We start from the raw sequence: 113483 nt of genomic DNA on the forward strand, positions 1-113483 counted from the left end.
GGGGAGGAGGGGGTCAGGGGGAGAGGGTTCGGCGGGCTGCGCGGGAGCCTCGCATGCGCTGGCGGGGCTGGGCAGCCGCTGCCTTCGGGCGCTTGAGGTGGTAGCGGTGCAGCTCGTTGTTGCCCGGCAGCGACGGATCCTCGCTCATCGCGACCAGTTCCCAGCCCTGGTCGCCGGCCCGGTTCAGGTGGGCCAGCGCGGTGTCGCCGTACGGCGTCACGTCGATCATGGAGCCGTCCGGGCCGTACCAGATGAAGACGACCTCCCACCCGGCGTCGGTGGCGGCGGCCTGGCGGCGGCGGACCAGCAGCGCGTACTCCCACTTGAGCATGCGCTCATTGTGGACCCGCGCGGGCGACTCGGCACGGATCAGTGTTCGGCGATCCGTCCGTCCGCGACGCGCAGCCGCCGGTTCACGCTCACCGCGTCGAGCATCCGCCGGTCGTGGGTCACCAGCAGCAGCGTTCCCGGGTAGCTGGCCAGCGCCGATTCGAGCTGCTCGATCGCCGCCAGGTCGAGGTGGTTGGTCGGCTCGTCGAGCACCAGGAGGTTCACGCCGCGCCCCTGGAGCAGGGCCAGCGCGGCCCGGGTCCGCTCACCGGGCGACAGCGTCGCCGCCGGCCGCAGCACATGGTCGGCGCGCAGCCCGAACTTCGCCAGCAGCGTGCGCACGTCCGCCGGGGCCAGATCGGGTACGGCGGCACCGAACGCGTCGAGCAGCGGCTGGTCGCCGAGGAACAGTCCCCGGGCCTGGTCGACCTCGCCGACCACCACACCCGGGCCGAGCGCGGCGTGCCCCTCGTCCAGCGGCAGCCGGCCGAGCAGCGCGGCGAGCAGGGTGCTCTTGCCGGAGCCGTTCGCCCCGGTGATCGCCACCCGGTCGGCCCAGTCGATCTGCAGGTCCACCGGGCCGAGCGTGAAGCCGCCTCGGCGTACCACCGCTCCTCGGAGCGAGGCCACGACGGCGCCGGCGCGGGGCGCGGCGGCGATCTCCATCCGCAGCTCCCACTCCTTGCGCGGCTCCTCGACCACCTCCAGCCGCTCGATCAGCCGGGCGGTCTGCTTGGCCTTCGCGGCCTGCTTCTCGGTCGACTCGGCGCGGTACTTGCGGCCGATCTTGTCGTTGTCGGTGGCCTTGCGCCGGGCGTTCTTGACACCCTTCTCCATCCACGCCCGCTGGGTGCGGGCGCGCGCCTCCAGGTCGGTCTTCGTGTCGGCGTACTCCTCGTACTCCTCGCGGGCGTGCCGGCGCGCCACCTCCCGCTCCTCCAGGTAGGCCGCGTAGCCACCGCCGTAGTGGTTGACCTGCCGCTGGTGCAGGTCCAGCTCGACGATCCGGGTGACGGTGCGGGTGAGGAACTCGCGGTCGTGGCTGACCACCACGGTCCCGGCGCGCAGACCGGTGACGAAGCGTTCCAGCCGGTCCAGCCCGGCCAGGTCGAGGTCGTTGGTGGGCTCGTCGAGCAGGAAGACGTCGTACCGGCTGAGCAGCAGCGACGCGAGCCCGGCGCGGGCGGCCTGCCCGCCGGACAGACCGGTCATCGGGTGGTCCAGGCCGACGTCGAGACCCAGCTCCGCGGCGACCTGCGCGGCCCGTTCGTCCAGATCCGCGCCGCCGAGGTCGAGCCAGCGTTCCAGAGCGTTCGCGTACGCGTCGTCGGCGCCCGCCGCCCCGGCGGTGAGCGCCTCGGTGGCGGCGTCCAGCGCGGCCTGCGCGGCGGTCACCCCGGTCCGTCGGGCCAGGAACTCGCGGACCGTCTCGCCGGGCCGGCGCTCCGGCTCCTGCGGCAGGTAGCCGACGGTCGCCGTGGGCGGGCTCAGCGAGACCGAGCCCTGCTCGCGGGGGAGCAGACCGGCGAGGGTACGCAGCAGCGTGGACTTCCCCGCGCCGTTGACCCCGACCAGCCCCACCACGTCGCCGGGCGCGACGACCAGGTCGAGGTCTTCGAAGAGGAGGCGGTCACCGTGGCCGGCGGTGAGGTCCTTGGCGATCAACGTGGCGCTCATCAGGTGGTCGAGCCTACCGGCGGGCGCATCCGGATTACCGTGACCCGCGCTCGCGGCGGCACCGGTGTGAGGGAGACTCACAGCCGTGGTGACCACACTGGCGATCGACTGCGGTGGCGGCGGGATCAAGGCCTCCGTGCTGGACGCCGCCGGGACCATGCGCGCCCGGCCGCTGCGCGTGCCCACGCCGTACCCGTTGCCGCCCGGCCTGTTCGTCAAGACGCTGCTGGATCTCGGCGCCCGCCTGCCCACGGCGGACCGGCTCACCGTCGGCATGCCCGGCATGATCCGGCACGGCGTGGTGGTGGCGACGCCGCACTACGTGACCCGTTCCGGGCCGCGCAGCCGCGTCGACCCGGAGCTGGTGGCCGAGTGGTCCGGGTACGACGCGCGCACCGCGCTGGCCGAGGCGTTCGGCGTGCCGGCGCTGGTGCTCAACGACGCCGAGGTGCACGGCGCGGGCGTGGTCGCCGGGACCGGTTGCGAGCTGGTGCTGACGCTCGGCACCGGGCTGGGCAGCGCGTTGTTCGACGGCGGGATGCTGGCACCCCACCTGGAGCTGTCGCACGCGCCGGTGCGGTGGAACACCACCTACGACACGTACGTGGGGGAGCCGGAACGACGGCGCCTCGGCGACGCGTTCTGGTCGCGGCGGATCCGGCAGGTGGTGGACGGCCTGCGGCCGGTGTTCCGCTGGGACCGGCTGTACCTCGGCGGCGGCAACTCGCGGCTGATCCGGCCCGAGCAGGTGGCCCGGATGGGCGACGACGTGGTGATCGTCCCGAACACGGCCGGAATCGTCGGTGGTGTCCGGGCCTGGGACCTGATCGGCGGCCGGTACGACCCGACCACCTGATCTTCGACCGCAGGAACACTCGCGGTTCCGCCGGTGTTGTGCCAGCGTCGGACCTAGGGCCTGGCGCGACACGAGGAGGTGGGTCGAGTGGATCTTCTGGCGGAGTACCGGCGGGCGACCATGTTCTTCGAAGCGGGTGACCCGACCGGAGCGGCCCGGCTGCTCGAACCGATCATCGAGGCGGAGCCGGACAACTCCTCGGTCCGGCAGCTGCTGGCCCGCGCGTACTTCCAGTCGGCCCAGCTCAACCGGGCCGAGGAGCAGTTGCGCGCGCTGGTCGACCGCGACCCGAGCGACCATTACGCGCACCACGTGCTCGGCCGCACGCTGGAGCGGATGAACCGGCCTGTGGACGCGCTGCGGCACCTGCGCATCGCGGCAGCGATGTACTCGACGAACACCGACTACGCCACCGCCCTGCGCCGGGTGGAGGGCAAGGTCGGTCGTTGACCGATGACGCGGAAGGGCAGCCCGGGCGGGCTGCCCTTCCGCGTACCTAGGATGGGACCGTGAAGCTCAAGCTCGACCTCCACGACATCTACAACAAGGGCCACGACATCGATCGCGCGCTGCGCGGGATCATGGACGAGGCGGTGGCGAAGAAGGCCACGCTCGTGGAGATCATCCCGGGCAAGGGCTCCGGCGCGCTGAAGAAGAAGGTGCTGCGCTTCCTCGACCAGAAGGACGTGAAGCAGCTCTACCACCGGGTCGAGAAGGATTCGAAGAACTTCGGCCGCCTGTTCGTGCACTTCCGCTGGAAGTAGCGCGCCCACGTCTGACCGCCTCGGTCAGGCCGCGGTGAGCACCGTTATGGGGAGGCCGAAGGTGGTTGTCCCGGGACCGTGCCCGATGCCGACCACAACCCGGTTGCCGAGCGGAGCGGCCAGGCGCACCACCACCTCGCGCTCCTCGGCGTAGGCCAGTCGGATGCCGTTCCCGTTGCGGGCGACCTCCACCGGCTCGACGAGCACCGCTGTGTCCGTCTCGAACACCTCGGCGTCGGGGTAGTCGGCGTACTGCGCGGGCGTTCCGATGAACCGGAACGTCAGGGTGCGCCCATCGTGCGCGAGCACGGCCTCCTCGTGATGAGCGGCTCCTACGCCGGGTGGCCGCCACGTCATCCGACGTTCGAAGTCCGGGTCCAGAGCGATGAACGGCCATCGCCGGTCGTCGGGGTGCATCATCCACGCCGGGAGTTCGCGAGTGCCCCGGTCGGTGGCGAACGGTCCGTCCGCCCGGATGATGTTCGCCAGCGGTCTCTGCGCGCCGCTCTGCACGTCACGGCAGTAGTCGACGGCAGCCGGCGCGATCTCCGGCGGCAACTCGGACTCCGGGACGCCGGGGGCGTCGAAGAACGACCGCCACTGCGTGTCCACCATGAGTCGGTCGAGCTCCCTGACGCCCATCGCTGTCAGCACGATCGGACGCTGCTCGCGGTGAACGGGGAAACCGTCCCACATCGCCAACGCCTGCCGGACACGCTCCACATCGGTCGGCACCCCGTCAGCCTAGCCCGCCTCGCTCTAGCTTGATCCACTCCAGTACGCCGAAGTGGCGGTATCCCGGCGCGCGGATACCGCCACTTCGGCGAGGTGGTGTCGATCAGGAAGACTGCTCAGAGCGGGTACGTGCGGGCCACCGCCAGCATCTCCGAACTGTGCGACCCGACCACGCCCACGCCCTCCGGTCGCGCCCGGAACCCGGGCACCCCGGACAGCCCGTCACTGGCGTCCATGGCCCGCACCGAAACGGCCCCGCCCCGGGGCACGAGCGTCAGCGTGACCTCGACACCCTCCGGCGGCGGGGCGTGGAACACGACCCCGAACCCCCATTTGCCGTCGCCCGGCTCGACCGGCACGACCCGTCCGGCCGCCACGGCGGACCGCACGGTGGCGGTGGTGGTGTCGACGTGCAGCGTGAGCAGGCGTACCTGCCGCTGCGGCACCACCCGTACCCGCAGCACACGCTGGTCACCCGAGCGGCTGTCGGAGAGCAGGTCCAGCTTCGGGGCGGGCAGGGGCGCCGCGGTGGCCGGTCCGCCGCGCAGCTCGGTGGTGCCCAGCCCGGGGAAGTCGTCGGCGATCGAGACCGTGCCGTCGACGTAGCCGTCGGTCCAGGGCTGCGGCTTCTCCTCGCGACTGAGCCAGGCCGCCTTCCCGGTGCCCGCGTCCAGCGCGTACATCAAATGGGTCGGCACGGGATGCGTGGCGTCGAAGCGGTCCACGGCGAGGCCGACCCCGGCGAGCACCACCGCGGCCAGCGCGGCGGCCGCGGCGGGCAGCGCGCCGAGCCGGCGTGCGCGCAGCGCCAGCAGGCCGCGCTGGCCGCCGGCCCGGGGGTGCAGCAGGTCCACCACCGGGAGTACGGCGAGGCCGAGCAGCACCGCGACGAGCGCGGCTACCGCGCCCATGCCCATGCCGAGCGCCGGGAACAGCAGCACCACCGGAGGCAGCAGGATCACCACCGCCACCGCGGCGGCGAGTGTCACCGCGACAACCGGCCACGGGCCGTCGCGCCGGGTGGCGAGCGCCGCGAACCCGGCGAGCGCGCCGGCCAGGGCCGGCAGTGTCGTCAGGTACGCCCCGCCGGGCACCGCCACGGCGAGCAGCACACCGAAGACTCCCAGCCAGGCCAGCCCGCCGAACGCCAGCGCGGCCGGGCCGACGCGGCGGCGCAGCAGCGCGTACCAGCAGAACAGCACCGCGGCGGAGAGCGCCACGACGGCGAGCCGGTACCAGACCGGGCGGTACGGGTCGAGCAGCTCGGCGTACCCGGGCCGGACCGTGGTGATCGCGGCCCAGAGCAGCCACGCGCCGAGCGGTGCCACGACGATCGGCGCCAGGGTCAGGCCGAAGCCGGCGGCGAGCGTGCCGGCGGTGGCCCGGCCCCGGACGCGCAGGAGCCAGCCGAGGGCGCCGACGGCGAGCAGCGCGACCACTGCGAGCGGCATTGTCAGCCAGCCGGAGTAGCGGACCAGGCCGCCGAGGACCGGGAAGTAGGTGTCGTCGTGGCTGGCGCGCAGGTCGCCCAGGTCGGTACGGCCGAACTCGCGGGCCAGGCCGAGCGCGTTGTCACCGTGCATCTGGAGGCTGCCCCGGTCCATCCGGGCCGGCACGTCCAGCGGGGTGTGGTAGATCGCGCCGCCGTCGATGTACGCGGAGTTCAGGCCGGCGAACTTGCCGTGCTGGAAGGCGGTGAAGTCGGTGTCGTTCGGCAGCGCCCGGTAGATCTCCACCGCGAACGAGGTGCCCACCGGATGTGGCGCGGCCCTGCCGAAGATCTCCACCAGCTTCGCGTTGTCCCGGGACGTCTCGAACATGATCACCGGGCCGGTGGAGCCGCGCGCCTCCAGGTTGAGCACCACCCCGCCGTCGCGGGCGAGCGGGTGGTAGGCGGCGAACCCGGCGGCCCCGCACAGGCACGCCTCCTCCGCGTCGGTCAGCACGAAGACGATGTCGTTGCGGGGGCGCGGGCCGGTGGTCAGCGCCCGCGCGACCTCCAGGATCGCGGCGGTGCCGGCGGCGTCGTCGTTGCCGCCCGGCCCGGTCTGCACCGAGTCGTAGTGCGAGACCAGGAAGACCTTCCCGGTCGGGTCGGTGCCGGGGAGCCGGGCCACCACGTTGCGGACCCGGGCCAGCGTCGCCCCGCCCGCCGCGCCGGACAGCTGCCCGGCCTCGGGCGCCACCGTGTCCTGCACCTCGGTCTCCAGGCCCAGCCCGCGCAGCGTCGCCACCAGGTGCTCGCGTACCCGGTCGTTGGCGGCGCTGCCGGCCACGTGCGGCTCGGCGGCGATCACCTCGACGTTCCGGAACGCCCGGCCGGCGCTGAACTCGCCCTCCGGCGCGTCCGCCGGACGCGGCGCCGGGGTGGAGAGGCCGACCAGGACGCCCGCCCCGACGGCGAGCAGCGCGACAGTCGCGGCGACGGCGGCGATCGGCCTCCGGCGGGGCCTGGCGAACACGCGGTCGGCGGGGCGGGTGGGGGGTACGCCCACGGGGGACTCCTCGGGGTGGATCTACGGGGTGGGGATCATCCTGCACCCCCGGGGCCTGCGGCGGCAGTCCCCGGTCGGTGCGCTGCGGGCGTGACAGCGCTCCCGGCGTAACATCGTGGGTCGACCGTGCCGCTGTCCGGGTGGACGTGTCACACGCTCCGCCGCACCGGCGACGGTCGCGTGGTGTGCGACTGTTGTCTGAGTCAGGATCAGCAGGGGCATTCGGAAGGAGCCCGACATCACCAGCGAACTCCCGCGACTCGCGGCGGTTACCCGACCGCAGCGGGGTTCCGGCGCGTCGGGTGCCGTCTACGTGCCGTCGGCCGGGGCGGGGCTGCACGGCGGCGTCCCGCCGGGCGAGCGGCTGCGGGTGCTGCTGGTCGAGGACGACGAGGGCGACGCCTTCCTGGTCGGCGAGCTGCTCGCCGAGACCAACTCGATGATCGACCTGCTGGTCGCCACGAGCCTCAGCGAGGCCCGGCAGCGGGTGATGGGCGTGGACTGCGTCCTGCTCGACCTGGGCCTGCCCGACGCGCAGGGCCTGGACGGGCTGCGCCGGGTGCTGGAGATGGCCAGCGGCGCCGCGGTCTGCGTGCTGACCGGCCGCTCGGACGAGCACCTGGGCATCGTCGCGGTCGCCGAGGGGGCGCAGGACTACCTGGTCAAGGGCCAGGTCGACGGCGTCCTGCTGACCCGGGCGCTGCGGTACGCGGTCGAGCGCAAGCGGGCCGACGAGAACGCCCGCCGGCTGCGCGAGGTGGAGCTGCGCCAGGCCGAGTCCGCCCGCCTGGAGCGCGGCCTGCTGCCGCAGCCGCTGATGACCACCGACGAGGTGTCGGTGCACACGTTCTACCGGCCCGGCCGGCACGCCGCGCTGATCGGCGGCGACTTCTACGACGTGGTGCAGACCCAGCCGGACCGGATCGACCTGATCGTCGGCGACGTCTGCGGGCACGGCGTCGACGAGGCCGCGCTCGGCGTCGAACTGCGCGTGGCCTGGCGGGCGCTGGTGCTGGCCGGGGTGCCGGACGACGAGGTGCTGCCCGCGCTGGAGCAGGTGCTGATGAGCGAGCGCCGCCTCCAGGAGATCTTCGCGACGGTGGCCACCACCCGGCTCGACCTGGCGTCGGCGCGGGCCACCGTACGCCTCGCCGGTCACCCGCCGCCGCTGCTGCTCAGCGGCGGCAAGGTCACGCCGGTGCCGGCCAAGGGCGGGTTGCTGCTGGGCGTACGCCCGCGCCGCCCGGTCGCCTTCGACCTGGAGTTCGACACCGACGACTGGTCCCTGCTGATGTACACCGACGGCCTCATCGAGGGCCGGGTGGACGGCGGGGACGAACGCCTCGACGTGCCGGGCCTGACCGGGCTGCTCGCCGAACCGGCGAACCGGGCGGTGCCGCTGTCCGAACTGCCCGCGTGGCTGGTCGGGCGGGCCGAGCAGCTCAACGGTGGTCCGCTGGCCGACGACGTGGCGATGTTGCTGGTCACGCGGGGAAGCGGCCGGTGAGCGCTGAGGGCCCCGCAGTCGCGAACGACGATGATGCGGTGAAGGGCAACGGGGAGGAACCGGTGAAGGCGTACCAGCAGGGGTGGACCCTGCGGCGGCGGGTGGCCGCGCTGCTCGGCGTGGTGGTGGTGCTGCTGCTCGGCCTGGCCGCCGCAGAGGCGGCGGTCGCCGCGAAGAACCGGCAGAACATCGACGCGGTGCTGCTCAAGACCGGTCCGCTGCGTGTCCAGGCGCAGGAGCTGATGAGCGTCCTGCTCGACCAGGAGACCTCGGTTCGCGGGTACGCGGTGAACGGTGCCCGCAGCGACCTGGAGCCCTACCAGGAGGGCGTGCGGCGCGAGCAGAGCCTGGTCGCCTCGATCCGCGATCTCTCCGCCGACTACCCGGACGTGCGCCGGTCGCTGGCCGTGGTGGAGCAGGAGACCGCGCAGTGGCGGACCCAGGTGGCCGAGCCGGTCATCACCACCGTCGAGCGGGACGGCGCGGAGGCCGGCCAGGCGCTGATCACCGACGCGACCCGCCAGCAGTTCGACGGCATCCGCACGGCGGTGAACACGCTCCAGGAGGAGATCCTCACGGTCCGGCAGGAGACCGCCGACCGGGTCAACGCGACGAGCAACACGCTCGTCGTACTGCTGATCATCGCCGCGCTGGTGGTGACGACGGCCGGCGTGGTCATGCTGCTCTCGCTGGACCGGATCCTGATCCGCCCGCTGGCCGACCTGGTCGGTCAGGTGCGTGAGGTGGCCGACGGCGACTACCGGCACCGCATCGAGGGGTCCGGGCCGCCGGAGTTCCGCCGGCTCGCCGACGACATCGACCAGATGCGGATGAAGATCGCCCGGGAGCTGGACGAGGTACGCGAGGCCCGGGAGCGCATCGAGTGGGTCAACAGCCAGTTGCAGAAGCAGGCCGAGGAGCTGACCCGGTCCAACCGTGACCTGGAGCAGTTCGCGTACGTCGCCTCGCACGACCTCCAGGAGCCGCTGCGCAAGGTGGCGAGCTTCTGCCAGCTCCTCCAGCGGCGGTACGCCGGGCAGCTCGACGAGCGGGCCGACCAGTACATCGCGTTCGCGGTGGACGGCGCGCAGCGCATGCAGCGGCTGATCAACGACCTGCTGGCGTTCTCCCGGATCGGCCGGTTGACCACCGGTTTCACCGAGGTCGACCTGAACAAGGTGATGGGCGACGTGGCGGGGCAGACCGAGGCGGCGTTGCAGTACTCCGACGCGGAGCTGACCTGGGGCGAGATGCCCACCATCCGCGGCGAGGAGCCGCTGCTGACCAACCTGCTGGTCAACCTGGTCAGCAACTCGGTGAAGTTCCGCCGGCCCGACGTGCCGCCGAAGGTGCACGTGTCGGCGCGGCTGGTGGACGGCGAGTGGGAGATCAGCTGCCGGGACAACGGCATCGGGATCGAACCGGAGTTCGCCGACAAGATCTTCGTGATCTTCCAGCGGCTGCACTCGAAGGACGCGTACCCGGGCACCGGCATCGGACTGGCCATCGTCAAGAAGATCGTGGAGTATCACGGCGGCCGGGTCTGGGTGGACACCGACGCCGACGAGGGCACCACGATCCGGTTCACGCTGCCCGCGCTGGAGGCCGACATCGAGGCCGCCAAGGCGGCGGAGGCCGCGGCGGACGACGACACGACGGACGCGCAGGACGCCGCGGAGCCGGCCGAGGCGCCGGCCGCCGAGGGCGCCGACGGTGACCCGGCGGACGTCGGGCGGCAGCCGGACGGCGAGGCACGCGAAGAGCCGCCCGCGGAGGCGGACCGACACGGTACAAACGGTGGCATGAAGGAGACGGTGGGATGACCGCGCCCGCGGACGGCAAGAGCCCGATCGAGGTCCTGCTCGTCGAGGACGACCCCGGCGACGTGCTGATGACCCAGGAGGCGTTCGAGGAGCACAAGCTCCGCAACCGCCTCACCGTCGTCTCCGACGGCGCCGAGGCGCTCGCCTACCTGCGCCGCGAGGGCCAGTACGCGGACGCGGTGACGCCCGACCTGGTCCTGCTCGACCTGAACCTGCCCCGCCGGGACGGCCGGGAGGTCCTGGAGGAGATCAAGAAGGACGAGGAACTGCGCCGGATCCCGGTCGTGGTGCTCACCACCTCGCAGGCCGACGAGGACATCCTGCGCAGCTACCAGCTGCACGCCAACGCCTACGTGACCAAGCCGGTGGACTTCGAGCGCTTCATCTCGGTGGTCCGCCAGATCGACGAGTTCTTCGTCAGCGTGGTCAAGCTGCCGCCGCGTGGCTGACCCGCTGCTGGACGACGTCGGCGCGCTGCTGAAGGAAGCGGCGGCCAAGGTCGTCGTGCCGTTGTTCCGCCGGCTCGACGCGTCCGACATCTCCGAGAAGGCACCCGGCGAGGTGGTCACCGTCGCCGACCGCGAGGCCGAGGCGCTGATCTCCGAAGGGCTGCGGCGGCTGCGTCCCGGCTCGGTGGTGGTCGGCGAGGAGGCCGTCGCCGACGACCCGGACCTGCTGCGGCACCTGCGCGGCAGCGGCGACGTGTGGCTCGTCGACCCGGTCGACGGCACCTCCAACTTCGCCGCCGGCCGCCGGCCGTTCGCGCTGATGGCGGCGCTGCTCACCGACGGCGTACCGGTGGCCTCCTGGGTGTACGACCCGCTCGACGGCACGATGGCGGCGGGCCGGCTCGGCGCCGGCACCGAGCTGGACGGCGCGTCGCTGAGTACGCCGCAGGCCGAGCCGCGGGTGGGCGCGCTGCGCGGCACCGCGGCGACGAAGTTCCTGCCGCCGGACTTCCGCCGCCGGGTGGAGGAGGGCGGGCGCCGCATCGGTGAGCTGCTGCCCGGCCAGCACTGCGCCGGCCGGGAGTACCTGGACGTGCTCACCGGCGCGCAGCAGTTCGTGCTGTTCTGGCGCACCCTGCCGTGGGACCACACACCCGGCGCGTTGCTGGTGCGCGAGGCCGGTGGCGTTGCCCGCCGGTTCGACGGCACCGACTACCACCCGGCCGACGAGGGCCGGGGGCTGCTCGTCGCGGCCAGCCCGGAGATCTGGGACGAGGTGAGCGCCGCCCTGCTGGGCGGTTGAGCGGCGCTGCGCGACGAGCACGGCACGCTGCGTCGACGTCGGACGCCCTACGCCGTCGCCGGCCTGGCGTGTCGCGCGTGGTCCGGTATCGTGACCGGCGGTCTCCGCCAGCAGGCCGCCGTCCGGCGCCGGCGGAGACGCCGCTCGGTGTGCGGGGGCCGGCGGTCGACGGAAGGACCATCACGTGCCCAGGACCAGCCCTACCGGCCGGCGCGTCCGGCGGTCGCTGCTCGCCGCGCTCGCCGCGATGGCCGTGCTGCTCGGCTCCGGCGTGGCCGCCGGGCCGGCCGCCGCCGTACCCAGCCCGAACGCCCCGAACGAGGGCGGCAGCAAGCAGCTGCGGGCCGCGTTGGAGGCGGCGGCGAAGGGCCACATCGAGGCCCAGAACAAGCTGGAGAACTCCAAGCGCCGGCAGAAGGCGCTCGCCGCCCAGCTCAGCGACATCGAGGTACGCCTCGTCGGGCTCAGCGCGCAGGCCGGTGAGGTCGCCGCGCAGTCGTACCGGATGGGCCGGCTGACCGCGACGTCGATGCTGCTGGCCAGCGCCGACCCGAACGACTTCCTCAAGCGCGCGGCCGAGCTGGACGTGATGGCCCAGCGGGACAGCAAGCGGCTGCGGGAACTGGCCGACGCGAAGGCGCAGGCGGCCGAGGCGAAGCTCGCCATCGACGCCGAGGTGCGTGAGCAGGCCAAGCAGGTCGCGGTACAGGCCCGCAAGAAGAAGGACGCCGAGGTGGCGCTGGCGAAGGTCAGCTCCGGCGCCGGGTCCGGGTTCAACGGCACGTCCTCGTCGGCGAAGCCCGCGCCGCGCAACTCGGACGGCTCGTGGCCGTCGGAGTCCTGCTCGGTGGACGACCCGACGCCCGCGTCCGGCTGCATCACGCCGCGCACGCTGCACATGCTCCAGCAGGCCAAGGGGGCCGGTTACAAGCGCTACGCCTCGTGTCACCGCAGCGGTGGCGGCGGCGAGCACCCCAAGGGCCGGGCCTGCGACTTCTCCGCCGCCAGCGGCGGGTTCGAGGACAAGACCGCCACCGGCGGCGACAAGGCGTACGGCGACAGCCTCGCCGCCTGGGCGAAGAACAACGCGAACCGCCTCGGCATCATGTACGTCATCTGGTATCGGCAGATCTGGATGCCGAACACCGGCTGGCGCGCGTACAGCGGCGGCGGCAGCCCGGCGGCGGACCACACAAACCATGTTCACATCTCGATGTATTGACCCGGCCCGCCGCGAGCGCTGCGTAGCATCGCCACGGTGAGCAGCACATCGTCCGACGTCATCGCGGAACCGGCGGCCGGCGCCCCGGTTCCGCCCCGGGCCCTGCCCAACGGGCTCGCCGCGTTCCTCGTCTTCCTCTCCAGCGGGGCCGTGCTGGTCCTGGAGACCGTGTCGTTGCGCCTGGTCGGCCCGTACGTCGGGGTGACCCTCCAGGTGACCAGCTCGGTCATCGGCATGGCGCTGGCCGCCATCGCGTACGGGGCGTGGTTCGGCGGGTGGCTCGCCGACCGGCGTGACCCGCGCACCCTGCTCGCCCCGGCGCTGGTGCTGGCCGGCATCGCCACCGCCGTCACGCTGCCGATCGTCCGGTACGCCGGCGAGGTGCTGCGCGGCGGCGCGGCCAGCGCGGTGCTCCTGCTGACCGCGCTCACCGTCCTGCTGCCCGCCGCGCTGCTGGCCGGGATCACCCCGCTCGTGGTGAAGCTCCAGCTCGCCGACCTGCGCCGGACCGGGCAGGTGGTGGGCAAGCTGTCCGGCATCGGCACGCTCGGCGGCATCACCGCCACGCTCGGCACCGGCTTCGTGCTGGTGGCCGCGCTGTCCAGCACCGTCATCGTGCTGGGGCTGGCCGCCGTGCTCGGCGTGACCGGGCTGGCGCTCGGCTTCTGGCTGCGCCGGCAGGCCGGACCCAGCGGGCTGTCCGCGCCGGGCCGGGTCAAGGCCGCGCTGGCGCTGCTCGGCCTCGCCGCCGCCGGGCTCACCGCCGCGGCGCCGAACCCGTGCGACGTGGAGACCGCGTACCACTGCGCCCGCGTCGAGGTGGACCCGTCGTGGCCGCAGGGGCGCACGCTCTACCTCAACTCGGCCGAGCACTCGTACGTCGACCTGAACGAGCCGAACCACCTCAAGTACGCGTACACGCAGTGGATCGGCCTGGTCGCGGACGTGGCGCGGCCGGCGAAGCAGCCGATGGACGCGCTGCACCTGGGCGGCGGCGGCTTCACCGTGCCGCACTACCTGGCCGCGACCCGGCCCGGCACCGACAACCTGGTGTTCGAACTGGACGGTGGGCTGGTCGAGCTGGACCGGCGGGAGCTGGGCCTGCGTACCGGCCCGCAGATGCGTGCCGAGGTGGGCGACGCGCGGGTGCTGCTGCGCGGCGAGCCGACCGACAGCCGCGACTTCATCGTCGGCGACGCGTTCGGTCACCTGGTGGTGCCGTGGCACCTGGCCACCCGGGAGATGGCCGCCGACATCCGCCGGGTGCTGCGCCCGGACGGGATCTACGTGCAGAACGTCATCGACTACCCGCCGGGCCGGTTCATCCGGGCCGAGCTGGCCACCGTGAAGGCCGAGTTCGCGCACGTCGCGCTCATCGCACCGCCCGGCGCGATCGACGGGCAGCAGGGCGCCAACTTCGTGATCGTCGCCTCGGACGCGCCACTGCCGCTCGCCGCGATCCCGCCCGGGCTGAAGCTGCTACCCGAACGGGCCGAGCTGATGGACGAGGCGGCGGTGACCGGGTGGGTGGGCGACGCGATGGTGCTCACCGACGACTACGCGCCGGTGGACCAACTGCTGGCGACCGCCTGAACGGGTGACTTTCCTGACCGATTCCGACCGCTGAGGTGTACCGGGGTCGACTTCGGGCAACAGGACCGACCATGGGTGGACCGGTCAGGAACGGCGTGCAACTGCTCGGCGAGCGATACCGGTTGGTCGAGCAGCTGGGTGCGGGCGGCATGTCGGTCGTCTGGCGCGGCTACGACGAGGTGCTGGGCCGGCAGGTGGCGGTCAAGGTGCTGGCGTCGCGGCTGGCCAGCGACAAGGCGTTCCGGCACCGGATCCGGGTGGAGGCGCAGGCCGCCGCGCGGCTGTGCCACCCCAACATCACCAACGTGTACGACTACGGCGAGTCCGTGCAGGTCGGCCTGACCGTGCCGTACGTGGTCATGGAGCTGGTCGACGGCGGTCCGCTCAGCGGGCGGCTCGGCCGCGACGGGCAGCTTCCCTGGCGGGAGGCCATGACCATCGGCGCGGAGGTCGCCTCGGCGCTGGCCGCCGCGCACGCCCGCGGCGTGGTGCACCGGGACGTGACCCCGGGCAACGTCATGCTGACCCCGACCGGGGTGAAGGTCGTCGACTTCGGCATCTCGGCGCTGGTGGGGGAGAGCGACAAGGGGCCCGACGGCGCGCTGCTCGGCACGCCCGCGTACCTGGCGCCGGAGCGGCTGGACAACGGCCACGTCTCGCCGGCCACCGACGTGTACGCGGTCGGGCTGCTGCTCTACCGGATGCTGACCGGCCGCCTGCCGTGGCAGGCCAGCACCACCACCCAGATGCTGCGCGCGCACATGTACCGCGACCCGGACCCGATGCCCTCGGTGCCGGGCCTGCCCGAGCCGGTCGCCGCGCTGGTGCAGCGGTGCCTGGCCAAGCGCCCCGAGGACCGCCCGGCCACCACCGAGGTGGCCCGTACGCTCGCCGAGGCCGCCGGTATCGCGGCGATCGTGCCGGTGTCGCCGGCGTTCGGCCGGATGGACCCGGGGCTCGCCGAGAACGCCGGAACCACGATCCTGCCGTGGTCGGCGGAGACCGACGCGCTGCCGTTCTCGGCGGTGCGCACCCGCACGAGGCGGGCGGTGGCGCGACGGCGCAAGGTGGAGGCCGGCGTGGCCGCCGTCGGACTGGTCGCGGTGACCGCCACGCTGTGGGGTCTCACGTCGCGCAGCTCGGCCAGCGGCGGGGTGGAGCCGACCGAGGCGCGGATGAGCCTGCCCGAGGCGGTCCCCTGCGCTGTCGACTACTCGCTGCGCCGCGACACCGGCAAGGAGTTCTCCGCCGAGCTGACGCTCACCAACACCAGCGACCGGGAACTGCGCGGCTGGACCATGAACTTCACGTTCCCCGGCAAGCAGACCGTCACCACGTCCCAGCCCACTGCACGTCAGGCGGGGCGTACCGTCTCGATCGCCGCACCGGCGACGGACCCGGCGCTGGCGCCCGGCGCGTCGACGAAGCTGACGCTCGCCGGTCGCTACACCGGGAGCAACACGCTGCCGGTCGAGTTCACGCTCGGTGACAGCACCTGCGGCGTGCAGGTCTCCGGTATCGCCGGCTCGGCGCCGACCACCGCGCCGCCGGTGAAGACGCCGGTCAAGCCGGCCACCAAGAGCACCGCGAAGACCACCACCAAGAGCGGGCCGGCGAAGGCCAAGCCGGCGAAGCCCAAGGCCGCGCCGAAGCCCCCCAAGGGCAAGGAGGGCCCGAAGGGAAAAGCAAAGTAGACCGGCCGAAGGGGGGTGAGCACGGCAAGGGCAAGGGTCCGAAGAAGGGCTGACGGTCAGGTCAACGGCTCCGGTCAGGTCAGCGCGGAGAAGCGCTGCACCTGGGAGATGCCGCCCTCCACGATGAGCACGCTGTCCGCCGCCAGCACCGTGTCCGGTCCGGCGTAGCGGAACGGCTGCCCGGACTGCTTCTCGCCCACCACCATCACGCCGTACCGGTCCTGCGGTGCGATGTCGCGCAGCGACCGCCCGACCAGCGGCGCGGGCACCTTGATCTTGGCGATGGCGAACTCGTCGTCGAACTCGATGAAGTCGAGCATCCGGCTGACGATCAGATGCGCCACCCGCTCGCCGGTCTCCGCCTCCGGGAAGACCACGTGGTGCGCGCCCACCGAGTGCAGGATCTTCGCGTGCTTCTCCGAGGTGGCCCGCGCCCAGATCTGCTCGATCCCCAGCTCGGCCAGCGCCAGGACGGTGAGCACGCTCGCCTCCAGCGACGCGCCGATCGCGACCACGACCCGGCGGAAGTCCGCCAGCCCGAGCTGGCGCAGCACCACCTCCTCGGTGGTGTCCGCCTGCACCACCCGGTCGAGGTCGGCCGACCAGTGCTGGACCCGGTTCGGGTCGTGGTCGATCGCCAGCACCTCGTGACCGAGGCGGGACAGGGACTCCGCCAGGCGCGCGCCGAACCGGCCCAGGCCGATCACCGCGATGCCGGTCTCGTCCGGATGTCTAGCCGACAATGGGTTGCTCCTCCGGGTAGCGGTACAGCCGTCGACGGGTGTTCAACGCGATGGCCGAGCCGAGGGTGAGCGGTCCGACCCGGCCGATGTACATGAGCGCGGTCAGCACGTACTGGCCCGGCGGGGAGAGCTGCCCGGACACCCCGACGGTCAGGCCGGTGGTGCTGAACGCGGAGGTGACCTCGAACAACGCGGCGGCGAACGACACCTGCGAGGTCAACGCGATCAGGGCGACCGTCCCGCCCGCCACGAGCGCCACGCTCAGCAGCGCCACGGTCAGCGCCTGCCGCTGGCTCGCCGCCGCCACCCGGCGGCGCCCGACAGTGGTGTCCGGCTCGCCCCGCAGCTCGGCCCAGATGGCGAAGCCGAGCAGGAAGAACGTGGAGACCTTGATGCCGCCCGCGGTGCTGGCGCTGCCCCCGCCGATGAACATCAGGCCGACCAGCATGGGGTAGCTCTCGTCGGTGAGCTGCCCGACGTTCACCACGTCGAAGCCGCCGGTACGGCTCAACGCGATCTGGGTGAACGACGCCAGCAGCTTGCCCTGCACGTCGTAGGTGCCGATCGTGAACGGGTTGCCCCACTCGACCAGCAGCAGGTACGCGACGCCGAAGACGATCAGCACCACGCTGCCCCAGACGGTCAGCTTCGTGGCGACCGCCCAGCGCGCCGGCTGCCGCCACTCGCGTACCGCCTCGAACAGCGCCGGGAAACCCAGCCCGCCGATGATCGCGCCGATGCTGAGCGGCAGCGCCACCCAGCCGTCCCGGGAGAACGCGACCAGGCCGTCGGAGTAGAGCGCGAACCCGCCGTTGTTGAACGCCTGGACCGAGTGGAACACCGCCGACCACAGCGCCCGGCCCGGCCGGTAGTCGTACGCCAGGAACAGGCGCGCGGCGATCACCGCCGTCATCAGGGCCTCGGTGACGAAGACGGTGGCCGCGATGCGCAGCAGCAACCGGCGTACGTCGCCGAGGCCGAACTCGGCGGTCTCCGCCTGCACGAGCAGCCGGTTACGCAGGCCGAGCTGACGGGAGACCGCCAGGATCACCAGCGACGCCCCGGTCAGGATGCCCAGACCGCCGAGTTGCGTCAGCACGGTGATCATCACGAGGCCGAAGCCGTTCCAGTAGTTCGGCGTGTCGGTGATCGCCATCCCGGTCACCGACACCGCCGACGTGGACGTGAACAGCGCGGTGACGAACGGGGTGTACCGCTGCTCGCTGGTGGCCCAGGGCAGCATGAGCAGGCCGGTGCCGACCAGGATCACCGCCAGGAACCCCAACGGCACCAGCCGTACGGGCTTCCGGAGCAGGCGGCGCATCCCGTCATCTTCCGTCCGGAGATTCACCGGCAGGTCAGGAACCGACCAACTGCCGGTCAACCACGCCCGGTCTGCTGTGCGTACCCCATCGACGACAGGAGACGGCGTTGCGACGTACCCTTTCCGCCCTCGGCGTGGCCGGCGCGCTGCTCGCGGCGGCCGCAGTGGTGGTGCCGGCAGTGGCCGCCCAGGCCGGCCCGGACACCCGCGCCGAGCAGGCCCGCGCGCCCCAGCGGCCGATCGTGATCGGACACCGCGGCGCGAGCGGCTACCGCCCGGAGCACACCCTGGAGGCCTACCGGCTCGCCGTCCGCCAGGGCGCCGACTTCATCGAGCCGGACCTCGTCTCGACCAGGGACGGCGTCCTGGTCGCGCGGCACGAGAACGAGATCTCCGGTACGACCGACGTGGCCGCCCACCCCGAGTTCGCGGCCCGCAAGGCGACGAAGACCATCGACGGGGTCACCGTCACCGGCTGGTTCACCGAGGACTTCACGCTGGCCGAGCTGAAGACGCTGCGGGCCAAGGAGCGGCTGCCCCAGGTGCGGGTCGCCAACACCGCGTTCGACGGCAGGTTCGAGATCCCCACGTTCCAGGAGGTCATCGACCTGGCGCGGGCCGAGTCGAAGGCCCGGGGCCGGACCATCGGCGTCTACCCGGAGACCAAGCACCCCACCTACTTCGCCTCGATCGGGCGCGCGCTGGAGGAGCCGCTGGTCGCGGTGCTGCGCCGCAACGGGCTCACCCACCGGAACGACCCGGTGTTCGTCCAGAGCTTCGAGACCGCCAACCTGCGCAAGCTCGACAAGATGATCGACGTACGGCTCGTGCAGCTCATGGACGCGTCCGGCGCGCCCTACGACTTCGTCGCGGGCGGCGACAAGCGGACCTACGCCGACCTGGCCACGCCCGCTGGCCTGGCCTGGATCTCCCGGTACGCCGACGGCGTGGGCCTGAACAAGAACCTGATCGTGCCCCGGGACGCCGCCGGACGGCTGCTCGCGCCGACCTCGGTGATCCGGGACGCGCACCGGCAGAAGCTGGTGGTGCACGCGTGGACGTTCCGGGCCGAGAACCAGTTCCTGCCTGCGGACTTCCGCATCGGCACCGACCCGAACGCGCGTGGTGACATCACGTCCGAGTACGAGCTGTTCCTCGACCTGGGCCTGGACGGCGTGTTCAGCGACCACCCCGACACGGCGGTGGCCGCCCGAGCCGGCCGCTGACGCTGGTCGTTCCGGGGTGCTCGCCGTTCCGGCGGGCACCCCGTTCGCTTGCCCGGGTCCGTCGCGCTCACCCGTCCCCGAGATCTTGGTACGAAACGGCCCCTCCGAGGGCCATTCCGTACCAAGATCGGCGGTGGTCGGCGGTGGGGCGCCACTTCGGGGAAGTGGCTGCTTCCGGGCGTGATGATGCCGCCACTTCGGCGTGGTGGAGTTGATCAGCTCGGGCGTTCGGCTACGTAGGTGCCTCGGCCGGGCTGGCCGGTGATCAGCTCGCGGTCGTGCAGCAACGACATCGCACGGTAGGCCGTGTTCATGTGGACGCCGTAGGTCTCGGCCATCTCGCGGGTTGAGGGCAGCCTGTCGCCCGGCTTCAGCTCGCCACTTTTGATCTTCGAGGCGATGTCGTTGGCGATGCGGCGGAACGGTGCTTCTGCTGTGGGCATGGTGGGACTCCGGCTGGTCCGGCGAATCCGATCCCGTTCTGCCTACACGGGCACTGCGACACGGTGCGCGATGGCGTGGGGCGACATTCCCGGCGGGTTGTGCGTGGCGGGTGTGGCCATCCCGGGTCGGCGCGGTTACGTGGCGATGTCCGCGTTTGTAACGTGCGGCCACCCCGTCACGGGTACTTGTGTGCGCCGACCACATAGCCCGTGGGTGACGTCACTTCTAGCGTGAGCCGACAACTGACATTCCCCCTGTCCTCACCTGGAGTCGCAATGACGATCCGGCACACGCGACGGGTGTTCCTTACCGCCGCCACCTCGGTGGCGGTCGCTCTGGCCGCCACGGCCTGTGGCAGCCCGCAGGACACCGCATCCGGCGGCGGCGACGCCGCCCCGGTCAAGGTCGGTCTGGTCTACTCCCAGTCCGGGCCGCTCGCCAGCTACGGCAAGCAGTACATCGAGGGTTTCAAGGCGGGCCTCGACTTCGCCACCAAGGGCACCGGCAAGGTCGGTGACCGCACGATCGAGGTGACCGAGGCCGACGACGCGGGCGACCCGGCCAAGGCCGTGTCCGCCGCGAAGGACCTGATCGGCAAGGGTACGAAGATCATCGCCGGGTCCACCTCCTCCGGGGTGGCGCTCCAGGTCGCGCCGATCGCCGCGCAGAACAAGGTGCTGTTCATCTCCGGCCCGGCCGCCACGGACGCGGTGACCGGCGCGAACAAGTACACGTTCCGGTCCGGCCGGCAGTCGTGGCAGGACGTGGTGACCGCCCGGTCGTTCATCGGCGACGCGGCCGGCAAGAAGGTCGTGGTGTTCGCGCAGGACGGCGCGTTCGGCGACGCCAACGAGGCCGCCGTGAAGGCCGTGATCGGCGGCGCCGGCGCGAACGTGAGCAGCGTCCGGGCCCCGGCCAGCGCCACCGAGTTCACGCCGTTCGCCAGCCAGATCAAGGCCGCCAAGCCGGACCTGCTCTTCGTCGCCTGGGCCGGCACCACCGCCGGCGCCATGTGGCAGACGCTCGACCAGCAGGGCGTCCTCGCCTCCACCACCGTCGTCACCGGCCTGGACATCCGCGCCTCGTGGCCGACGTTCGGCGCGGCCGGCAGCAAGATCTCGTTCCTGTCGCACTACTTCGACGGCGCCAGCGACACCGAGGCCGCCAAGGCCGCGAAGGCGAAGGTGCCGGGCGGCACGCTCGACCTGTTCCACCCGGACGGGTTCGCCGCCGCGCAGATGGTCGTCCGCGCCGTGCAGGAGGGCGGCGACGACGTGGACAAGATGGTCAAGGCGCTGGAGGGCTGGGAGTTCGAGGGCGTCAAGGGCACCATGAAGATCCGCGCCGAGGACCACGCCCTGCTCCAGCCGATGTACCAGGCCAAGCTCACCGGCAGCGGCACCGCCTTCACCGCGACCGCGCAGAAGTCGCTCACCGGTGACGAGAGCGCGCCGCCGGTCGCGCAGATGAAGGGCTGACCCGTGCTCGCCACCCGCGGTCTGACCTGGCGGATCGGTGAGGTCGCCATCGTCGACTCCGTCTACCTCGATCTGGCGCCGGGGGAGTTCCTCGGCGTGATCGGGCCCAACGGCGCCGGCAAGACCTCCCTGTTCAACCTGATCACCGGCCTGCGCCGGCCCACCGAGGGCACGGTCCTGCTGGACGGCGCGGACATCACCGCGCTTCCGCCGCACCGGCGTGCCCGGCTCGGCCTGGGACGTACCTTCCAGGCGTCCTCGGTCTTCGGCTCGCTGAGCGTGCGGGAGAACGTCCGGCTCGCCGTACAGGCACACCGGGGTGGCTCGATGAAGCTGTGGCGGCGGGCGGCGGCCGACCGGGAGGTGGCCGCCGCCGCCGACGCGGCGCTCGACCGGGTCGGCCTGCACCACAGGGGTACGGCGCTGGCCGGCACCCTGGCCCACGGCGAGAAGCGCAAGCTGGAGATCGCGCTGCTGCTCGCCGGTGAACCCCGGGTGATGCTGCTGGACGAGCCGATGGCCGGGGTGAGCGCCGAGGACGTGCCCGAGCTGGTCAGCGTGATCAAGTCGTTGACCGGGGACAGCGGCCGGGCGGTGCTCATGGTGGAACACCACATGGACGTGATCCTGGAGCTGGCCGACCGGATCGCCGTGATGCACCACGGCGCGCTGCTGGCGTGCGACACCCCGGACACGGTGATGGCGAACGCCACCGTGCAGGAGGCGTACCTGGGGGAGGCCTTGTGAGCGCGAGGAGTGAGCCGGGTTTGCGAGCCCCACAGTCGCGAACGAAAGGCGGCGCTGTGACCGAACCTGTCCTGTCCGTGGCGGACCTGTCCGTGCGGATCGCCGGACTGCACATCCTCCAGGGGGTGTCGTTCGAGGTCGCGCCGACCGGCGTCACGGTGCTGCTCGGACGCAACGGCGTCGGCAAGACCACCACGCTGCGCGCGATCGTCGGGCTGACGCCGCGCGGCGGCGAGGTGCGCGGCAGCGTACGCATGGGGGCGCGCAGCCTGCTCGCCCGACCCACCCACCGGCTGGTCCGGGACGGCCTCGGCTACGTGCCGGAGGACCGCTGCGTCTTCGCCGCGCTCACCGTGGCGGAGAACCTGCGGCTGGCCGAACGGCGGGGCGTCACGCCCGCGTACGACAAGGTCTTCGCTCTCTTCCCCGAGCTGGAGCGGCGCGGACGGCAACGGGCCGGCTCGCTGTCCGGCGGGCAGCAGCAGATGCTCGCGATCGGCCGGGTGCTGCTGAACGACAACCGGCTGCTGCTGGTCGACGAGCCGACGAAGGGGTTGGCGCCGAAGGTGGTGACCGAGGTGGCCGAGGTGCTGGAACGGGTGGCGGAATCCGTGCCGGTGCTGCTGGTCGAGCAGAACCTGGCGGTGGTACGGCGGCTGGCGACCGACGCGGTGGTGCTCTCCGCCGGGAAGGTCGCCTGGACCGGCGACGCCCAGGAACTGCTGCTGGAGACGGCGCTGACCAAGTCGCTGCTGGGCGTGGGTTCGGCGGAGGTGCCGGTGAGCGCGAGGAGTGAGCCGGGTTTGCGAGCCCCGCAGTCGCGAACGAAAGGCGGCACGGCATGAACACAGTGGTCCTGCTGACGCTGACCGGGCTCGGCCTGGCGGCGCTGTACTTCCTCGTCGCCTCCGGCCTCTCCCTGGTCTTCGGCCTCGCCGACGTGCTCAACTTCGCGCACGGGCTGTTCCTCGGCGTCGGCGCGTACGCGACGTGGTGGGCGGCGGGCAACCTGCCCGGCGCCGGGCCGGACGGCTTCGGCTTCGTGCTGGCCGTCGTCTTCGGCGTGCTGGCCGGGTCGCTCGTCGCGGTGCTCGTGGAGCTGGTGCTGATCCGGCCGCTGTACTCCCGCACCATCGAACAGGTGCTGGTCACCGTCGGCCTGTCGCTGGCCGGGGTGGCGCTGCTCCAGGCCACCTGGGGCGCGGACCCGCGTCCGTTCCCGCGGCCGGACTGGAGCCGGGGCGTGACAGGGGTGTTCGGCGCCCAGGTACCGAACGCCGGGCTGCTGCTGATCGTCGCCGCCACTGTGGTGCTCGGCGCGCTGCTGGCGTTCCTGCGCTGGACCCGGTACGGCCTGATCATCCGGGCCGGCGTGGAGAACCGGGAGATGGTGACAGCGCTCGGCATCGACGTGCGCAAGGCGTTCACGCTGGTCTTCGCCATCGGCGGGGCCGCCGCCGCGCTGGCCGGCGCGCTCGGCGGCGTCTACTTCGGCACCGTCTCGCCGGGACAGGGCGGCTCGCTGCTGATCTTCGCGTTCATCGTGGTGGTGATCGGCGGGATGGGCTCGGTGGTCGGGTCCGCGTACGCGGCGGTCGCGGTGGGGCTGCTGCAACAGTTCGTCAACTACTACGGCACGTCCGGGCTGGGCGACCTGTGCGTGGTCGGCCTGCTCGCCGTGGTGCTGCTGCTGCGTCCGCAGGGCCTGGCCGGAAAGGTGGCTCACGCATGACCGAGGTCAAGAGCGCCGAGGCGCCCGCACCCCCGGCGGCGGTGCCGGACGAGCTGACCCCCGGCCGCGCCCGCTGGCACGGACTGCGCCCGTACCTGCCGCTGGTCGCGCTCGTGGTGGCGGCGATCCTGCCGTACTCCACACTGCACCTGCCCGGCATCTTCGAGGGGCCGCTGAACTCGCCGGGCACGCTGCAACTGCTCGCCATCTGCCTGGTGTTCGGCGGGCTCGCGGCCGGCTACGACCTGCTGTTCGGGCGTACCGGGATGCTCTCGTTCGGCCACGCCCTCTACTTCGCCGCCGGGGTCTACGGCACCGACATCCTGATCACCAAGGCCGGGCTGCCGCTGTGGCAGGCCGCCGTGTTCACGGTGATCGGCGGCACGACGCTCGCGGCGCTGCTCGGGGCGGTCGCCCTGCGGACCGTGGGCATCGCGTTCGCCATGGTGACGCTGGCGTTCGCGCAGGTCGGGGCGATCCTCGTGGCCCGCGACTTCGGCGGCCTCACCGGCGGCGAGGAGGGGTTGCCGCTCGACGTCTCCGGGCTGCCGGCGGCGCTCGTGGGCGTCACCAACACGGTGAACCTCTACTGGCTGGCGTTGGCGTACCTGGCGATCGTCGTCCTGGTCGTGCACCGGGTCAGCGCCTCGCCGACCGGGCGGGTGCTGGCCGGCCTGCGCGACGACGAGCGGCGCATCGGGGTGCTCGGGCTCGACCCGTACCGGTTCAAGCTCGTCGCGTTCACGCTCGCCGGTGGCCTCGCGTCGGCGGGTGGGGTCGTCTACGTGCTGATCGTGGGCGGCGCCAGCCCGCACATCACCTCGTCGGAGCTGACGCTGTCGCTGCTGGTCATGGTGGTGCTCGGCGGCCCCGGTACGCGGTGGGGGCCGGTGCTGGGCGGCGTCCTCTACATGTACCTGGACCACCGGCTCACCGCGTTCGGCAGCAGCGACGCGGTGAACAGCCTGCCCGCGTTCCTCAGCCACCCGCTGAGCCAGCCCCTGTTCGTCCTGGGCACGGTCTTCATCCTGGCCGTCTACTTCTTCCCCGGCGGCCTGGCCAGCCTGCGAACCCGCCTGGCCCCCGTCCTGACCGCCTTCCGCCGCCCCCGCTGACCCGCCCCCGCCGACCCCCCGCCCACCCCGGCCCCGGCGATCATGAAGTTAACGCCGCGACACGCCGTGTCCGATGGCGCTAACTTCATGATCGCCCGGGACAGGGCCGGGGTGGGGACGCGGGAACGGGATGCTGGGAGGGAGACGTCATGGGGGAGCTGCGGCGGCTGGCGGTCGTCAGTGGGGGTGGGACCGGGATCGGGGCTGCGGTGGCGCGTGGGCTCGTCACCGACGGGCTCGACGTTCTCGTCGTCGGGCGGCGCGTCGACGTGCTCGAATCGGCGGCGCGGCGGATCCGTGCCGAGAGCGGGCGGGACGGGGCGGTCACTGCCGTCGCCGCTGACCTGACCGATCCGGGGCAGGTCGGGGCGGTGGTGGACGCCGTCGGGGAACGGGCCGTGGACGCCGTGGTCAACAACGCCGGCGGCTACCTCGGCGGGTCGACCGACTCGCTCGGCGGGGTGGCGGACTGGTGGCGGGCCAACCTGGACGCGAACGTGCTGACCGCCGTCCTGCTCACCGAGGCGCTCCTGCCCGCCCTGCGCCGTCCCGGCGGCCGGGTGGTCCTGCTCAGCTCGATCGCCGCGCAGCGCGGTGGCGCCGGGCCGTACTCGGCCGCGAAGGCCGCGCTGCACGGCTGGGCGTACGACCTGGCCGCCCAGCTCGGTCCGGAACAGATCACCGTGAACGTGGTCAGCCCCGGCTACGTCGCCGAGACCGAGTTCTTCGGCGACCGGATGACGCCGGAGGGACACGCCAAGCGGGTCGCCGCCACGCTCGTCGGCCGGGCCGGTGTGCCGGACGACATCGCGGCCGCCGTGCGCTACCTGGTCGGCCCGTCCGCCGGGTACGTCACCGGGCAGGTGCTCGGCGTCAACGGCGGCTCCGTGCTCGGCCGCTGACACGCGGAAGGGCGGTGGCCCCCCGTGCGGCCACCGCCCCTCGCGCGTACGTCGTGGTCAGCCGTTGAGCATCTCGTACGCCGACGCCGGCGCCTTCTGCACCTGCGCGCCCGTCGGCGCGGTGAGCTTCGGCGCCTTGCCGAAGTCGTAGTACTTGGCGACCAGCTTCATCGCCTTCTGCTTGCCTGAGGCCGGCAGCTCCAGGGTCAGCGAGGTGAGGTTCCCGTCCGGCCCGACCACAGCGGTGAACGGCACCTTCTTCGCCGCGTCACCGAGCGCGGCCACGTCCACTGTGGTGAAGCTCTCGCGGATGTCGGCGTTCGCGGTCAGGTCGGCGAAGCCGGCGTACGTGCCGTCGCCCCGGTCCTCGACCGTCTCCGCGGTCCGGATGACGGCGGCCATGTTGGCCGGGTCGGCGTTCTGGTAGACCGGCACGTCGGAGGCGTCGTCGAGCTTGGTGCGGTCCAGGAGCATCCAGCGCTTGGGCAGCTTCATCATGTCCTGCAGGCCGGCCATGCCGGTGATCTTGACCCGCATCCAGATGTCCTCCTCGATCACGCGGAAGGTCATCCCCATGGTGAACTCCGGGTCCTTGCTCTTCTCCGACATGGACAGCTCGAGGCCGCGCGCCGCCGGGTCGACCACCCCGTCGAACTTGTCCGCGCCCTCGATCGTGGTGAACCGGAAGGCCGGGTCCTTCTCGTCCGGCACGGCGGCCAGCAGCGCGGCCTTGGGGTCGGCCGACGGGCTGGGCGCGGGCCCGGTGCCCTCGGTGGCGTCCCCGGTCCCGCACCCCGCGGACAGGACGGCGGTGGCCAGCACGGCCGTCGCGAGGGCCGCGGTCCGCCGGAGGCTCACGACGGATCCGAATCGCTGCGTCATGGTGTTCGACTCACTTTCCCAGGTGATTGTTGCCGGGTAAGTATCGGCAGCCGTCACGGCGGCCTCGCTGCCGATATGCTGCCGTCCGACTGCCGTCGGCCACGGTGGGCGAAGGCAGTCGGTACGGGGGCGGAAACTCGCATGTCAGAGGCGCTGCGCTTCGAACTCCTCGGCCCGCAGCGGGCCTGGTACGCCGGCCGACCACTCGATCTGGGCCCGGCCAAGCAGCGGGCCGTGCTGGCCGTGCTGCTGCTCGCCGTGGGCCGTCCCGTGCCGACCGGGCAGATCGTCGAGGCGGTCTGGCCGGACGAGGCGCCGGTGAACGGCCTCAACGTGGTGCAGAAGCACGTGGCCGGTCTGCGCCGGATGCTGGAACCCGACCGGTCACCGCGTACGCCGGCCCGGGTGCTCACCCTCACCGACGCCGGATACCTGCTGCGCGTGCCGCCGGAGGCGGTGGACGTGGCGCGCTTCGAGCGCGGTGTGCGGCGGGCGCGGGCGGCGCAGGCGGCCGGGCGTACGGCGGAGGCGCTGGCCGAGGTGAGCGCCGCGCTGGAGCTGTGGCAGGGGGAGCCGTTCACCGGGTTCGCCGGCGCGTACTTCGACACGGCCCGGCACCGGCTGGTGGAGCTGCGCGCGGTCGCGCTGGAGACGCGTACCGAACTGGAGCTGGCCGACGGCCGGCACGGCGAGCTGGTCGGCCGGCTGGTCGAGCTGGTCGCCGAGTTCCCGGTCCGGGAACGGCTGCGTCACCAGCTCATGCTGGCGCTGCACCGCAGTGGACGGCAGGCCGAGGCGCTGGCCGCCTACCGTGACTACGCGGGGCTGCTCCGCGACGAGTACGGCATCGAGCCGGGCGGGGCGCTCCAGGATCTGCACCGGCGGATCCTGCGCGCCGATCCGGACCTCCTGCCGCAGGCGCGTCCGGAACGGGCCGGGGCGGGCGGGAGTTGGGCGGGCGACCCGGAGCCGATTCCGGCCGCCGTCGAATCCCCTGCCGAAGCGCCGGCCCAGCCGCCGCCCACGAACCCGGCCGAGGCATCGGCCCGGCCGCTGCCCGTGAATCCGGCGGCTGCCCCGCCTCCGCCCACCGCCCCGCCCCCGGTCTCGGCCCAGCTCACCGTTCCGGTCCAGTTCACCGTCTCGGCGCAGCCGGGCGGTCCGTTCCCGCCGCCGGCCGGCCCGGGTGATCCGCCGGCGGGCCTGCCGCCCTGGGTGTCGCCCCCGGTCGCGCCGCTGATCGGCGCCGTGCCGCCGTCCAGGCGTCCGTCCGGTGTGCCCGGCTGGTTGAGCGTCGTCGCGACGGTGGGCGGCGCGCTCGTCGCCCTGTTCTCGTTCGGCATGCTCACCTGGCTGGTGGTGCTGCTCTACGGGGTCTGGCGCCGGGGCTGGGGGAGCGTCCTCGCCGCGGTCTACTACCTGACCGTGGCCGTGACGTTCGTGGTGGTCATCGGCAGCAGCGAGACCGAGGAGGTCAGCGCGCCCGAGGCCACCCTGATGGTGATCTGGCTGACCACCTGGGCGGCGGGCGTCCCGCACGTGGTGCTGCTCAACGGCCGGCTGCTCGCCTGGCTGCGGGGCCTCTGGCGTGGGCGGCCGTACGCCGACCGCAACCGGCTGCGCCGGGAGTACGCCCGTTACCTGCTCTACCAGTACCCGTCGGCGCGGGACGACCTGCGCATCGGGCGACCCGATCTGCCCCGGGCGTACGACGACGGCGGACTGGTGGACGTCAACTCGGTGCCGGACCACGTGATCGCCGGGCTGCCCGGACTGACCCGGTCGCAGGCGCAGCACGTGGTGGTCGACCGGCGGATGCGCGGCCCGTACACGTCGATGGAGGAACTGGCCTCGCGGTGCCTGCTGCCGGCGGCGGCGACGGACTCGTTGCGCGAGCTGTTGATCTTCCTGCCGCCCGCCCCGGCGCCCGGTCCGCCGCCCAGCTCGTCGCCCGGTCCGCCGGCAGCGTCGGCCGTCCCTGGTAGAAATGCCGGATGAGCCAGGATCGGACGGCCGTGCGGGAACGCGCCGAGGCGGTGCTGCGGCGGCTGGCGGGTGACCACGCCCGGCTGCGCGAGGACCAGTGGCGGGCCATCGAGGCGCTCGTGGTCGACCGGCGGCGGGTGCTCTGCGTGCAGCGCACCGGCTGGGGCAAGTCGGCCGTCTACTTCGTGGCCACCGCGCTGCTGCGCGAGGGAAACCAGCACGGGCCGACGGTGATCGTCTCGCCGCTGCTGGCGCTGATGCGCAACCAGGTCGAGTCCGCCGCCCGCGCCGGCATCCGGGCACGCACGATCAACTCGGCGAACCTGGACGAGTGGGACGAGATCACCGCCGAGATCCACGCCGGTGCGGTCGACGTGCTGCTGATCAGCCCGGAGCGCCTGAACAACCCCGACTTCCGCGACGGGGTGCTGCCGAAGCTCGCCGCCACCACCGGGCTGCTCGTGGTGGACGAGGCGCACTGCGTCTCCGACTGGGGGCACGACTTCCGCCCCGACTACCGGCGGCTGCGCACGTTCCTGGCCAACCTGCCCGAGCGCACGCCGGTGCTGGCCACCACCGCCACCGCCAACGCCCGGGTCACCCAGGACGTGGCGGAGCAGCTCGGTGACGCGCTGGTGCTGCGCGGCACGCTGGACCGCGAGTCGCTGCGCCTCGGCGTACTCGATCTGCCGAGCCCGGCCCACCGCCTGGCCTGGCTGGCCGACCACCTGGACCGGCTCCCCGGCTCGGGGATCGTCTACACGCTCACCGTCGCGGCGGCCACCGAGACGGCCGACTTCCTGCGCGGCCGGGGCTGGTCGGTCGCCTCCTACACCGGGCAGGCCGAGGACGCCGACCGGCGGGCCGCCGAGCAGGACCTGCTGGACAACAAGATCAAGGCCCTGGTCGCCACCAGCGCCCTCGGCATGGGCTTCGACAAGCCCGACCTCGGCTTCGTCGTGCACCTGGGCGCGCCGCCCTCGCCGATCGCCTACTACCAGCAGGTCGGCCGCGCGGGCCGGGCCGTCGAGCACGCCGAGGTGCTGCTGCTGCCCGGCGTCGAGGACGCGGCCATCTGGCGGTACTTCGCCTCGCTCGCCTTCCCGCCCGAGGAACAGGTCCGCGCCGTGCTCGCCGCGCTGGACACCGAACGGCCGATCTCCACCCAGGCCCTGGAGCCGGTGGTCGACCTGCGCCGCGCCCGGCTGGAGCTGATGCTCAAGGTGCTGGACGTGGACGGCGCGGTCCGCCGGGTGCGCGGCGGCTGGCTCGCCACCGGCGAGCCCTGGGTCTACGACGAGGCCCGGTTGCGGCGCGTCGCCGACGCGCGCGCCGCCGAGCAGCGGGCCATGCGGGAGTACGCCTCGACGTCCGCCTGCCGGATGCGCTACCTGCGGGAAGGGCTGGACGACAGCGGGGCGGCCGACTGCGGCCGGTGCGACAACTGCGCCGGCCCGCTGTTCGACGCCGCCGTCTCCGAGCAGGCGCTGACCGCCGCGCAGACGTTCCTCGGGCGCCCCGGCGTGCCGATCCCGCCCAAGAAGCTCTGGCCCACCGGGTTGGAGGCGGTCGGCGTACCCCTGAAGGGCCGCATCCCCCCGGCGGAGCAGACGCTGCCCGGCCGGGCCGTGGGGCGCCTGTCCGACCTGGGGTGGGGCGGGCGGCTGCGCGGGCTGGTCGGGCCGGAGGCGCCGGACGGCCCGGTGCCCGACGACGTGGTGGCCGCCGTGGTCGAGGTGCTGAAGGCGTGGGCGCACGGCGACGACCCGTGGCCCCGGCGGCCGGTGGGCGTGGTGGCGGTCGGCTCCCGGACGCGACCGCTGCTCGTCGGCTCGCTGGCCGAGCGGATCGCCGCCGTGGGCCGGCTGCCGCTGCTCGGCCGGGTCGACCCCACCGGCCCGGCCGGGGCCGGCGGACCGCGGGGCAACAGCGCCCAGCGGGTACGCGCGCTGCACGACGCCTTCCACCTGCCGGACGAGCTGGCCGGCGCGCTGCCGGGGTTGGACGGGCCGGTGCTGCTGGTGGACGACCTGGTCGACTCGGGCTGGACGATGGCCATGGTGGCACGGCTGCTGCGCCGGGCCGGCGCGCCGGACGTGCTGCCGCTGGCACTCGCGGTGGCCGGTTGACCCGTCCCCCGGCCTGCGCGGAAAGTTCCCGGGCCGGGCGGAATGCGAGCGTCACCACCGTCGGCGGACCGTCGTCTGGCCCGTGCCCGGGCGGCGGTACCGTGGGGCCATGACCGAGCAGCGACCCGTCGTCCAGACGTACACCGTGACCGGGATGACCTGCGAACACTGCGTCAAGGCGGTGACCGAGGAGCTGTCCGCGCTGCCCGGTGTCGACGAGGTCCGCATCGATCTGACCAGCGGCACCGCCACTGTCACCAGCGCGGCGCCGCTGTCCGACGAGTCCGTGCGTGCCGCCGTGGACGAGGCGGGTTACGAGCTGGTCGGCGGCGGTGCCTGAGTCGTCGTCGGTCACGTCCGGCACCGGCGTCGTCCCCGACGACTCCGAGGCCGGCTCCGACGCCCCCGCGACGCGGTCCGGGGACGGCGCGGGTGGCTCGGCCGGGGCGGCTGCGGCCGGACCCGCCGTGGTGGACCGGGAGACGTTGCGGCTGGCCCTGGTGGTGGGCGGCCTGGTGCTCGCCGTCCTGCTCGGCTTCGGCCTCGGGCGGATGAACGCGCCGGCCGACCCGGCCCGGCCCGGCAGCGCGACGGCCGGCGGGGTCGCCACGGGCGGCGCCGACGGTGGCGCGCACGCCCACTCACCCGGGACCGGCGCGCACACGCACGACGGCGCCACGGTCACCCAGGGCGGCGGCGACGGCGCGACCGGACTGTCGATCACCTCGGCCGGCTACACGCTCGTGCCGTCGACCGAGCTGGTCGCGGGCCGCGCCGGTGAGCTGCGCTTCCAGATCCGCGACGACCAGCGCCGGGCGGTCACCCGGTTCGCCGTCGTGCACGACAAGCCGATGCACGTGATCATGGTCCGGCGTGACCTCAGCGGCTATCGGCACCTGCACCCGACGATGGCCGCCGACGGCACCTGGTCGGTGCCGATCACGGCGCCGGAGGCCGGCCCCTGGCGGATGTACGCGGACTTCACGGCGGTGGCCGACGACGGGCGCCAGGTCGCCGTGGTGCTCGGCGCCGACCTGACCGCGTCCGGCGCGTACCGGCCCCGGCCGCTGCCCGCCGCCGCCACGTCGGCCACTGTCGACGGGTTCACCGTCGGGTACGCCGGCACGCCGGAGGTGGGGAAGTCGGTGCCGCTGCGGTTCCGGGTCACCGGCGCGGACGGCGCGGCGGCGGCGCTGGAGCCGTACCTCGGGGCGTACGGGCATCTGGTGGCGTTGCGTGAGGGCGACCTCGGCTACCTGCACGTGCACCCGGAGCCGGTGCGCGACGGCGACGACGTGACGTTCTGGCTGACCGCGCCGGGGCCGGGCAGCTACCGGATGTTCCTGGACTTCCAGGTCGGCGGCGTGGTGCGGACCGCCGAGTTCACGCTGACCGTGGCCTGAGTCGCGGGCGTCGGCGGCCGGGAGGTCAGCCGGCCCGGCGGACCGGGCGGCGGGCCAGGTAGCGGAGCAGATCGCGGATGTGGTGCTTCTCCTCGGCGGGCACGTTCGGGTCGGCGAGCCGATCCAGGATGACCCGCACGTCGGCCTCCACCGGGCCGTCCTCGGCGCCCCGGCGGCGGGGCACCGGCCCGGCGTCGGGCAGGCCCAGCGCGCGGAACGCGGCCGCCACGGGCAGGTCGAGGGCGGCGCAGAAGCCGCGGACCTTCGCGAGCTCGGGATAGTCCTGCCAGTCTCCGGCCAGCCAGCGGAACACCGTGGAGCGGCCGACACCGGTGTGGGTGGCGAGGTCGGTCACCGTCCAGCCGCGCTCCTCGCGCGCGGCGTCGATGGCCCGGCGTACGAAGCGCGCGAAGGCCATCTGTGGCGAAACGTCTGCGGAACCCATCCCTGGTGGATCTGTCCCCTTCCTCCGGTGGCCCGGCTCGCGCACCGAGCCTAGTACGCCGGACCGGAGAAGTAACTGACTGATCGGTCCGGAGGTCCCGTCGGCGAGACCCGACAACTACGGAAGCGTGCTTCGGGCAATGCGCTTCGGGTAATAGGCTGAGGAAACCCTGGGAGTCGATGGAGGAACAGCATGGCCGAGCCGGACCGTCCCGTACCGCATCGCCCCGGGGCGGTGAGCCTCTTCTTCGTAGCCAAGGCCGCGGTGTTCGCGCTCGGCTTCTGGATCTGGCTGCTGGTGCTGGCGGTACGCGGTGGCGATGCGACCGGCGTACACCTGATCGCCGCGACCGGCGCGATCTGCACGACGCTGGCCTCGGTGGTGCTGGGAGCGCGGATGGCGTTGCAGCGCAACGCCGCGGTCCGGCACGCCGAGCTGAAGCGGATGCTCGTGGACATCTCGTGGAACGCCTTCGCCGCCGCCGGGAACGCCGAGCAGTCCGGGAAGGTGGTGCCGTTCCCGAGCGCGTCGCACGACGGCGAGTGGCCGCCGCACCGGAGCGCCGGTGAGCGGGTGTCGGTGCTGGACCGGGGCGACCGCAACCGGGGCGACCGGGGGCGGTAGGACCGCCGCGGCTCAGCGCGCCTCGGCCAGCAACGTCTCCAGCCGGGGCGTGACACCCCACTGGCCGACCAGCTCGCGATACTCCGCGCGCTGCGCGCCGGACGGCGCACCCGCCGTCCGGCGTGCCCGGATGAGCAGGTTGCGCGGCGTGTGCTGGGAGTCGACGAACTCCACCACCTCGGCGCGGTAGCCGTGCAGGCGCAGCAGCGCGGCCCGCAGCGAGTCGGTGAGCACGTCGGCGAACCGCTCCCGCAGGATGCCCTGCCGGGTCAGCAGCTCGTACGGCGCGGGCGCCTGACCGGCCCGGAGCTGGGCGGCCAGGTCGTGGTGGCAGCAGGGCGCGGCGAGCACCCAGCGGGCGTCCCAGCGCACCGCCCGGGCCAGCGCCTCGTCGGTCGCGGTGTCGCAGGCGTGCAGCGCCAGCACCAGGTCGGGCGCCGGTTCGACGGGCGCCTCGGCGATGGTGCCGGCCACGAACCCGACCCGGTCGGCCCAGCCCAGCCGCTCGGCCAGCTCGGTGTTGCGGCGGCGCTGGTCCTCGCGGACGTCGACCCCGACGAGCGTCACGTCCAGGCCGCGCTGGACCAGGTAGCGGTAGGCGGCGAAGGTCAGGTACGCGTTGCCGCAGCCCAGGTCCACCACCCGCAGCGGGCCGGTGAGGTCGTCGGGCAGCGTGGCCGCGAGCGCCCGCAGGAACGCGTCGACCTGCCGGCGCTTGGCCGCCGAGCCGCCGATCTCCCGGAACAGGGGATCGCCGGGATCGAGCAGCCACTCCTTGGACCGGTCGTGCCCGCCCGGCTCGGCGGCCGGACGGCTGGCGGCCGCGCGGTGCACCTGCGCCTCGCCGGACTTGGTGACCCGGAGCTGGAGCGTGGCGTCGGCGGTCTCGACGTGCCAGTTGCCGAACGGCTCGGCGAGCAGTTCGTCGACCGCCGCGCCGGCCTCCGTACCCGGTGCCACGTTGCGGGTGTGCGGCCGTGATCCGTCGGAGACGGCGATCTGCAACCGGGGACCGGCCTTCAGCGTGACCGGGCGCAGCTCCGCGCGTACCACCGAGGGACGCTGCCCACGGCGGCGCCCGGCGGCGACCGCGCGGGTCAGCCCCGGCGCGAGCAGCAACGCCCGCACCTCGGCCAGCGCCGAGTCCAACGCTTCCGGCATCAGTACCTACCTCTCCTGCTCTCCCCGCGCTCCCACTCGCCCGCTCCGACCCCGACCCCGTCGATCATGAAGTTGGCGGCACCCGGACACGGCGTGTCGCGCCGCCAACTTCATGATCGACGCGATGAGGGGAGGGGCGGGGAGGGGAGGGGGCGGGGATGGGGACGGCCTCCGGGACCGGGGTCCGGGAGGCCGTTTCCGTTGGTGTCGGTCAGTCGGCGTTGGTGGCCTCGGCGGGTGCGCCGGTGCTGCCGCTGCGGCGACGGCGACGGCGACGGGGCTTGGCGCTCGCGGCCTCGCCCTCCGTGGGCTGCGGTGCGGCGGCGGTCTCGGCCGCGCCCTCGGTGCCGATCACCGCGGTCGGCTCACCGGCCACCGTCTCACCGGCCCGGCGACGACGCCGGCGACGCGGCGTACGCGGGGTCTCGTCGTCCCCGGCGTCGGCCTGCGCGGCGGGCGAACCGGCGGACGAACCGCCGTCGCCGCCCCGGCCCCGACCGCGGTCGCCGCGGTCGCGGTCGCCACGCTCGCGGCCCCGGCTGTCACCGCGCCGCGCACCCCGGCGCGACCGGCCGCCGCCGCCGAGGTCCTCCTCGACCTCGGCGGACAGACCGGCGCGGGTGCGCTCGGCGGTCGGCAGCGTGCCGCTGACGTCCGTCGGGATGGCCAGGTCCGTGTAGAGGTGCGCGGAGGTGTGGTACGTCTCCGGCGGCTCGGGCATGTCCAGCCCGAGCGTCTTGTCGATGATCCGCCAGCGGGGCATGTCGTCCCAGTCGACGAACGTCACCGCGGAACCCGTGGCCCCGGCCCGGCCGGTACGGCCGATGCGGTGGGTGTAGGTGTCCTGGTCCTCGGGGCAGTCGTAGTTGATCACGTGCGTGACGCCCGTGACGTCGATGCCCCGCGCCGCCACGTCGGTGGCGACCAGCGTGTCGATCTTGCCGGCGCGGAACGCCCGCAGCGCCCGCTCGCGCGCGCCCTGACCGAGGTCACCGTGCACGGCGGCGACGGCGAAGCCGCGGAAGTCGAGATCCTCGGCGACCCGGTCGGCGGCCCGCTTGGTGCGGGTGAAGATCATGGTCAGCCCACGGCCCTCGGCCTGGAGGATGCGCGCCACGATCTCGACCTTGTTCAGCGAGTGCGTGCGGTACGCGAGCTGCTTGGTCTGCGGCGACGGACCGGTCTCGGCGGTGTGCCCGGCGTGGATCGTCACCGGGCGGCGCAGGAAGCGCCGGGACAGCGCGACGATCGGGTCCGGCATGGTGGCCGAGAACAGCATGGTCTGCCGGTCCTCCGGCAGCATCGCCAGGATCTTCTCGACGTCGTCCAGGAAGCCCAGGTCGAGCATGCGGTCGGCCTCGTCGAGGACGAGCGCGCGGACCCGGTCGAGCCGCAGGTGCTTCTGCTTCTGCAGGTCCAGCAGGCGGCCCGGGGTGCCGACCAGGATCTCGACGCCCTTGCGCAGCGCCTCGATCTGCGGCTCGTAGGCCACGCCGCCGTAGATCGGCAGCACCCGGACGCCCCGGGTGCGGCCCGCGGCGTCGAGGTCCTTGGCGACCTGGATGCCCAGCTCACGGGTGGGTACGACGACGAGCGCCTGCGGGACGCCGTCGCTGCCCTCGGACGGGGCGAACACCCGCTCCAGCAGCGGGATGCCGAAGCCGAGCGTCTTGCCGGTTCCGGTCGGCGCCTGCCCGATCAGGTCGACGCCGCGCAGCGCGATCGGCAGCGCGTACTCCTGGATGGCGAAGGCGCGGGTGATGCCGGCGGCGGCCAGCGCCTCGACGGTTTCCTGCCGCGCGCCGAGCGCGGCGAACGTGGGTGCCTCCGGGGGGACCGGAGCGGTGGGGGCCAGTGGCTGGCCGGAAATCTGCTCGCTCATATGGATTTGGGGGTGCCCTCTCGTGGTGCGCCCCTCAGGTCCTCAGGGCGCGATCGGTGTGGCGCGGGCCACGCGGTCAGGGGCGATTTCGCCGAGCCGGACCGGGCCGCACGCGCGTCGGGGACCGGCGTTGATCAGCAAGTGACCGATTCGGTGCCCACGGCAACTGTCTCATCCTACCTGAACGGCCCCTGAGGCGTCCCGATTCCCAGGTGGTGGCCGTGCACGCGGGGCGGTTCGTTGTGACTTGAGTCACAGGGATGGCGCCGGTAGCCTGCGCTCGTGTCCGTCCCCGACCCCGCCGTCCCCGACCCTGCCGCGACCGACCTGTTCGGGCTCGTCGCCTACGGCGAGCTGCTCGCGTTCGACCGCCTCGCCGCCGACGCGCGCCTCGCACCCGACCTGCGCCGCCGCGCCGCGCTCAGCGAGATGGCCGCCGCCGAGATCGCGCACTACCGGTGGCTCACCGACCGGCTCGCCGCCCGGGGCGTCACCCCGGAGGAGGCGATGGCCCCCTACGTCGAGGCGCTGCGGGCCTACCACGACTCGACCGAGCCGCGGGACTGGGCGGAGGCGGTGACGAAGGCGTACGTGGGGGACGCGATCACCGACGACTTCCTGCGCGGGATCGCCGACGGCCTGGCCGGGCCGGACCGGACACTGCTGCTCGACGTGCTGCACGACTCCCGGTACGCCGAGTTCGCCGGCGCCGAGATCCGGGCCGCGATCGAGGCCGATCCCCGGGCCGCCGGGCGGCTGTCGATGTGGGCGCGGCGGCTGCTCGGGGAGGCGCTGTCCCAGGCGGGCCGGGTGGCCGCCGCCGACCGGGGCGCGCTCGTCGCGTTGATCGGGCGGACCGGCGGGGACGTGCCGGGGCTGCTGCGCCGGCTGACCGAGGCGCACGCCGCGCGCATGACGGCTGTCGGGTTGAACAACTGAGCCGCCGTGGCGGGAGGCCCGCCACGGCGGCCGGTGCCGCGGGAATCAGCGAACGGTGAACCCGACCGCGCGAGGCGACGCCTCGGCGATCTCGACGTAGGCGACCTTGCCGACCGGCACGATCACGCGCCGGCCCTTCTCGTCGGTCAGGGAGAGGGTGCCCTCACTCTTGGCGAAGGCGTCGGTCACGATCTGCTCGATCTCGGCCGGCGACTGCGCGCTCTCCAGGACCAGCTCCCGCGGCGCGTACTGCACGCCGATCTTGACCTCCACTGTGCCTCCTCAACTGGGGCGAAAAAGCCACCGTGGGAAGGCTATCCGATCCGGCGGCCCGATGTTCAGGCTGACTCACCTTGCAGCGGGAAGCTGGCGATGCCGCGCCAGGACAGGGCCGCGACCAGCGCTTCGGCCTCCGCCTTGGGCACCTGGCGGCCGCCGGCGAGCCAGAACTGGGCGGCGGTCTCGGCGGCGCCGACCAGACCCGAGGCGAGCAGTTCGGCGTGCGAGCGGCTGACCCCGGTGTCCGAGATGATCGTGTCGGTGATGGCCGCGATGCAGCCCTGCTCGACCCGCTCCACCCGCTGCCGCACCGCCGGGTCGTTGCGCAGGTCCGACTCGAAGACCAGCCGGAACGCCTCGCTCTCGTGGTCGACGAAGTCGAAGTACGCGCGCACCGCGGCGCCGACGCGCTCCTTGTTGTCGTTGGTGCCGCTCATCGCGTCCTGCACGTTGGCCACTATCGCGTCACAGTGCGTGTCCAGCAGCGCGAGGTAGAGCTCCATCTTCCCGGGGAAGTGCTGGTAGAGCACCGGCTTGGAGACACCCGCCCGCTCGGCGATGTCGTCCATCGCGGCGGCGTGGTAGCCCTGCGCGACGAACACCTCCTGAGCGGCGGCGAGCAGCTGCTTACGGCGCGCCGAGCGGGGCAGGCGGGTGGGCCGACCGGCGGTCTGTGCACCGTTCCCCACTGCGGTCATCGGATCCTCCGAGTATCTGCGTACGAGCCGGCACGTATCACCCGAACCGGTCCGGGTTCGTGAACCCGTCGCGGAATTGGCCCGCCGCTGTAACTTATCGCCACTGTCACCACACGGTAGCCTCAGCGGGGGCGACCAAGGAGCGCGCGGTGAGTGAAACAGGGCAACCCGGAGCCGCCACCCCGGGAGAGCACGGCGACGGGACGGGCCAGCAGGACGAACCGGCCCGTACCGGCGGCGGTTGGGCGCCCCCGCCGAACGGCTGGTCCCGCAGCGCTCCGGCGCCCGGCGGCTGGCCCTACGGCGACCTCGGCGGCTGGGCCGCCTCCTCGCCCCGGCACGGCGACCTGCCGGCCCCGCTGCCCGGCCACTCCGCGCCGGAACCGGGGCGCGTCAACGGCCGCCACGTCAACGGCGTGCACCACGCCGGGGAGGAGTCGCCAGTGACCCGCCAGGCGCCGGTCAGTGCCCCGCCCGCGGACGAGCCGCCCCGGCCCACCGACGGCGAACGGCTGGCCGTACCGGCCCCGCGCCCGGCGCCGACGATCGAGCAGCCGACCGACCCGGGGGACGCCGGTTCCCGGCACGCCGCCGACGACCCGGCCGTCCGGGCGCCGCGCTGGGCCGAGAGCGGGCCGACCTCCGCGCCCCCGGCGCTCCAGGTCCCGCCGGTCGGCGCCGCCGCCTCCGGTTTCGAGGTGCCGCCGGGCTTCCACGCGCCGAACACCGAGTCCACCCCGTCGCTGTCCCGGGGCTGGGCGGACCGGCCCGTCACCCAGCCGGCCGCGAACCGGCCGGAGCACGCACCGGGCGAGGTCCACCCGCCCGAGGGCCGGGCCGCCGCCGCCGAGCCGCGGGCCGCGGCCGAGATCCCGGCGGCCGACGACCCGAGGGCCGGTGAGCCGGACTGGTCGGGGCCGTCCTGGAACCGCCCGAGCTGGGGTGACGGCTGGGCCCCACCGTGGGCCCGCACCGACGAGCCGCCGGCCCGCCGGGCCGAGGAGCCGCCGGTCCGAGGCCCGGAGGAGCCACCCGCCCGCCGCGCCGAGGAGCCCGCCGCCGAGCGGCGCGAGTGGGAGGACGACAGCGCCGCCCACCGCACCGCCCGCGAGGACCGCGCGGCCGAGTGGGCGCACGAGCCGGTGCGGCCGTACGAGCCGGCCCGCGTCGAGCCGCCCGCCGCCTACGAGCCACCCCGGCCCGAGGCGGTACGGCCGTACGAGCCGCTGCGCGCCGAGCCGGCCCCCGGACCGGAGGCGACGCGGCAGTACCCGCCGTCCGCCGAGTCCGAGGCGCCCCGGCAGTACGAGCCGGCTGCCGGGCCGGAGCCGGCGCGCCGGTACGAGCCCCCGGCCGCGCCGGAGCCGGCGCCCGAGCCGACCCGCCCGTTCCGCCTCCCCCGGGGCGACGCCGAACCACCGCACGGCTACGAGCGGCCCTCCTGGGCCGGGCCGCCGGTGCCGGTCGCCCCGCTGATCACGCCCCCGGGTCCCCCGCCGACGAGTGCCCCGCCCGCGCCCGGCGCGCCGCCGGTGTCCAGCGCCCCGCCCGCCCCGGCCGGTGGGTACGCCCCGGCCCCGCCCGCCGACGCGGCTGCCGTCGTGCCGCCGACCTCGGGCGTTCCCGCCCAGGGCGGCGCACCACGTCTCGACCGCGCACCCGCCCCCCACCCGACGAGCGCCCCTCCCTACGCGGCCCGCCGGTCCGCACCGGAACCGGTGCCGGCCGCCGACGCGGTCGCCGAGCCCCGACCGGAGGAACCGTCCCCCGTGCTGCCGCAGCGCGTCCCCTCGGAACCGGACGTGCCAGTCGTGCCGGAGCCACCGGCAGTGGAACCGTCCGCCGAGACCCCCGAACTCGCCCGCATCGCCACCCACCTGCGCCGCGACGACGAACCCGCGCCGCTGCGGGAGCGGCCGGAGGGCTTCGACGTCAACGCGATCCTCGACGCGGTCCGCGAGGTGGCGGGCGTACGCGACGCCGCGCTGCGCCGTACCCCGGCCGGCGCGCACAGCCTCCGGCTCGACCTGGCCGACGGCGCGGACCCGGCCGAGGTGAGCCGCCTGGTGGCCCGGCTGCTCCAGGAGCGGATGGGCCTGGCCGCCGCGCCGCAGAACCTGCCCGGCGCGCCCGCCGTGCCGCCGCCGGCTCCGCTGCGCCGCCGGTCGGCCCGGCTGGACCGCTCCGGTGAGACGCGCGCGGGCGAGACCCGGGCGCCCGGCGCGCAGCCGGCGCCGGGCCCGGCCCGCACGGGCGAGACCGGTGCCGCCGGACAGCCCGAGCCGGGCGAGGCCCGTACCGGTGACGAGGCGGCCGGCGAGGAGACGCCGGCGCGTACCGCCGTGGCACGGCCGGCCGCCAACCGTTCCGGCGACGCAAGGTTCGGCGCCGACCGCGCCACGCGCCCGGCCGAGGCGCCCGGCGACGGCGACGAGCCGCCGCGCCGCCGCCGGCAGGCCACCCACCGGGGCCGGGCCGCGGTGGACGAGACGTCGCTGGCCGCCGCGCCGACCGGCATGTCCACCGGCAGCCCGGTCACGCTCGGTACGTCGTACTCCGGTGGGCAGATGACCACGACGGAGACCGCGCCGTCGCGACCGCTGGACACCGGCGGCGTGCCGGGGCCCCGGGTGGTGATCGAGCACGTCCTGGTGAGCACGTTCGGCCTGGACGCCACCACCGAGGTCCGCCTGGTCGCGGGCGACCGGACGGCCGAGGGGCACGCGACCGGCCCGGCTGTCGACGGGTACGTGCTGCGGCTCTGCGCGGTGGCCGCGGCCGCCGCGGTGGACGAACTGCTCGGCCGGGTCGTCCCGGCCGGTGAGCGGGGCCGGTGCTTCGTGGAGCACGCCGCGGTGGTGCCGTTCGGCAACTGCGAGGTCGCGACGGTGGTGGTGCTGCTGGTCTGCGACGGCTGGGTGGAGCAGCTGGCCGGTTCGGCACTGGTGGCCGGGGATCCCCGGCAGGCGGTCGTGCGGGCCACGCTCGCGGCGGTGAACCGGCGGCTGGAGGCGCTGCTCTCCTGAGCCGGTGTGCGGTGCGGCCCGTGCGGGGGAGACTGGAAACATGAAACGTGCCGCACTCTGGCCGGAGCACAGCCTTCCCGCGCACCACGTCCCGCCGCCCTGGCCGGGCCGGCACGTACGCCTCGACGGCACGCTCGTGCACGTCCGCGACACACCGGCCACCGGCCCCGGCGCGGAGCCCGCGCTGTACGTGCACGGCCTCGGCGGGTCGGCGCAGAACTGGACCGACCTGGCCGGTCTGCTCGCCGACCGGCTCGACGGCCAGGCGATCGACCTGCCCGGGTTCGGGCGCAGCGAGCCGGGGCCGCGCTACACCATCCCGGCCTTCGCCGAGCGGGTGATCCGCTGGATCGAGCACAGCGACCGGGGGCCGGTGCACCTGTTCGGCAACTCGCTCGGCGGTGCGATCTCGGTCCGGGTGGCGGCGCTGCGCCCCGACCTGGTCCGCACGCTCACACTGGTCTCGCCCGCCCTGCCGTTCCTGGACTTCCGGCGCTCGTTGCAGGGGCGGATGCTCCCGCTGCTGGCGATCCCCCGGGGCGAACGGCTGGCCGCCTGGCGGCTGGCCCAGTTCAGTCCGGAGGTGACCGCGCAGCAGGTGATGGAGGCGTGCGTGGCGGACCTGACCCGGATCAGCAAGCAGCGCCGGCAGGAGGCGATCGACGAGATCCGGGTCCGGTACGAGGCGGCCCACTACGCCGCCGCGTACGTGCGGACGTTCCGGGGCCTGGTCGGCAGCTTCCTGCGTTCGTACCTGCCGGGGGAGGGCGCGCTCTGGCGGCAGGCGGCTGCGGTACGCGCGCCCACGCTCGTGGTGGGCGGGCGGCAGGACCGGCTGGTCGACGTGCGGGTGGCGCCGCAGGCGGCCCGGGTCATCCCGGACAGCCGACTGCTGATGCTCGACGGCGTCGGGCACGTGGCCCAGCTGGAGGTGCCCCGGACCGTGGCGCGGGCGGTGCTGGGGCTGCTCGCCGAGGCGGAGCCGGAGCAGGCGGCGGGCGCGGGCGTGTCGTCGGGCGACGCGCCGGGTGCCGGGCGGCCGGAACGGGAGAATGCACAGGCCACGGCGCTGGTGGCCGGAACGGGGGAGAGCGGAACGGAGCGTGACATGGCAGGCTGAGCCGGATGCCCAGCTCCCGCCGTCCTCGTGCCGCCCGCTCCCGTTCCTCGTTCCGTCACTGGCGCACCGCGCTCGTGGTCTGCGCCTTCGTCGCCGCCGCCGCGGTCGGTGTCGGCGTGGCGGTGCAACTGCCGTCGGCGGGCGCGGGGACCCGGATCACCGACGGGTTCGTCGCCCAGCCCCCGGCCCTCACGCAGGCGCCGTCCACGCCGAGCGTCTCGCCGCCGCCTCCGGTGACGCCCAGCTCGCCGGCCGCGCCGGTGCTGACGCTGTCCGGCCCGGGGCCGGCGAAGGGCCGGGGCACCTTCGCGTACGACGAGCGGACCGGCGGTGTGCTCGGCCGCTCGGGGACGCTGCGCCGCTACCGGGTGGCGGTGGAGAACGGCTCCGGCGAGGAGGTCCCCGCCTTCGGCGAGGCGGTGCAGCGGGCACTGGCCGGCCCGGGCAGCTGGGTCGACGGCGGCAAGCTGCGGTTGCAGCGGGTCGGTCCGGGCGACCGGTACGACTTCACGATCTACCTGGCCACCCGCGACACGGCGGGGCGGCTGTGCGGGGCGGGCGGGATCGACATCCGGGTGGGCGGTGTGCCGTACACGTCGTGCCGGGTGCCGGGCAAGGTGGTGATCAACCTGGCCCGGTGGCGGACCTCGGCGCCGCACCTGGTCGCCGCCGGGATGCCGCTGGACGACTACCGGCTCTACGTGGTCAACCACGAGGTGGGCCACCAGCTCGGGCACCGGCACGAGGGGTGCCCGGGCGCGGGCCGGGCGGCGCCGGTGATGCAGCAGCAGACGCTGTTCCTCAAGGGCTGCCGGCCGAACCCGTGGCCCTACGTGGGTGGGAAGCGGTACACCGGGCCGGCTCTCTGAGCACCGGTTTGTGAAGAACATTCGCGGCATAGGCGGCAAAAGCAGCTAAATGCCCGAGTTGCATGGCACGCTGAGGTCATGACGTCGTCGTCCCCTTACGACAACCCCGCCGCGCCGCCGCCCGAGCGTCCCACCCTGCGCCGGATGCGCCGGCGCCGCCGCCGCTCCGTGCTGCTGCTGGCGATGCTGCTCGCGGCCGTCAGCGGCGCGGTCGGCATCACCCGGCTGAGCGCGCCGCCGTCCGGGCACGGCGGGACGTCGCTCGCCGCCGAACCGTCGCTGGCGCGCGGCGCCGCCGAGGCCGACGTCCCGGCCCCGGCGCCGACCGGCTATCCCACCGCCGGCCCCGGCACGTTCGCGGTGGCCCAGGGCCGGTCTCCGGTACGCGGACAGGAGGGCCCGCTGCGCCGCTACCGGGTCGAGGTCGAGCAGGGTACGGGTCAGGACGCCGACGAGTTCGCCGCCACCGTGGACGCGGTGCTGGGCGACCCGCGCAGCTGGATCGCGTCCGGCGACCTGCGGGTGCAGCGGGTGCCCGAGGCCGCCGCGGCCGACTTCACCGTCTACCTCGCCACCCCGGTCACCTCCGAGCGGATGTGCGCCGAAGGCGGCCTGCGCACCGACCGGTACACCTCCTGCCGGCTGCCCGGCCGGGTCGTGCTCAACCTGGCCCGGTGGATGACTGCGGTGCCCGACTACGGCGCCCCGCTGGAGGTCTACCGCACCTACGTGATCAACCACGAGGTGGGGCACGAGTTCGGCGAACTGCACGAGGCGTGCCCCGAGCCCGGCGCGCCCGCCCCGGTGATGCAGCAGCAGACGTACGGACTGGACGGCTGCCTGCCCAACGCCTGGCCGTACGTCGGGGGGATGCGGTACTCCGGCGAGCCCACCGACGGCGTCTGAGTTATTCCCGGTCCCGCAGTTCGGGCCGAGTGTCCCTCATCATGGCCGATCCCCGCCCGGGCGAGCGACAATGGCGCGGTCACACCGCCGATCCCGGGGAGTCCACCGTGTCGTTGCCCCCGCTCGTCGAACCCGCCGCCGAGCTGACCGTAGACGAGATCCGCCGCTACTCGCGCCACCTGATCATCCCGGACGTCGGGGTGGAGGGGCAGAAGCGGCTGAAGAACGCCCGGGTGCTCTGTGTCGGCGCCGGTGGCCTCGGCTCGCCGGCCCTGCTCTACCTCGCCGCGGCCGGTGTCGGCACGCTCGGCATCATCGACTTCGACACCGTCGACGAGTCGAACCTCCAGCGCCAGGTCATCCACGGCGTCTCCGACGTGGGCCGGTCCAAGGCCGAGTCCGCCGCGGCGTCGATCCGCGAGATCAACCCGCTGGTCAACGTGGAGATCCACAACACGGCGCTGGACCGGGAGAACGTCCGGGACATCTTCTCCCGGTACGACCTGATCGTCGACGGCACCGACAACTTCGCCACCCGCTACATGGTCAACGACGCGGCCGTGCTGCTCGGCAAGCCGTACGTCTGGGGTTCGATCTACCGCTTCGACGGCCAGGCGTCGGTGTTCTGGGCCGAGCACGGCCCCTGCTACCGCTGCCTCTACCCGGAGCCCCCGCCGCCCGGCATGGTCCCGTCCTGCGCCGAGGGCGGCGTGCTCGGCGTGCTCTGCGCGTCGATCGGGTCGATCCAGGTCAACGAGGCGATCAAGCTGCTCGCCGGCATCGGTGAGCCGCTCGTCGGCCGGCTGATGGTCTACGACGCCCTGGAGATGAGCTACCGCAAGATCAAGGTCCGCAAGGACCCGAACTGCGTGCTCTGCGGCGAGAACCCGACCCTCACCGACCTGATGGAGGACTACGAGGACTTCTGCGGCGCGGTCTCCGACGAGGCGCAGGAGGCGGTGGTCGACTCGACCATCACCGCGCTGGAGCTGAAGGACTGGCAGGACTCCGGCAAGGACATCTTCCTGGTCGACGTGCGCGAGCCCGCCGAGTACGAGATCGTCCGGATCCCCGGCTCGACACTCATCCCCAAGGGCGAGATCCTGTCCGGCGAGGCGCTGGCGAAGTTCCCGCAGGACCGGCAGATCGTGCTGCACTGCAAGTCCGGCGTCCGCTCCGCCGAGGCGCTCGCCGCGCTGAAGGCGGCCGGGTTCACCGACGCGGTGCACGTCCAGGGCGGCGTGCTCTCCTGGGTCAAGCAGATCGACCCGTCGCTGCCCTCGTACTGAGTCGTGTCGATGGGCCCGCCCGGCGTTCCGGGCGGGCCCATCGCGCTTTCCGTGCCCCCTGGCATGGGCAAACACCTGGTCGCGCACCCCAACGGCGGATGATCTCAAGGGCCGGTGGGCGGTACCGGCCCTGACCGAGCTACCGAGGCGTAACCTCGGCCGCACCAGTACCGTCAGTGCCGTGGTGGACTTGGACGCGGCGATCGGATTCGTCGTCGCTCACGGAGACGCGGTGGACCGCGCCCGCCTCTCCCGGCTGCGCTCCGGCGCCCCGGCGCCGCCCGACGTGCTCGACGCCGCCGAGGCCGGGCAGGCGCCGGGCGGTGGCTGGCCCGCCGTCCTCGACGGCGAGGTCGCCTCCGTCGACGCCACCTGCTTCCGCCTGGCCGAGCTGGACGACCTCGGCGCGCTGGGCCGCCCCGCCGCCCGGCACGCGCTGGACTGGCTGGCCGCCCGGCAACTGCCCGACGGCGGCTGGGACGAGGACCCGTCACTGGCCGGGCTCGCCCCCGAGTGGGCCACCCCGGGCGACCCCGAGGCCCGGCTCTACCAGACCGCCAACGCCGGGTTCTGGCTCACCGTGGCCGGACTCGACGCACGGGCCGCCGGGCCGCTCGACCACCGGGTCGGCGGCGCGTACGCCGGTGTGGTGCAGGCGGCGGCGCAGACGCTCGCCGCCCAGCTCGCGCCGGACGGAAGCTGGCCGTCCTTCCTGCCCGCCGGCTGGCTCGCCGCCGCGGTGCTGCACCGCCAGCAGATGTACTACGAGTCGGCGCGCATCCAGGCGGTGCTGGCCGACCGGATCCCCCGGATGTCCCCGGCCGACGTGGCGTGGCTGGCCGCCACGCTGCGCCGCGTCGACGTGGGCGAGGAGCAGTGGCTGCTGGTGTCCGCGCGCCGGCGGCTCGCCGAGACCCAGCGCAGCGACGGCGGCTGGGACAGCGACGACGGCCACCAGTTCGACGTGCACACCACGCTGCGGGCGATCCGCGCGTGCCGCCCGAACACGCCCGAGGCCCCGGTGTCCGGAGCGCCGTTCGTGGTGCCGCAGACCGCCGAGCTGCCCGCGCCGCCAGCGGTGCCGGTCCCGCGCCCGCGCCGGCTCCCCGCATCGACGTCTCCGCCGCCCGTCCCCGAGCCCGCGTCTCCGCCGTCCGCGTCTCCACCGTCTACACCTCCGCCGTCCGCGTCCGCGCCGTCGGCCGGATCGGGGATCGCGCCCGCGCCGTCAGTCGGTCCGGACGGCGCGCCGGACCTGTTTCCGGCCCGGGGTCTCGGGCCCCAGACCTGGTTCCGTCCGGACGTCGAGCCGGATGCCACGCCCGGATCGGGGGCGGCGCCCGATCCGTCGGCTGGTGTAGAGGTGCCGGCCGGGCCGGACAGCGGGCAGGGGCCGTGGTCCGCCTGGATCGTCACACCCGATCTGCTACCCGGCGAGAGCGCCGGGCCTGCTGTGCAGCCGGTGGCGGACCTGCTGCCCGGCCCGGTGCAGCCCGCTCTGCCTCCGGCGGTCGCGGTGCCACCGGCCGCCCCGGTGCCCCCGGGGCTGCCGCCACTGGTCATGCCGCCGTCCGAGCCCACGGCCCAGGTGACCGCCGCACCGCCGCAGCCCGGTACGACTCCGCCGGTCGACCCCGCCACACCGGCCGACGGAGATCCACTCCCGATCGCGTAGCCCGGCCACCGATGATCAACACCAGCTCGGGGGAGTGGAGGCATCAAAGGCGCCGGATACCACCACTTCCCCGATCTGGCGCGTGCTCGACCAGTACGGCGAGGTGGCGGCATCAGAGGCCCTGGGATACCACCACTTCCCCGATCTGGCGCGTCCCCGGACCAGTTCGGGGAAGTGGGTGCGGGGATGCCACCACCTCCCCGAGGTGGCGGGCCACAAAGGGCAGGTTCGATCAGCGCAGGTGGCCGTCTCCGGTCACCACGTACTTGGTGCTGGTCAGCTCCGGCAGCCCCATCGGGCCGCGCGCGTGCAGCTTCTGCGTCGAGATGCCGATCTCCGCGCCGAAGCCGAACTCGCCGCCGTCGGTGAACCGGGTGGACGCGTTGACCATGACGGCGGCGGCGTCCACCCGGGCCACGAACTCCCGGGCCGTGCGCTGCGAGTCGGTGACGATCGCCTCGGTGTGGCCGGTGCCGTACCGGCGGATGTGCGCGATCGCCGCGTCGAGCGAGTCGACCACGGCGACGGAGATGTCGGCGGAGAGGTACTCGGTGCCGAAGTCCTCGTCGGTGGCCGGCACCACGGCGTCGGAGTGGGCGGCCACGGCGGGCGTGCCGTGCACGGTCACGCCGGCGTCGGCGAACGCGGCCAGCACGGCCGGCAGGAACGCGTCCGCGACGTCGCGGTGCACCAGCAGCGACTCGGCGGTGTTGCAGGTGGACAGCCGCTGGGTCTTGGCGTTCAGCGTGATCGCCAGGGCCTTGCCGAGGTCGGCGGCGGCGTCCACGTACACGTGGCAGTTGCCCACGCCCGTCTCGATCACCGGCACCGTCGACTCCTCGACGACGGCGCGGATCAGCGACGCGCCGCCGCGCGGGATCAGCACGTCGACCAGGCCGCGGGCGCGCATCAGCTCCTTGACCGAGTCGCGCGTGCTGGAGTCGAGCAGCTGCACCGCGTCCGCCGGCAGCCCGGCGCCAAAGACCGCGTCGCGCAGCACCTCGACCAGCGCGGCGTTGGAGTGGGCGGCCGACGAGGAGCCGCGCAGCAGCGCCGCGTTGCCGGACTTCAGGCAGATCCCGGCGGCGTCGACTGTCACGTTGGGCCGGCCCTCGTAGACGATGCCGACCACCCCGAACGGCACCCGCACCTGGCGCAGCTCCAGGCCGTTCGGCAGCGTCGAGCCGCGTACCACCTCGCCCACCGGGTCGGGCAGCGCGGCCATCTGGCGCAGCGCGTCCGCGATGGCCGCCACCCGGCCCTCGTCGAGCGCGAGCCGGTCCAGCACGGCCGCGGACAGCCCGGCCTCGCGCCCGGCCGCCAGGTCCGCCGCGTTCGCCGCCAGAACCTCCGGGGTACGCGCCACGAGCGCGTCGGCCATCGCGTGCAGCGCGGCGTCCTTGACGGTACGGGTGGCCGTGGCCAGGGCTTCCGCCGCGTCCCGGGCTCGCCGGGCCTGCTCGACGACGCTCATCGTGCGTACTCCTTCACCGGTGGGGCTCACAGCAGGACGAGGTCGTCGCGGTGGACGACCTCACGTTCGTACGCCGGGCCGAGCGCCGCGGCGAGTTCGGAGGTGGAACGGCCGAGCAGGCCGGGCAGTTCCACCGCGTCGTAGTTCACCAGGCCCCGGGCCACCGGCGCGCCCGCGGTGTCGACCAGGTCGACCGGGTCCCCGGCGGTGAACGCGCCGTCGACGGCGGTGATGCCGGCGGGAAGCAGTGACTTGCGGCGGCCGACCACCGCCTGCACCGCGCCCGGGTCGAGGTGCAGGCGGCCGCGGGGGGCGGTGGCGTGCGCCAGCCAGAACAGGCGGGCGGCGGGACGGCGGCTGCTCGGGTGGAAGTACGTGCCGACCGGCTCCCCGGCCAGCGCCGGTGCGGCCAGCGGCGCGGCGGTGAGCACCACCGGGATGCCGAAGCCGGTGGCGATCCGGGCCGCCTCGACCTTGGTCACCATGCCGCCGGTGCCCACCCCGGCGCGACCGGCCCCGCCGATGTCCACGCCGGCGAGGTCGCCCTCGCCGTGCACCTCGGTGATCCGCGTGCTGCCGGGGCGGGCCGGGTTCCCGGTCCAGAGCGCGTCGACGTCGGAGAGCAGCACCAGCAGGTCGGCGTCGACGAGCGCGGCGACGAGTGCGGCCAGGCGGTCGTTGTCGCCGAACCGGATCTCCTCGGTGGCCACCGTGTCGTTCTCGTTGACGATCGGCACGGCGTGCAGGTCGAGCAGCTTGCGCAGCGTCCGGTACGCGTTGCGGTAGTGCGCCCGCCGGGTCACGTCGTCCACGGTGAGCAGCACCTGCCCGACGGTGCGGCCGTGCCGGGCGAACGCGGCCGCGTACCGGCCGATCAGCAGGCCCTGGCCGACGCTGGCGGCGGCCTGCTGGGTGGCCAGGTCGCGCGGGCGCCGGGGCAGCCGCAGCGGGGCGAGCCCGGCGGCGATCGCGCCGGAGGAGACCAGCACCACCTCCCGGCCGGAGGCGGCGAGCCCGCCGAGCGTGTCGACGAGCGTGTCGACCCGGGCGTCGTCCAGGCCGCCCGTCGCGGTGGTCAGCGAGGACGAACCGATCTTGACGACGATCCGCCGGGCCGAGGTGACTGCTTCGCGCACCCGACCATTCTGCGCGCTGCGGTCTGCCGCGCCGCGGCGCGTTCCCATATCGTGGCAGCTCGTGACACCTGACGAGTACGTCGAGGCGGTGCTGGCGCTGGTCGAGCGGATCCCGCCGGGGCGGGTGATGTCGTACGGGGCGGTGGCCGACGCGCTGGCCGAGCGCTCGGGACGGGCGTCGCCGCGGCTGGTCGGTTCGATCATGGCGCGGCACGGCGGCGGGGTGCCGTGGCACCGGGTGGTGAACGCGGCCGGCCGGATGCCGCCGGGGCACGAGCGCAGGGCCCGGGAACGGCTGCTCGCCGAGGGGTGCCCGTTGCGCGGCGACCGGGTGGACCTGGCGGCGGCCTCCTGGTCGCCGGACGAGGGGTGACCCGACCGCGTCGGATGCGCCGGGGGTCAATCGCGACGGCGCCGGATCGGGCCCGTCATCGCGGCCAGTCCGAGAACGCGCGGCGGAGGTCGCGGATCTGGTCCGGGGTGAGGCGGTAGAGCGCGAAGACGGTGTCGGGCAGGCGGTCGAGGCGCTGTAGGGCGTCCTGGAACTCTTCGTCGGTGAGCGCCGGGTCGGCCCGCCGTGCGAGGCCCAGCAGGTCGTTCCTGCTGTAGCGGCCGAGGGCGGCGGCGACGTCGATGTAGTCGCGGGGCTGGGCGCGGGTGACCATGGCGGCGACCTTGGTGCCGATCACGTCGTCCAGGTGCAGCACCGGCCCGACGTCGAGCACGATCGGGCTGGCGCTGCGCGCGAAGCGTACGAGCTGGAGCCGCACGGTCTGGTCGTCGCGGCGAACCTCGAACTCGGTCATGTCGTGCTCGAAGCCGTAGAAGACGTCGTCCAGCTCGGTGGGCTCGGCGATGGTCTCGACCTGGAAACCGGCATCGAGCAGGGTGGCGTGCACCAGCTCGGCGGCGGCGGTCACCCCACCGTCGACGTCCGTGAACAGGTCGACGTCTTCGGTGGGGCGGGCGCCGATGCCGTGGGCGATGAGGGCTTGGCCGCCGGCGAGGGCGAAACCGTGCCGGCCGGCCACGGCGAGCGCGATACGGGCGACCTCGTGCTGGAAGGGGTCCGGCGCCGGTGACATCAGGCGGCGACGTCCCGGGCACGCAGCACCGGGTGGCTCTCTTCCCAGGCGCGGCGGACACCGCGGGGCACGTACAGCTCGGGCCACAGCCGGATGAGGGTGGGGCCGTGCAGCCAGGCGCGCAGTTCGTCGGGATGAACGGCTTCGGTGAGCACCGTCTCGTACATCCAGGAGAGCAGGCCCGGGACGTCGAGGTCGACGTGCCGATCGGGTTGCCAGAACAGCCGGTGGGGCAGCTCGACGACGCCTGAGACGGGGCCCTGCAACTCGCTCAGGTCGGGGACCACGACCGCACGACGGCCGGGGCGGGCCTCGTAGGGTGCCCTCGAACTGCGGACGGATCGGGCCGGGTCCATGCCTACAGCGTAACCGTGCCGACCTGCGGCTCGCCGCGACTCGCGAGTGCCAGCGGGCATCGAACAGCCGGTGCCGGACGAGGGGATGTGACCCGGGCCATAACGTGAGTAGCATTCGGCTCCATGACAGCTTCGGGCCTGCCTCGCCGGGTGCACCTCGGGTACGCGCTGGGTTCCCTGGTCACCGGCGCGTTCGGCACCGTGCCCGGGCTGCTCCTGCTGCCGTACCTCACCGACACGCTCGGTGTCGCCGCCGGGCTGGCCGCGCTGCTGGTGCTGCTGCCGAAGGCGTGGGACGTGCTGGTCAACCCGGTCGCCGGGCGCATCTCCGACCGGACCCGCTCCCGCTGGGGCGCGCGCCGGCCGTACCTGCTCGGTGGCGGGCTGGCGCTCGCCGTGCTGTTCGCCTCGATCTTCGCCGCGCCGTTCGCGAACGGTCCGGCCGCCGCCGCGTACGTGGCGCTGGCGTTCCTGGCGACAGCCACCGCGTTCGCGTTCTTCCAGGTGCCGTACGTGGCCATGCCGGCCGAGCTGACCGCCGACCCGGCGGAACGTACCCGGTTGATGACCTGGCGGATCGCGGTGCTGGCGCTGGCCATCCTGGTCTCCGGCGCGGTGGCCCCGGCGGTGGTGACCGCGGGTGGCGACGGCGTTCCGGGCCACCGGTGGATGGGCCTGTTCGTGGCCGTGCTGATCGTCGCCGGCACGGTCGGCGTGTTCCTGGGCACCCGGTCCGCGCCGACCGGGACGGTGGGGGAGAGCGAGCCGAGCCTGCGCGCGCAGCTCGCGGTCGCCACCGGCAACCGGCCGTTCCGGGTGCTGCTGATCTGCTTCGTGATCCAGTCCGCCGGGGTGGCCACCGTGCTGGCCGGGGTGAAGTACTTCGCCGACCAGGTGCTGCGCGAGCCGGACAGCGGCCCGACGCTGCTGTTCGCCTGCTTCGTCGCGCCCGCGCTGCTGGTCATGCCGCTGTGGTCGCGGGCCGGCGCCCGGCTGGGCAAGCGGGCGTCGCTGGTCGCCGCGTCGGTGATCTTCGCGGTGGGCGCGCTGGCCCTGGTCGCCGCGCCCGCTCTGCCCGCCGCCACGGCCTACGCGGTGGTCGCGGTGATCGGCGTCGGGTACGCGGGCCAGCAGGTGTTCGCGCTGGCCATGCTGCCGGACTGCATCGCGTACGACACGGCGCGCACCGGGCGGCGGCAGGCCGGGGTGTTCACCGGGCTGTGGACCGCCGGGGAGACGTTCGGGCTGGCGCTGGGGCCGGGCATCTACGGGCTCGTGCTCCAGCTCTCCGGCTACGTCTCCTCGTCCACCGGGACCGCCGCCGTCCAGTCCGACACGGCCCGGCTCGGCGTGCTGCTCGGTTTCACGGTGCTGCCCGCCCTGCTGGTGGCGATCCCGCTGGTGCTGCTGCGCGGCTACACCCTGACCCCGGCCCAGCTGGCCACCGCGTCCGACGCCACCGCGTCCGACGCCACCGCGTCCGACGCCACCGCGTCCGACGCCACCGCGTCCGACGCCACCGCGCCCGGGGCCACCACGTCGGCCGCCGCCGCACCCGAGGCCGACGGCGCCGCACCGGCCGCGCGGGCATGAGCACGCACCGCCCGCCCGGCCCGTCCACGAGAGGAACCACCCGATGACCGACACGGCAGACGTGGGCGCGCTGCCCGCGCGGGGGATGCCCGCGGAAGACGTACTCGACGAGGTCCGCGCGCTGCGCGCCGCCGACCGCCCGACGCACGGCGGGCGGCTGTTCGCGTACGTCTACGACCCCGGCGTGGCCGGGCTGGACGCGCTGGCGCAGGCCGCGTACGCGGAGAGCGCGCACGTCAACGGCCTCGATCCGACCGCGTTCCCGTCGCTACTGGCGATGGAGAACGCGCTCGTCGGCGCCGCCGCCCGGCTGCTCGGCGGCGGCCCCGCGTCCGGCGCGCCGGACGTGGTCGGCAGCGTCACCAGCGGCGGCACCGAGTCGCTGCTGCTCGCCGTCAAGGCGGCCCGGGACGCCCGCCCCGACCTGACCGAGCCGCGGATCGTGGCGCCGGCGAGCGCGCACGCCGCGTTCGCCAAGGCGGCGCACTACCTGCGGGTCGCGCTCGACACCGTGCCGGTCGACCCGGTGACGTTGCGGCCGGACGTGGCAGCGGTGGCCGCCGCGATCCGCCCGGAGACCGTGCTGGTTGTGGCGTCCGCCCCGTCGTACGCGCACGGGGTGGTCGACCCGGTGACCGAGATCGCCGCCGTCGCGCGGGCCGCCGGGGTGCGCTGCCACGTGGACGCCTGCTTCGGCGGCTGGGCGCTGCCCTGGCTGCGCCGGCTCGGCGCGCCGGTGCCACCGTTCGACTTCGCCGTACCGGGGGTCACCTCGATCTCGGTGGACCTGCACAAGTACGCGTACGCGCCGAAGGGCGTCTCGGTGCTGCTGCACCGCGATCCGGCGCTGCGCGCGCCGCAGTTCTTCGCGTACGCGGACTGGCCCGGCTACACGATGGTCAACCCGGTGATCGCCTCGACCCGGTCCGGTGGGCCGATCGCCGCCGCGTACGCCACACTCCGCCACCTCGGCGAGGACGGCTACCTGCGGCTGGCCGCCGCCACCCGGGACGCGGTCGCCGGGCTGGCCGGCGCGGTACGGGCCACCGGCGGCCTGCGGCTGATGGCCGAACCGGAGACCACAGTGGTCTGCTTCACCAGCGACGATCCCGGGCTCGACCTGTTCGTGCTGGTCGACGAGCTGACCGCGCGTGGCTGGCACACCCAGCCCCAGCTCACGTACGCCGATCTGCCGGCCAGCGTCCACCTCACGGTGACCGCGGCGGTGGCGCCCCGGGTGGCCGAGTTCGGCCCGGCGCTGGCCGAGGCGGTCGCGGCGGCCCGCGCCGCCGGGCCGGTCGTGCTGCCGCCGGAACTGCTGGCGCTGGCCGGCAGCCTCACGCCGGAGGCGCTCACCCCCGAACTGGTGGCCGGGCTCGCCGACGGGCTCGGCCTGGCCGGCGGCGCCGGGGCGCCGGACCGGATGGCGGTGGTGAACACGCTGCTCGACGCCGCCCCGGCGCGGCTGCGGGAACGGCTGCTCGCCGAGTTCGTCGGGCTGCTCCAGCGCCCGGCCTGGTGACACGGCGACGCCCGGCCGGCGCGTGGGCGCCGGCCGGGCGGGCGACGGTCAGCTCGCGGCGGCCGCGGTCACCGGGAACGACGTGGTGTTGTCCGACGGGTCCACGTCCTGCGGGTCGTCGGCCCCGTAGAAGTAGCTCCCGGTCACGGTGAGGCTGCCGGTACCCAGCTCACCCGCGGGCGTGCCGACGGGCGCCCGGAGGAAGACGTCGAAGGTGCGCTCCTCGCCCGGCACGAACCGGCCGCCCGGCACGGAGAACCCGAGCGGGAAGCTCGGCAAGTCCTGCGGCTCGATGTGGTCGACCTGCACCCCCGCGGGCAGGGCGGCGGCGACGTTGAGAGCGAGGGTCGGCGCGTCGTTGCCGTAGCGCACGGTGACCGGCATCCGGCCGAGCAGGGTGCCGTCCGGCTGCGGGGTCAGCGTCACCGCGCTGCCCCGGATGCCGAGGTCGGTGTCGACGGCCTGCACGTACGGGCGCGGCTTGCGCAGGCTGCCGGTGGTGGAGCGGAAGAGGGTGGTGAAGCCGGTGGCGTCGGAAGCCGTGGCGGCGCCGTCCGGGACGACCTCGATCCGCCCGCCGTTCGCGACCATCGGGTAGCTGCGCGCGGTGGTCCAGACGTGGAACCCGAGCCGGAAGGTGAGGCTCTTGCCGGCCTCGATCTGCTCGCCGCCGCAGCCGATCACCAGCCGGTTCTCCACCAGGCGGGTGTAGAAGCAGCCACCGCCGGGCTCGATCGTGGTGAACGAGGCCCCCGCCGGCTCGGTGACGACCAGGCTCACCCACGTCGCGGTCGGCCGCCGGTTGGTCACCGTCGCGGTGAGCGTCCCGACGTACCCCCGGTCGGTCGGGTCGAGGACGAGCCGCTGCGCCGTGACGTCGACGCGGCCGGCGGTGGCGGCGCTCGGCGCGGCGGCGGCCGGCGCGGCCAGGGTGATCAGTGCGGCGGTCCCACCGAGCAGTGCGGTGGCGATCCGTGCCGTACGTGTGGTCATGCTGTTCCTCCCGTGATTCCCCGTTGCCGGACGGCGGCATCTCCGTCCGTCCGATGCTGGTGACACGTCCGAATCGGACGGTCGGTTGCGGATCAGATCTGTCGGTCAGCCGACTGAGGTCAGCTCGACCTGGTTGTCCTTCCAGGTCAGGTCGTTCCAGTACCGCTCCTGCGAGTCGATGTGGATCGCGCGCAGCGTCGGCGGCTCCGCGGCGGTCGCCGGATGGTCGAACGTGAACGTGTACGTCCTGCTCGCGCCCACCGACAGGGTGTCCAGCACGCAGGCGATGCCCCCGTCGAGACGCACGTTCCGGCACCGGTCCAGGGCGGACCCGTTCGGTCTCGTGTAGTCGTACCAACCGGTGAACCCGAGCTGACGCACGCTCACCGGCCCGTGATTCACCACCGTCACGGTGACCGTGACCTTCCGGATCCCCTTGCTGTCCGGCGGCCCGGCCACCACGTCGCGGGCGGTCATCGTGAGGTCGGTCAGACGGGGGTCGGTGCCGAACTTCGTGGGTCCGTCGACCTGCCGGAACCGTTCACCGTTCCAGGCGTACGTCCGCCACTGTCGCTGCGGCGCCCATTCGGGCGTGCCGCAACAGGGCTGGATGTCCGCGATGTGCGCCCGGACCTCCCCGCCGTCCCGCACCGAGAACTCGGTGATGTCACCCATGCCCTCACGGGTGCCGACCACCCGGCCCATGGTGATGATCCGGCCGTCCCCGTCCCGATCGAAGGCGAGCACCTGCTTGCCCGACGCCTCGCCGTAGCGGCAGGCGACGAGGACGACCGTCTCGGTCACGCCGTCACCGTCGAGGTCGGCGTACTCCGGCCCGGCGAGCAGCGTCGGGACCGACTCGTTCTGCGGGCCGGACCGGAGCCGGACGTCGTCACTGACGCAGGTCTTCGGTGCGTCCGGCCAGGACGCGAGGTCGAGCTGGGCCGCGAGCAGCTGGGACCGGGTGATCCGCCCGTCCGGAACGGCCGGGGTCGAGCCGGCCGTGCTCGGCGGCGGCGTCGACGGTGGCGGCGACGTGCTCACGGACGGGGTCGGGGTGACCGTCTGCGCGGGGGCGGGGGGCGGTCCGGGCCGCCGGTCCAGGGCGGCGTTCGCGCCCACCGGGATCACCACGGCGAGCACCACGGCCGTCGCGGTGACCACCGCGGTCCGCCGGCGGCGGCGCCGGACCGTGCGCCGGACCGCGGCCGTCCCGGCCGGGTGCACCACCGGGGCGTACGCCGCGCGGAACTCGGCGAACTCGCCGCCGACCAGGATGTCGTCGGGCTCAGTCATTGTGGTTCACCTCGCTCGTGGTGGTGAGCTTCGCCGCCAGCGCGGCCCGCCCCCGGTACAGCCAGGACTTGACGGTGCCCTCCGGCACGTCCTCCTGCGCCGCGATCTGCGCGACGCTGAGATCGGCCAGGTAGTGCAGGACCACGGCGCGGCGCTGATGGGCCGGCAGCTCGGACAGCGCGGCGGTCAGCGCGACCCGGTCCGGACCCGGCCCCGGCACGTACTCCTCCCGCTGCCGGTGCAGCCACGCCTGGGCCGTTCGCAGCCGCCGCCAGCGGCTGGTGGCCAGGTTCCAGGCCACCCGGCGGACCCAGGCCACCGGGTCGTCGTAGCGGGACACCCGGGACCAGCGGGCGAACGCCCGGCAGAACGCCTCCTGCACCATGTCCTGCGCCTGGGACAGGTCACCGCAGTAGGCGGTGAGCTGAATGGTCAGGGACCGGAAGTGTGCGTGGTAGAGCCCGTCGAAGTCGACCGCCTCGCGCCGCTCGGCGCGCCTCGCTGTCCCCTCGGGTGGCTCGTCGAGCATCGGCTCCCTCGTCACCGTCACCTGGTCCTCCCCGTGTGCGTACCGCCGACGCGGTCACGCCGGTCACACGCCCTGACGCCCGTACGGGTTGCGAGGGTTGCCGGTCCGGGTGCTGTGGTTGACTGTCGGTTCAGGGACAGCGGAGTTGCGCAGACAGGGGAGGCCCGAGGTGCAGGTGCCGGCCGTGCTCGGCGAGCCGATCCGGTTCGTGCTGAACTGGGGCCGCCGCTACTCGCTCTGGGTCTTCAACTTCGGGCTGGCCTGCTGCGCCATCGAGTTCATCGCGACCAGCATGGGCCGGCACGACTTCATGCGGCTCGGTGTGATCCCGTTCGCCCACGGGCCCCGGCAGGCCGACCTGATGGTGGTCAGCGGCACCGTCACCGACAAGATGGCCCCGGCGGTCAAGCGGCTCTACGACCAGATGCCCGAGCCGAAGTACGTGATCTCGTTCGGCGCCTGCTCCAACTGCGGCGGCCCGTACTGGGACTCCTACTCGGTGACCAAGGGCGTCGACCAGCTCATCCCCGTCGACGTGTACGTGCCCGGCTGCCCGCCCCGCCCGGAGGCGCTGCTGCACGGCATCCTCCGCCTCCAGGAGAAGATCGCCGCCGAGCAGTCGGGCGTCGGTGGCGTGCCGCGCCCCGACGCGCTCACCTCCCCGGCGGACGCTGTGGCGCGGCCGGTGGAGGCGCTCACCGCACCCCCGGTACGTCCGCCGGCCTGAGCGCACGCCGTGCGGGCGAACGTCGACGCGGTTCACCTTTTTGGATGATCTTGAATGTCGACGGTCACCGTTATGTTGCTGGCATGACACGACTGCGGGCTGCGGGGGCCGCCCTTCTGGCGGCGCTCGCCACGATCTCCCTCTCTGCCACACCGGCGGCCGCTGACGCGGTCGGCTACACCGGGCTGGTCACCGACGCAGACGGTGAGCCGGTCGCGAACGCCTGTCTCGCCCTGCACACCTCACCCGAGGAGGTGGCCGCCGAGTACTGCTCGGACGCGCAAGGGCGTTACACCATCCCCGGCACCGCCGACACCACCACCACCTACAAGATCCGGGTGCACGCCGACGGCTTCCGGACCGAGTGGTGGTACTCCGCCCCGGACTACCTGAACGCGGACCGGATCAGCCTTCCGGCGTACGACCTCGTCGAGCAGAACGTCCGGCTCGGACAGGGATCGGCGGGGATCAAGGGCCGGATCACCGACGAGACCGGCGCGCCGGTCGAGGCCACAGTCACCATCTACGGCGAGGACTCGAACTACGAGGCCATCGCCTACACCTGGAACCTCGGCGACGGGCGCTACCAGATCGACAACGTGCCGCCCGGCCGGTACCGGATCTCCGTCTACGACAACAGCCGTGGCTACCAGTGGGTGCCGGGTCAGGAGACCCGGGACACCGCCACCGTGTTCGAGGTGGCCGACGGCGCGACGCTCACCGTCGACGAGCAGGTGCTGCCGCTAGGGGAGATCGAGGCCCGGGTGACCGACTCGGTCACCGGCAAGCCCGTGCCGCGCCCCTGCCTGTACGTCATGGGAGGGCGCGACGAGTTCGTCTGCGGCACGAACGGCCTGGTCCGGGTCACCGACGTGCAACCGGGCAGTTGGACGACGGAGGTGACCGGCGGCGCCTCGTACTTCCCCGCCGACCCGCAGCCGACGGTCGACGTGCGGCGCGGCGCTGTCACCGAGGTCTCGTACGCGTTGCGGCCCGGTGCGGCCTTCACCACCACGGTCCGGGACGCGGCCACCTCCGCCCCGGTCGACGGGATCTGCGTACACCTGGTCCAGCCCAAGTGGGGTGGACAGTCCGCCCACATGCGGCAGTACTGCTCCGGCGCGGACGGCCGCCTGGAGGTCGGCCCGTTCGAGGCTGACGAACTCGCGACCTGGAACGTGTACGCCTACCAGGCGGACAACCCGTACAACCCGCCGGTGCGCCGGTACGGCGACCAGTGGGTCACCGCCGACGGCGGCAGCGGCGACCAGCGCGCGGCGCTGGCGGTGACCTTGCAGGCGGCGCGCACCATCACCATCCCGACCATCCGGATGGACCAGCCGGGCACGATCACCGGTACGGTCCGCAACGCCGCGGGCGAGGTGGTCCCGGGCGTCTGCTCCTACCCGTACGCCTTCCACCCCGGCCAGGGCGCCATCTTCGGGAAGAACTGCTCCGACGCCTCCGGCCGCTACACCATCAACGACCTCGGCCCCTACCGCTGGCCGGTCGAGTTCGCACCGAACGCCAACAGCGGCTACGCCTGGCAGTGGTCCGGCAATGTCGCCGACCGCTTCGCCGCCACGTACACCCAGGTCAAATCGGGCGGTACGGCAACCGTCAACGCCAAGCTGGTCGCCGGTGGCGTGCTCACCGGCAAGGTGACCGACCCGGCCGACCCGTGGGCCACCGGTTACGTCTGGACGTACAACGCGCGCACCGGCGACATCGCCAGCGCCTCCTACGGATACTTCGACAGCGGCAGCGGTGGGTCGTTCACCGTCAAGGGGCACCGCACGCAGGACGTCTACGTCCAGTACTGGGTGAACAAGGACTGCTGGTACGGCAGCCGACAGGCCCAGACCGTGCGGGTCAAGGTCGGTGCCACCACCACCGTCGCGATGAACACCGACTCCACCTGCGGGGCTCCCCCCACGGGCGTGGCCCGCGCCGCCGCGGCTCCGTTGGGCATTCGACCTGACTCGCGCACCGGGCGCTGACGGTCGACGATCGGCCGGTACGGCGGCGACCGCCGTCGTACCGGCCACCGGGCCGGGCCGGAACGGGCCGTCGACTGGCGCCCGGTGGCTAGCCTGCGGCTCATGACCGACCTCGCGGAGGAGCGCTCCGCATTCATCATCGACGTGCTGACCGAGGAGTTCGGCGCGTCCATGGCGATCGACCCGGCGGCGTTCCGCCGCAAGTTCCGCAAGATGGCGGCGTCACCGTTCGCCTTCTACCGGGGCAGCGCCGCGCTGTTCTACGCCGACCAGCGCGGCGACTTCGGCAGCGACCGGTTCCTCGACGAGCGGACCAGCCGGGTGTGGATCCACGGTGACCTGCACGCCGAGAACTTCGGCACCTACATGAACGCCTCCGGGCAGCTCGTGTTCAACGTCAACGACTTCGACGAGGCGTACGTCGGGCCGTTCACCTGGGACCTGAAGCGCTTCGCCGCGAGCGTGGCGCTGCTCGGCTACGCCAAGGCGCTCTCCGACCGGGTGATCGGCGAGCTGGTGACCGGCTTCGCCCGGTCGTACCTGGCCGAGCTGCGGGCCATCGCCGCCGGCGGGGACGACGCGATCGGCTCGATCACGCTCGACAACGCCGACGGCGTGCTGCGCCGGGTGCTCCAGCAGGCTCGGCTCAACACCCGGGTGGACCTGCTCGCCGCGCAGACCACGATCGACAACTACGAGCGCCGGTTCTCCCTCGGCGACGGCGTGCACGAGATCGACGACGCCACCCGGGAGAAGGTGTGCGCCGCGTTCGCCGACTACCTGCACACGCTGCCGGCCTCGACCACCCGGATGCGCCCGGTCGCCGCGGGCATCAAGGACGTGGTGCTGCGCAAGGGCGTCGGCATCGGGTCGGCCGGGCTGCCGTCGTACAACCTGCTGCTGGAGGGGCACACCCAGGCGCTGGAGAACGACGTCGTCATCTACATGAAGCAGGCGCAGGTGCCGGCCGTGGCGCGGTACGTCGACGACGAGCGGGTCCGGTCGTACTTCCGGCACCAGGGGCACCGCACCGCCGAGTCGCAGCGCGCGTTGCAGGCGCACGCCGACCCGTGGCTGGGCTTCACCGAGCTGGACGGCGTCGGGCAGCTCGTCGCCGAGGTGTCCCCGTACGCGGCGGACCTGGACTGGGCCGACGTGAACGAGCCGGAGGAACTGGCCGGCGTGCTCGCCGACCTGGGCCGGGCGGTGGCCCGGATGCACTCGGTCGCGGACGACGAGTCCAGCCACGACCTGGTCGACTACTCCACCGAGGAGGCGATCGTCGCGGTCGTCGACGCCGACCCGGAGGCGTTCGTCGACTACCTGGTCGACTTCGGGCACCGGTACGGGATCCGGGCGCGCGAGGACCACCAGCTCTTCGTGGACCTGTTCCGCAACGGCCGGCTGCCAGGCATCTGAGGGCCGGGGCGCCGGATCCGGCGCCCCGCCTCACTGCGTGAAGTCCAGCACCGCCTTGATGTCCTCGCCGGCCGGCGCGTACGCCTCGCGGTAGCTCGACAGCGGCACCCGGCGGGTGATCAGCGACGTCAGCCACGACCGGTCGGCCTGGGCGAGCGCCTCGGCGGCCATCTCCCAGTGCCGCCGGCCGGCGTTCACCGAGCCGAACACCACGTTGTTCTCCAGCACCAGCTCCCGGTTGAGCGCCCCGGCGTCGAAGTTGATGGTCCGGCCGCCGCTGGACACACCGGTCAGGCAGACGATGCCGGTCGGCGCGGCCTTGCACATCGCGTCCAGCACCACTGTGGGCGCGCCTGTGCACTCGATCACCACGTCCGGCTTCACGTCCAGCTCGGGCACCGTCGCCGTGTGGTACGTCGCCCCGAGCGCGCGGACCAGCTCCGGCTTCGGCCCGCTGGTGTTGCGGTCCAGCACGTGCACCGACAGCCCACGCTGGCTGCCCAGCAGCGCGGCCAGCAGCCCGATCGGCCCGGCGCCGGTCACCAGCACCGTCATCGGTTTCCACTCGGCCCGGCGGCCGATCCGCTCGATGTGGTCCCACGCCTTCGCCACCACGCTCGTCGGCTCCAGCAGCACGCCCACGGACTCGAGCGCCGGGTCCAGGCCGACGGCGAACTTGGGCTGCAACCGCCAGCGTTCCCGCGCGAAACCGGGCAGTGCCTTGATGCCGTGCTCGGTGTACTGCCCGTTGCGGCACATGTCCCACTCGTCCACCGCGCAGTTCGCGCAGGGCACCGGGTCGGGGTGGCGGACCACACCGGCCACCAGGTCGCCGTTCTGCAACGTGCCGGTCGGGTCCTCCAGCACGCGACCCAGCGACTCGTGCCCGAGCACCAGCCGCTCCTGACCCGGCGGTGCCTCGCCGTACTCGCCTGCCACGATCTCGTGGTCGGTGCCGCAGACGCCCACCGCCAGCGCCTCGACCAGGATCGCGCCCTCCTCGGGCGGCGGCTCGGGCCAGTCCTCGACGAGCCGCAGCGAATCCGGGACACCGGGGGTCACAGTCACAGCGCGCACACACCTCATCTTTCCGCGCGCTGCCGCCGCCCGTCCGGCAAAGCGGCGATCCCGGCACGGGCGGGCCGACCCGGTCCGCAGCCGTCGGCCATAGGATCAGCGCATGACTCCGGAAGAGGTCGGCCGGCGAGTGGTCGCGCTGCTCGCGCCCGTCGAGGCCACCGCGTCCGTCTCCGGCGGTCAGGGGTACGCCCGCGCCACCGTCGACGTACCCCCGGCGAGCTGGGCGGACGCAGTGCGCGCGGCACGCGACGACGCCGAGCTGGGCCTGGATTTCCTGGACTGGCTGTCGGCGGTGGACGAGCTGGCCGACGGCTTCGACGTGGTGCTGCACCTCTGGTCGGTCCGGCACCGCCACGGCCTGCTGCTGCGTACCCGGGTGCCCCGGGACACGCCGGTGGCCGCGTCGGTGGTCGACCTGTTCCCCGGCGCCGCGTGGCACGAGCGCGAGACGCACGAGATGTTCGGCATCGACTTCGCCGGCCACGGCGAGCTGCGACCGCTGCTGCTGCCGCCGGAGTTCGAGGGGCACCCGCTGCGCAAGGAGTTCGTCCTCGCCTCCCGGGTCGCGAAGCCGTGGCCCGGCGCGAAGGAACCGGGCGAGTCGGAGGCGGGCGGCGGCCGTCGGCCGGTCCGGCCGCCGGGCGTGCCCGCGCCGGGGGAGTGGGGCACGACGCCCACGCCGGCCGGTGCGGCCGGCGCCGGTGAGGGCCCCCGCGGGGGTACGCCGGCGCGCCCGGCCCGTGAACGCCCGGCGCGGCCCGCTCCGGGGGAGCGTCCCGCGCGGCCCGTCGCCGGTGAGCGTCCGGCGCGGCCTGCTCCTGGCGAGCGTCCCGTACGGCCTGCTCCTGGCGAGCGTGCCGCGCGGCCTGCTTCTGGCGAGGGTGCCGCGCGGCCTGCCGCTCCCGGCGAGGGTGCCGCGCGGCCTGCTGTTCCCGGCGAGGGGGCGGCGCGGGCGACCGCCGGGGAGGGTGCGGCGCGGCCTGCTGGCGGGGAGGCTCCGGAGCCGCCCGCTTCCGGCGAGACCGGGCCGGGGTCCGCCGCTGCTCCGGCGGCCGGTGAGGCGGGTCCGCTCGGGCGGCCGCTGCCGGGGGAACGGCCGACCGGGCCGCCCCGCCAGGAGCCGGAGCCCGACGCGGCGGGGGAGAGCTGATGCCGGACTGGTTGGAGCTGGTCCTGCGCGTGGCGGGCGTGCTCGTCGCGTTCCTCACGCTGCCGCTGATCGTGGGTCAGGCCGAGCACAAGGTGATGGCGCACATGCAGGGCCGGCTGGGCCCGATGTACGCGGGTGGCTTCCACGGCTGGGCGCAACTGGTCGCCGACGGCATCAAGTTCGTGCAGAAGGAGGACGTCACCCCGCGCGACGCGGACCGGCCGGTGTTCCGGCTGGCGCCCGCGGTGGCGCTGGTGCCGTACCTGCTCGTGCTGCTGGTCATCCCGCTCGGTCCGGGCGACCTGGTCGCCCAGCCGCTGGACATCGGCCTGTTCTTCGTGCTCGCCGTGGTGGGCGTCGGGGTGCTGGCGGTGCTCATGTCCGCGTGGGCGTCGGCGAACAAGTACAGCCTGCTCGGCGGGCTGCGCGGCGCGGCCCAGTTGCTCGGGTACGAGCTGCCGCTGGTGCTGGCCGCCGCCTCGGTGGCGATGGCGGCGGGCACGCTGAGCCTGCCCGGCATCGTGGAGGCGTGGCAGCCGTGGTGGCTGCTGTGGCAGGCGCCGGCCATGGTGATCTTCTTCGTGGCCGGGCTGGCGGAGATCCGCCGCCCGCCGTTCGACATGCCGGTGGCCGACTCCGAGCTGGTCTTCGGCTACATGACCGAGTACACCGGCCTGCGGTTCGCGTTCTTCCTGCTCGCCGAGTACGCGGGCATCGTGGTGATCGCGGCGCTGACCACTGTGCTGTTCCTCGGCGGCTGGCAGGGCCCGTTCGCCGACGCGCAGCTCGGCTGGCTGTGGACGCTGCTCAAGGTCTTCGCCGTCGCCTTCGTGATCATCTGGCTGCGGGTGAGCTACCCGAGGCTGCGCGAGGACCAGCTCCAGCGCCTCTGCTGGCTGGTCCTGGTCCCCCTGGCCCTGGCCCAGCTCGTCCTGACCGCCGCAGTCCGCCTGGCCCTCTAGCCCGCCCGCCCCGCCAGCGCCCCGCCGTCGCCTTACCCACCCCGCCGCCCCGGTGATCTTGCACTTTCTGCCCCGGCGAAAGGGGCAAAGCCCTCAGGTTCAGGGCCCAAAATGCAAGATCGACGAGGCGAGGGCGAGGCGAGGGCGGGTCAGTGCAAGGGGGTGTGGGTCGGGTCCACCCGCTCGGACTCGGGTGGGGGCGGGGGTGGGCTGCCGTCGCCGAAGGGGCGGCCGCCCAGCTCCTCCCGTCCGTGCGGCGTCAGCCAGTTGCTCAGGTCGGGGCCGAGCGGCACGATGCCGGTCGGGTTGATGTCCCGGTGGACCTCGTAGTAGTGCCGCTTGATGTGGACGAAGTCGATGGTGTCGCCGAACCCGGGCGTGGTGAACAGGTCCCGGGCGTACGCCCACAGCACCGGCATCTCGCTGAGCTTCTGCCGGTTGCACTTGAAGTGCCCGTGGTAGACCGGGTCGAAGCGGACGAGCGTGGTGAACAGCCGTACGTCCGCCTCGGTGATCGTGTCTCCGACCAGGTACCGCTGACCGGCCAGCCGCTCGCTCAGCCAGTCCAGCCGGTCGAACAGCCGGTGGTACGCCTTGTCGTACGCCTCCTGGCTGCCGGCGAAGCCGCACCGGTACACGCCGTTGTTGACGTCGGCGAAGACGACCTCGTTGACCTCGTCGATCTCGCCGCGCAGCGGTTCCGGGTAGAGGTCCGGCGCGCCCGGCCGGTGGTAAGCCGTCCACTCGGTCGACAGGTCGAGGCTCATCTGGGCGTAGTCGTTCGTCACCACCTGCCCGGTGGGCACGTCGACGAGCGCCGGCACGGTGATGCCGCGCTCGTAGCCGGGGAATCGGGCGAAGTACGCGTCGGCCAGCCGCTCGATGCCCAGCACCGGGTCCTTGCCGTCCGGGTCCAGGTCGAACGTCCAGCTCCGCTTGTCGTGGGTGGGCCCGGCCACGGCCATCGAGATGGCGTCCTCCAGCCCGAGCAGGCGCCGGATGATGATCAGCCGGTTGGCCCACGGGCAGGCCCGGCTCACCGCCAGCCGGTAGCGGCCCGGCTCCACCGGCCAGCCGTTGCTCCCGTCCGCCGTGATCCGGGTGGCGATGTAGCGCTGGTCGCGGGTGAACTCGCCACCCGGCTCCACGTACTTGCCGCCGGTCCGGTCCAGGACCTCGTCGTCGCTGCCCACACCCACCTCCGAGTTCGCTTTTCGCTCCCATCATGGTCGCTCCGGCCGCTCCCGGCAGGGCGACTGCGCCGGAGACCGGCGGGGCGACTGTGCCGGAGACCGGCGGGGCGACTGTGCCGGAGACCGGCGGGGCGACTGCGCCGGGGAGGGGCATAGGCTGCCCGCCGTGACCGATGTGGAGGCGGCAGCCCGGCGTTTCGTCGCCGACGTGTGGAACGCGGGGCGCGAGGAGAGCGTGTACGAGCTGGTGGCGGCGGACTGCCCGGGGCTCGGCGGCACCGGCCCGGCGGCGGTACTGGCCTGGCACCGGGACCGGCGGGCGTCGTTCCCCGACCTGCGCTACAAGATCGTCGAGGTGGTGGCGACCAGCGCCCGGGTGGCGGTGCGCTGGCGGGCCGCCGGCACCCAGGCCGGCCAGTTCGGCCCGGTGCCGCCGACCGGCCGCGTGGTCAGCTACTCCGGGGCCACGTTCCTGCGCTTCGACGACGACGGGCGGATCGTGGACGTGTGGAGCGTCAACGAGCTGTTCCAGGTGCTCCAGCAGCTCGGCGTGGAGATGTTGCCCCCGCTCACACCCGGCGAGGCGTGATCCGGCCGCCCGCGCGGGCCAAAGCGCCGGGTGGTGGTCGCGCGCGCCCGGGCCACAGGGCAGGATGGGCGGCATGAGCGAGCACGGTGGAGTGCCCGGCGGGGGCCTGGTGAAGGGCCTGGCGGTCACGTTGAAGACGATGACCCGCCGCTCGACCACCCAGCAGTACCCGGACGTCGAGCCGGAGCTGCCACCCCGCTCCCGCGGCGTGATCGCGCTGCTGGAGGAGAACTGCACGGTCTGCATGCTCTGCGCCCGCGAGTGCCCGGACTGGTGCATCTACATCGACTCGCACAAGGAGGAGGTGGCGGTGCCCGGTGCCGCCCGCCCCCGCCAGCGCAACGTGCTCGACAAGTTCGACATCGACTTCTCGCTCTGCATGTACTGCGGCATCTGCGTCGAGGTCTGCCCGTTCGACGCGCTCTACTGGTCGCCCGAGTTCGAGTACGCCGAGTACGACATCAAGAACCTGCTGCACGACAAGGACCACCTGGGTGAGTGGATGGCCACCGTGCCGCCGCCGCCGGCCCACGACCCGCTCGGCGACCCCTCCAAGGAGGAGACCACCGCCGCCCGGAAGGCGGCGGGTCCGTCGGCCCGTCCGGCTCCTTCCCGGGTACGCCCCGACGCCGCCACCGATCCGGGCGGAGGCGCTGCCTCATGACCGGTGCGGACGTCCTGCTGCTGGCGCTGGGCGCGGTGGCGGTGGGCGCGGGTGCGCTGGTGGTCGCCACCCGTCACCTGGTCCGGGCCGGGCTGTGGCTGGTGGTGTGCCTGGGCGCGCTCGCGGGTGACTACCTGGTGCTGACCGCCGAGCTGGTGGCCTGGGTGCAGGTGCTCATCTACGTGGGCGCGGTGGTGGTGCTGCTGCTGTTCGCGGTGATGCTGACCCGCGCGCCGATCGGCCCGTCGGACGACCTGGACCGGCCGGGCTGGGCCGCCGCGCTCGTGGGTGGCGGCAGCGGCCTCGGTCTGGCGGTGCTGCTGATCGACGCGTTCCGCTGGTCGCGGGTGGACCTGCCCGCCGCGGGCACCGCCGAACGCCTCGGCGAGCAGATCTTCCGTTCCTGGGTGCTGCCGTTCGAGGTGCTGTCGGTGCTGCTGCTGGCCGCGCTGGTCGGCGCGATCGTGCTGTCCCGCCCCGACATCGGCCGCCGGGCCGCCGACACCGCCGTTGCGCCGGCCGACGGCGACCGGACCGGCGGGGACGGCCCGGTCTCCGCCGCGTCGGCCGCCGACGAGGGCGGGCGCCCGTGAGGCCGGTCATCCCGTACGTCACCGCCGCGCTGCTGTTCGGCCTCGGCGTGTACGGCGTACTGCGCCGCCGCAACGCCGTCCTGGTGCTGATGGCGGTGGAGCTGATGCTCAACGCGGTGAACCTGGTGCTGGTCACCGCCGACACCACAGTCAAGGCCGTGCTGCCGCACTCCGGGCAGGTGTTCGCGCTGTTCGTGATCGTGCTGGCCGCCGCCGAGATCGGCGTCGGGCTCGCCATCGTGCTCCAGCTCTACCGGCTGCGCGCCAGCGTCACGGTCGACGACGTGCCGCTGGCCGAGCCGGCGCCGGCGGTGGCGGCGGGCCCGACGCCCGGGCGGCCGGATGCGGAAGGAGCGGTCCGGTGAGCACGCCGACGCTGTGGCTCGCAACGGTGCTGCCGGCCGCGCCGCTGGTCGCCGGGCTGCTCGGCCTGCTGCTGCCGCCCGCCCCGCGCCAGGACCGGGCGGCGGCCCGGCGGTCGGCTGTCGCGCTGGGCGTGGCCGGGGCGGCCGTGTCGCTGCTGGCCGCGCTGGCGCTGCTGGTCCGCGTGGACGCCCCGGTCGAGGCGTCCACCATCTGGGTCGACCTGGGCGGGCTGCGGGTCACGCTGGGCCTGCGGCTGGACGGCGTTGCGGTGCTCGTCGCCACCGCTGTGGCGGCTGTGGCGCTGGCCGTCCAGGTCTACTCGATCGGCTACCTGCGCCGGGGCCCGCACGACGACGTGGACGTCGACCACCGGTACCCGCCCTATGCGGCCCAGCTCAGCCTCTTCACCGCCGCCATGCTCACGGTGGTGGTGTCCGGCGACCTGATCATGCTGCTGGTCGGCTGGGAGGTGATGGGCATCTGCTCGTACCTGCTCATCGCCCACGACCGGCGGCTGCCCGAGGCGCCCGGCGCGGCGGTGAAGGCGTTCCTGGTCACCCGTGTGGGTGACGTCGGCTTCCTGCTCGGCATCGCGCTGCTGGGCGTGGGCGCGGGCAGCTTCCGGATCGCCGACGTGCTGGCGCACGACTACGGCACCGGCACGCTCACCGCCGCCTGCCTGCTGCTGCTCGCCGGGGTGGCCGGCAAGAGCGCCCAGTTCCCGCTGCACACCTGGCTGCCCGACGCGATGGCCGGTCCCACGCCGGTGTCCGCGCTGATCCACGCCGCCACGATGGTCGCCGCCGGGGTGTACGCGGTGGCCCGGCTGTTCCCGCTGTTCGAGCGCGCACCGGCCGCGCTCGCCGTGCTGGGCGTGATGGCCGCGATCACGATGCTGCTCGGCGCGTTCGCCGCGACCGCCCAGGACGACATCAAGCGGGTGCTCGCCTGGTCGACGGTGTCTCAGATCGGCTACATGACCGGCGCGCTGGCGGTCGGCGCACCGGCTGCCGCGCTGTTCCACCTGCTCACCCACGCCGCGTTCAAGGCGCTGCTGTTCCTCGCCGCCGGTGCGGTGATCCACGCCGTCGGCACCACGCTGATGTCCCGGATGGGCGGCCTGCGTACCGCCATGCCGGTGACGTTCTGGTGCATGGTGGTCGGCCTGGGCGCGCTGGCCGGCGTACCCCCGCTCTCGGGTTTCTGGAGCAAGGACGGCGTGCTCGCGGCCGCCGAGGCGGCCGCGCTCGACGGCGCCGGGCCGACGGCGGCCTGGGTGGGCTGGCTGGTCTGGCTGGCCGGGCTGGTCGGGGTGGTGGTGACCGCCTGGTACGCGACCCGCCTGCTGCTGCGCACGTTCCTCGGCTCGACCCGCACGCCGCTGCTGCGGCCGCACGACCCGCCCGCGCTGCTGCGCTGGCCGGTGCTGCTGCTCACGGTGCCGGCCGCGCTGCTCGGCCTGGCCGCGTTCGCGCCCTGGTTCGCCGACCGCTTGCGGGTGCCCGGCGACGACAGCGGCGAGGCGGTCGAGCTGGTGCACCTCGCGCCGAACCTGATCCTGCCGTTCCTGCTGCTGCTCGCCGGGGCGGGCGTCGCCTGGGCCGGCTGGCGCCGCGACCCGGCTGCCGACCCGGCCCGCTTCCTGGGTCCGCTGCGGCCGGTCTTCGCCCGGGCGTTCCGGCTCGACGACGTCCAGCACACCCTGGTCGTACGCCCGGCGGGCGCGCTCGCGCGGGTCGTGCGTACCGGTGACGAGCTGGGCGTGGACGGGCTGGTCGAGGGCAGCGGCCGGGCGGCGGTCGAGGTGGGCGGCGGCCTGGCCGCGCTGCACCGGGCGGCGCTGCCGCGCGCGGCGGCCGGCGTGCTGGCCGGTGCGCTGCTGATCGGCCTCGCGGTCGCGCTGATCGGAGTGACCTCATGACGTTCGGGCAGGTCCTGCTGGTCGCCGTGGTCGCGGTGCCGGCGCTCGGCGCGCTGGCCACCGCCCTCGTGCCGGGTGACCGGGCCGGCCGGGTGGTCGGCACCGTCGCCGCCGCGGTGACGCTGCTGGCGGCGCTGCCGCTGGTCGGCGGCGACCACGGCTGGTTCGGGTACGGGCCACGCCCGGCGGTGCAGCCGTGGCACCAGCTCGACCTGCAGTGGGTGCCCGGGCTCGACCTGCGCTTCCACCTCGGCGTGGACGGCATCTCCTGGCCGCTTGTGGTGCTGACCGCGCTGCTCACGCTGCTGTGCTGCGCGTACACGCTGTGGCGGGTGCCGTCCGGCGGCGGCAGCGGGCGGGCGCTCGTGGCGCTGCTGCTGGTGGTCGAGGTCGGCATCCTCGGCACGTTTCTCGCCCTCGACCTGGTGCTGTTCTTCCTGTTCTTCGAGGTCGTCCTGCTGCCGATGTACGCGGTGATCGCCGGCTGGGGCGGCGAAGACCGGCGGCGGGCGGCCCGCAAGTTCGCGCTGTACACGCTGTTCGGCTCGGTGCTGCTGCTGGTCGGCGTCTACGTCGTGGTGGCCGCCGCGGGCACCGCCGACCTGGTCGTGCTCACCGGCGGCGCCGGGCTGTCCCGGGGCACCCAGCTCGCCGCGTTCACGCTGCTGGCGCTCGCGTTCGCGGTGAAGAGCCCGCTCTGGCCGCTGCACTCGTGGCTGCCCGACGCGCACACCCAGGCGCCCACCGTGGGCAGCGTGATCCTCGCCGGGGTGCTGCTCAAGATGGGCACGTACGGGCTGATCCGGGTCGCGGTGGGCGTGGCGCCGGAGGGCGCCCGCTGGGCCGCGCCGGTGCTCGGCGTGCTCGCCGTCGCGGCCATCCTGATCGGTGGCCTGGTCTGCCTGGCGCAGGACGACCTGAAGCGGCTGATCGCGTACTCCAGCGTGGGGCACATGGGCTTCGTGCTGCTCGGGGTCGCCACGCTCACCGCCACCGGGCTCCAGGCCGCGCTGATCGGCAACATCGCCCACGGCGTCATCACCGCCCTGCTGTTCTTCCTGGCCGGCGCGGTCAAGGACCGCGCTCACACCGGGTCGCTGGCCGAGCTGTCCGGGCTGCGGGAGACCGCGCCCCGGCTGGCCGGGCTGCTCGGCTTCGCGGCCGTGGCCTCGCTGGGACTGCCCGGCCTGGCCGCGTTCTGGGGCGAGGCGTTCGCCGTGGTCGCCGCCGTGCGGCGGGGCGGCCCGCTCTGGCTGACGCTGGCCGTGCTGGCCGCGCTGGGCGGGGCGCTCACCGCCGCTTACTTCCTGCGGCTGCTGCGCCGGGTCACGCACGGGCGGCCCAGCCCGGCGGTGGCGGGGCTCGCACCCGGGCTGGCCGGGGCGGAACTGACCGCCTGGGCGCCGCTGGTGCTGCTCGCGCTTGCGGTCGGCCTGGCCCCGGCGCTCGTGCTGTCGTACGCCTCCGGTCCGGTGGAGGCGCTGCTGGGGGTCGTCCCATGAGCCTGGTGCAACCTGTCGACAACCTGGCGATGCTGCCTGCGTACCTGGCCGCCGGCACGGCAGTGCTGGTGCTGCTGGTCGACCTGCTGGTGGCCCGGCCCGCCGTCACGGTCGCCGTGGCGGCTCTGGGCGCGACCGGCACGGCCGTGGGTGCGGCGCTGGTCGGGGCGGCCGGTGAGCGGCGCACGTTCTGCGTGGGCGCGGACTGCTCCTGGGTGTGGGGTGGCCGGGCCGCTCTGGTCGGGGCCGTGATCGCGCTGCTCACGCTCGGCGTGCTGGCGCTGTCCGGTCCGCTGCTGCGCGCCGGGCGCACCCCGGTCGGTGAATACTGCTTCCTGCTCGCCTGCGCGATGACCGGCGGCGTGGTGCTCGGTGCCGCGGGTGACCTGATCACGCTCATCGTGGCACTGGAGACGCTGACGCTGCCGCTGTACGTGCTGGTCGGCCTGCGCCGGGGCAGCCTCGCCGGTGCCGAGGCGGCGGTGACGTTCTTCGTGGTGAGCGTGGTCGCCACCACAGTGACGCTGCTCGGCGCGGCGCTGCTCTACGCGGTCACCGGGACGCTGCACCTGGACCGGCTCGGCGCCACCCTGGCCGCCCGCGACGACCTGACCGGCCTGCCGTTGACCGGGGTCGCGGTGGCGCTGGTGGTGGCCGGGCTGGCGTTCAAGGTCGCCGCCGTGCCGTTCCACGCCTGGGCCCCTGCCACGTACGACGGCGCGCCGCTGCCGGTGGCCGCGTACCTGTCGACCGCCTCGAAGCTGGGTGGCGTGGTGGCACTGCTGGCGGTGGTGCAGCGCGCGCTGCCCGGTGACATGACCGGCCCGGTGCTGGCGGCGGTGGCGGTGCTGACCATGACCGTCGGCAACCTGGTGGCGCTGCGTCAGCGGCGTACCGTGCGGTTGCTCGCCTGGTCGTCGGTGGCCCAGGCGGGGTACATCCTGGCGCCCCTGGGTGCGCTGGCGCTGACCGCGGGCCGCACCGACGACGCGCGGGCCGGGGCGTACGCGGCAGCCGTCGCGTACGCGATCTTCTTCGTGCTGCTGGAGCTGGCCGCGTTCGCCGCTGTGGTGGCGTTGCGCCCGGCGGACGGCGACGGCGGCACGCTCGCCGACCTGCGCGGCGCGGCGCGGCGGCACCCCTGGGTGGGTGGCGCGTTCGCGCTGGCGCTGATCGGGCTGGCGGGGCTGCCGCCGGGCCTGGCCGGGCTGTTCGCCAAGGTGACAGTGGTACGCGCGCTGCTGGCCGGGCACGCGGGATGGCTGGCGCTCGTGGTGGCGCTGAACGCGGTGATCGGCCTGGCCTACTACCTGCGGGTCACCGCTTCGCTCTACGCGGCGCCCGCCGGCGCGACGGCGGTCCGGCCCGCGCGGACCGTGGCGCTGGCGCTCGGCGTGGCCACCGCCGTGGCGGTAGTGATCGGTTTCGCACCGCAGCTCGTGCTGGACGTGGCGTCGCGCTGACCGGTTCCTGCCCGGATGGGCGACCGCTTCAGCGTGCGCACAGCAACATCCAGCCAACTTTCAGCCATGAGCCGGATGGTTGACGGGTACCGGTGTGTTGAACCGGTCAGCGGGCCTCCCGCAAGAGCCCGTGCACCGAAGGAGAGATCGTGCATCACAACCGTCTCAAGACCGCAGCGCTGCTCGGCCTGTTGACCTCGCTGATCCTCGCGATCGGCTACTGGTTCGGCGGTCGCGGCGGTCTCGTCATCGCCGTCGTCATCTCGTTGCTGATGAACGGCGTCACCTACTTCTACTCCGACAAGCTCGCACTGCGCTCGATGAAGGCGCAACCGGTCAGCGAGGCACAGTTCCCCGAGCTGTACCAGATGGTGCGGGAGCTCTCCACGCTGGCCGGGAAGCCGATGCCCCGGCTCTACGTGAGCCCGACCTCGCAGCCCAACGCGTTCGCCACCGGTCGTAACCCGGAGAACGCGGCGGTCTGCGTCACCCAGGGCATCGTGGAGGTCCTGGACTACCGGGAGCTGCGCGGCGTGATCGGCCACGAGCTGTCCCACGTCTACAACCGGGACATCCTGATCTCCAGCGTGGCGGCCGGCCTGGCCGGCATCATCACCATGCTGGCCAACCTGGCCTGGTTCATCCCGCTGGGCTCCTCGGACGACGAGGACGGCCCGAACCCGGCCGTGCTGCTGCTCACGCTGATCCTCGGCCCGATCGCCGCCACGGTGATCCAGCTCGCGATCAGCCGGAGCCGGGAGTACCAGGCCGACCAGTCCGGCGCCGAGCTGAGCCGCGACCCGCTGGCCCTGGCCAGCGCCCTCCGCAAGATCCACATGGGTACGCAGGCGCGCCCGCTGGCGCCGCAGGGCCAGCTCGCCAGCACCGCCCACCTGATGATCGACAACCCGTTCAAGCGGGGCGGCGGCATCGCCGCGATGTTCGCCACCCACCCGCCGATGGAACAGCGGGTGGCCCGCCTGGAGCAGATGGCCCGCAACTCCGGGCCGGTGCAGTTCCAGCGCTGACCCGCGTGACCCGAACGCCGCCCGCGTCCACCCGGACGCGGGCGGCGTCGCGTCTGCGGCCCTCCAGCGCCCGGCCGGCCCGGGCGGCCGGCCCGCGTCAGGACACGGCCGGCTCGGACAGTCGGTCCGGCCGCGCGACCAGCACCACGGCGAGCAGCACCACCCCCGCCGCCAGGTAGGCGGCGGCCGGGCCGAGCAGCACCGCCACGCCGCCGAGCAGGAAGATCCCGACGCCGGAGAGCACGATGTTGCCGGCCACGATCGTCGCCTCCACCTGCCCCATCCGCTCCCGCGGCGCCAGCCGCGCGAACGTGGCCTGGGCCCCGATCAGCCACCCGCCGCCCGCTCCGACGAGCGCGTTCGCCACGGCGAGCGCCCACGCCGGGGCGTCGAGCGCCACCAGCAGACCGGCCAGCAGCAGCGCGGCGGCGAGCGCGCTCGCCGCCACCACCTGACCGGTCACCCGGGCCAGCCAGCCCCGCCGCCCCACCACCAGCACGAACACCGCCCCGCCGAACGACGACGCCGCCAGCACGACCGGCCGCCACCCGCCGGAGGCCAGGTCCGGGGCGAGCGTCTCCGGCAGCCCGCCGGACAGGACGGTGGCCAGGGTCAGCAGCGCCACGCCCCGCAGCACCGGATGGGCGGCGATGATCCGGATGCCCGCGGTGGCGGGCGGCCGTGGACCCCGGTGCTCCTGCCTCCGCACCGGCAGGCCGGCGAGGACCACCGCCGCGAGCAGGAACGAGACCAGATCGATCACGAGCGCCACCCGGGGGCCGAGCGCCACCGTCACACCGGCCCCGGCGAGCAGGCCGACGACCTGGCCGCTCTGGTTGGCGAAGGCGGAGAGCCCGAACAGCGGCAGCCGCAGCGGCGCCTCCACCGCCTCGGCCGTGATCGCCACGTGCACACTCGCGTACGCGGCCCGGACCGCGCCGAGCAGCCCGGCCGCCACGATCGCCGGCACCGGCCGGGGCGCCGCCGCCGGTACGGCGATGAGCACCGCACCCGCCAGCGAGAGCCCGACCAGCATGGTGCGCCGGGCCGGCACGTCCAGCCAGCCGCTGAACACCGTCGCGACGAGCAGGGCGGGCACCGTGCGGGCGGCGTACACGGCGGCCGGGCCGAGGACCGAATCGGTCTGGTCGTACGCGAGCAGCAGCAGGGCCGCCAGCCCGACGAAGTCACCCAGCTCGGAGACGCCCCGGGCGACGAGCAGCCGGGCCGCGACCGGATGCCGGAACAGGGCCCGGTAGCCGGGCACGGGCGTCGCGGTGCCGGTCATCGATCCGACGGGTCCGTTTCCTCGACGCCGACCGGCTCGTAGTCGGCCCGCTCACGTAGCCGGCGGACCTGCTCCCGCCGGTAGCTGCCGCGGATCTGCGGATCCTGCCGGCGGCGGCGCAGCGCCACCAGGTCCGCCCACAGGTCGTCCGGCCACTCCGCGATGCCCTGCCCGGTGACAAGTTCGGCCTGCCGCGACGCCGCGAGCGTCGACCGGTGCACCGGCTGGAGGCACATCAGGGGGATGTTCCGGTAGAGCCGGACCACGTGGCCCGGCTCGGTCAGGCGCAGGATGGTCGGCAGGAACGACGTGTACCAGTCGGTCTCCACCACGCCCTCGTAGAGCTGCAGCCCGCGCTGCGCCGGCCAGTTCGGCACCCCGCGCGCCAGCAGGCACCAGCCGGGGGAGGTGCGGGCCACCACCCCGGTGACCATCTCGATCGTGTGCGGGGCGCGCGGGTCGGCGTCGATGAAGGGCATGGTGCCGCCGTAGCGGTCGAAGATGTCCAGGCCGTCCCGGAACCGCTCCGGCAGGTCCGTGAGCTGCGCCGGTGCCTGCGGCAGCGTGCCGTCGTACCCGCCGGCCAGCGACCGCCAGCCGGCCGGCTCGTTCTCCTGGAGGAGACTCCACTCGGTGTCGTGGCCGTCCCAGCGCAGCGCCACGTCGGCGGGCGGGTAGACGTACCAACCGAGACCGGAACCGGCAGCCACCGGTGGGCACTGCTGAACCGCGCGGACCGGCAGCGAACCCCGGAGGGTGGCGGACGCGGGCTCGGCGGGCCGGGCGTCGCCGTACAGGGAGTAGATCTCGACCCGCAGCGGCGCGACAGCCATGCCGCTCATCCGACCTCCGATCACGGCGGCGGCCGACCCGCCGTAGGCATGGACTCCGTTCGATCACCGAACCTACTCGTTAACGGCGGGTAAGGCAGCCCCGCACCGGGAGCCCGATGTGACCGACTCGACCACCGTCCCGGCCAGCAGGGGCGTTAGGGTCGGAGGCTGACTCACTCGTTACTTCCCGGAGGTACACACAGTGGCCGCACTGCGCCAGTACCAGGGCGTCTGGCGGATCCCCGGCGCGCCGATGCTGCTGATCCTCGGCATCATCGGCCGGCTCGGGATCGGCATGACCCCGCTGGCGCTGCTGCTCGTCGTCGAGCAGGTCACCGGCCGGTACTCCCTGGCCGCCGTCGCCGGCGGCATCTACGCGCTCTCCGGCGCCGCGCTCAGCCCGGTCGCCGGCCGGATCGCCGACCGGGTCGGTCCCGCCCGCGTCCTGCTGGTCACCGCGCTCGCCCACCCGTTCGCCCTGATCGGGCTGCTCGTGGCCACCCGCTCCGACAGCGGCAACCTCGGGCTGATCTATCTGGGCGCGGGTGTCGCCGGAGCCACGTACCCGCCGCTCACCGCCGCGATCCGGGGCGCCTGGAACGACCTCACCGCCCCCGCCACCGGCCGGGCACACCTGCGCAACACCGCGCTCGCCGCCGAGACCACGCTGTTCGAGGTCGTGTTCGTGATCGGCCCGCTGCTGGTGGCGGGCTTCGTGCTGTTCGCCGACGCCGCCGCGGCGCTCGTCGGCGCCGCTGTGGTCACCCTGGTCGGCACCGGCACCGTCGCGCTCGGCCGGGTCATGCGCGGCTGGCGCCCGCACGCGCGTGAGCACCACGCCCGGGGCCTCGGCCCGCTGCGGCTCGGCGGCTTCCCCGCGCTGCTGCTCTGCGTGGCGAGCCTCGGCATCGCGTTCGGCGCCTCCGGCGTCATCGTCCCGGCCTTCGCCGGGAACTCCGGCGCCGACGACCCGGAGAGCCTGGCCGGGGTGCTGCTCGCCGTCTGGGGCATCGGCAGCGCCATCGGTGGTTTCTGGTTCGGCGTACGCAAACCCGCCGCCAACATGACCCGCCAGTTCGCTCTCCTGCTCGGCACCGTCGCGGCCAGTTTCGCCGTCTTCGCGGTGATGCCCGGCCCGGCCGCGCTCGGCGTCGCGCTGGTGCTCGGCGGCGCGGCCATCGCCCCCGCGCTCACCCTGGAGAACACGCTCGTCGGGCGGATCACCCCGGCCGGCATGCTGAACGAGGCGTACACCTGGGTGGTGACCATGTCGGTCGCGGCGAGCGCCGCCGGCGGCTCGATCGCGGGCCTGATCATCGACCACGCCGGCGGCGTCTCGTGGGCGTTCGTCTTCGCCGGGGTGGCGGTCGCCGTCGGGGCCGCGGTCGCCGCGCTGCCCGGCGGCCCGATCGCCCGGGCCGAGGCCACAGCGGTACGCGCCGAGCAGTCGCTCGCCGCCTGACCGCTCACCCGCCCGCGGTCACCACCCGCTCCACGCCGGGCAGCTTCTCCACCGCGGCCCGGATCGGCGCCGGGTCCTCACCCTGCGCCAGCAGCACCGACAGGACGACCCGGCCGTCGCCGTCCGGCCGGGCCGCGGCAGTGGTGCCGCGGCAGCGCAGCCCGGTGTCCCCGCGCGCCTGCCCGATCCGGTAGTCGACCTCCCCGATCTGCGGCGTGCCGGCACCCGGCCGGAAGACGACGTCCAGCCGTACCGGAGGGTCGGCCCGACACGCGGCCGACGCCGAGGCGGACGGGGTGGCCGCGCTGCCGGCGGACGGCATCGGCGCCGCCGGTCCGGACAGCGTCGCCATGGTCGCGGCGCCACCGGTGACAGTCACCGCGGCCACCCCCGCCAGAACCGTGGCCCGTCGCCGGCTCCTGGCGCGCCCCCGTGCGCGCACCTCGGCCGCCGGGCTGAGCCGCAGCCCGGTCATGTCCTGCTCCAACTCCCGCAGAGCCTCACCAATGCGTGCCGACATCGACTTCCTCCTTGTCGTCGGTCAGTAGAACGGCGAGCGCGGCACGGCCCCGGGACAGGTACGACTTGACAGTCCCCTCGGGCATGCCGGTGGTCCGGGCGATCTCCGCCACCGGCAGGTCGTGGAGGTGGTGCAGGACGACGACCAGCCGTTGCGCCTCGGGCAGCCGGCGTAACGCCGCGAGCAACGCCACCCGGTCCGGATTGGGTCCGGGCGCCGGAGCCTCCCGGCCCAGACGGGCCCGCGCGGCGAACCAGCGCCGCAGGCCGCGCCACCGGTTGGCGGTCAGCCGCCAGGCCACCGTCCGGACCCAGCCCTCCGGATCCTCGTACGCCCCGACTGTCGACCAGCGCTGCCAGGCCCGCGCGTACGCCTCCTGCGTCACGTCCTGGGCCTCGGCCAGGTCGCCGCAGAGCGCGTAGACGTGGTGCACGACCCGCCGCGCGGTCGCCGTGTAAAAGGCGTCGAAGTCCTCGGGGCCGTCCATGCCCACCTCCCGTGTCCGCTCTCACCACACGACACCCCGATGCGGCTCCGGCGGTTGCAGGCGGATCAGGTCGCTCCGGGTCGTACCCGATCCGGCACGTCCACCCGAGCGGGCGGGTCGTGCGGTCCGGGCTGGTCGTGCGGGCCTGTCGTCTGCGGGTCGTGCGGGCCCGCCGGCCCGGTCCGCTCTGTGTTCCGCGCTGCGGGGCCCGGGCGTGCGGCGGCCGTCGCGGCGGCCAGACCCAGCGCGAGGATCGTCACCGCGCACGCCAGGAGCGTGGGGCGTGCCCCGAGCAGTGCGGTCGCCGGACCGCCGAGCATCGTGCCCAGCGGCACCGCCAGCACCGTGACCGCCCCGTTGGCCGCCAGCACGCGGGGGAGGTCCACGGTGCCGGCGCGGCGCTGGAACAGCGCGGTCGCGGTCGGCTGGTAGGGCGCCCAGACCAGGCCGGCGAGCGCGAACGCGGGCAGCGACAGGACGACCGGCGCGCCCAGGCCGAGCGGGAGCAGCGCGGCGCCGAACAGCGCGACGATGCCGGCGAGCGTGGTCCGCAGCGGCCATCCGCGCAGGTGGCCGGTGAGCAGTCCGCCGAGCAGCGAGCCGACGCCGAACGCGGTGTAGTAGGCCGCGAGCGTCCCGGCGGAGGCGCGCAGGTCGTCGGTGACGTGCACCGGCATGGCCACGTAGAACGGTCCGAAGAGGAAGAAGAACGCGAAGGACAGCGACAGCAGGCCGAGCAGCGACCGGTCCCGCGCGATGATCCGGAATCCCGACGTACGCGACGCCCCTGCCCCGGCCGGGGCGGCTCGGTCACGGACGGCCGCGGCTTCTCGATCGCGGACGACCAGGCGGTAGCTCACGGCCAGCACGGCGAAGCTGGCGGCGTCGACGGCGATCACCCACACCGCGCCGACCCAGGCGATGAGCAGGCCGGCCAGCGGCGGCCCGACGATCGTCGCGGCCTGGCCGAAGACCCCGAGCAGCGCGTTCGCGGCCAGGTGGTGCCGCTGTGGCAGCAGCTCGGCCACGAGCGTGAACCGGCCGGCCGACCCCCACGGGTGCAGCAGCGAGGACACCGCGAGCAGGGCGACGTACAGACCGACGTCCAGCACCCCGGCGAGGTGGGCGACCGGAATCGCGCCCAGGGCGGCGGCCCGCACTGTCGCGTCCCAGCCGGCGAGCTGCGCCCCGCTCCGTCCCCCCAGCCACCGGCCGAGCAGCACCGTGCCGGCCGCACCCGGGAGCGTGTACGCCGCCACCGCGAACGCGGTCCAGGTGCCGCGCTGCCCGTCGGGTGCGAGTTGCAGAGCAAGCCAGGTCACCGCGACAAGGGCGAGCCCGTCACCGAGTGCGGAGGTCGCGAGCCCGGGCAGCAGCCGGCGCAGTACCGGTTGGCCGAGCACCGGGCGGTAAGGGAGGAGCATCGCGAGCGTCATGGCTCCCACCCGACCGCACGCCCGGCCCGTACCCCAAGGAAGTTGCCTGACGGCAGAAGACGGCCGTGGCGTTGCGGCCCGCCGGCCGTGGCTGGACCGCGGTCTTTGCCGACGTCGCCGTCACGGCTGAGCGGGTCGCGTTGATTCGCCGCCGTAGAGGGCTGCGAAGACGCGGTGCCGCAGGATCTCGTACTGCCGGCGGCATCGCCGAGGTGGGCCCGGCGGACGTTGCTGGACCTGACCCCCGACGACGACTTCCGGCGGCTGGAACTGGTCAGCTGTCAGGTCGACCTCGCGACCGTCGGCCAATCGATTCCAGTAGTGGTAACCGATCTTGGCGTCTCCGGAGAGGACCTCGCCCAGGATCAGCTCTCCGCCGAGCAGGTCCTGGATGATCAAGGCGGTCACTCCGCATTGACCGCGGGCCGGGTTGCCGGCGTGCCAATCCTGCACATCGTGTGGATCGCAGGTGTCCGCTCCCCAGCCGCTGCGCAGTACCGGCCGCAGCATCTCCAGGTCGATCGCGAGAGGGACTGATTGCTGGGCGGGCTCTTGAGGCGTCATCCGGGAAGGGTCGGCCCTCGACCGGGTCGAGAGTCAAGAACATCGCCGCCTCGGGTCCCGGCCGGCCGAACGGCACCGCCAGCGGGCTCGCTCATCTAGCAGTCTGGCCGGGTGGTGCCAGGCCGTCGCCAGGCCGTCGGTCGCCACACAGTAGTGACGAACGACGACCAGTGGCGACGAGACCCGCGAGGCCAGATGCCCTGACCTGTCTGGGCGGTCGAGCCTTACCTGTAGTTGGTGAACTGGAGCGCCAGCCCGAAGTCCTCGCCCTTGAGCAGAGCGATGACGGCCTGGAGGTCGTCCTTCTTCTTACCGGTGACGCGGAGCTGGTCGCCCTGGATCTGCGCCTGCACGCCCTTCGGGCCCTCGTCGCGGATCTTCTTGCTGATCGCCTTCGCCTTGTCCGAGTCGATGCCCTGAACCACCTTGGCGTCGATCTTGAAGATCTTGCCCGACTGCCGGGGCTCGCCAGCGTCGAGCGACTTCAGCGAGATGTTCCGCTTGACCAGCTTCTCCTTGAAGACGTCCAGCGCGGCTCGGACCCGCTCCTCGGTCTCCGCCTGGAGGCTGATCGCCTCCTCGCCCGACCAGGAGATCTCCGCGCCGGTGCCGCGGAAGTCGAACCGCGTCGCGAGCTCCTTCTCCGACTGGCGGACGGCGTTGTCGACCTCCTGCCGGTCGACCTTGCTCACGATGTCGAACGACGGGTTCGCTGCCATGCTCATGCTCCTGCTGTCCGGCGGTCTGTCCTGGTCCGTCCCGCGCTGACCAGCGTGGGACCTCCTGACGGTACCCGGTTGCGGCAGTGCCGGGGACAACCGCTATCCTTGCTTCCGCTGCCGCGTTGCGACGCGGTGGTGTGCCCTGGCGGGTTGCCCGAGCGGCCAATGGGAGCGGACTGTAAATCCGTCGCGAAAGCTACAGAGGTTCGAATCCTCTACCCGCCACCAGGCAACAGCAAGGCCTCTGACCTGCGGAAACCCAGGTTGGGGGCCTTGTCTGCTTCTGCTGCTGTTGACCTTGGCTGTCCCTTGATGACCGACCGATCGGGCACGCAACGGGCACGACGGCGCGGTCGGTTTGGGTCCGATCTACGCCTGGAGGGCGTGCATGTCGGAGGTGTTCGGTGACGAGCCCAGACCCTGGGTCCTCGCGCTTGGGTTCGATGAGGCCGACGAACTGGGCCAGGCGGTGGGTCGTGAGGCCGGCAAGGTCACATACCTGGACAGGAAAAGGAGTATCAACAGTCAGGTTCGGCAGTCAGACTATGACGCCTTTGTCGTAATCGGGCTCGGTCCGTCTGTAGCTGGTCACCTGCGTGTGCTTCAGTTCGGCGGAGCAGGGACGCATGGTAACGAGCAGGGCGAAGACCTCAGCTTTTATCAGGCCAAGACCGGAGTGGGTGTCGCCGGACGCCTGTTGGGTCCGGATCCTGGGGTGCCGGTCGAGGCGTCTGAGCTGGCCCGGCGATCGTTAGCGCCTTTTCTTCAGGTCAAGACACCCCGGGCGTTGGTAGCCAGGTACACGCCAAGTGGTAGGCCGGCGCCTTGGAGCGAGGATGACGAGGGCATTGAAGCCTTTGTTCGCGAGAAGGACGGCTTTCCCTGCGCCGGAATTTGGGCTCGGCCCCAGGGCGTCCCTTGGTGGTGGTTGCCGGGCGACGTACCGGATCGCGGGGAGTGGGTAGCTGCTGCGTTCGCCCAGTGGCGTCGGGAAGACCCCACCCGTTTTCCCTCTGGGCCGGACTGGTCCGATGAAGACCCATGGCGAACTACTGCTGAGATTGCTGCACAGCTGGCCCTAGAGGACCAGTTGCGGCATGAGGCAGAAGTGCTAAACGAGCTCGCCGCCAGCCGGTCTCGGCTGGTCGCCGTGCGGGAGGCAGCTCGCGCTGCCGCTGACGCGGCCGAGCGGCGTCTGCTGACCGCTCAGGGCGACGAGCTGGTTGCTGAGGTCAAGGCAGCCTTTGAGGAGCTCGGATTCGAGGTCATCGACTCAGATTCTCTGCCGGCAAACGCTTCCGAGAAGCTCGAAGACTTGCGAGTCACCACGGGGGATTGGGTTGCCCTGGCTGAGGTGAAGGGCTATGCCGGCCGGCGTACCGCGAAGACGAGTGATCTGCTTCAGATCGGCCGAGCCGCGATGCGGTACGCGGCGGCAGAGGGCCGGGTTCCGGATGCGCAGTGGTATGTGGTGAACCAACAGGCCGGATCTAACCCCGCTCGTCGGCCTCGCCCGCTCTCCTCCAACCCAGGAGACGTGCGGGACTTCGCACGCGCCGGTGGGCTAGTGATTGATACTGCAGATCTCTTCCGCATTCGGGAAGCGGTGCGCTGCGGGTCCCTTACTCAGGAAGCGGCCTTTTCTCTACTTCGCAAGTCAACAGGTGTTTTGACCTACGACTGACTGATCCAGGATCTCCTCGTCGGGCAGTCGTAGACCGTCCAGCCTCCCCGTCCGGGGAGGCTGGTAGCCCTTGTGGTGCCCGGCGAGGGGATCCGTCCGCTGATCTCTGAGGAGGGCCGGGGTTCGGGGCGGAGCCCCGAGGTCTCCAAAGGTCTTGTCGTCCGCCAGCATGGCCGGCCGGCCCGGCCGATGTCGGCCGGAGGTCGCCAGCAGGCCGGGGCCGGGCCGGCGCGGCCCGCTTGCGGGCCGCCTTGATCTGATAGAGCGGAATTCGGCAGTGTCCCGGGCTTACGTCATGTCCCGTCACGGGACATGCTTGACACTGGCGTCCCACCAGATGCTTGACATGATCGGGGCGCTTTCGGTGAGGACCAGGCTCACCCCGCGATCGCCCGGTCCGGCACGATGAGGCCGTGGGAATGAGTGTGCAGGTCCGGGAGTACAGCGGTGTCGTCGTAGAGCAACTTACGGACGCTGCGGGCATCGCGTCTCTCTGCTCCTTGGCTGCATCGGAGCCGTCCCGTTACCCGTTGCTCTCCGGTGTCGATCCCTACGACGACACCTGGTTCAACAGCCGCCAGGCGGCCAGGCTGGCAATCGAACTTCAGTCGATCATCGAGCGATCCAAGGATGAAAGAGTGCGAGCAGCCGGCCAGGCGATACTTCAGCTCGCATCGCTCCTAGAGATCGCGCCTCGACGCCCCCACCACCGACAGCTCCTGTTCAACGGAGACTGACCACGAAGATTCTGCCGGTCGGCACTAGGCCATCCGACAAGCATGTGCTGGGACGGATCTGTCATGCATGTGGTGGGACTAGACAAGACCGCAAGGGTTAGCCGAGCGGCATCCGCGCGACGAGTTGCCACTCCAACGCGAGCGTCACGACCCGGCACTACGCCCGTGCGGTTGACGGTCGGGACGCCGAAGTAGCTGCCTTCTTGGATCGGGCACGCAGGACCGGAGATCAACAACAAAGGGCACGCAACGGGCACGGGGGGGAGTCTGGACCGGCCAGCGGAAGATCAAAGCGGCCCTGAACTGGTCGGACTTCCATCGATGACCTTAAGAACGGGCCAAACTGTAAATCCGTCGCGAAAGCTACAGAGGTTCGAATCCTCTACCCGCCACCAGGTGCAAGAACGGCCCCGTGAGCTGCGAGAGCACGCTCCGGGGCCATTCTCGTTCAAGACGTGGAGCACTCGTCAGCCCTGTCGGCTGCGCCGTTGAGCTGAGCCATGATCGGAGCGGGCAGCCGCATGCGCGGTCAAGCGCCTCCGCCGGCCGTCGTCTTCGAGGCGCTGACCGAGCCCGACCGCGACCCGGCACGCCCGTGGCTGCGGTTGCTCGACGACGAACAGCGACCGCAGATCCTGCACCGCGAACGCCCGAACCTGGTCGTCTGGTCATCGCTGTGGTCGAAGCGACCCGACGCGCAGGTGCGCTTCGACCTCGCGTCCGACGGGCATCAAGGCACCCTGCTTCGGTGGACGCTGCTGCTCGCTGAGCCTCTACCCGACCCCTCGCTGCTCGGGCATCTGCGTAAGCGGCTGAACGAGCTGATCAACGCGAATCTGCGGTACACCTTCGGCCAGTAGCCGCGCGACCGGTCCGCCGGGCCGCGTCCTCCGGCGGACGGGCCGGTAGATCGATACTGGGTCGTGGATCAGGACGAGGTTCGGGTGCTGGCGACCGCCGATTTCACCAGGCGGATGCGCGCCGGCAAGCCCCGCGGCGGGTTCCGGCTCGACGACTGGCAGATCTCCGAGCCGTACGAAGCGCAGGTGCGAGGACTCCGCGGAACCGAACGCTTGCTGGTCGTCGACTTCGTCCCCCGTGGCGAGGCCCGAGCCCGGGGACACTTCAAGCTCAGCGTGGCGGTCGACCCGGACACCGGCGTGGCGGACATGCTCAGGTGACGTACGCCGAAGGTGCTGGAGGCCCCTGGTGGGCCACTGAGCGGTTCCGGCGTGAATGAGGGAATCATCCTCTGGCGTTCATGACAGGGGCAGGTATGGTGGTCAATGCCCGCGGGTCCGGTGGCAACCCACCGGACGGATCGGCCAGGTCGAGCCGGCCGGGCGACCCAGGGTTGGTGGTGTGGGGTTTCGCGTGACTTGATCCCCTTCGTGGGTGAAGGTGGGAATCCGCAATGGACGAAGCGGCCGACGTCCCTTCACCCCCATGACCTGGCTGCGTGTCGTGCTCGGCCGGGCCGAACGGCGGAACCTGACAGCTACTCGGGCTGGGCGGGCCCTCTCCGCTTTTCTGCCCCTCAGGCTTGTGGCACGATCGGGAAACCTTCACCATCCCTGTGGCAATCTCCCGACAGGAGCAATCATGTCTGGTCGAACGCTGGGCCGGCTGCTTGGCTCGCTCCTCGTGCTCGCCGCCGTCGCAGGCGCCTTCGGCATCCTCCCCGGTACCGGTGCCGTGCAACTCGCCGACATCGTCTGGACGATGGACACCCCGCGCTGAATCATCGAGTCGCCTGCTAGCCGGCAGGCGACGTCTCGGGTAGGAGGGGCATGGTAGGCCAGGGCCGACCTCGAAGGTCGACGGAACGTGCCTGGCTCGTCACTGCCCCTCTGGCTCTGCTGGCGGTGGTCTTCAGCACGTGCATCGCCCTGGTGGCGGACCACCCGTTCGGCAAGTGGCCGCTCGCCTTCGTGTTCTTCGTCGTCATGGCGGGGATCAGCTTCGCGGTGCTGAACGTGTACGTCCGGCGCCAGTCGGTGGGCGTGACGCTCACCGAGGTGCCCCTCATCGTGGCGCTCTACTTCCTGCCCCCGTTGAGTGTCGTACTGATCTACACGCTCTCGGTGCTGATCTGGAGCGCCTCGCACCGCTTCGGTGCGGCGAAGCTCTGGTTCAACGTCGCCAAGGCCGCCGCCGCCACCTCGCTGGCCAGCCTCGTACTCCTGGCGCTGCCGCCGCTGCGCGGTGTCGGACCGGGGACGTGGGGTTCCCTGTTCCTCGCCGTCTGCGTGGTCACGCTGGTCAGCCTCGTGAGCGTGGTCGGTGTGCACGTGCTGCTCCAGGGCTGGCAGGCCGGGCGGGACGCGCTGCGCAGCATGCCGACGGCTCTGCTCACCGCCGCCATCAACGTGGCGATCGGCCTGCTCGTCCTGATCGCCCTGAAGACGACGTGGTGGTCGGCGTTGCTGCTCGCCGCCCTCTTCAGCGGTCTGGTCCTGGTCTACCGCTCCTACTCCCAGTTCTTCCGGCAGCACCGGACGCTGGCCGGGATGTACGAGCTCACCCGTCTTCTCGCCTCCGGCACCGAGCGGTCGCTCGCCGACATCCTGCTCGACCGGGTGCGCGCGCTGATGCAGGCCGAGTACGCGACGCTCTGGCTGCCCGCCCAGGGGCGGCATCCCGAGGTGCTGCTCACCGCCCGGGTGGACACGCCCGGCCTGCTGGACCTGGCGCCCACCCCGGCGAGCCTGCGCCAGCAGGTGCACAAGAAGGGTCGTACCCTCTCGATCGGCCGCTGGCTCGGCGGAGATCCGGCGTTGCGGCAGGCCGCGGGGGAGGAGCGGGTCAAGGACGCCATCGTGGTGCCGCTGCGGTCCGGCCAGGCCGTGATCGGCACGCTGGAGGTGACCAACCGGCTCAGCGACATCGGCCACTTCGCCCCCGGCGACATCCCCGTCTTCGAGACGGTCGCCGCGCACGCCGCGGTGGCGCTGGAGAACTCCCGCCTGGTCGACCGGCTGCGGCACGACGCCGACCACGACGCGCTCACCGGGCTGCCGAACCGGCGGCGTCTCACCTCGTCGGTGGCGGAGGCGGTCAAGATCCGTGCCCCGGGCGAGGTGGTGGCGCTGCTGCTCTTCGACGTGGACCGGTTGCGCCAGGTGAACGAGTCGCTGGGCCACGCCGCCGGCGACAAGGTGCTCATGGAGGTGGCCGAGCGGCTGCGCTCCTGCGCGCCCTCTTCGGCGCTCGTCGGCCGGGCCGGTGGGGACGAGTTCCTGGTGACGCTCCGGCTGGAGAGCACCGAGGCGGCCCTGGAGCTGGCGGCCCAGCTGCGGGAGCAGATCCGCGACGAGATGGTCTTCGACGCGCTCACCCTGGACGTGGACACGGTCGTCGGGGTGGCCGTCCACCCGGACCACGGCAGCGACGCGGTGGCGTTGCTGCAACGCGTCGACCTGGCGGCCACCGCGGCCAAGTCGGTACCGGGCAGCGTGCAGCTCTACAGCCCGGCGCTGGAGTCCCGGTCGCTGCGCCGGCTCGGTCTCGCCGGCGACCTGCAACGGGCGCTGGACGAGGGCGAGCTGGAGGTCTACTTCCAGCCCAAGGTCACGCTGCGGGACCGCCGCCTGGTGGGCGTGGAGTGCCTGGCCCGGTGGGAGCATCCGGCGCACGGCAGCGTCGCCCCGGACGACTTCGTGGCGGTGGCCGAGCACACCGGCCAGCTCGGCCGGCTCACCGAGTTCGTGCTCCGGGAGAGCCTGCGGCGCAGCCGCGACTGGAGCCACGGCGAACAGCCGCTGTCCGTCGCGGTCAACCTCGCCGCGCGTACGCTCACCGACCAGCACTTCCCGGCGCTCGTACGCGATCTGCTGGCCGAGTACGGCGTACCGCCGCAGCGGCTGACGCTGGAGGTCACCGAGGCGGGTGTCCTGGACGGCACCGAACGTCCCATACCGACTCTGCGCAGCCTGCGTGACCTCGGTGTCCGCCTCTCGGTCGACGACTTCGGCACCGGTAACTCGTCGCTGGCGCAGCTGCGCCGGCTGCCGGTGCACGAGGTGAAGGTGGACCGGTCGTTCGTGCAGGGCATGGCCACCGATCCAGGCGACCTGGCGATCGTCAACGCGGTGGTGACGCTGTCCCAGCAGTTCGGCCTGGCGGTGGTCGCCGAGGGCGTGGAGAGCGAGCTGACGCTGGAGCTGCTCCAGGACATCGGCTGCGAGATCGGCCAGGGTTTCCTGTTCAGCCGCCCTCTGCCGTACGAGCGGCTGGAGGCCTGGTTCGGCGCCCAGGTCGACCCGGAGACGGTGGTCGCGGGGGAGCTGCCGCGCCTGCGAGTGGTGCCCTGACCAGGGCGGACACGCACCTGGGGGATCCGATTTCACCTGCGCGACGCGGTCGTGTACTGTTTCCTCTGCGCGACACCCCCCGGGGTGATCGAGCAGGCCCCCTTAGCTCAGTCGGCAGAGCGTCTCCATGGTAAGGAGAAGGTCTACGGTTCGATTCCGTAAGGGGGCTCAGAGGGTCCGGCTGGACCCGCCACGGCGGTGTAGCTCAGATGGCAGAGCAAGCGGCTCATAATCGCTGTGTCGCCGGTTCAAGTCCGGCCACCGCTACTCTCGTCCTCCGGGCCCAGCCCGGTGGTCGGTGGGACGGGCGCCACAGGCGCCCACTTTGCATGTCCGCGTCGTCAGCGCGTAGGCTGACGCGCTGTAGTTGTTCCGTGAGCGAGGAAGGCACTCCGCCGTGGCGAAGGCGACCGATGTTCGGCCGAAGATCACTTTGGCGTGTGTGGAGTGCAAGGAGCGCAACTACATCACGCGCAAGAACCGCCGTAACGACCCGGACCGCATCGAGCTGAAGAAGTTCTGCCCCCGGGACGGCAAGCACACCGTCCACCGCGAGACCCGCTGATCGCGGCCGGCGCAGCCGGCTCGCAGCAGCTTTCTCGAACGCCGATTCGCCCTGACGGGTGGCCTCCGGGTCGCCCGACCGGGCGGATCGGCGTTCGTGTTTTCCGTGTAGGTTCGGCGGCATGTCCCTGGACCCGTCCTTCGTCGGCCGGACGTACCCGCCGACCGCCCCCTATCAGGTGGGCCGAGAAAAGATCCGTGAGTTCGCCGCCGCAGTCGGCGCGACCGACCCGGCCCACCACGATCCGGAGGCCGCCCGGTCGCTCGGCCACGCCGACGTGGTGGCCCCGCCGACCTTCCCGGTGGTCGTCACCATGGCGGCGAGCCGGCAGATCGTCGAGGACCCGGCGCTCGGCGTCGACTACAGCCGTGTGGTGCACGGCGACCAGCGGTTCGCGTACACCCGGCCGGTGGTGGCCGGGGACGAGCTGGTGTGCGTGAGCACCATCGAGGAGGTCACCAGCCGGGGCGGGCACGGCTTCCTGACCACCCGCACGGACGTGAGCACGGTGGACGGTGAGCCGGTGGTCGCCGTCTGGTCCAAGATCGTCGTACGCGGGGAGGCCTGAGGACATGGAGCTGCCCACCCAGACGTACCGGGTGACCCGCGCGGACCTGGTCCGCTACGCGGGCGCCTCGGGCGACTTCAACCCGATCCACTGGAGCGACCGCACCGCCACCGGCGTCGGGCTGCCGGGCGTCATCGCCCACGGCATGTTCACCATGGCCCTGGTCGGCCGGGCGGTGGCCGGCTGGGCCGGCGCGCCGGACGCGGTGGTCGACTTCGGCGTCCGGTTCACCCGCCCGGTGGTCGTCCCGGACACCGACGAGGGCACCGAGATCGAGGTGTCAGCGGTCGTCAAGGAGGTCACCGAAGAGGGCCTGACCAGGCTCGACATCACCGCCACCTGCCAGGGTGAGAAGGTGCTGTCGCAGGCTCGGGCACTGATCCGCACGACGCGCTGAGGGTCCGCCCGACGCGCGAGGGGCAGACCGGTTGGGAAAGTCGCACGACTACCCGTACACTGGTCCGCCGTGGGGCAAGTGACCCCCGCTCGGCACAACGTGTCCGGGCGGAGGTGAGTTGCCGCACAGGGGTGTAGCTCAATTGGCAGAGCAGCGGTCTCCAAAACCGCAGGCTGCAGGTTCAAGTCCTGTCACCCCTGCGCCTCAGGCCTGACCGTTCCGTGGGTCGCGCCGCCCTCACCGGTGGCGTCCGGCCCGTGGTGGTGGCACCGGTGGGGTGGTTCCGAGGCGTTCGGGCCCTCCCGGCCGGTCCGCCGGCCGCGGCCCGTCGCGGGACGGTTGGTCCGGCCGGCGTGACCAACACGCCGCGCACGCCGCCCGGCGTGCGACCCCATATCCCGCACGGAGGGCGAAGTGGCCGAGAGCAAGCGCCGCGGCGAGGACGACGGCGACGAGCGTCTGAACGACGACGCGACCGTCGACGACGTGGCCGACGACGACGCCACCGACGCGGACGAGCCGGTCTCCCGGGGTGGCACCGCGACCCGTAAGCGGGCGCAGGCCGAGCCGGCCGAGGGCCGGAAGACCCGCAAGGACACCGAGCGGATCGGGCTGTTCGCCCGCATCGCGCGGTTCTTCCGCGAGGTCGTGGCCGAGCTGCGTAAGGTCATCTGGCCGACCCGCAAGGAGTTGCTGACCTACACGGCCGTGGTGGTCACCTTCGTCGCGGTGATGCTGGCGATCGTGGCCGGCCTGGACTACGGCTTCGCCAAGGCGGTGCTGTGGGTCTTCGGCGAGTCCAGCTGACCTGCGGACAGCGATACTGACGGAAGTGAGCGAGCGTGCCTGAGTACGACGAGACCGCCGGAACCCCGGACGAGCAGTCCACGGTGGCGACGGCGGCCAACAACGAGTCGGTCGAGGCCGCCAGCGAGCCGGAGTTCCCGACCACCGAGCCGGCCCCGGACGAGGACTTCGACCCGGTCGCCGAGCTGCGCCAGAAGCTGCGCTACGCGCCCGGCGACTGGTACGTGGTGCACTCGTACGCCGGCTACGAGAACAAGGTCAAGACCAACCTCGAGACCCGGATCACCTCCCTCGACATGGAGGACTTCATCTACCAGGTCGAGGTGCCGACCCGGGAAGAGGTCGAGGTCAAGAACGGCAAGCGGTCGCAGGTCCAGGCGAAGGTCTTCCCGGGCTACATCCTGGTCCGGATGGAGCTGACCGCCGAGTCCTACTCCTGCGTCCGGAACACCCCGGGGGTCACCGGCTTCGTCGGCGCGACCGACCGGGCCGACCGGCCGGCGCCGCTCAGCCTCGACGAGGTGCTCAAGTGGCTGGCACCGGCGGTCGAGACCGAGCAGAAGAAGGCCAAGCCCGAGGTCAAGGTCCTCGACTTCGAGGTCGGCGACTCGGTCACCGTCACCGACGGCGCGTTCGCGTCGCTGCCGGCGACGATCAGCGAGATCAACGCCGATCAGCAGAAGCTCAAGGTGCTGGTGTCGATCTTCGGCCGGGAGACCCCGGTCGAGCTGAACTTCAACCAGGTCGCCAAGATCTGACGTACGTCGGCACCGGCGGCCCGCCCCTTCCGGGGTGGCCGCCGGTGCGCCGTTTCGCCATCCGCCGACCTCGGCGCGGAGGGTGGCCGACGGCTGCGCTACCCTAGAACGTCGGCTGTCCGCACCGTGCTGACCGTGCGCGCCCGCGGACCGGCGAGAATCCCAGTTCCAAGCCCCAGGAAGAGACATGCCTCCGAAGAAGAAGCTCGTCAAGACGTTCACGCTTCAGCTGCCGGCGGGCCAGGCCACCCCGGCGCCGCCGGTCGGCCCCGCGCTCGGCCAGCACGGCGTGAACATCATGGAGTTCTGCAAGTCCTACAACGCGCAGACCGAGTCCCAGCGGGGCGACATCGTCCCCGCCGAGATCAGCGTCTACGAGGACCGCACGTTCACCTTCGTGCTGAAGACCCCGCCCGCGGCCCGGCTGCTGATCAAGGCCGCCGGCGTGCCGAAGGGCTCGGGCGTCCCGCACAAGGAGAAGGTCGGCTCGGTCACCCGCGCCCAGCTGCGTGAGATCGCCGAGAAGAAGATGGCGGACCTCAACGCCAACGACATCGACCAGGCCGAGAAGATCATCGCCGGCACCGCCCGGTCGATGGGCCTGACCGTCGCCGACTGACCTCGGTACCCGCTCCACCCGATCTGTTCGTGGGAGGGCCGCGAGTGACGCGCGCCCGCCAGAGACCACAGGAGTCACCAGAAATGCAGCGCAGCAAGAGCTACCGCAAGGCCGCGGACGTCATCGACCGGTCGAAGCTCTACACCCCGGTCGAGGCCGTCAAGCTGGCCAAGGAGACCACCAACGTCAAGTTCGACGCCACGGTCGAGGTCGCGATGCGCCTCGGCGTCGACCCCCGCAAGGCGGACCAGATGGTCCGCGGCACGGTCAACCTGCCGCACGGCACCGGTAAGACCGCCCGCGTGATCGTCTTCGCCGCCGGCGCGAAGGCCGAGGAGGCCGTCGCCGCGGGTGCGGACGAGGTGGGCACCGACGAGCTGGTCGCCCGTATCCAGGGCGGTTGGCTGGACTTCGACGCGGCGATCGCCACGCCCGACCAGATGGCCAAGATCGGCCGGATCGCGCGGATCCTGGGCCCGCGCGGTCTGATGCCGAACCCGAAGACCGGCACCGTGACCATGGACGTCACCAAGGCCGTCTCGGACATCAAGGGCGGTAAGATCACCTTCCGGGTGGACAAGCACTCCAACCTGCACCTGATCATCGGCAAGGCCTCCTTCTCGGAGAACCAGCTGGTGGACAACTACGCCGCGGTGCTGGACGAGGTGCTGCGGGCCAAGCCGTCCGCGGCCAAGGGCACGTACCTCAAGAAGGTCACCCTCACCACCACCATGGGCCCGGGCGTCCCGGTCGACCCGAAGGTCGTGAAGAACTTCCAGGAGGGCTCGGCCGAGGGCTGAGCACGCGTACTCCCGAACGGGGCCCCGCCACCACGTCGTGGCGGGGCCCCGTTCGTTCGTCCGGTGTGGCACGCTCGGGCGCATGCGGCTCGACGGCGTCTGGCTCCGCTACCACAGGCAGGGCCCGTGGGTGCTGCGACAGGTCGACGTCACGATCGGTCCCGGTGAGGTCGCGGTCGTGCTCGGCCGCAACGGCGCCGGCAAGTCCACTCTGCTCCAGCTCGCCGCCGGGGTGCTGCGCCCGAGCCGGGGGCGGGTGGCCGACCGGCCGCCGGTCGTCGGCTGGGTGCCGGAGCGCTTCCCCGCCGACCAGCCGTTCACCGTCGGGGCCTACCTGTCCACCATGGGCCGCGTCGCCGGCCTGCCCGGCCCCGCCGCCGACCGGGCGGTGCGCCACTGGGTGGAGCGGCTGGGCCTGACCCGCTTCCACGACGTCCGCCTGCCGCGGCTGTCCAAGGGCACCGCGCAGAAGGTCGGCCTGGCGCAGGCGCTGCTGCGCCCGCCCGGCCTGCTGGTGCTCGACGAGCCGTGGGAGGGGCTGGACGCCACCGCCCGCGAGTCGGTCCCCGAGATCATCGGCGAGGTGCTGGCCGGCGGCGGCACGGTGCTGGTCAGCGACCACCGGGGCGAGACGGTCCGGCTCCCCGGCGCCCGGCACCTGTCGGTCACCGACGGCACGGTGACCGAGGAGGCGTCGTCGGGCGGCGCGGCCGTCGCCGTGGTCGAGCTGGCGGTGCCGGCCGCCGGGCTGGCCGCCGCCGTCGCCCGCCTGCGCGCCGACGGCCACCAGATCCTTCGGGTACGCGAACACACCGTCCCGCCCCCGGCCACGCACCCGGTGCCGGCCTCCGCCGGCGGGTCGGGCGGCGCGTCCGCCGCTGGTTTCCCGGACCAGGCCGGCGCCGGGGCCGGGGACTCCGGCCGACCCGGGCCGGCGCCGGAGGTGGCCCGGTGATCGCGCTGGTCCGCCTGCGGCTGACCGGCTTCCTGCGTACCGGACGGGCGCTGGCGCCGGTGCTGGCCGGCCTGCTCGTCCTCGGCGTCCTCTACGGCGGTGGCCGGGCCCGGCCGGCGGAGGCCTACGGCGTCTCCGCCGTGGTGCTGTTCCCGGTGCTGGCCTGGCAGACCAAGATCCTGCTGGACGTGGAACCGGACGTGCAGCGCCGGATGGCCCGGGTGGTGGTCGGGCCGGCCCGGGAACGGGCGGCCGGGCTGCTCGCGGCGCTGGTGGCCGGGCTCGCCGTGGTGCTCGTCGCGCTGGCGCTGCCGTGGCCGCTCGGCGGGGTCACCGCGACAGTCGGGCCGGGGGAGCGGCCGGTGCTGGTAGGGGTGGCGCTCGGGCTCTGGGCCCACCTGCTGGCCCTGCCCGCGGCGGTGGCGCTGGGCGCGCTGGCGAGCCGGGCCGTGACCCGCAGCGCCGGCTACGGGGTGGCGGTGCTGGTGACCGGCGCGGTCGGGGTCGTGGTGCTCGGGCTCTCCGGCTCGGTCGCGCCGTGGGTGGTCCCGCCGGTCATGGCGACCGCGCGGGCGCTCACCGGGCCGGTCGCGGCCGGGGCCGGTCTGCTGCTCACCGGCTGGGCGGTGGTCTGGACGGCGGTGGCGCTGACCGGCTACGCCTGGGCGCGGCGCAGCCGGGCGTGAACCCGGGTGACCGGGAGCACAACCGGCGATTTGGTGCTGCGGCGCACGTCGCGTAACCTGGTGCGGTAGTTCCACCCAGAGACCGCTGGTCACCGTGCTCCGGCACGGTCGAAGGTCCCGCGACGACGGGCGACCCGCGCAGGGCGGTAAGCGAAACTCGGTGTCACGCATGGTCCGCCGACTGTGCCCGTGTCCCGGCCCTCGCCCCGTGCGCCCTGCGCCGGGGCTTTTTCGTTGTCGTGATGCCTCCGCCGCCGTCGTCGAGCCTCGGCTCGCCGCCGGCGTACCAGCTCCGAGTAACGAGAGAGGAGGGACATGGCGGACAAGCCGATCCGGGCCGACAAGGCCACGGCCGTCGCCGAGCTGACCGAGAGCTTCCGCAACGCGGGAGCGACCGTGCTGACCGAGTACCGCGGGCTCACGGTTTCGCAGCTCACCCAGCTGCGGCGCTCGCTCGGCAAGGAGACCAGCTACACGGTCGCGAAGAACACGCTCGCGAAGCGTGCCGCGACCGATGCGGGCATCTCCGGCCTCGACGAGCTGTTCTCCGGTCCTACCGCGCTGACTTTCGTTTCGGGCGACGTCGTCGAGGCGGCGAAGGGGCTTCGCGACTTCGCGAAGGCCAACCCGAAGCTCGTCATCAAGGGCGGTGTCTTCGAGGGCAAGGCCATTTCCGCGGCCGAGGTCACGAAGCTCGCCGACCTGGAGTCCCGCGAGGTGCTGCTGGCCAAGCTGGCCGGCGCGATGAAGGGCAACCTGAGCAAGGCCGCGGCCCTGTTCCAGGCGCCGCTCTCCAAGGCCGCCCGCGCGGCGGCCGCCCTGGCGGACAAGAAGCGCGAGCAGGAGGGCGCCGAGGCGGCCTGAGGCCCTCCCGGCGCACCACGTTCTTAGTTTTCATTGCGAGAAAGGACGCCAGACATGGCGAAGCTCAGCACCGACGAGCTGCTCGACGCGTTCAAGGAGATGACGCTGATCGAGCTCTCTGAGTTCGTGAAGCAGTTCGAGGAGACCTTCGAGGTCACCGCCGCCGCTCCGGTCGCCGTCGCCGGCCCGGCCGGCCCGGGTGCCCCGGCCGCCGAGGCCGAGCCGGAGAAGGACGAGTTCGACGTCGTCCTCGACGCCGACGGTGGCAAGAAGATCCAGGTCATCAAGGTCGTGCGTGAGCTGACCGGCCTGGGCCTCAAGGAGGCCAAGGACCTGGTCGAGGCCGCGCCGAAGGCCGTCCTGGAGAAGGTCAACAAGGAGACCGCCGAGAAGGCCAAGGCCAAGCTCGAGGGTGAGGGCGCCAAGGTCACCATGAAGTGACCTTGCTCCACCTGACGCGCGTCCGGCTCACGTGAGCCGGGGCACACCGCGTCGCGGCGGGCGGTGATCCGGGGGACCGGGTCGCCGCCCGCCGTGTTGGTGCCACCCGCCGGCGGACGGCGTGAGCAGGGCGTACAGCGTCCTCTCATCGGCCGGTCAGCGACGTCTGTCGGTAGCCCGTCGGTGGGAAAGACACCCCGAGCGGTAACCGGCCCTTGACGCGGCACGGGCCTGCCAGGCACGCTGAACATCAGCAAGACCTTCCGCGCTTGCAACGGCCGCCTCTCGGGTAAAGGCAACGGCAGCACCACCGCCGCGGCACCCGAGCGGACCGGCAGGAGCGTCGCGTTCCGAGCGGCCCGGTCGACCCGGTTTTCCGAGGTCCCAGGGCTTGTTCCGCGACGACCTGCGGGTTGGGCTGGACAGCGGTTAGCCTCTCGGCTACACTGCTAGTTTGCGCTGCCTTCCGACTTGACCCCTGCTCGGAAATGTCCGATTGTGGATATTTCTGGTGGGGTCATTGGAGTGCACGCGTACCAGCCGTTCTGCAGCACCGGTCCTCGGAAGGACGCATCTTGGCAGCTTCCCGCCCTGCGAAGACCAGTCGTACGTCGAGCGCATTCGCGCCCCGCCGAGTTTCTTTCGGTCGGATCACCGAACACCTCGAGGTCCCCAACCTCCTCGCCATTCAGAACGAGTCCTTCGACTGGCTCGTCGGCAACGAGGCTTGGCAGGGCCGGTCGGCGGACGACCCGCACGCACGCTCGGGTCTCGCGGAGATCCTCGACGAGATCAGTCCCATTGAGGACTTCTCCGGCACCATGTCGCTCTCCTTCTCGGCTCCGCGCTTCGACGAGGTCAAGGCCTCGATCGAGGAGTGCAAGGAGAAGGACCTGACCTACTGCGCGCCGCTGTTCGTGACCGCGGAGTTCACCAACAACACCACTGGCGAGATCAAGAGCCAGACGGTGTTCATGGGTGACTTCCCGATGATGACGCCGAAGGGCACCTTCATCATCAACGGCACCGAGCGCGTCGTGGTCAGCCAGCTCGTCCGCTCGCCGGGCGTCTACTTCGACAAGCAGCCGGACAAGACCTCCGACCGCGACCTCTCCAGCGTCAAGGTCATCCCGAGCCGGGGTGCCTGGCTGGAGTTCGACATCGACAAGCGCGACACGGTCGGCGTTCGCATCGACCGCAAGCGCCGGCAGGCCGTCACCGTCCTGCTCAAGGCCATCGGGTGGTCCGCGGAGCGCATCCGCGAGAAGTTCGGCTGGTCCGAGCTGATGATGACCACGCTCGAGAAGGACCACATCGCCGGGCAGGACGAGGCCCTGCTCGACATCTACCGGAAGCTCCGCCCTGGCGAGCCGCCGACCCGTGAGAACGCCCAGACCCTGCTCGACAACCTCTTCTTCAACCCGAAGCGGTACGACGTCGCCAAGGTCGGGCGCTACAAGTTCAACAAGAAGCTCGAGCTGGACGTGCCGATCACCACCGGCACGCTCACCGAGGACGACATCGTCGCCACCGTGGAATACCTCTGCCGGCTGCACGCCGGTGAGGAGGGCTACGAGGCCGACGACATCGACCACTTCGGCAACCGTCGCCTGCGTACCGTGGGCGAGCTGATCCAGAACCAGGTCCGGGTGGGTCTCTCCCGGATGGAGCGGGTCGTCCGCGAGCGGATGACCACCCAGGACGTCGAGGCGATCACGCCGCAGACCCTGATCAACATCCGCCCGGTGGTGGCGGCGATCAAGGAGTTCTTCGGTACGTCGCAGCTGTCCCAGTTCATGGACCAGACCAACCCGCTGGCGGGCCTGACCCACCGGCGCCGGCTGAGCGCGCTCGGCCCGGGTGGTCTGTCCCGCGAGCGGGCCGGCTTCGAGGTCCGGGACGTGCACCCGTCCCACTACGGCCGGATGTGCCCGATCGAGACGCCGGAAGGCCCGAACATCGGCCTGATCGGCGCGCTGTCCACGTTCGCCCGGGTCAACCCGTTCGGCTTCATCGAGACGCCGTACCGGAAGGTCATCGACGGCCGGGTCACCGACCAGATCGACTACCTGACCGCGGACGAGGAGGACCGGTTCGTCAAGGCGCAGGCCAACGCCCCGCTGAAGTCGGACGGCACCTTCGCCGAGGACCGCGTCCTGGTCCGCCGTAAGGGCGGCGAGACCGAGGACGTCGCGCCGGGCGCCGTGGACTACATGGACGTGTCGCCGCGGCAGATGACCTCGGTCGCCACCGCGATGATCCCGTTCCTGGAGCACGACGACGCGAACCGCGCGCTCATGGGCGCGAACATGCAGCGTCAGGCGGTGCCGCTGGTCAAGGCCGAGGCCCCGCTGGTCGGTACGGGCATGGAGTACCGCGCGGCCGTGGACGCCGGCGACGTTGTCGTGGCCGAGGTCGGCGGTGTGGTCGAGGACCTCTGCGCGGACTACATCACGGTCCACCAGGACGACGGTCACCGCCGGACGTACCTGCTGCACAAGTTCCGCCGCTCCAACGCCGGCTCCTGCGTCAACCAGAAGCCGGTCGTCTTCGAGGGCGACCGCGTCGAGGCCGGCCAGGTCATCGCCGACGGTCCGTGCACCGACGAGGGCGAGATGGCGCTCGGGCGCAACCTGCTGGTGGCGTTCATGTGCTGGGAGGGCCACAACTACGAGGACGCGATCATCCTGTCGCAGCGCCTCGTGCAGCAGGACGTGCTCACCTCGATCCACATCGAGGAGCACGAGGTCGACGCCCGGGACACCAAGCTGGGCCCGGAGGAGATCACCCGCGACATCCCGAACGTCAGCGAGGAGATGCTCGCCGACCTCGACGAGCGCGGCATCATCCGGATCGGCGCCGAGGTCGTCCCCGGCGACATCCTGGTCGGGAAGGTCACGCCGAAGGGCGAGACCGAGCTGACCCCCGAGGAGCGGCTGCTCCGCGCGATCTTCGGTGAGAAGGCGCGCGAGGTCCGTGACACCTCGCTGAAGGTGCCGCACGGCGAGACCGGCACGGTCATCGGTGTGCGTACCTTCTCCCGCGAGGACGGCGACGAGCTGCCCCCGGGCGTCAACGAGCTGGTGCGGGTCTACGTGGCCCAGAAGCGCAAGATCCAGGACGGTGACAAGCTCGCGGGCCGCCACGGCAACAAGGGCGTCATCTCCAAGATCCTGCCGATCGAGGACATGCCGTTCCTGGAGGACGGCACCCCGGTCGACATCGTGCTGAACCCGCTCGGTGTGCCGTCCCGGATGAACATCGGCCAGGTCCTGGAGACCCACCTCGGGTGGGTGGCCAAGACCGGCTGGAGCGTGGACGGCGACGACGAGGAGTGGAAGCGTCAGCTCCGCTCGATCGAGGCGCACGAGTCCGAGCCGGACACCAACGTGGCCACTCCGGTCTTCGACGGTGCCCGCGAGGAGGAGATCTCCGGTCTGCTGGCGTCGACCCTGCCCAACCGGGACGGCAAGCAGCTGATCGGCCGCACGGGTAAGGCGCAGCTGTTCGACGGTCGCTCCGGCGAGCCGCTGCCGGACCCGATCGCGGTCGGCTACGTCTACATCCTGAAGCTCAACCACCTGGTCGACGACAAGATCCACGCCCGGTCGACCGGCCCGTACTCGATGATCACGCAGCAGCCGCTGGGTGGTAAGGCGCAGTTCGGTGGCCAGCGCTTCGGTGAGATGGAGTGCTGGGCCATGCAGGCGTACGGCGCCGCCTACGCCCTGCAGGAGCTGCTGACCATCAAGTCCGACGACGTCCTGGGCCGGGTCAAGGTCTACGAGGCGATCGTCAAGGGCGAGAACATCCCCGAGCCGGGCATCCCGGAGTCGTTCAAGGTGCTGCTCAAGGAGCTGCAGTCGCTGTGCCTCAACGTCGAGGTGCTCTCCAGCGACGGTGTGGCCCTGGAGATGCGCGAGACCGACGACGAGGTGTTCCGGGCGGCGGAGGAGCTGGGCATCGACCTGTCCCGGCGCGAGCCGAGCTCGGTCGAAGAGGTCTGAGGTGGTGATCCGGGGCAGGGTCACCCTGCCCCGGATCCCACTCGTTAGCTAGCAGTACAGACGACGACATAGGGGACATAGTGCTCGACGTCAACTTCTTCGACGAGCTGCGCATCGGCCTCGCCACCGCTGACGACATCCGTCAGTGGTCCCACGGCGAGGTCAAGAAGCCCGAGACCATCAACTACCGCACCCTCAAGCCGGAGAAGGACGGGCTCTTCTGCGAGAAGATCTTCGGTCCGCAGCGGGACTGGGAGTGCTACTGCGGTAAGTACAAGCGGGTCCGCTTCAAGGGCATCATCTGCGAGCGCTGCGGCGTCGAGGTGACCCGCTCCAAGGTTCGCCGGGAGCGGATGGGTCACATCGAGCTGGCCGCTCCGGTGACCCACATCTGGTACTTCAAGGGCGTGCCGAGCCGGCTGGGCTACCTGCTGGACCTCGCCCCGAAGGACCTCGAAAAGATCATCTACTTCGCCTCGTACGTCGTGACGAGCGTGGACGCCGAAGCGCGTCACCGCGACCTCTCGACCATCGAGAACGAGATCCTGGCCGAGAAGCGGCAGGCCGAGAACAGCCGCGACTCGGAGATCGAGAAGCGGGCCGCCAAGCTGGAGGCCGACCTGGCCGAGCTGGAGGCCGAGGGCGCGAAGGCGGACGTCCGGCGCAAGGTCAAGGAGGGCGGAGAGCGCGAGATGCGCCAGATCCGCGACCGGGCCCAGCGCGAGATCGACCGCCTCGACGAGGTCCTCGACACCTTCCGCAAGCTGGAGCCGAAGCAGCTGGTCACCGACGAGCTGCTCTACCGCGAGCTGCGCGACCGCTTCGGTGAGTACTTCACCGGCAGCATGGGCGCCGAGGCGATCAAGGCCCTGGTCCAGAACATGGACCTGGAGGCCGAGGCGGAGAACCTCCGCGAGACCATCCGCTCCGGCAAGGGTCAGCGGAAGATCCGGGCGCTCAAGCGGCTCAAGGTCGTCGCGGCGTTCCAGAACACCCGCAACTCGCCGCTCGGCATGGTGCTGGACTGCGTCCCGGTCATCCCGCCGGACCTGCGCCCGATGGTGCAGCTCGACGGTGGCCGCTTCGCGACCTCGGACCTGAACGACCTGTACCGGCGTGTGATCAACCGGAACAACCGCCTCAAGCGGCTGATCGACCTCGGCGCGCCCGAGATCATCGTCAACAACGAGAAGCGGATGCTCCAGGAGGCCGTCGACGCGCTGTTCGACAACGGCCGTCGCGGTCGTCCGGTCACCGGCCCGGGTAACCGGCCGCTGAAGTCGCTGTCCGACATGCTCAAGGGCAAGCAGGGCCGGTTCCGTCAGAACCTGCTGGGCAAGCGCGTCGACTACTCCGGCCGTTCGGTCATCGTGGTCGGCCCGAAGCTCAAGCTGCACCAGTGCGGCCTGCCCAAGCAGATGGCGCTGGAGCTGTTCAAGCCGTTCGTGATGAAGCGGCTGGTCGACCTCAACCACGCGCAGAACATCAAGTCCGCCAAGCGGATGGTCGAGCGGCAGCGGCCGGTCGTGTGGGACGTGCTGGAAGAGGTCATCGGCGAGCACCCGGTTCTGCTGAACCGCGCGCCGACCCTGCACCGTCTGGGCATCCAGGCCTTCGAGCCGCAGCTGGTCGAGGGCAAGGCCATCCAGATCCACCCGCTGGTCTGCACCGCGTTCAACGCCGACTTCGACGGTGACCAGATGGCGGTCCACGTGCCGCTGTCCGCCGAGGCCCAGGCCGAGGCGCGGATCCTGATGCTGTCGTCGAACAACATCCTCAAGCCGGCCGACGGCAAGCCGGTCACCATGCCGACCCAGGACATGGTCATCGGTCTGTACCACCTCACCCACCTCACTCCGGGGGGCAAGGGCGAGGGCCGGGCGTTCAGCTCGGACGCCGAGGCGCGGATGGCGTACGACAACGGTGAGCTGCACCTGCAGGCACCGGTCCGGATCCGGCTGCGCGACGTCGTCGGTGTGGACAACGGCGCCGGCGCCGAGCCCTGGACCCCCGCCGAGGGGTGGACCGAGGGCGAGCCGGTGACGGTGGAGACCACGCTGGGCCGGGTCCTGTTCAACGAGACGCTGCCCCCGGGCTACCGCTTCGTGAACTACGAGATCCGCAAGGGCCAGCTCTCCGCGATCGTCAACGACCTCGCCGAGCGCTTCCCGAAGGTGGCCCTGGCGGCCACCCTGGACGGGCTCAAGGAGGCCGGTTTCCACTGGGCCACCTGGTCCGGCGTCACCATCGGCATGGAGGACGTCATCGCTCCGCCGCGCAAGCGGGAGATCCTGGAGCGGTACGAGAAGGAAGCCGACCGGATCGACAAGCAGTACCAGCGTGGTCTGATGACCGCCGAGGAGCGCCGCGGCGAGCTCATCGAGATCTGGACCAAGGCGACCAACGAGGTCGCCAAGGAGATGGACACCGCGCTGCCGCAGGAGAACCCGCTGTGGAAGATGATCAACTCGGGTGCCCGCGGTAACCTGCTCCAGCTCCGGCAGATCGCGGCGATCCGTGGTCTGGTGGCCAACCCGAAGGGCGAGATCATCCCGCGGCCGATCAAGGCCTCGTACCGGGAGGGTCTGTCCGTGCTGGAGTACTTCATCTCCACGCACGGTGCCCGTAAGGGTCTCGCGGACACCGCCCTGCGTACCGCCGACTCGGGTTACCTGACCCGGCGTCTGGTGGACGTCTCGCAGGACGTCATCATCCGCGAGGAGGACTGCGGCACCGACCGTGCCATCCCGATGCAGATCGGGGAGCGGATCGACGGCAAGCTGGTCGTGCACGAGCACGCCGAGACCAGCGTGCACGCCCGGACGCTCGCCGACGACATCAAGGGTCCGGACGGCACCGTGGTGGCCCACCGCGGCCAGGACATCAACTCGATCCTGGTGGACGCGATCGTCGCCGCCGGGACCGAGACGGTGCGGGTGCGCAGCGTCCTCACCTGCGAGTCGAAGCTGGGCGTCTGCGGTGCGTGCTACGGCCGCTCGCTGCCGACCGGCAAGACCGTGGACGTCGGCGAGGCGGTCGGCATCATCGCCGCCCAGTCGATCGGTGAGCCGGGTACGCAGCTGACGATGCGTACCTTCCACACCGGTGGTGTCGCGGGTGAGGACATCACCCAGGGTCTGCCCCGTGTCCAGGAGATCTTCGAGGCCCGGGTGCCGAAGGGTAAGGCGCCCATCGCCGACACCCCCGGTCGCATCCGGATCGAGGACGGCGAGCGGTCCCGCAAGATCGTGGTCATCCCGGACGACGGCAGCGACGAGATCGTCTACGACAAGATCTCGAAGCGGGTCCGGCTCCGGGCGCACGACGGCGACCACGTCGAGGTCGGCGAGAAGCTCACCGAGGGCACCATCGACCCGCACGAGCTGCTGCGCATCCTCGGCCCGCGCGCGGTCCAGGTCCACCTGACCCAGGAGGTCCAGGAGGTCTACCGCTCGCAGGGTGTGCTCATCCACGACAAGCACATCGAGATCATCATCCGCCAGATGCTCAAGCGGGTGACGGTCATCGACTCCGGCTCGACCGAGTTCCTGCCGGGTGTGCTGGTCGACCGGGCGCTGTTCGAGTCGGAGAACCGCCGGCTCGTCGGCGAGGGTGGCGAGCCCGCCGCCGGTCGCCCGGTGCTGATGGGTATCACCAAGGCCTCGCTGGCCACTGACTCCTGGCTGTCGGCGGCCTCCTTCCAGGAGACCACCCGGGTGCTGACGGACGCGGCGATCCACGCCCGCAGCGACTCGCTGATCGGCCTCAAGGAGAACGTGATCATCGGTAAGCTCATCCCGGCCGGTACGGGCATCAGCAAGTACCGCAACGTCCGGGTCGAGCCGACCGAGGAGGCGAAGGCCAAGGTCTACTCGATGACCGGCTACCCGGAGACCGACTACGGCTTCGGGCCGGCCAGCGGCCAGGCGGTTCCGCTGGACGACTTCGACTTCGGGTCGTACCGCTAAGCAGTAGGAACGACGAGGCCCCCGGCATCCGCCGGGGGCCTCGTCGCGTCCGGAGTGCCGGGACCGGGTCCTTCCGTCGGGATGGACGGCCGGGTCGGGGCATGATGGAGGGCATGACGACCGTGCCCGGGCAGGCGCCCGTCGTGCCGCAGGCGTACCGCCATCCGCACGATCCGGAGCCGGTCCGCTCCACCAAGGCCCGCGCCGTCTTCGCGCTCGGGCTGATCGGCGTGCTCACCGGTCTGTTCCTCGGCGGGGCGGTGCCGGCCACGATCGCGCTCATGCTGGCCCGGCAGGCGCGCCGGGAGGCGTACGCCTCGGGTGGTTACCTCACCGGCGCGGACTGGCTGCGGCGCGGCGAGCAGATGGCGCGGACCGGGCTGGTGCTGACCGCCGCCGCCGTGGTCGCGGCGGTGGTGATCGGTGTGGTCCGTGCCGCGGACGCCTCGTTCGGCCACGACTTCGCGCCGAACTTCGACTGACCCGGTGGGGGAGCGGGCCCGCGCCCGCCCACCCGGGGGTGATCGGCGACGGTAGCCTGGCCGGTGTCCGTCGCGCGGCGGGCGCGTGTGGACAGGAGGACCCCGTGACGGAACCGGCTCCGCCGGGAGGCGACCCGACCCGCCCCGGGCCGTACCCGCCGGGTCCCGCGTCCGCGCCGGCGCACCAGCCGGGGCCGTACGTGTCGTACCCGGGGAATCCGCCGGCGCACGGCGGCGGGTGGCCGGTGCCGGCGAGCGCGCCCGGCCACGGCGGCTGGGGTCCGCACGCCGGTCCGGCGGTCCCGCCGCCGCCGGCCGAGGCGCCGCGGCCGCCGAAGCGGGTCGACGCGGTGCCGGGTACGCCGTTCGGTGTGGTCCACCTCGACGTGCCGCCGGTCACCTCGGGCCTGGCCATCGGGTCGCTCGTCGCCGGCATCGCCGCGATCCTGGTGTCGCTGCTGGTGCTGTGCGTCGGTCTCGCCGGCCGGAACGTCGGCGGCGCCTGGGCGGCCGGCGCGTTCACCGTGCTGGGCGGGCTGATCGGTGCCGGCGCGGTGGTGGCCGGGCTGCTCGCCCGGCGGCAGATCCGGCGGCCGGCGCCGCCGCCCGCGGTCCGGTTCACCGGCGGCCGTCTGGCCGTCGCGGGCATCTCCTGCGGCGCGGTGGGGGTGCTGTTCGGCCTGATCGGGCTCGCTCTGGCCCTGGTGGTGCAGATCACCTGAGGCCCTCGCCGCGACGCCTGCGGCCGGTGACCTGGGTTGAGCGGTATGTCCGGGTGTCCGAAGGCCGGGCGGTGTCGGGGCCGCCGGGTCGCGCGGCGGACGAGCCGGTACACTTGTCACTGTAGGTGCCCATCGTTGGCGCATCGGCGACCCGGAGACGGGCGGCGGACCGCGGAGCGGTCCTTCCCGACCCATCCGTTTTGACCGGCGCGGCTGTGGTAGGTACTCTTTCCCCTTGTGCCCGGGCCCGCCCGGGCAATGCGTGCGTGCGCTGGAACCGGTCAGCCGGTGATCGCGCGGTCGCACCACCAAGACCAGAACATCCGGTACGACGCGTCAGCGGCCGGCATCGGAACCGTGACTCGGGCGACACGCCCGACCGCGGGTGCTGGGGCGCCGTCAGGCGGCCCTGGTTGGAATGTAAGAGAGCCGCCCATCCGGACGGCTGGAGCAGACGGCGCGGTCGCCTCGCAGCGGCCGAAGGGAGCGGAGAAACCCGGTGCCCACCATTCAGCAGTTGGTCCGAAAGGGCCGTCAGGCCAAGACGACCAAGACCAAGACCCCGGCGCTCAAGGGGTCTCCCCAGCGGCGCGGCGTGTGCACCCGCGTGTACACCACCACCCCGAAGAAGCCGAACTCGGCGCTGCGCAAGGTCGCTCGTGTGAAGCTCAGCAGCCAGATCGAGGTGACCGCCTACATCCCGGGCGTCGGCCACAACCTCCAGGAGCACTCGATCGTGCTCGTGCGCGGCGGTCGTGTGAAGGACCTCCCCGGCGTGCGGTACAAGATCGTGCGCGGTTCGCTGGACACCCAGGGTGTCCGCAACCGCAAGCAGGCTCGCAGCCGCTACGGCGCGAAGAAGGAGAAGAGCTGACATGCCGCGTAAGGGACCCGCTCCGCGGAAGCCGCTGGTCGCTGACCCGGTGTACAACTCGCCCCTGGTCACCCAGCTGGTGAACAAGATCCTGCTGCGCGGCAAGCGTCAGCTCGCCGAGCGCATCGTGTACGCCGCCCTGGAGGGCTGCCGCGAGAAGTCCGGCACCGACCCCGTCGTCACGCTCAAGCGCGCGATGGACAACGTCAAGCCGACCCTCGAGGTGCGCAGCCGCCGTGTCGGTGGCGCCACCTACCAGGTTCCGGTCGAGGTCCGGCCGTCCCGTGCGACCACGCTCGGTCTGCGCTGGCTGGTGACGTACTCCCGGGCCCGGCGTGAGAAGACCATGGTCGAGCGGCTGATGAACGAGCTGCTGGACGCGAGCAACGGCCTCGGCGCCGCCGTCAAGCGGCGTGAGGACACGCACAAGATGGCCGAGTCCAACAAGGCCTTCGCGCACTACCGCTGGTAACACCTGAGGTTCCGGCGCCCACCGGCGCCGGAACCGCCACCAGTTGTGTCGAGACGACGATAAGTAGGGATTGAAGTGGCCGCCGCAGACGCGCTCGCCAACGTACGCAACATCGGCATCATGGCCCACATCGATGCCGGTAAGACCACCACCACCGAGCGAATCCTGTTCTACACCGGCATCACGTACAAGATCGGTGAGGTCCACGAGGGCGCCGCCGTCATGGACTGGATGGAGCAGGAGCAGGAGCGCGGTATCACCATCACTTCCGCCGCCACCAAGTGCGAGTGGAAGGGCCACACGATCCAGATCATCGACACGCCCGGCCACGTCGACTTCACGGTCGAGGTCGAGCGGTCGCTGCGTGTTCTGGACGGTGCGGTCGCGGTCTACGACGGCGTGGCCGGCGTGGAGCCCCAGACGGAGAACGTCTGGCGGCAGGCGGACAAGTACAACGTCCCCCGGATGTGCTTCGTCAACAAGCTCGACCGGACCGGCGCCGACTTCTTCCGCTGCGTGCAGATGATGATCGACCGGCTCAACGCCACCCCGCTGGTCCTCCAGATCCCGATCGGCGCCGAGTCCGACTTCATCGGCGTGGTCGACCTGGTCGAGATGCGTGCGCTGACCTGGCGCGGCGAGACCCAGAAGGGTGAGGACTACGCGGTCGAGGAGATCCCGGCCGACCTCGCCGACTCGGCCGCCGAGTGGCGCGAGAAGCTGATGGAGACCCTCGCCGACGTCGACGACTCGGTGATGGAGAAGTACCTCGAGGGCGAGGAGATCTCGGTCGACGAGATCAAGGCCGCCATCCGCCGGTCCACCATCGCCGGCAAGGCCAACCCGGTCCTCACCGGTACCGCCTTCAAGAACAAGGGCATCCAGCCGATGCTGGACGCGGTCGTCGCGTACCTGCCCTCGCCGCTGGACATCCCGGCGATCGAGGGTACGGCCACCGACGGCGAGACCCCGCTGCAGCGGAAGCCCTCGGTCTCCGAGCCGTTCTCCGGCCTGGCCTTCAAGATCCAGACCGACAAGCACCTCGGCAAGCTGACGTACGTCCGGATCTACTCCGGCACGCTCGAGTCCGGTTCTCAGGTGATCAACTCCACCAAGGACCGCAAGGAGCGGATCGGCAAGATCTACCAGATGCACGCCAACAAGCGGGAGGAGCGCAGCTCCGCCCAGGCCGGCGACATCATCGCGGTGCAGGGTCTGAAGCAGACCACCACCGGTGACACGCTGTGCGACCCGGCGAACCCGGTCATCCTGGAGTCGATGACCTTCCCGGAGCCGGTCATCGAGGTGGCCATCGAGCCGAAGACCAAGGCCGACCAGGAGAAGCTCAGCACCGCCATCCAGCGGCTGGCCGAGGAGGACCCGACCTTCCGCGTCAAGCTGGACGACCAGACCGGTCAGACGGTCATCTCCGGCATGGGCGAGCTGCACCTGGACATCCTGGTCGACCGGATGCGCCGCGAGTTCAACGTCGAGGCGAACATCGGTAAGCCGCAGGTGGCGTACCGCGAGACCATCCGCCGCAAGGTGGAGAAGGTCGAGTACACCCACAAGAAGCAGACCGGTGGTTCCGGCCAGTACGCCCGCGTGATCATCAGCGTGGAGCCGCTGCCGCTGGGCAACGACGCCCCGACGTACGAGTTCGCCAACGCCGTGACCGGTGGCCGCATCCCCCGGGAGTTCATCCCCTCGGTGGACGCGGGCGCGCAGGACGCCATGCAGTACGGCATCCTCGCCGGCTTCCCCCTGGTGGGCGTCAAGCTCACCCTGGTGGACGGCCAGTACCACGAGGTCGACTCGTCGGAAATGGCGTTCAAGATCGCCGGCTCGATGGCGATGAAGGAGGCGGCCCGCAAGGCCGACCCCGCTCTCCTCGAGCCGATGATGGCCGTTGAGGTCACCACTCCTGAGGAGAACATGGGTGACGTCATCGGCGACCTCAACTCCCGGCGTGGCATCATCCAGGCGATGGAGGAGCGCAGCGGCGCTCGCGTCGTCCGGGCTCTGGTGCCGCTGTCGGAGATGTTCGGCTACGTCGGCGACCTGCGGTCGAAGACCCAGGGCCGGGCTAGCTACAGCATGCAGTTCGACTCCTACGCCGAGGTTCCGGCCTCGGTGGCCAAGGAGATCATCGCCAAGTCGACGGGTGAGTGACACTCACCCTCGGCTGATCCGATGACGCGAGGGCGGTCGCGGGAGGGTTCTCCCGCCCGCGGCCACCTCGATCGGGTTGCGTGAGACCGGGCCTGTAGGCTTCATCGCCGCAGAACCCACAAAAGCTCTCCGGCCTTCCGGCCGGAAAGGCTGTCGACAGAGTCCTAAGCGCCGAACGGCGCGCCGGGGCGAACGAACCAAGAAAGTCCACAGGAGGACACCAGTGGCGAAGGCGAAGTTCGAGCGGACTAAGCCGCACGTCAACATCGGCACCATTGGTCACATCGACCACGGTAAGACGACGCTGACGGCGGCCATCACCAAGGTCCTGCACGACCAGTACCCGGACCTGAACCCGTACACGCCGTTCGACGAGATCGACAAGGCGCCGGAGGAGAAGGCCCGCGGCATCACGATCTCCATCGCGCACGTCGAGTACCAGACCGAGGCGCGTCACTACGCGCACGTCGACTGCCCCGGTCACGCCGACTACATCAAGAACATGATCACCGGTGCCGCGCAGATGGACGGCGCGATCCTGGTGGTGGCGGCGACCGACGGCCCGATGCCGCAGACCCGCGAGCACGTGCTGCTGGCCCGTCAGGTCGGTGTGCCGTACATCGTCGTGGCGCTCAACAAGAGCGACATGGTCGACGACGAGGAGCTCCTGGAGCTCGTCGAGCTCGAGGTCCGTGAGCTGCTCTCCTCGCAGGAGTACCCGGGTGACGACCTGCCGGTCGTCCGGGTCTCGGCGCTGAAGGCCCTGGAGGGCGACCCGGAGTGGACCGGGAAGCTCCTGGACCTGATGAACGCCGTGGACACCGCGATCCCGCAGCCGGAGCGCGAGACCGAGAAGCCGTTCCTCATGCCCATCGAGGACGTCTTCACCATCACCGGTCGCGGCACCGTGGTCACCGGTCGCGCCGAGCGCGGCATCCTCAAGCCGAACGAGGAGGTGGAGATCGTCGGCATCCGTGAGAAGTCGATGAAGACCACCTGCACCGGCATCGAGATGTTCCGCAAGCTGCTCGACGAGGCCCGCGCGGGTGAGAACGTCGGTCTGCTGCTGCGCGGCATCAAGCGCGAGGACGTCGAGCGCGGCATGGTCGTCATCAAGCCGGGCACCACGACCCCGCACACGGAGTTCGAGGCGACGGTCTACATCCTCTCCAAGGAGGAGGGCGGCCGGCACACCCCGTTCTTCCAGAACTACCGCCCGCAGTTCTACTTCCGGACCACGGACGTCACCGGCGTCGTCACGCTGCCCGAGGGCACCGAGATGGTCATGCCGGGCGACAACACCTCGATGACGGTGAAGCTGATCCAGCCCATCGCCATGGAGGAGAACCTGAAGTTCGCGATCCGCGAGGGTGGTCGTACGGTCGGCGCGGGTCGCGTCACCAAGATCATCAAGTGAGCTGGGTAACCCCGATTAGCGTTGCCGCCGGTCGTGCGGCATACTAGTCAGGTTGCGTAACGACAGTCGGTCACCTGCGTCCGGTTGACGCTGGACCTCCGGGAGTCAGACTGTCTCGCGTAGGGTGGTTGGCCGCCATCGGCGGTCAACCACCCTCGCGCGGCGTCCAGGTCGCGGTCCCCGCGATCGGCGCCATGACCCACCGCGTGGTCAGAGAATCGCTCCGGAGTCCCGGGGCGGAGCCTGGCCCACGGGCGCGACACGCCCGACCGCGGGGGTCGGCGGAAGTGGGCCTGTGCCAGCCGGTACAGGCGCCCGCAACACAGCGGCATCGAGAGAAGGAACAGAAGCCACCATGGCGGGACAGAAGATCCGCATCCGGCTCAAGGCCTATGACCACGAGGTCGTCGACTCCTCGGCTCGGAAGATCGTCGAGACGGTGACGCGTACCGGGGCGCAGGTCGCTGGCCCGGTGCCGCTGCCCACGGAGATCAACCGTTTCTGCGTCATCCGCTCGCCGCACAAGTACAAGGACTCGCGCGAGCACTTCGAGATGCGTACGCACAAGCGTCTGATCGACATCATCGACCCGACCCCGAAGACGGTCGACTCGCTCATGCGCCTCGACCTGCCGGCTGGCGTCGACATCGAGATCAAGCTGTAGGGACCGGACAAATGGACAGGCAAGTCAAGGGGATCCTGGGCGCCAAGCTCGGCATGACCCAGGTCTGGGACAACAACAAGGTTGTGCCCGTGACCGTGGTTCAGGCCGGCCCGTGCGTCGTGAGCCAGGTTCGTAGCGCCGACAAGGACGGCTACTCCGCGGTCCAGCTGGCGTACGGGGTCATCGACCCGCGCAAGGTCAAGAAGCCGGTAGCCGGCCACTACGCCAAGGCGGACGTCGCGCCGCGCCGGCACATCGTCGAGCTGCGCACCTCCGACGCCGCGGACTACGCGCCGGGCCAGGAGGTCACGGTCGAGGAGTTCCCGGCCGGCGTCGTGATCGACGTGACCGGCAAGACCAAGGGCAAGGGCTACGCCGGCCCGATGAAGCGGCACGGCTTCCACGGTCTGCGTGCCAGCCACGGTGTCGAGCGCAAGCACCGCTCGCCCGGCTCGATCGGCGCCTGCGCGACCCCGGGTCGCGTCTTCAAGGGCACCCGGATGGCGGGCCGGATGGGTGGCGTGCGCTACACCGTCCAGAACCTGACCGTCCAGGCGGTCGACACCGAGAACAACCTCCTGCTCGTCCGCGGCGCCATCCCGGGCCCGAAGGGCGCGCTGGTCCTGGTCCGCACTGCGGCCAAGGCGAAGGTGAAGAAGGGCGGTGCGGCCAAGTGACCACCGTTGACGTGATCAACGTCGAAGGCGCCAAGAGCGGCTCCGTCGAGCTGCCGGCCGACATCTTCGACGCGCAGGCCAACATCGCCCTGATGCACCAGGTCGTGGTGGCCCAGCTCGCGGCGGCCCGTCAGGGTACGCACAAGACGAAGACCCGCGGCGAGGTCTCCGGTGGAGGCAAGAAGCCGTACAAGCAGAAGGGCACCGGTCGTGCCCGCCAGGGCTCGACCCGCGCGCCGCAGTTCGCCGGCGGTGGCGTGGTCCACGGCCCGGTGCCGCGCGACTACAGCCAGCGCACCCCGAAGAAGATGAAGGCCGCCGCCCTGCGTGGCGCCCTCTCCGACCGGGCCCGCGCCGGCCAGGTGCACGTCGTCGAGGCGTTCGTCTCGGGTGAGAAGCCGTCCACCAAGGCGGCCCTGGCCACGCTGACCAAGCTGACCCAGGCCCGTCGGGTCCTGGTCGTGCTGAGCAGCACCGACGAGCTGAACTGGGTGTCGCTGCGGAACCTGCGCAACACGCAGGACAGCCGGGTGCACCTGATCGAGGCCGGCCAGCTCAACACCTACGACGTGCTGGTGGCCGACGACGTGGTCTTCACCAAGGAGGCCCTGGACGAGTTCCTGGGCGTTCCCGCCGAGACCACCGAGGAGGATGGCAAGTGAGCACGATCGCCGATCCGCGTGACGTCATCGTCGCGCCGGTCGTCTCGGAGAAGAGCTACAGCGAGCTGAACCGCAACTGGTACACCTTCCTGGTGCACCCGGACGCCAACAAGACCGAGATCAAGATCGCTATCCAGCAGATCTTCAACGTCCGCGTCCTGACGGTCAACACGCTCAACCGCGAGGGCAAGCGCAAGCGGACCCGTACCGGGTTCGGCAAGCGCAAGGACACCAAGCGCGCGATGGTGAAGCTGGCTGACGGTGACCGTATCGAGGCCTTCGGCGGCCCGGTCAGCTGAGGGGTGTAGACAATGGCTATCCGTAAGTACAAGCCGACGACGCCGGGCCGGCGTGGCTCGAGCGTTGCCGACTTCGCCGAGATCACCCGGTCGACGCCCGAGAAGTCGCTGCTGGCTCCGCTGCCGAAGAAGGGCGGACGCAACGCCCACGGCCGGATCACCACGCGGCACCACGGTGGCGGCCACAAGCGCCAGTACCGTCTGATCGACTTCAAGCGGGTCGACAAGGACGGCGTGCCGGCGAAGGTCGCCCACATCGAGTACGACCCGAACCGCACCGCGCGCATCGCGCTGCTGCACTACGCCGACGGCGAGAAGCGCTACATCATCGCGCCGAAGGACCTGAAGCAGGGCGACCGCGTCGAGTCCGGTCCGGGCGCCGACATCAAGCCGGGTAACAACCTGCCGCTGCGCAACATCCCGGTCGGTACCACCATCCACAACGTGGAGCTGCGTCCGGGCGGCGGCGCCAAGCTGGCCCGCTCGGCCGGCGTCGGCATCCAGCTGCTCGGCCGTGAGGGCGCGTACGCGACCCTGCGTATGCCGTCCGGTGAGATCCGGCGTGTGGACGTGCGCTGCCGCGCCAGCATCGGCGAGATCGGCAACGCCGACCAGTCGAACATCAACTGGGGTAAGGCCGGCCGTATGCGGTGGAAGGGCAAGCGCCCGACCGTCCGTGGTGTCGCGATGAACCCGGTCGACCACCCGCACGGTGGTGGTGAGGGTAAGACCTCCGGTGGTCGCCACCCGGTCAACCCGCAGGGTAAGCCCGAGGGCCGCACCCGTCGTAAGGGCCAGCCGAGCGACCGGCTGATCGTCCGCCGCCGCTACGCCACGCGTAAGCGCGGCTGAGGGAGATAAGACATGCCTCGCAGCCTGAAGAAGGGCCCGTTCGTCGACGACCACCTGCTCAAGAAGGTGGAGACGCAGAACGACAAGGGCTCGAAGAACGTCATCAAGACCTGGTCGCGGCGCTCGACGATCATCCCGGAGATGCTGGGTCACACGATCGCCGTGCACGACGGACGCAAGCACGTCCCGGTTTTCGTGACCGAGGCCATGGTCGGGCACAAGCTCGGCGAGTTCGCGCTGACCCGCACGTTCAAGGGTCACGAGAAGGACGACCGGAAGAGCCGCCGGCGCTGACGCCGCGGGCATACGGATAGAGGAACAAGGGGTTACAGCGATGCCAGGAAAGGGCGACGCTCCGGTGCTTCCGGGCGCGCGGGCGGTTGCGCGGCACGTGCGCATCTCGCCGATGAAGGCGCGCCGGGTGGTCAACCTCGTCCGCGGCCTGCCCGCGAAGGAGGCGCTCACGGTGCTGCAGTTCGCGCCGCAGGCTGCGAGCGAGCAGGTGTACAAGGTGCTCGCGAGCGCGATCGCCAACGCGGAGAACAACGAGCGGCTGGACCCCGACGCGCTGCTCGTCAGTGAGGCGTTCGTCGACGAGGGCCCGACCATGAAGCGGTTCCGGCCGCGGGCGCAGGGCCGGGCGTACCGGATCCGCAAGCGCACCTGCCACATCACCGTGGCGGTCGAGGCGGTTGCGGCGGCCACGCCGAAGAAGTCGGCGAAGAAGGCCGCTCCGGCCAAGCCGGCCGCTGAGGAGCAGAGCACGACGGAGGGTGCCGAGTAATGGGTCAGAAGGTTCACCCGACCGGGTTCCGGCTCGGCATCTCGACCGACTGGAAGTCCCGCTGGTTCGCGGACAAGCTCTACAAGGACTACATCGGCGAGGATGTCAAGATCCGCCGGATGATGTCCAAGGGCCTCGAGCGCGCCGGCATCTCCAAGGTCGACATCGAGCGCACCCGTGACCGGGTCCGCGTCGACATCCACACCGCCCGGCCGGGCATCGTCATCGGCCGTAAGGGTGCGGAGGCCGACCGGATCCGCGGCGAGCTGGAGAAGCTCACCGGCAAGCAGGTCCAGCTGAACATCATCGAGGT

General features: G+C 72.4%; 107 protein-coding genes, 4 tRNA genes and 1 pseudogene (1 of these 112 running past the window's edge). 83 read left to right on the top strand and 29 right to left on the bottom strand.

The window, feature by feature from the left end:
• Window positions 1-13: 13 nt before the first annotated feature.
• A complete protein-coding gene (locus M8C11_RS11500; RefSeq protein ID WP_252449529.1) occupies window positions 14-331 on the bottom strand; it encodes a hypothetical protein in 318 nt (105 codons plus the stop codon).
• Between the two features lie 38 nt (window positions 332-369).
• Window positions 370-2007, bottom strand: coding sequence for an ABC-F family ATP-binding cassette domain-containing protein (locus tag M8C11_RS11505; protein ID WP_252449530.1), 1638 nt, complete (start codon window positions 2005-2007; stop codon window positions 370-372).
• Between the two features lie 85 nt (window positions 2008-2092).
• Between M8C11_RS11505 and M8C11_RS11510 the strand changes: the two genes are divergently transcribed.
• The 3 genes from M8C11_RS11510 to M8C11_RS11520 all read left to right on the top strand — a co-directional run bounded on the left by M8C11_RS11510 (window position 2093) and on the right by M8C11_RS11520 (window position 3627).
• On the top strand, window positions 2093-2863 hold the full coding sequence (locus tag M8C11_RS11510) for an ROK family protein (protein ID WP_120572991.1): 771 nt from the start codon (window positions 2093-2095) through the stop codon (window positions 2861-2863).
• Window positions 2864-2950: 87 nt separating this feature from the next.
• Entirely contained in the window at window positions 2951-3313 is a 363-nt protein-coding gene (locus tag M8C11_RS11515; RefSeq protein ID WP_013288725.1) for a M48 family metallopeptidase, read from the top strand.
• A gap of 59 nt (window positions 3314-3372) precedes the next feature.
• The gene (locus M8C11_RS11520) at window positions 3373-3627 is read left to right on the top strand and encodes a Smr/MutS family protein (protein ID WP_013288724.1); all 255 of its coding nucleotides are present in this window, start codon (window positions 3373-3375) and stop codon (window positions 3625-3627) included.
• A gap of 24 nt (window positions 3628-3651) precedes the next feature.
• Here the strand turns inward: M8C11_RS11520 and M8C11_RS11525 are convergent, their stop codons facing one another.
• Together M8C11_RS11525 and M8C11_RS11530 are read right to left on the bottom strand one after the other, a co-directional pair.
• The gene (locus M8C11_RS11525; protein WP_252449531.1) at window positions 3652-4362 is read right to left on the bottom strand and encodes a hypothetical protein; all 711 of its coding nucleotides are present in this window, start codon (window positions 4360-4362) and stop codon (window positions 3652-3654) included.
• Between the two features lie 116 nt (window positions 4363-4478).
• Window positions 4479-6857 carry a M28 family peptidase gene (locus M8C11_RS11530; protein WP_252449532.1) on the bottom strand — a complete coding sequence of 793 codons (2379 nt, stop codon included), beginning with the start codon at window positions 6855-6857 and terminating at the stop codon, window positions 4479-4481.
• A gap of 313 nt (window positions 6858-7170) precedes the next feature.
• Between M8C11_RS11530 and M8C11_RS11535 the strand changes: the two genes are divergently transcribed.
• The 7 genes from M8C11_RS11535 (at window position 7171) to M8C11_RS11565 (ending at window position 15947) form a co-directional block, all read left to right on the top strand.
• Window positions 7171-8364, top strand: a complete 1194-nt coding sequence (locus M8C11_RS11535; protein ID WP_252449533.1) for a PP2C family protein-serine/threonine phosphatase — start codon at window positions 7171-7173, stop codon at window positions 8362-8364.
• A 62-nt stretch (window positions 8365-8426) separates the two neighbouring features.
• Window positions 8427-10187, top strand: a complete 1761-nt coding sequence (locus M8C11_RS11540) for an ATP-binding protein (protein WP_252449656.1) — start codon at window positions 8427-8429, stop codon at window positions 10185-10187.
• On the top strand, window positions 10184-10636 hold the full coding sequence (locus tag M8C11_RS11545) for a response regulator (RefSeq protein ID WP_091426599.1): 453 nt from the start codon (window positions 10184-10186) through the stop codon (window positions 10634-10636). The genes M8C11_RS11540 and M8C11_RS11545 overlap by 4 nt, the downstream gene beginning before the upstream one ends.
• Window positions 10629-11438 carry an inositol monophosphatase family protein gene (locus tag M8C11_RS11550; protein WP_252449534.1) on the top strand — a complete coding sequence of 270 codons (810 nt, stop codon included), beginning with the start codon at window positions 10629-10631 and terminating at the stop codon, window positions 11436-11438. The genes M8C11_RS11545 and M8C11_RS11550 overlap by 8 nt, the downstream gene beginning before the upstream one ends.
• 247 nt (window positions 11439-11685) lie before the next feature.
• Complete coding sequence (locus tag M8C11_RS11555; RefSeq protein ID WP_252449657.1) at window positions 11686-12660, top strand: hypothetical protein; 975 nt, start codon at window positions 11686-11688, stop codon at window positions 12658-12660.
• Between the two features lie 36 nt (window positions 12661-12696).
• A complete protein-coding gene (locus tag M8C11_RS11560) occupies window positions 12697-14253 on the top strand; it encodes a fused MFS/spermidine synthase (protein ID WP_121686246.1) in 1557 nt (518 codons plus the stop codon).
• A 71-nt stretch (window positions 14254-14324) separates the two neighbouring features.
• Window positions 14325-15947, top strand: a complete 1623-nt coding sequence (locus M8C11_RS11565) for a serine/threonine-protein kinase (RefSeq protein ID WP_252449535.1) — start codon at window positions 14325-14327, stop codon at window positions 15945-15947.
• Window positions 15948-16021: 74 nt separating this feature from the next.
• On the opposite strand, the gene M8C11_RS11570 is transcribed toward M8C11_RS11565, so the two are convergent.
• The gene (locus M8C11_RS11570; protein ID WP_252449536.1) at window positions 16022-16690 is read right to left on the bottom strand and encodes a TrkA family potassium uptake protein; all 669 of its coding nucleotides are present in this window, start codon (window positions 16688-16690) and stop codon (window positions 16022-16024) included.
• Window positions 16680-18014, bottom strand: a complete 1335-nt coding sequence (locus M8C11_RS11575; RefSeq protein WP_252449537.1) for a TrkH family potassium uptake protein — start codon at window positions 18012-18014, stop codon at window positions 16680-16682. The genes M8C11_RS11570 and M8C11_RS11575 overlap by 11 nt, the downstream gene beginning before the upstream one ends.
• A gap of 107 nt (window positions 18015-18121) precedes the next feature.
• Here M8C11_RS11575 and M8C11_RS11580 point away from each other — a divergent pair, with 107 nt between their 5' ends.
• On the top strand, window positions 18122-19240 hold the full coding sequence (locus M8C11_RS11580) for a glycerophosphodiester phosphodiesterase (protein ID WP_252449538.1): 1119 nt from the start codon (window positions 18122-18124) through the stop codon (window positions 19238-19240).
• A gap of 215 nt (window positions 19241-19455) precedes the next feature.
• On the opposite strand, the gene M8C11_RS11585 is transcribed toward M8C11_RS11580, so the two are convergent.
• Window positions 19456-19683 (bottom strand): GntR family transcriptional regulator, encoded by a 228-nt coding sequence (locus M8C11_RS11585; RefSeq protein WP_252449539.1) that lies wholly within the window; start codon window positions 19681-19683, stop codon window positions 19456-19458.
• 276 nt (window positions 19684-19959) lie between these two features.
• Between M8C11_RS11585 and M8C11_RS11590 the strand changes: the two genes are divergently transcribed.
• From M8C11_RS11590 to M8C11_RS11615, 6 genes are all read left to right on the top strand, one after another.
• Window positions 19960-21162 carry a substrate-binding domain-containing protein gene (locus M8C11_RS11590; RefSeq protein ID WP_252449540.1) on the top strand — a complete coding sequence of 401 codons (1203 nt, stop codon included), beginning with the start codon at window positions 19960-19962 and terminating at the stop codon, window positions 21160-21162.
• A gap of 3 nt (window positions 21163-21165) precedes the next feature.
• Window positions 21166-21909 carry an ABC transporter ATP-binding protein gene (locus M8C11_RS11595; protein WP_013288706.1) on the top strand — a complete coding sequence of 248 codons (744 nt, stop codon included), beginning with the start codon at window positions 21166-21168 and terminating at the stop codon, window positions 21907-21909.
• A gap of 56 nt (window positions 21910-21965) precedes the next feature.
• Window positions 21966-22754 carry an ABC transporter ATP-binding protein gene (locus tag M8C11_RS11600; protein ID WP_252449541.1) on the top strand — a complete coding sequence of 263 codons (789 nt, stop codon included), beginning with the start codon at window positions 21966-21968 and terminating at the stop codon, window positions 22752-22754.
• Window positions 22751-23641 (top strand): branched-chain amino acid ABC transporter permease, encoded by an 891-nt coding sequence (locus tag M8C11_RS11605; RefSeq protein ID WP_252449542.1) that lies wholly within the window; start codon window positions 22751-22753, stop codon window positions 23639-23641. The genes M8C11_RS11600 and M8C11_RS11605 overlap by 4 nt, the downstream gene beginning before the upstream one ends.
• Window positions 23638-24756 (top strand): branched-chain amino acid ABC transporter permease, encoded by a 1119-nt coding sequence (locus tag M8C11_RS11610; RefSeq protein WP_252449543.1) that lies wholly within the window; start codon window positions 23638-23640, stop codon window positions 24754-24756. Before M8C11_RS11605 ends, M8C11_RS11610 begins: the two co-directional genes overlap by 4 nt.
• Window positions 24757-24905: 149 nt before the next feature.
• A complete protein-coding gene (locus M8C11_RS11615) occupies window positions 24906-25658 on the top strand; it encodes an SDR family NAD(P)-dependent oxidoreductase (protein WP_252449544.1) in 753 nt (250 codons plus the stop codon).
• A gap of 57 nt (window positions 25659-25715) precedes the next feature.
• Here M8C11_RS11615 and M8C11_RS11620 read toward each other — a convergent pair whose 3' ends face one another.
• Window positions 25716-26516, bottom strand: a complete 801-nt coding sequence (locus M8C11_RS11620; protein WP_252449545.1) for a hypothetical protein — start codon at window positions 26514-26516, stop codon at window positions 25716-25718.
• A 165-nt stretch (window positions 26517-26681) separates the two neighbouring features.
• Between M8C11_RS11620 and M8C11_RS11625 the strand changes: the two genes are divergently transcribed.
• The 4 genes from M8C11_RS11625 (at window position 26682) to M8C11_RS11640 (ending at window position 32058) form a co-directional block, all read left to right on the top strand.
• Window positions 26682-28538: a BTAD domain-containing putative transcriptional regulator gene (locus M8C11_RS11625; protein WP_252449546.1), complete on the top strand. Its 1857-nt coding sequence runs from the start codon at window positions 26682-26684 to the stop codon at window positions 28536-28538.
• A complete protein-coding gene (locus M8C11_RS11630) occupies window positions 28535-30655 on the top strand; it encodes a RecQ family ATP-dependent DNA helicase (RefSeq protein WP_252449547.1) in 2121 nt (706 codons plus the stop codon). The genes M8C11_RS11625 and M8C11_RS11630 overlap by 4 nt, the downstream gene beginning before the upstream one ends.
• Before the next feature lie 109 nt (window positions 30656-30764).
• The gene (locus M8C11_RS11635; protein WP_120573033.1) at window positions 30765-30995 is read left to right on the top strand and encodes a heavy-metal-associated domain-containing protein; all 231 of its coding nucleotides are present in this window, start codon (window positions 30765-30767) and stop codon (window positions 30993-30995) included.
• Complete coding sequence (locus tag M8C11_RS11640; RefSeq protein ID WP_252449548.1) at window positions 30988-32058, top strand: hypothetical protein; 1071 nt, start codon at window positions 30988-30990, stop codon at window positions 32056-32058. Before M8C11_RS11635 ends, M8C11_RS11640 begins: the two co-directional genes overlap by 8 nt.
• Before the next feature lie 25 nt (window positions 32059-32083).
• On the opposite strand, the gene M8C11_RS11645 is transcribed toward M8C11_RS11640, so the two are convergent.
• Window positions 32084-32503, bottom strand: coding sequence for a helix-turn-helix transcriptional regulator (locus tag M8C11_RS11645; RefSeq protein ID WP_026268433.1), 420 nt, complete (start codon window positions 32501-32503; stop codon window positions 32084-32086).
• A 192-nt stretch (window positions 32504-32695) separates the two neighbouring features.
• On the opposite strand from M8C11_RS11645, the gene M8C11_RS11650 reads away from it, so the two are divergent.
• A complete protein-coding gene (locus tag M8C11_RS11650; RefSeq protein ID WP_252449549.1) occupies window positions 32696-33127 on the top strand; it encodes a hypothetical protein in 432 nt (143 codons plus the stop codon).
• 12 nt (window positions 33128-33139) lie between these two features.
• Here the strand turns inward: M8C11_RS11650 and M8C11_RS11655 are convergent, their stop codons facing one another.
• Entirely contained in the window at window positions 33140-34288 is a 1149-nt protein-coding gene (locus M8C11_RS11655; protein ID WP_252449550.1) for an SAM-dependent methyltransferase, read from the bottom strand.
• Window positions 34289-34499: 211 nt separating this feature from the next.
• Window positions 34500-36170: a DEAD/DEAH box helicase gene (locus M8C11_RS11660; protein WP_252449551.1), complete on the bottom strand. Its 1671-nt coding sequence runs from the start codon at window positions 36168-36170 to the stop codon at window positions 34500-34502.
• 282 nt (window positions 36171-36452) lie between these two features.
• Between M8C11_RS11660 and M8C11_RS11665 the strand changes: the two genes are divergently transcribed.
• A complete protein-coding gene (locus M8C11_RS11665; protein WP_252449552.1) occupies window positions 36453-37109 on the top strand; it encodes a ferritin-like fold-containing protein in 657 nt (218 codons plus the stop codon).
• 45 nt (window positions 37110-37154) lie between these two features.
• Here M8C11_RS11665 and M8C11_RS11670 read toward each other — a convergent pair whose 3' ends face one another.
• Window positions 37155-37382, bottom strand: coding sequence for a DUF3107 domain-containing protein (locus tag M8C11_RS11670; RefSeq protein WP_013288692.1), 228 nt, complete (start codon window positions 37380-37382; stop codon window positions 37155-37157).
• Between the two features lie 65 nt (window positions 37383-37447).
• A complete protein-coding gene (locus M8C11_RS11675) occupies window positions 37448-38086 on the bottom strand; it encodes a TetR/AcrR family transcriptional regulator (RefSeq protein WP_013288691.1) in 639 nt (212 codons plus the stop codon).
• A 149-nt stretch (window positions 38087-38235) separates the two neighbouring features.
• On the opposite strand from M8C11_RS11675, the gene M8C11_RS11680 reads away from it, so the two are divergent.
• The 6 genes and pseudogenes from M8C11_RS11680 to M8C11_RS30525 form a co-directional block, all read left to right on the top strand.
• The gene (locus M8C11_RS11680; RefSeq protein WP_252449553.1) at window positions 38236-41112 is read left to right on the top strand and encodes a hypothetical protein; all 2877 of its coding nucleotides are present in this window, start codon (window positions 38236-38238) and stop codon (window positions 41110-41112) included.
• Window positions 41113-41152: 40 nt separating this feature from the next.
• Window positions 41153-42232 (top strand): alpha/beta fold hydrolase, encoded by a 1080-nt coding sequence (locus tag M8C11_RS11685; RefSeq protein ID WP_252449554.1) that lies wholly within the window; start codon window positions 41153-41155, stop codon window positions 42230-42232.
• Window positions 42233-42237: 5 nt separating this feature from the next.
• Window positions 42238-43101 carry a DUF3152 domain-containing protein gene (locus M8C11_RS11690; protein WP_252449555.1) on the top strand — a complete coding sequence of 288 codons (864 nt, stop codon included), beginning with the start codon at window positions 42238-42240 and terminating at the stop codon, window positions 43099-43101.
• A 78-nt stretch (window positions 43102-43179) separates the two neighbouring features.
• Complete coding sequence (locus M8C11_RS11695; RefSeq protein ID WP_252449556.1) at window positions 43180-44007, top strand: DUF3152 domain-containing protein; 828 nt, start codon at window positions 43180-43182, stop codon at window positions 44005-44007.
• 41 nt (window positions 44008-44048) lie between these two features.
• Entirely contained in the window at window positions 44049-45296 is a 1248-nt protein-coding gene (moeZ, locus tag M8C11_RS11700; protein ID WP_199733261.1) for an adenylyltransferase/sulfurtransferase MoeZ, read from the top strand.
• 130 nt (window positions 45297-45426) lie between these two features.
• A pseudogene (locus M8C11_RS30525) lies at window positions 45427-46296 on the top strand (hypothetical protein); the annotation flags it as partial.
• A gap of 907 nt (window positions 46297-47203) precedes the next feature.
• On the opposite strand, the gene M8C11_RS11710 reads toward M8C11_RS30525, so the two are convergent.
• Both M8C11_RS11710 and proB read right to left on the bottom strand, forming a co-directional pair.
• The gene (locus M8C11_RS11710) at window positions 47204-48445 is read right to left on the bottom strand and encodes a glutamate-5-semialdehyde dehydrogenase (RefSeq protein WP_252449558.1); all 1242 of its coding nucleotides are present in this window, start codon (window positions 48443-48445) and stop codon (window positions 47204-47206) included.
• Between the two features lie 26 nt (window positions 48446-48471).
• Complete coding sequence (gene proB / locus M8C11_RS11715) at window positions 48472-49629, bottom strand: glutamate 5-kinase (RefSeq protein WP_252449559.1); 1158 nt, start codon at window positions 49627-49629, stop codon at window positions 48472-48474.
• Between the two features lie 13 nt (window positions 49630-49642).
• Between proB and M8C11_RS11720 the strand changes: the two genes are divergently transcribed.
• The gene (locus M8C11_RS11720) at window positions 49643-49954 is read left to right on the top strand and encodes an MGMT family protein (RefSeq protein ID WP_252449560.1); all 312 of its coding nucleotides are present in this window, start codon (window positions 49643-49645) and stop codon (window positions 49952-49954) included.
• 55 nt (window positions 49955-50009) lie between these two features.
• Here M8C11_RS11720 and M8C11_RS11725 read toward each other — a convergent pair whose 3' ends face one another.
• Together M8C11_RS11725 and M8C11_RS11730 are read right to left on the bottom strand one after the other, a co-directional pair.
• Complete coding sequence (locus M8C11_RS11725; RefSeq protein ID WP_252449561.1) at window positions 50010-50666, bottom strand: nucleotidyl transferase AbiEii/AbiGii toxin family protein; 657 nt, start codon at window positions 50664-50666, stop codon at window positions 50010-50012.
• Entirely contained in the window at window positions 50666-51022 is a 357-nt protein-coding gene (locus M8C11_RS11730; RefSeq protein ID WP_252449562.1) for a hypothetical protein, read from the bottom strand. Before M8C11_RS11730 ends, M8C11_RS11725 begins: the two co-directional genes overlap by 1 nt.
• Before the next feature lie 123 nt (window positions 51023-51145).
• Here M8C11_RS11730 and M8C11_RS11735 point away from each other — a divergent pair, with 123 nt between their 5' ends.
• A complete protein-coding gene (locus M8C11_RS11735; RefSeq protein ID WP_252449563.1) occupies window positions 51146-52615 on the top strand; it encodes an MFS transporter in 1470 nt (489 codons plus the stop codon).
• Window positions 52616-52658: 43 nt separating this feature from the next.
• On the top strand, window positions 52659-54137 hold the full coding sequence (locus M8C11_RS11740) for an aminotransferase class V-fold PLP-dependent enzyme (RefSeq protein WP_252449564.1): 1479 nt from the start codon (window positions 52659-52661) through the stop codon (window positions 54135-54137).
• A 48-nt stretch (window positions 54138-54185) separates the two neighbouring features.
• On the opposite strand, the gene M8C11_RS11745 is transcribed toward M8C11_RS11740, so the two are convergent.
• From M8C11_RS11745 to M8C11_RS11755, 3 genes are all read right to left on the bottom strand, one after another.
• Complete coding sequence (locus M8C11_RS11745) at window positions 54186-55130, bottom strand: hypothetical protein (RefSeq protein WP_252449565.1); 945 nt, start codon at window positions 55128-55130, stop codon at window positions 54186-54188.
• 105 nt (window positions 55131-55235) lie between these two features.
• Window positions 55236-56426, bottom strand: coding sequence for a hypothetical protein (locus M8C11_RS11750; protein ID WP_252449566.1), 1191 nt, complete (start codon window positions 56424-56426; stop codon window positions 55236-55238).
• Entirely contained in the window at window positions 56419-56976 is a 558-nt protein-coding gene (locus M8C11_RS11755; RefSeq protein WP_252449567.1) for a SigE family RNA polymerase sigma factor, read from the bottom strand. The genes M8C11_RS11750 and M8C11_RS11755 overlap by 8 nt, the downstream gene beginning before the upstream one ends.
• Window positions 56977-57124: 148 nt before the next feature.
• On the opposite strand from M8C11_RS11755, the gene M8C11_RS11760 reads away from it, so the two are divergent.
• The 3 genes from M8C11_RS11760 (at window position 57125) to M8C11_RS11770 (ending at window position 61101) form a co-directional block, all read left to right on the top strand.
• Window positions 57125-57682: an NADH-quinone oxidoreductase subunit B gene (locus M8C11_RS11760; RefSeq protein ID WP_120573053.1), complete on the top strand. Its 558-nt coding sequence runs from the start codon at window positions 57125-57127 to the stop codon at window positions 57680-57682.
• A gap of 83 nt (window positions 57683-57765) precedes the next feature.
• Entirely contained in the window at window positions 57766-59682 is a 1917-nt protein-coding gene (locus tag M8C11_RS11765) for a carboxypeptidase-like regulatory domain-containing protein (protein WP_252449568.1), read from the top strand.
• Between the two features lie 102 nt (window positions 59683-59784).
• Window positions 59785-61101: a DUF2252 domain-containing protein gene (locus M8C11_RS11770; protein ID WP_252449569.1), complete on the top strand. Its 1317-nt coding sequence runs from the start codon at window positions 59785-59787 to the stop codon at window positions 61099-61101.
• 30 nt (window positions 61102-61131) lie between these two features.
• On the opposite strand, the gene M8C11_RS11775 is transcribed toward M8C11_RS11770, so the two are convergent.
• Window positions 61132-62178, bottom strand: a complete 1047-nt coding sequence (locus M8C11_RS11775) for a glucose 1-dehydrogenase (RefSeq protein ID WP_252449570.1) — start codon at window positions 62176-62178, stop codon at window positions 61132-61134.
• 103 nt (window positions 62179-62281) lie between these two features.
• Here M8C11_RS11775 and M8C11_RS30705 point away from each other — a divergent pair, with 103 nt between their 5' ends.
• Window positions 62282-63331, top strand: a complete 1050-nt coding sequence (locus M8C11_RS30705; RefSeq protein WP_374667902.1) for an NADH-quinone oxidoreductase subunit C — start codon at window positions 62282-62284, stop codon at window positions 63329-63331.
• Window positions 63331-64293 (top strand): NADH-quinone oxidoreductase subunit NuoH, encoded by a 963-nt coding sequence (gene nuoH, locus M8C11_RS11785; RefSeq protein ID WP_252449571.1) that lies wholly within the window; start codon window positions 63331-63333, stop codon window positions 64291-64293. Before M8C11_RS30705 ends, nuoH begins: the two co-directional genes overlap by 1 nt.
• A gap of 149 nt (window positions 64294-64442) precedes the next feature.
• Here the strand turns inward: nuoH and M8C11_RS11790 are convergent, their stop codons facing one another.
• Window positions 64443-65486: a glutathione S-transferase family protein gene (locus tag M8C11_RS11790; protein ID WP_252449572.1), complete on the bottom strand. Its 1044-nt coding sequence runs from the start codon at window positions 65484-65486 to the stop codon at window positions 64443-64445.
• A 166-nt stretch (window positions 65487-65652) separates the two neighbouring features.
• Here M8C11_RS11790 and M8C11_RS11795 point away from each other — a divergent pair, with 166 nt between their 5' ends.
• The 8 genes from M8C11_RS11795 to htpX all read left to right on the top strand — a co-directional run bounded on the left by M8C11_RS11795 (window position 65653) and on the right by htpX (window position 73612).
• Window positions 65653-66075 carry an ester cyclase gene (locus tag M8C11_RS11795; RefSeq protein WP_252449573.1) on the top strand — a complete coding sequence of 141 codons (423 nt, stop codon included), beginning with the start codon at window positions 65653-65655 and terminating at the stop codon, window positions 66073-66075.
• A 73-nt stretch (window positions 66076-66148) separates the two neighbouring features.
• Complete coding sequence (locus tag M8C11_RS11800; RefSeq protein ID WP_120573060.1) at window positions 66149-66739, top strand: NADH-quinone oxidoreductase subunit I; 591 nt, start codon at window positions 66149-66151, stop codon at window positions 66737-66739.
• On the top strand, window positions 66736-67332 hold the full coding sequence (locus M8C11_RS11805) for an NADH-quinone oxidoreductase subunit J (protein WP_252449574.1): 597 nt from the start codon (window positions 66736-66738) through the stop codon (window positions 67330-67332). The genes M8C11_RS11800 and M8C11_RS11805 overlap by 4 nt, the downstream gene beginning before the upstream one ends.
• Window positions 67329-67697, top strand: a complete 369-nt coding sequence (gene nuoK / locus M8C11_RS11810; RefSeq protein ID WP_120573062.1) for an NADH-quinone oxidoreductase subunit NuoK — start codon at window positions 67329-67331, stop codon at window positions 67695-67697. The genes M8C11_RS11805 and nuoK overlap by 4 nt, the downstream gene beginning before the upstream one ends.
• Window positions 67694-69619: an NADH-quinone oxidoreductase subunit L gene (locus M8C11_RS11815; protein WP_252449575.1), complete on the top strand. Its 1926-nt coding sequence runs from the start codon at window positions 67694-67696 to the stop codon at window positions 69617-69619. The genes nuoK and M8C11_RS11815 overlap by 4 nt, the downstream gene beginning before the upstream one ends.
• Window positions 69616-71121 (top strand): NuoM family protein, encoded by a 1506-nt coding sequence (locus tag M8C11_RS11820; protein WP_252449576.1) that lies wholly within the window; start codon window positions 69616-69618, stop codon window positions 71119-71121. The genes M8C11_RS11815 and M8C11_RS11820 overlap by 4 nt, the downstream gene beginning before the upstream one ends.
• Window positions 71118-72584, top strand: coding sequence for an NADH-quinone oxidoreductase subunit N (locus M8C11_RS11825; RefSeq protein WP_252449577.1), 1467 nt, complete (start codon window positions 71118-71120; stop codon window positions 72582-72584). The genes M8C11_RS11820 and M8C11_RS11825 overlap by 4 nt, the downstream gene beginning before the upstream one ends.
• Window positions 72585-72733: 149 nt before the next feature.
• Complete coding sequence (gene htpX / locus M8C11_RS11830; protein WP_252449578.1) at window positions 72734-73612, top strand: zinc metalloprotease HtpX; 879 nt, start codon at window positions 72734-72736, stop codon at window positions 73610-73612.
• Window positions 73613-73709: 97 nt separating this feature from the next.
• Here the strand turns inward: htpX and M8C11_RS11835 are convergent, their stop codons facing one another.
• Together M8C11_RS11835 and M8C11_RS11840 are read right to left on the bottom strand one after the other, a co-directional pair.
• Window positions 73710-74900 carry an MFS transporter gene (locus M8C11_RS11835; protein ID WP_252449579.1) on the bottom strand — a complete coding sequence of 397 codons (1191 nt, stop codon included), beginning with the start codon at window positions 74898-74900 and terminating at the stop codon, window positions 73710-73712.
• Window positions 74897-75742 carry a DUF6065 family protein gene (locus tag M8C11_RS11840; protein ID WP_252449580.1) on the bottom strand — a complete coding sequence of 282 codons (846 nt, stop codon included), beginning with the start codon at window positions 75740-75742 and terminating at the stop codon, window positions 74897-74899. Before M8C11_RS11840 ends, M8C11_RS11835 begins: the two co-directional genes overlap by 4 nt.
• A gap of 193 nt (window positions 75743-75935) precedes the next feature.
• On the opposite strand from M8C11_RS11840, the gene M8C11_RS11845 reads away from it, so the two are divergent.
• Window positions 75936-77195, top strand: a complete 1260-nt coding sequence (locus M8C11_RS11845; RefSeq protein ID WP_252449581.1) for an MFS transporter — start codon at window positions 75936-75938, stop codon at window positions 77193-77195.
• Between the two features lie 4 nt (window positions 77196-77199).
• Here M8C11_RS11845 and M8C11_RS11850 read toward each other — a convergent pair whose 3' ends face one another.
• From M8C11_RS11850 to M8C11_RS11870, 5 genes are all read right to left on the bottom strand, one after another.
• Complete coding sequence (locus tag M8C11_RS11850; protein WP_252449582.1) at window positions 77200-77715, bottom strand: hypothetical protein; 516 nt, start codon at window positions 77713-77715, stop codon at window positions 77200-77202.
• Window positions 77696-78202 carry a SigE family RNA polymerase sigma factor gene (locus M8C11_RS11855; protein ID WP_252449583.1) on the bottom strand — a complete coding sequence of 169 codons (507 nt, stop codon included), beginning with the start codon at window positions 78200-78202 and terminating at the stop codon, window positions 77696-77698. Before M8C11_RS11855 ends, M8C11_RS11850 begins: the two co-directional genes overlap by 20 nt.
• A gap of 65 nt (window positions 78203-78267) precedes the next feature.
• A complete protein-coding gene (locus M8C11_RS11860; RefSeq protein WP_252449584.1) occupies window positions 78268-79638 on the bottom strand; it encodes an MFS transporter in 1371 nt (456 codons plus the stop codon).
• Window positions 79639-79758: 120 nt separating this feature from the next.
• On the bottom strand, window positions 79759-80202 hold the full coding sequence (locus tag M8C11_RS11865) for a hypothetical protein (protein ID WP_252449585.1): 444 nt from the start codon (window positions 80200-80202) through the stop codon (window positions 79759-79761).
• Between the two features lie 224 nt (window positions 80203-80426).
• Window positions 80427-80921 (bottom strand): YajQ family cyclic di-GMP-binding protein, encoded by a 495-nt coding sequence (locus tag M8C11_RS11870; protein ID WP_135242086.1) that lies wholly within the window; start codon window positions 80919-80921, stop codon window positions 80427-80429.
• A 147-nt stretch (window positions 80922-81068) separates the two neighbouring features.
• Between M8C11_RS11870 and M8C11_RS11875 the strand changes: the two genes are divergently transcribed.
• The 37 genes from M8C11_RS11875 to rpsC all read left to right on the top strand — a co-directional run.
• Window positions 81069-81152 (top strand) — tRNA-Tyr (locus tag M8C11_RS11875).
• A 160-nt stretch (window positions 81153-81312) separates the two neighbouring features.
• Window positions 81313-82608 (top strand): hypothetical protein, encoded by a 1296-nt coding sequence (locus M8C11_RS11880; protein WP_252449586.1) that lies wholly within the window; start codon window positions 81313-81315, stop codon window positions 82606-82608.
• A gap of 413 nt (window positions 82609-83021) precedes the next feature.
• A complete protein-coding gene (locus M8C11_RS11885; protein WP_252449587.1) occupies window positions 83022-83345 on the top strand; it encodes a hypothetical protein in 324 nt (107 codons plus the stop codon).
• Between the two features lie 500 nt (window positions 83346-83845).
• Window positions 83846-84205, top strand: coding sequence for a hypothetical protein (locus tag M8C11_RS11890; RefSeq protein ID WP_252449588.1), 360 nt, complete (start codon window positions 83846-83848; stop codon window positions 84203-84205).
• Window positions 84206-84268: 63 nt separating this feature from the next.
• Entirely contained in the window at window positions 84269-84526 is a 258-nt protein-coding gene (locus M8C11_RS11895; protein ID WP_252449589.1) for a hypothetical protein, read from the top strand.
• 421 nt (window positions 84527-84947) lie between these two features.
• Entirely contained in the window at window positions 84948-85085 is a 138-nt protein-coding gene (locus M8C11_RS11900) for a hypothetical protein (RefSeq protein WP_175438858.1), read from the top strand.
• A 50-nt stretch (window positions 85086-85135) separates the two neighbouring features.
• Window positions 85136-87658 (top strand): bifunctional diguanylate cyclase/phosphodiesterase, encoded by a 2523-nt coding sequence (locus M8C11_RS11905; protein ID WP_121686190.1) that lies wholly within the window; start codon window positions 85136-85138, stop codon window positions 87656-87658.
• A 96-nt stretch (window positions 87659-87754) separates the two neighbouring features.
• Window positions 87755-87827 (top strand) — tRNA-Thr (locus tag M8C11_RS11910).
• A gap of 25 nt (window positions 87828-87852) precedes the next feature.
• Window positions 87853-87925, top strand: a tRNA-Met gene (locus M8C11_RS11915).
• A 130-nt stretch (window positions 87926-88055) separates the two neighbouring features.
• Complete coding sequence (gene rpmG, locus M8C11_RS11920) at window positions 88056-88223, top strand: 50S ribosomal protein L33 (protein ID WP_013288652.1); 168 nt, start codon at window positions 88056-88058, stop codon at window positions 88221-88223.
• A gap of 121 nt (window positions 88224-88344) precedes the next feature.
• A complete protein-coding gene (locus tag M8C11_RS11925; protein ID WP_120573077.1) occupies window positions 88345-88791 on the top strand; it encodes a MaoC family dehydratase N-terminal domain-containing protein in 447 nt (148 codons plus the stop codon).
• A 4-nt stretch (window positions 88792-88795) separates the two neighbouring features.
• Window positions 88796-89188: a MaoC family dehydratase gene (locus M8C11_RS11930; RefSeq protein WP_030269317.1), complete on the top strand. Its 393-nt coding sequence runs from the start codon at window positions 88796-88798 to the stop codon at window positions 89186-89188.
• A gap of 127 nt (window positions 89189-89315) precedes the next feature.
• Window positions 89316-89388: transfer RNA gene (locus tag M8C11_RS11935), tRNA-Trp, on the top strand.
• 214 nt (window positions 89389-89602) lie between these two features.
• Window positions 89603-89995: a preprotein translocase subunit SecE gene (gene secE / locus M8C11_RS11940; RefSeq protein ID WP_120573078.1), complete on the top strand. Its 393-nt coding sequence runs from the start codon at window positions 89603-89605 to the stop codon at window positions 89993-89995.
• Window positions 89996-90030: 35 nt separating this feature from the next.
• Window positions 90031-90753, top strand: a complete 723-nt coding sequence (gene nusG / locus M8C11_RS11945) for a transcription termination/antitermination protein NusG (protein WP_073828961.1) — start codon at window positions 90031-90033, stop codon at window positions 90751-90753.
• 187 nt (window positions 90754-90940) lie between these two features.
• Complete coding sequence (rplK, locus tag M8C11_RS11950) at window positions 90941-91372, top strand: 50S ribosomal protein L11 (protein WP_018784542.1); 432 nt, start codon at window positions 90941-90943, stop codon at window positions 91370-91372.
• An 83-nt stretch (window positions 91373-91455) separates the two neighbouring features.
• The gene (gene rplA, locus M8C11_RS11955) at window positions 91456-92172 is read left to right on the top strand and encodes a 50S ribosomal protein L1 (protein ID WP_013288646.1); all 717 of its coding nucleotides are present in this window, start codon (window positions 91456-91458) and stop codon (window positions 92170-92172) included.
• 82 nt (window positions 92173-92254) lie between these two features.
• Window positions 92255-93127 (top strand): ATP-binding cassette domain-containing protein, encoded by an 873-nt coding sequence (locus M8C11_RS11960; protein ID WP_252449590.1) that lies wholly within the window; start codon window positions 92255-92257, stop codon window positions 93125-93127.
• Window positions 93124-93813: a hypothetical protein gene (locus tag M8C11_RS11965; protein ID WP_252449591.1), complete on the top strand. Its 690-nt coding sequence runs from the start codon at window positions 93124-93126 to the stop codon at window positions 93811-93813. Before M8C11_RS11960 ends, M8C11_RS11965 begins: the two co-directional genes overlap by 4 nt.
• Before the next feature lie 315 nt (window positions 93814-94128).
• The gene (gene rplJ, locus M8C11_RS11970) at window positions 94129-94677 is read left to right on the top strand and encodes a 50S ribosomal protein L10 (RefSeq protein ID WP_120573081.1); all 549 of its coding nucleotides are present in this window, start codon (window positions 94129-94131) and stop codon (window positions 94675-94677) included.
• Between the two features lie 54 nt (window positions 94678-94731).
• Window positions 94732-95118 carry a 50S ribosomal protein L7/L12 gene (gene rplL, locus M8C11_RS11975; protein ID WP_120573082.1) on the top strand — a complete coding sequence of 129 codons (387 nt, stop codon included), beginning with the start codon at window positions 94732-94734 and terminating at the stop codon, window positions 95116-95118.
• Window positions 95119-95693: 575 nt separating this feature from the next.
• Window positions 95694-99125, top strand: coding sequence for a DNA-directed RNA polymerase subunit beta (locus M8C11_RS11980; protein WP_120573083.1), 3432 nt, complete (start codon window positions 95694-95696; stop codon window positions 99123-99125).
• Between the two features lie 80 nt (window positions 99126-99205).
• Window positions 99206-103093: a DNA-directed RNA polymerase subunit beta' gene (locus M8C11_RS11985; RefSeq protein ID WP_120573084.1), complete on the top strand. Its 3888-nt coding sequence runs from the start codon at window positions 99206-99208 to the stop codon at window positions 103091-103093.
• 113 nt (window positions 103094-103206) lie between these two features.
• A complete protein-coding gene (locus M8C11_RS11990) occupies window positions 103207-103575 on the top strand; it encodes a hypothetical protein (RefSeq protein ID WP_252449592.1) in 369 nt (122 codons plus the stop codon).
• 350 nt (window positions 103576-103925) lie between these two features.
• Window positions 103926-104297, top strand: a complete 372-nt coding sequence (locus tag M8C11_RS11995; protein WP_252449658.1) for a hypothetical protein — start codon at window positions 103926-103928, stop codon at window positions 104295-104297.
• Window positions 104298-104796: 499 nt separating this feature from the next.
• Complete coding sequence (rpsL, locus tag M8C11_RS12000; protein ID WP_007465318.1) at window positions 104797-105171, top strand: 30S ribosomal protein S12; 375 nt, start codon at window positions 104797-104799, stop codon at window positions 105169-105171.
• A 1-nt stretch (window position 105172) separates the two neighbouring features.
• Window positions 105173-105643 (top strand): 30S ribosomal protein S7, encoded by a 471-nt coding sequence (gene rpsG, locus M8C11_RS12005; protein ID WP_013288637.1) that lies wholly within the window; start codon window positions 105173-105175, stop codon window positions 105641-105643.
• 75 nt (window positions 105644-105718) lie between these two features.
• On the top strand, window positions 105719-107815 hold the full coding sequence (fusA, locus tag M8C11_RS12010; RefSeq protein WP_262013092.1) for an elongation factor G: 2097 nt from the start codon (window positions 105719-105721) through the stop codon (window positions 107813-107815).
• A gap of 223 nt (window positions 107816-108038) precedes the next feature.
• Complete coding sequence (gene tuf / locus M8C11_RS12015) at window positions 108039-109232, top strand: elongation factor Tu (protein ID WP_013288635.1); 1194 nt, start codon at window positions 108039-108041, stop codon at window positions 109230-109232.
• Window positions 109233-109587: 355 nt separating this feature from the next.
• Entirely contained in the window at window positions 109588-109896 is a 309-nt protein-coding gene (rpsJ, locus tag M8C11_RS12020) for a 30S ribosomal protein S10 (RefSeq protein ID WP_007073037.1), read from the top strand.
• A gap of 11 nt (window positions 109897-109907) precedes the next feature.
• Window positions 109908-110573: a 50S ribosomal protein L3 gene (gene rplC / locus M8C11_RS12025; protein ID WP_120573086.1), complete on the top strand. Its 666-nt coding sequence runs from the start codon at window positions 109908-109910 to the stop codon at window positions 110571-110573.
• On the top strand, window positions 110570-111235 hold the full coding sequence (rplD, locus tag M8C11_RS12030; RefSeq protein WP_120573087.1) for a 50S ribosomal protein L4: 666 nt from the start codon (window positions 110570-110572) through the stop codon (window positions 111233-111235). The genes rplC and rplD overlap by 4 nt, the downstream gene beginning before the upstream one ends.
• On the top strand, window positions 111232-111534 hold the full coding sequence (gene rplW, locus M8C11_RS12035) for a 50S ribosomal protein L23 (protein WP_013288632.1): 303 nt from the start codon (window positions 111232-111234) through the stop codon (window positions 111532-111534). The genes rplD and rplW overlap by 4 nt, the downstream gene beginning before the upstream one ends.
• A gap of 12 nt (window positions 111535-111546) precedes the next feature.
• Window positions 111547-112386: a 50S ribosomal protein L2 gene (gene rplB, locus M8C11_RS12040; protein ID WP_013288631.1), complete on the top strand. Its 840-nt coding sequence runs from the start codon at window positions 111547-111549 to the stop codon at window positions 112384-112386.
• 12 nt (window positions 112387-112398) lie between these two features.
• A complete protein-coding gene (rpsS, locus tag M8C11_RS12045; RefSeq protein ID WP_007073032.1) occupies window positions 112399-112680 on the top strand; it encodes a 30S ribosomal protein S19 in 282 nt (93 codons plus the stop codon).
• 40 nt (window positions 112681-112720) lie between these two features.
• A complete protein-coding gene (gene rplV / locus M8C11_RS12050; protein WP_013288630.1) occupies window positions 112721-113170 on the top strand; it encodes a 50S ribosomal protein L22 in 450 nt (149 codons plus the stop codon).
• Window positions 113170-113483, top strand: the 5' portion of a protein-coding gene (gene rpsC / locus M8C11_RS12055) for a 30S ribosomal protein S3 (RefSeq protein ID WP_013473694.1). It continues 574 nt past the right edge of the window; 314 of the gene's 888 nt are visible here — the first part of the coding sequence; it begins with the start codon at window positions 113170-113172; its stop codon lies off the right edge, out of view. The genes rplV and rpsC overlap by 1 nt, the downstream gene beginning before the upstream one ends.

It is taken from the genome of Micromonospora sp. CPM1 (assembly GCF_023896895.1).
GTDB lineage: Bacteria > Actinomycetota > Actinomycetes > Mycobacteriales > Micromonosporaceae > Micromonospora > Micromonospora tulbaghiae.

Bases quoted from the DNA above. Each gene is read 5' to 3' on its own strand.
- M8C11_RS11855 (WP_252449583.1), bottom strand. From the start codon at position 78,202: ATGGACGGCCCCGAGGACTTCGACGCCTTTTACACGGCGACCGCGCGG.
- rplJ (WP_120573081.1), top strand. From the start codon at position 94,129: ATGGCGGACAAGCCGATCCGGGCCGACAAGGCCACGGCCGTCGCCGAG.
- rpsG (WP_013288637.1), top strand. From the start codon at position 105,173: ATGCCGCGTAAGGGACCCGCTCCGCGGAAGCCGCTGGTCGCTGACCCG.
- M8C11_RS11960 (WP_252449590.1), top strand. From the start codon at position 92,255: ATGCGGCTCGACGGCGTCTGGCTCCGCTACCACAGGCAGGGCCCGTGG.
- M8C11_RS11770 (WP_252449569.1), top strand. From the start codon at position 59,785: ATGACCGACCTCGCGGAGGAGCGCTCCGCATTCATCATCGACGTGCTG.
- M8C11_RS11545 (WP_091426599.1), top strand. From the start codon at position 10,184: ATGACCGCGCCCGCGGACGGCAAGAGCCCGATCGAGGTCCTGCTCGTC.
- M8C11_RS11645 (WP_026268433.1), bottom strand. From the start codon at position 32,503: ATGGGTTCCGCAGACGTTTCGCCACAGATGGCCTTCGCGCGCTTCGTA.
- M8C11_RS11655 (WP_252449550.1), bottom strand. From the start codon at position 34,288: ATGCCGGAAGCGTTGGACTCGGCGCTGGCCGAGGTGCGGGCGTTGCTG.
- M8C11_RS11825 (WP_252449577.1), top strand. From the start codon at position 71,118: ATGAGCCTGGTGCAACCTGTCGACAACCTGGCGATGCTGCCTGCGTAC.
- M8C11_RS11500 (WP_252449529.1), bottom strand. From the start codon at position 331: ATGCTCAAGTGGGAGTACGCGCTGCTGGTCCGCCGCCGCCAGGCCGCC.
- M8C11_RS11880 (WP_252449586.1), top strand. From the start codon at position 81,313: ATGTCGGAGGTGTTCGGTGACGAGCCCAGACCCTGGGTCCTCGCGCTT.
- M8C11_RS11905 (WP_121686190.1), top strand. From the start codon at position 85,136: ATGGTAGGCCAGGGCCGACCTCGAAGGTCGACGGAACGTGCCTGGCTC.
- M8C11_RS11725 (WP_252449561.1), bottom strand. From the start codon at position 50,666: ATGTCACCGGCGCCGGACCCCTTCCAGCACGAGGTCGCCCGTATCGCG.
- moeZ (WP_199733261.1), top strand. From the start codon at position 44,049: ATGGCCGATCCCCGCCCGGGCGAGCGACAATGGCGCGGTCACACCGCC.
- M8C11_RS11990 (WP_252449592.1), top strand. From the start codon at position 103,207: ATGACGACCGTGCCCGGGCAGGCGCCCGTCGTGCCGCAGGCGTACCGC.
- rplB (WP_013288631.1), top strand. From the start codon at position 111,547: ATGGCTATCCGTAAGTACAAGCCGACGACGCCGGGCCGGCGTGGCTCG.
- M8C11_RS11565 (WP_252449535.1), top strand. From the start codon at position 14,325: ATGGGTGGACCGGTCAGGAACGGCGTGCAACTGCTCGGCGAGCGATAC.
- M8C11_RS11835 (WP_252449579.1), bottom strand. From the start codon at position 74,900: ATGACCGGCACCGCGACGCCCGTGCCCGGCTACCGGGCCCTGTTCCGG.
- rpsJ (WP_007073037.1), top strand. From the start codon at position 109,588: ATGGCGGGACAGAAGATCCGCATCCGGCTCAAGGCCTATGACCACGAG.
- rplC (WP_120573086.1), top strand. From the start codon at position 109,908: ATGGACAGGCAAGTCAAGGGGATCCTGGGCGCCAAGCTCGGCATGACC.
- rplL (WP_120573082.1), top strand. From the start codon at position 94,732: ATGGCGAAGCTCAGCACCGACGAGCTGCTCGACGCGTTCAAGGAGATG.
- M8C11_RS11675 (WP_013288691.1), bottom strand. From the start codon at position 38,086: ATGACCGCAGTGGGGAACGGTGCACAGACCGCCGGTCGGCCCACCCGC.
- rpsS (WP_007073032.1), top strand. From the start codon at position 112,399: ATGCCTCGCAGCCTGAAGAAGGGCCCGTTCGTCGACGACCACCTGCTC.
- M8C11_RS11925 (WP_120573077.1), top strand. From the start codon at position 88,345: ATGTCCCTGGACCCGTCCTTCGTCGGCCGGACGTACCCGCCGACCGCC.
- M8C11_RS11765 (WP_252449568.1), top strand. From the start codon at position 57,766: ATGACACGACTGCGGGCTGCGGGGGCCGCCCTTCTGGCGGCGCTCGCC.
- M8C11_RS11800 (WP_120573060.1), top strand. From the start codon at position 66,149: ATGAGCGAGCACGGTGGAGTGCCCGGCGGGGGCCTGGTGAAGGGCCTG.
- M8C11_RS11740 (WP_252449564.1), top strand. From the start codon at position 52,659: ATGACCGACACGGCAGACGTGGGCGCGCTGCCCGCGCGGGGGATGCCC.
- M8C11_RS11710 (WP_252449558.1), bottom strand. From the start codon at position 48,445: ATGAGCGTCGTCGAGCAGGCCCGGCGAGCCCGGGACGCGGCGGAAGCC.
- rplA (WP_013288646.1), top strand. From the start codon at position 91,456: ATGCAGCGCAGCAAGAGCTACCGCAAGGCCGCGGACGTCATCGACCGG.
- M8C11_RS11840 (WP_252449580.1), bottom strand. From the start codon at position 75,742: ATGAGCGGCATGGCTGTCGCGCCGCTGCGGGTCGAGATCTACTCCCTG.
- M8C11_RS11695 (WP_252449556.1), top strand. From the start codon at position 43,180: ATGACGTCGTCGTCCCCTTACGACAACCCCGCCGCGCCGCCGCCCGAG.
- M8C11_RS11850 (WP_252449582.1), bottom strand. From the start codon at position 77,715: ATGTCGGCACGCATTGGTGAGGCTCTGCGGGAGTTGGAGCAGGACATG.
- M8C11_RS11555 (WP_252449657.1), top strand. From the start codon at position 11,686: ATGGCCGTGCTGCTCGGCTCCGGCGTGGCCGCCGGGCCGGCCGCCGCC.
- M8C11_RS11930 (WP_030269317.1), top strand. From the start codon at position 88,796: ATGGAGCTGCCCACCCAGACGTACCGGGTGACCCGCGCGGACCTGGTC.
- M8C11_RS11745 (WP_252449565.1), bottom strand. From the start codon at position 55,130: ATGACCACACGTACGGCACGGATCGCCACCGCACTGCTCGGTGGGACC.
- M8C11_RS11650 (WP_252449549.1), top strand. From the start codon at position 32,696: ATGGCCGAGCCGGACCGTCCCGTACCGCATCGCCCCGGGGCGGTGAGC.
- M8C11_RS11590 (WP_252449540.1), top strand. From the start codon at position 19,960: ATGACGATCCGGCACACGCGACGGGTGTTCCTTACCGCCGCCACCTCG.
- M8C11_RS11630 (WP_252449547.1), top strand. From the start codon at position 28,535: ATGAGCCAGGATCGGACGGCCGTGCGGGAACGCGCCGAGGCGGTGCTG.
- M8C11_RS11625 (WP_252449546.1), top strand. From the start codon at position 26,682: ATGTCAGAGGCGCTGCGCTTCGAACTCCTCGGCCCGCAGCGGGCCTGG.
- M8C11_RS11505 (WP_252449530.1), bottom strand. From the start codon at position 2,007: ATGAGCGCCACGTTGATCGCCAAGGACCTCACCGCCGGCCACGGTGAC.
- M8C11_RS11635 (WP_120573033.1), top strand. From the start codon at position 30,765: ATGACCGAGCAGCGACCCGTCGTCCAGACGTACACCGTGACCGGGATG.
- M8C11_RS11735 (WP_252449563.1), top strand. From the start codon at position 51,146: ATGACAGCTTCGGGCCTGCCTCGCCGGGTGCACCTCGGGTACGCGCTG.
- nuoH (WP_252449571.1), top strand. From the start codon at position 63,331: ATGCCGGACTGGTTGGAGCTGGTCCTGCGCGTGGCGGGCGTGCTCGTC.
- M8C11_RS11750 (WP_252449566.1), bottom strand. From the start codon at position 56,426: ATGACTGAGCCCGACGACATCCTGGTCGGCGGCGAGTTCGCCGAGTTC.
- rplV (WP_013288630.1), top strand. From the start codon at position 112,721: ATGCCAGGAAAGGGCGACGCTCCGGTGCTTCCGGGCGCGCGGGCGGTT.
- M8C11_RS11870 (WP_135242086.1), bottom strand. From the start codon at position 80,921: ATGGCAGCGAACCCGTCGTTCGACATCGTGAGCAAGGTCGACCGGCAG.
- proB (WP_252449559.1), bottom strand. From the start codon at position 49,629: ATGGGAACGCGCCGCGGCGCGGCAGACCGCAGCGCGCAGAATGGTCGG.
- M8C11_RS11690 (WP_252449555.1), top strand. From the start codon at position 42,238: ATGCCCAGCTCCCGCCGTCCTCGTGCCGCCCGCTCCCGTTCCTCGTTC.
- M8C11_RS11685 (WP_252449554.1), top strand. From the start codon at position 41,153: ATGAAACGTGCCGCACTCTGGCCGGAGCACAGCCTTCCCGCGCACCAC.
- M8C11_RS11865 (WP_252449585.1), bottom strand. From the start codon at position 80,202: ATGACGCCTCAAGAGCCCGCCCAGCAATCAGTCCCTCTCGCGATCGAC.
- rplK (WP_018784542.1), top strand. From the start codon at position 90,941: ATGCCTCCGAAGAAGAAGCTCGTCAAGACGTTCACGCTTCAGCTGCCG.
- M8C11_RS11730 (WP_252449562.1), bottom strand. From the start codon at position 51,022: ATGGACCCGGCCCGATCCGTCCGCAGTTCGAGGGCACCCTACGAGGCC.
- M8C11_RS11890 (WP_252449588.1), top strand. From the start codon at position 83,846: ATGATCGGAGCGGGCAGCCGCATGCGCGGTCAAGCGCCTCCGCCGGCC.
- M8C11_RS11805 (WP_252449574.1), top strand. From the start codon at position 66,736: ATGACCGGTGCGGACGTCCTGCTGCTGGCGCTGGGCGCGGTGGCGGTG.
- M8C11_RS11820 (WP_252449576.1), top strand. From the start codon at position 69,616: ATGACGTTCGGGCAGGTCCTGCTGGTCGCCGTGGTCGCGGTGCCGGCG.
- M8C11_RS30705 (WP_374667902.1), top strand. From the start codon at position 62,282: ATGACTCCGGAAGAGGTCGGCCGGCGAGTGGTCGCGCTGCTCGCGCCC.
- M8C11_RS11900 (WP_175438858.1), top strand. From the start codon at position 84,948: ATGTCTGGTCGAACGCTGGGCCGGCTGCTTGGCTCGCTCCTCGTGCTC.
- M8C11_RS11615 (WP_252449544.1), top strand. From the start codon at position 24,906: ATGGGGGAGCTGCGGCGGCTGGCGGTCGTCAGTGGGGGTGGGACCGGG.
- M8C11_RS11575 (WP_252449537.1), bottom strand. From the start codon at position 18,014: ATGCGCCGCCTGCTCCGGAAGCCCGTACGGCTGGTGCCGTTGGGGTTC.
- M8C11_RS11860 (WP_252449584.1), bottom strand. From the start codon at position 79,638: ATGACGCTCGCGATGCTCCTCCCTTACCGCCCGGTGCTCGGCCAACCG.
- M8C11_RS11585 (WP_252449539.1), bottom strand. From the start codon at position 19,683: ATGCCCACAGCAGAAGCACCGTTCCGCCGCATCGCCAACGACATCGCC.
- M8C11_RS11605 (WP_252449542.1), top strand. From the start codon at position 22,751: ATGAACACAGTGGTCCTGCTGACGCTGACCGGGCTCGGCCTGGCGGCG.
- M8C11_RS11610 (WP_252449543.1), top strand. From the start codon at position 23,638: ATGACCGAGGTCAAGAGCGCCGAGGCGCCCGCACCCCCGGCGGCGGTG.
- M8C11_RS11660 (WP_252449551.1), bottom strand. From the start codon at position 36,170: ATGAGCGAGCAGATTTCCGGCCAGCCACTGGCCCCCACCGCTCCGGTC.